The sequence below is a fragment of the Marivita sp. GX14005 genome (assembly GCF_023370775.1).
Taxonomy (GTDB): domain Bacteria; phylum Pseudomonadota; class Alphaproteobacteria; order Rhodobacterales; family Rhodobacteraceae; genus Marivita.
Genome location: NZ_JAMCCQ010000005.1, coordinates 279387 through 379041, shown reverse-complemented (window position 1 = coordinate 379041; position 99655 = coordinate 279387). Strand labels below are relative to the sequence as shown.

Below are 99655 nucleotides of genomic sequence, written 5' to 3'. Positions count from 1 at the left end.
TTCGTGTAGCCGGGAGCGCGAAATACCTATTCGGAATCAACACGATCCCAAGCGGCCTTCACCCTAATCCGCACCTTTCCGCACCGCCGCCAGCCCTGCGTCGAACACGGCGCATAGCGCATCGGGTTCCTCCAGCCCGACTGACACGCGAAAAAACCCTTCCGAGATGCCGAGCGCGGCGCGAGCCTTCGGATCCAGGGCGCGATGCGATGAACTTGCCGGGTGCGACAGCGTCGTTCCGACATCGCCCAGCGTCGGCGCAAACGCGATCCCCGCCGCGCCTTTGGTGAAGGCGTTGGCCGACGCGCGGCCGCCTGTGATCTCGAAACTCACCATGTTGCACCCGCGCCCCCTGAGCAAACCTTGCGCACGGTCGCGGTCCGGGTGATCGGGCCGCGTCGGGTAGAGAACGCGTGTCACGGCGGGTTGCCCGGCCAGATGCTCGGCCAGACGCGCGGCGGTTTGCTCCGCCCGGTCGAACCGAAGATCGAAGGACATCAGCCCGCGCTCGGCCAGCCAGCAGTCGAACGGGCTTGGCGTGAGCCCCGTCGTCACCGCGAAGTCGTAGATCGCCTTGGCGTGCTCAGGCGCGCGGGCCGCGACCCAGCCAAGCGTGACATCGGAATGACCGGCCAGCAGTTTCGTTACCGAATGAAGCACCACATCCGCGCCGTGCGCGAAGGGCTGCACGGCGCGCGGCGTGGTGAACGTGTTGTCCACCGCCAAAAGCACATCCCGCGCGCGGCAAAGCTCTGCGATCCCGTCAAGATCGGCGATCCGCAGCGTCGGGTTCGAGACGACCTCGATCAGCACCAGCCGCGTGTTCGGCCGCAGCGCCGCCCCGATGGCCGCGCAATCGGTCGGATCGGCGAGCGTGGTCTCGATCCCCAGGCGCGGCAAATCCTCCCGCATCATGCGCAGCGAACGCCCGTAAAGCTGATCGCCGCCGACGACGTGATCGCCCGCCTTGCACAGGCCGAGGAGCACCGCCGAAACAGCCGCCATGCCCGAACCCGTGACAAGCCCCGGCTGCGGCGCGGCTTCCATCGCGTCGATCCAGCGGGCCAGGACGTCCGCGTTCGGATGCCCCTCGCGCGCATAGGTATATCCCTGCGCCCTGCCCTCGTATTGATCGTCGAGCCGGTCCGGCGTGTCACTGGCGAAGGCGACAGACGGCATCAGCGGCGTGACGATGGGGGTCGAGGCGCTTGGCGGCAGCCCGCCGGGGCGCGTGAGGCTTGGTTTCATCATCGGATGCAGACCCTTGATCGGAGACAATCTTCGCCGTTTGCGTGCCACAAAGCGCGCCTGGCAACAATGGGCCGGATGCACGGCGATATCCGAAGCTTCCTCTTGCGCCGCGCGTCCGGCTGGGGGATGACAGGCCCATGAGTCCGCGCCCCGATATCCTGTGCATCGGTTCCGTCCTGTGGGACGTGATCGGCCGCTCCGACCGGCATATGAAGCAGGGCAGCGATGTGCCCGGCCATATCACCCGCCTGCCCGGCGGCGTCGCACTCAACATCGCGATGACGCTGGCGCGGTTCGATCTGACACCGGCCTTGCTCAGCGTCGTGGGCCGCGATGCCGAAGGCGAGGAACTGGTGCTCGCCTGCCAGCGGCTGGGGCTCCTGACCGATCACCTGTACCGCTCCGACGATCTGCCGACCGATCAATACATGGCCATCGAAGGTGCAAACGGCCTGATCGCGGCAATCGCCGACGCCCATTCGCTCGAACAGGCGGCGGGCAAGATTTTGCGCCCGCTCATCGAAGGTCCGCTCGGTTTTATCGAAGCGCCCTTCCCCGGCCCCGTCGCGCTCGATGGCAACCTGACGGAATCGCTTCTGGACGAGATCGCGCGGCATCCGGCCTTCGCCGCCGCCGATCTGCGCATCGCGCCCGCCTCGCCGGGCAAGGCCGAACGGCTGCTTCCGTTTCTGCGCGCCGGGCGCGGCGTGCTTTACGTCAATCTCGAAGAGGCCGGGCTGCTGTGCCAAAGCAGCTTCGCCAGCGCGCCGCAAGCGGGCGCCGCGCTCGTCGAACGGGGCGCGGCGCGCGCGCTTGTCACCGACGGCGCGAACGTGACCTGCGATGCGACGTCCGATGGCATTCTCGCCGAACGCCCGCCCGAGGTTATGGTCACCCGCGTGACCGGCGCCGGCGACACGTTCATGGCCGCCCATATCGCATCCGAATTGCGCGGCGCGACCCGCGAAGTGGCGCTGCACCGCGCGCTCGCCACCGCTGCAGCCTATGTCTCAGGAGGACCCGGAACATGACAGACCTGCCCCTCATCATCTCCGATCCGGTCAAGGCCGCGCTCGACGATGGCCGCGCTGTCGTGGCGCTCGAATCGACGATCATCACCCACGGGATGCCCTGGCCGCAGAACCTCGAAACCGCCCGCGCGATCGAGGCCGAGGTGAGCGCGGCAGGCGCGGAGCCGGCAACCATCGCGGTGATCGAGGGCAAGCTTTGCATTGGGCTGACCGATGCGCAGCTCGAAAAACTGGCGAAAGCGCGCAATGTCGCCAAGCTGAGCCGCGCCGACATGGCCGTTTGCCTTTCGCGCGGCGGCACCGGTGCAACCACGGTCGCCGCCACCATGATCGCCGCCCGCCTCGCTGGGATCTCGGTCTTTGCCACCGGCGGCGTCGGCGGCGTTCATCGCGGCGCCGACCAGAGCTTCGACATTTCCGCCGATCTTCAGGAACTTGCGGAAACCCCGGTCACGGTCGTCTGCGCCGGGGCCAAGGCGATCCTCGATCTACCCAAGACGCTCGAAGTGCTGGAAACCCTCGGCGTTCCGGTCATGGCTTACGGCCAGGATACGTTTCCGGCCTTCTGGTCGCGCGCCTCCACGCTCAAGGCGCCGCTGCGCATCGACAGCCCCGCCGAGATCGCTGCCGCCCAGAAGATGCGCGCCGCGCTCGGCGTGCCGGGCGGGCAGCTTGTCGCAAACCCGATCCCGGCGGAGGCGGAGATCCCGCATTCCGAGATACATCCCATCATCCTGCGCGCAACGAAGGATGCCGAGGCGCATGGCATCGCCGGCAAGGCCCTGACGCCCTACCTGCTGCAACGCATCTTCGAGCTGACCAACGGGCGTTCGCTCGATGCCAATATCGCGCTGGTGCTCAACAATGCCCGGCTGGGCGCGCAGATCGCACGGGAAATGGCGACAAAGGCGTGAAAAACGCGGCTGCCCCGCCTCCAACCATTGTAGTGCGCTGCCCGGCTTCCTAAGTTTGCCCGGCACCTGCGATGGACCCGACATGACAGCCCCTTTCGACAAAAAGCCCCGACGCGCGGGCCTCTTCACCCATCTGCGGTCCAGTTTTCTGACCGGACTTGTCGTGATCGCGCCGGTGAGTCTGACCATCTGGCTGATCTGGACTATCATGGGCTGGGTCGATGGCGTCGTCCTGCCGCTCATCCCAGGCAGGTTCAGCCCCGAAGCCTATACCGGCATCAACCTGCGCGGCATCGGCGTCATCATCTTCCTGCTCTTCACGATCATTGTCGGTTGGGTGGCCAAGGGGCTCATCGGCCGGTCGCTGATCCGCTTCGCCGAAAGCCTGGTGGAACGCATGCCTATCGTGCGCTCGATCTATAGCGGCGCGAAACAGATTGCCGAGACGATCTTTGCCCAGACCGAACGCAATTTCGAAAAGGCCTGCCTGATCCAGTATCCGCGCAAGGGGATCTGGGCGATCGGCTTCATCTCGACCGATGCGCGCGGTGAGGTGGCCGCGAAGGCCGAGACAGCCGGCGATCTTTTGTCGGTCTTCGTGCCGACCACGCCGAACCCGACCTCGGGCTTTCTGCTTTTCTTCCCGCGAGAGGATGTGATCGAGCTCGACATGAGCATCGAGGACGCGGCCAAGCTGGTGATCTCGGCCGGGCTGGTCTATCCCAACCCCAAGGATCCGACCCGTCCGCTGAAAGTGGCCTAGCCGAACATCTCCACCAGATCGGCCGTCTGCCGCTTGCCCAGATCGCCCCGATGATGCGCAAGGAACGTGCCTGCCGCGCGCCGCCCCGCCTCCTTGAGGCGGGCGATGATCGACGGCACCGGGATCATCTTGGTCGCCACGGACAGATCGTTCATCAGATCGTCATCGGCGATCATATGCACCCGCAGCTTCTTCATCGCCCCCTCCGGCACCGCACCGCTCGACACGAGCCGCTGAACGAACTCGATCGCACGCAATTCACGCAGAAGCGAGGAATTGAAGCTGATCTCGTTGATCCGGTTCTGGATCTCGCTCGGAATCACCGGCACACTGTCTCGGATCAGCGGATTGATATTGACGATGATGAGATCGTTCGGAAGGTGCGGGGCATAGAGCGGAAACAGCGCCGGATTTCCGGTATATCCGCCGTCCCAGAACGCCTCGACCGCCCCGGTCTCGGGATCCTCGACCTCCACCGCCTGAAACAGCGTCGGCAGACAGGCCGATGCGAGGATCGCGTCGGTTGTGATCGCCTCCCCTTCGAAGATCCGCACCTTGCCATCGCGCACATTCGTTGCGCAGATGAACAGCTCCGGCCCGCTCTCGGCGCAGACATCGTCGAAATCGAACCGCTCCACGATCCGGCGCAAAGGGTTCTGGTAAAGCGGCCCCCACGCATAAGGAGACATCATCCGGTTGATCGTATCGCCGATGACATAGGCCGGCGAAAACTCGATCGCCATGCTGACGATCCCCGGCTCCGGGAGAAAAGCCTGCATCCAGCGCGGCACCGACAGATCGTCGAGCCGGGCCACCTCCCGCCAGAGCCAGTCGAGATTGTCCCGCGCGCCCGCATGGCCGCCCCGCTGCCAGCCGGCCTTCAGCGCCGCACCGTTCAGCGCCCCGGCAGAGGTGCCGGTGATCGCGCCGATCTCGATCTCTTCTTCCTCGAGCAACCGGTCGAGCACGCCCCAGGTGAACGCGCCATGCGCCCCGCCCCCCTGAAGCGCGAGATTGACCTTCACCATGCGCCATCCCCTTCTCTGTGTCAAAAATATCTCGGGGTGCGCGAGGGGCTGGCCCCTCGCTCCGAGGCACGAAACCGGACGCCGAGTTCAACTGTCCCGCGCCACCCGTTTTCGCGCACGAAAACGGCTTGATGCGTCAACGCATCAAGCCCGCGCTCCGCTTATAGCGCGGTCCAGCCGCCATCCACCGAGATCGTCGTGCCGGTGATCTGCGCCGCCGCTTCCGAACACAGGAACACCGCCGTGCCGCCAAGCTGCTCGACCGTCGCGAATTCCTTGGACGGTTGGCGCTCCAGCATCACCTTCTGCACCGCCTCTTCCTCGGTCATGTCGTATTTCCTCGCCGTCTCCGGAATTTGCTTTTCGACCAGCGGTGTCAGCACGTAACCGGGGCAGATCGCGTTCGCCGTGATCGGCTCCTTCGCCGTTTCCAGAGCGACCGTCTTGGACAGGCCCACGATACCGTGCTTGGCCGCGATATAGGCCGATTTGAAGGGCGACGCGGTGAGCCCATGCGCGCTCGCGATGTTGATGACGCGGCCCCAGCCGGCCTTGCGCATCATCGGCAGCGCGGCGGCGGTGGTGTGAAAGGCCGATGACAGGTTGATCGCGATGATCGCGTCCCATTTTTCGGTCGGAAACTCCTCAATCGGCGCGACATGCTGAATCCCGGCATTGTTGACCAGGATATCGCAGCGTCCCGCCCTCTCGATCAATGCCCGGCACGCTTCCGGCTTCGACATATCCGCCTGTATATAGCGCACTTCCGTGCCGTGGTCGTTGGCGATCTCTCGCGCCAGATCGTGATCGGCCTGATCGTCGGTGAATGAATTGATCACCACATCCGCGCCGGCCCGCGCCAGTTCGCGCGCGATTCCAAGCCCGATACCGGAATTCGATCCGGTGACGATAGCGGTCTTGCCTTCAAGCGACATGGAGGCTCCTTCCTTGCTCATACTGCTTGTGCGGCACGCTACATGCTGCGGGTGCATAACACAAAGCCCGGATCGCCGGTTCCGCTGCCAAAGTCGCAGCTTGCGCGAATCGATCCCGCCGAACATATCCCGCCGCCGTTCGGGCGGACTCAAAGCTGGCTCGAACGGGCGTGCCGGAAAACCGCTCAAGCCCGGTCATCGCCTTGTATTACTGTGCATAACGCTGTGGATACTGCTGAAAACCGGCCAAAAAAAACCCCGGCACGAAGCCGGGGTTAAGTTATTGAGGCAGGTTTCATACAGGCAAGAAACCTATCGAGCAGTGACCTCAATATAGGCAATCTTTCGCGCCGTTCCAAGCTAAAAGTTTGAAATGGCACAAAAGCCTCGTTACCGTCCCGGTCAAGAAAACAAGAGCAGACGGGGTTTGTCGCCAAAATGAGATCGCTCCATTTCCTGTATCGCAGCGCGAGCGCGGCCGCGCTGGCCTTTGCGCTTGGCACGCACGGCGCGGCGGCGGAGCCGCAGCACGGCATAGCTATGTATGGCGATCCCGCGCTGCCACCCGATTTTGTGTCCCTGCCCTATGCCAACCCCGATGCGCCCAAGGGCGGGCGGACGGTCAGCGGCGAGGTCGGCGGCTTCGACAGCCTCAATCCGCATATCCCCAAGGGGTCGGTTCCCTGGCAGCTGCGCTTTCTGGCATATGAAAGCCTGATGGGCCGGAACTGGGACGAGCCGTTTTCGCTCTACGGGCTTCTGGCCGAATCGATCGAGACCGGGCCGGACCGCGACTGGGTGGAATTCACCTTGCGCGCAGAGGCGCGGTTTTCCGATGGAAGCCCGGTGACGATCGAGGATGTGATGTGGTCCTACGAGACGCTCGGCACGATCGGGCACCCGCGCTATCGCGGCGCCTGGACCAAGATCGCCGCGATGGAGCAGACCGGCCCGCGCTCGATCCGCTTCACCTTCAACGAGGAAGACCGCGAGCTGGCGCTGCTGATCGGTCTGCGCCCGATCCTCAAGAAGGCGCAATGGGAGGGCAAGGATTTCACCGCCTCCGGCCTCGATGTCATCCCGATCACGACCGCTCCCTATGTGATCGACGATTTTGAACCCGGCCGGTTCGTCAGCCTCAAGCGCAATCCCGATTACTGGGGCAAAAATGTGCCCTTCATGCGCGGCCAGGCCAATCTCGACGAGATCCGCATGGAGTTCTACGGCGACGGCACCGCCATGTTCGAGGCGTTCAAGGCGGGCGAGCTGAACCTCAGCCGGGAGACCAATGCCGAGAAATGGGAAACGCAATACGACTTCCCGGCGGTGGATAGCGGCGACGTGGTCAAATCCGTCATCCCGCATGAACGCCCCTCGGGCATGACTGGCTTCGTGATGAACACCCGCCGCGATGCCTTTGCCGATTGGCGCGTGCGCGATGCCATGCTGCATGCGTTCAATTTCGACTATATCAACGAAACGATGACCGGCTCGAAACAGCCGCGTATCACATCCTATTTCTCGAATTCCGTTCTGGGCATGGAAGACGGGCCCGCGACGGGCCGCGTGCGCGATCTGCTGGAGCCTTTCGCAGGCACCCTCCTGCCCGGCGCGCTGGACGGCTATGCGCTGCCCGAAGGCGACGGGACCGAGCGCAACCGGGGCAATCTGCGCAAGGCGATGGCGCTGATGCGCGAGGCCGGCTACAGCGTCGAGAACGGCGTGATGACCGGCCCCGATGGTCGGCCCTTCAGTTTCGAGGTCGTGCTGCAACAGGGCAGCTCCGAGAACGAGGCGATCATCGATCTGTTCACGCAATCGCTGGAACGCATGGGGATCGCGCCGAAGATCACCACCATCGACAGCGCGCAATATACCGAGCGAACGAACACTTACGATTTCGACATGACCTATTTCCGCCGCGGCCTGTCGCTCAGCCCCGGCAACGAGCAGAAGCTTTATTGGGGCTGCGACGGGGTCGATACGCCCGGCTCGCGTAACCTGATGGGCATGTGTTCTCCGGCGGCCGAAGCGATGATCGATCAGTTGCTCAATTCCGAAAGCCGCGAGGATTTCATCGCCGCGACCCGCGCGCTCGACCGGGTTCTGACGACGGGGCGCTATGTCATTCCGATCTATCAATGGAATATCAGTCGCATCGCGCATGCCAGCGAATTGAAATACCCCGAAACTTTGCCGATCTACGGCGACTGGATCGGCTGGCAGCCCGATGTCTGGTGGTGGGAGGAGGAGTGAGCGATGCGCCGTTGCCTTCTCATGCTGGCTCTGGTGGCTGCGCCGGGCTGTGCGACCGTTGATGGGGTCGGGCAAGACATCTCTGCCGCCGCACGCGGCGTTCAGTCATGGTTTCATTGATGTATCGCGCGGTCTTCACCCAACACGCGAGCCGTCTTGTCTGTGTTAAGATCGGTCTGTAAACATCCGCCATGATGTCAATTTCCAAGCCTCACCCCTATCCGCCCTGCCCGCAGCCCTTCAACCTCGCGGCGCATGTTCTGGCGCCCGCGGATCGCGTGCCGGACAAGATCGCGCTCTCCATCCTCCGCCCCGGCGGCGCGGAGCGCTGGAGCTATGGCAAGCTGCGGCAAGCCGTGCTCGGCTGCGCCGCCGGGCTTTTGGGCGCGGGATTAAGTCCGGGCGACAAGCTCCTGATGCGGGTTGGAAATACGGTGGAATTCCCGATCGCCTATCTTGCCGCGATCGCGGTGGGCATCGTGCCGGTTCCGACCTCCTCGCAACTGACAGCCAGAGAGGTCGAGGTACTCATCGGTATGACGCGCCCGGCCGCGATCCTGCACGACGGCAAGACGCCCTGCCCGGATTTTCCCCGGATCATCGGCACGCAGAAAATGTCCGCTTGGATCGACCTGCCGCCCGCCAATTTCAATCTCGGCGATCCTGACCGGCTGGCTTATATCATCTTCACCTCCGGCACCTCCGGCACGCCCCGCGCGGTGTGCCACGCGCATCGCGCGATATGGGCACGCGGGATGATGACCGAGGGCTGGTATGGGCTGGGTGAGAGCGACCGGCTCATGCATGCGGGCGCGTTCAACTGGACCTATACTCTGGGCACCGGGCTGCTTGATCCCTGGACAGCGGGCGCCACCGCGTTGATCCCCGCCGAAGGGGTCGATCACGCACAGCTGCCGCTGCTAATCAAGCGCAACGACGTGACGATTTTTGCCGCTGCGCCGGGCGTTTACCGTAATATCCTCAAGTCCGGCCCGTTCGACGCACTCAAACTGCGCCACGGCTTGTCAGCGGGCGAGAAACTGCCTGCCAGCCTGCGCGATGCCTGGCACGCGGCGACCGGAACGAGGGTTTACGAGGCTTTCGGCATGTCCGAATGTTCGACCTTTATCTCCACCGCACCGGGAAAGCCCGATCTGCAAGGTGCGAGCCTCGGCTGGCCGCAACCGGGGCGGCGTGTCGCCATTCTGGGCGATAGCGGCCCCGTGCCCATCGGCGAGGCGGGGATCATCGCGATACACCGAAGCGATCCCGGTCTGATGCTGGGCTATCTCGGTGACGAGGACGGCACCCATGCGCGGTTCCGGGGCGAGTGGTTCCTGACCGGCGATACCGGCGAGATGACGGAACAGGGCGATATCCTCTATCACGGGCGCGCCGATGACATGATGAATGCGGGGGGCTATCGCGTCAGTCCCTTGGAGGTCGAGTCGGCGCTGCTGGCGCATCCTGATATCCACGAGATCGGCGTGACCGATATCGAGATCAAACCAGACACGCGCATCATCGCCGCTTTCTATACATCCCATAAGACATTGAATGAAAACGACTTGCAGGATTTCGCCAAGGACCGACTGGCGCGCTACAAGCAGCCGCGACTTTACCGGCGGATCGATGCGATGCCGCGCAATGCCAATGGCAAGCTCATGCGCCGCGCCCTGCCCGATCTGGAGCCCGCCTGAGCGGCTTACCATTCTCCGCGCGATCTGGTAGAGCTTTGAAAACAGACAGGCAAAAGGCGCAGAATGGTTAAACTCGACATCATGTCCGATCCGATCTGCCCGTGGTGCTATATCGGCAAGGCCAATCTCGACAGCGCGCTGGCGCAGCGCCCGGATCATCCGTTCCAGATCACCTGGCATCCGTTCCAGCTCAATCCCGATATGCCGACGGGCGGGATGGATCGGCGGGATTACCTGGAAGCGAAATTCGGCGGCCAGGAGGCCGCGGTTCAGGCCTATGCGCCGGTGATGGAACATGCCGAGGCCGCGGGCGTGAAAATCAATCTCGAAGCCATTGAAAAGACGCCCAATACGCTGGATGCCCACCGCGTCATTCACTGGGCCGGGATCGAGGACCGGCAAGGGCCGGTGGTCGATGGGCTGTTTCGCGCCTATTTCGTCGATGGGCGCGATATCGGCGATGCGGATGTGCTGGCCGATGTGGCCGATGCCGCCGGGCTCGACGCGAGCGTGATCCTGCGGCTTTTGAAAACCGAAGAGGACCGCCGCGAGATCGTCGAACGCGATGCCGCCGCGCGCGGAATGGGCGTGAGTTCCGTGCCGACCTTCATCGTCGCGGGGCAACACGCCGTTCCCGGCGCGCAGCCGTCCGAGCTGTGGCTCCGTGTGCTTGACGAGCTGTCCGAAGGCGCCTGACCTCGCGCGCCCCCTGTCACCCGGCGCGGCGGGGTGCTAGGCCATGGCCGAACCCGCCGGGCGAGTCTGTCGCCCGCGAGAGGCGGCCTTTAGCAGCGACAAGGAGCGGTCATGACGAAGATCAAGGTGGATAACCCGGTTGTCGAGATGGACGGCGATGAGATGACCCGGATCATCTGGGATTTCATCAAGAAGAAACTGATCCTGCCCTATCTCGATATCGATCTGCTTTACTACGATCTCGGCATCGAAGAGCGCGACCGGACCGAGGATCGCGTCACCATAGAAGCGGCTGAAAAGACGAAGGAAGTCGGCGTCGCCGTCAAATGCGCCACGATTACCCCCGATGAGGCGCGGGTCGAGGAGTTCGGCCTGAAGAAGATGTGGCGCAGCCCGAACGGCACGATCCGCAATATCCTCGGCGGCGTGATCTTCCGCCAGCCGATCATCTGCCGCAACGTGCCGCGCCTCGTTCCCGGCTGGACGCGTCCCATCGTTGTCGGGCGGCACGCCTTCGGCGATCAATACAAGGCGCAGGATTTCAAGTTTCCCGGCGCCGGCAAGCTGACGATGAAATTCGAGGGCGAGGACGGCACGGTGATCGAACGCGATGTGTTCGACGCGCCCTCCGCGGGGGTGTTCATGTCGATGTATAACCTCGACGCCTCCATCCGCGATTTCGCGCGCGCCTCGTTCAATTACGGGCTCAACATCGGCTGGCCGGTCTATTTGTCGACCAAGAACACCATTCTCAAGCAATATGACGGCCGCTTCCTCGAAATCTTCGAGGAGATTTACGACGCGGAGTTCAAGGAGGCGTTCGAGGCCAAGGGCATCGAATACCAGCACCGGCTGATCGACGACATGGTTGCCTGCGCGATGAAATGGAATGGCGGCTTCGTCTGGGCCTGCAAGAATTACGACGGCGATGTGCAATCGGATACGGTCGCTCAGGGGTTCGGATCGCTCGGCATGATGTCCTCGCAGCTGATGACACCCGATGGCAAGATCGTCGAGGCGGAGGCCGCGCATGGCACCGTCACGCGACATTACCGCCAGCATCAGGCGGGCGAGCAGACCTCGACCAATTCCATCGCCTCCATCTACGCTTGGACGGGCGCGCTCAAGCACCGCGCGAAGCTCGACGAGAATATCAGCCTGCGCGCCTTTGCGGAAACGCTCCAACGCGTTGTCGTGCAGACGGTGGAGGCCGGTTACATGACCAAGGATCTGGCGCTGCTCGTCGGGCCGGAACAAAGCTGGCTGACGACGATGGGTTTTCTCGAAAAACTCGATGAACGGCTCAACGCCGCGCTGACGGGTTGATGGCGCAGGAGACCGGGCGATGATCCTTCTTGGCTCCCCGCCACCCGATCGGCACAGCCCGTTCGAGGACGCGCTGGCCATCCTGACCGGCGCAACGCTGGTCGCGCTTGGCGTGCAGTTCCTTGCCGCGTCGCATCTGCTCACCGGGCAGATCGCCGGGCTGTCGCTCCTGGGCGATTACCTGACAGGATGGTCCTTCGGTGCGATCTTCTTCGTGCTCAACCTGCCCTTCTACGCGCTTGGCGTGGTGCAGATGGGTTGGCGGTTCACGCTCAAGACATTCGCCGCGGTGGGTTGCATGTCGGCCATCGCGGAGCTTTTGCCGCTGGCGCTGACGATCAACGATCTGCACCCCGCCGTCGGCGCGGCGCTGGCCGGAACGGTCACGGGCGTCGGGCTGCTGCTGCTTTTTCGGCATGGCGCGACGCTGGGCGGGGTCGGGATCGTAGCGCTCTGGTTGCAGGACACGCGGGGGATCAAGGCCGGGAATGTGCAGCTCGGCTTCGATCTTATCGTCTTTACGCTCGCCTTGCTGGCATTGCCCTGGCAGTCGGTGTTGTGGTCGCTGTTCGGCGCGGCGATCCTGAACATGATCATCACCGTCAATCACCGGCGCGATCGCTATGTTGCGCGATCCTGACCTGTCCGTTTCCGCAGGAGCTTGCTCATGCCCTATCTCATCCTCATGTTCGCCGTGCTGGCCGAGACGATCGGCACGACCGCGCTACAGGCCAGCCAGCAATTCACCCGGCCCATCCCCTCGCTGATCACGGTGATCAGCTATGCGGCGGCCTTCTACATGCTGGGGATCGTGCTCAAGACATTTCCGGTCGGCATTGCCTATGCGATCTGGTCCGGGCTCGGCATCGTCTTTATCGCGATCATCGGGTTCGCCGTCTTCGGCCAACGGCTCGATGCGGCGGCGGTCATCGGCATCGCGTTGATTCTCGCGGGGATCGTCATCATCAACCTCTTTTCGGGCACGACCACGCATTGAAACGAAAAACGCGCACCGCCGGGGCGATGCGCGTCTTGTGCCTTACGTGAAACGTTCGGTCTTAGAACCGGAAGTTCGCGCGCAGGGACAGGGTATCAGCGTCGATATCAAGATTGGTGTCATCGAAATCGTCGAACTGGTGATACAGGTATTCCGCGCCGAGGCTGACATTGTCGGTCACGAGATATTCAGCACCGATACCGGCAACCCAACCCGTGTCGTCGAAGTTGTCGGTGTTCAGCTGCGCGGCACCCAGGACGCCGTAAACGAGCGTGCGGTCGAGATCGTAACCGGCGCGCATCTTCAGACGAACGATGTCGTCAATATCTTCGCCGCCCAGGTTCAGGTCTTCGCCGGTCTGGTAGTCGAGTTCGCCACCCAGAACGAAACGGCCGAAGTCATAGTCGTAACCGCCATGCACGCCGTAAACCATTTCGCTGTCATCGAGATCGTCGTCGGCATCGACCCATGCCTGACCAAGGCTCAGACCGCCATAAAAGCCGGTCCAGTCGCCGCCCAGCATCGGTGCAACGGCGACGGGCTCGACCACGACGGGCTCGACAACCGGCTCACCGGCGCTGCCGGCGTAGGTTGCGGTTGCGGCGGACGCGATGAACGCTGTGCTCAACAAGATCTTTTTCATGAGATGTCCTTTCTCGGGTTGTCTTGTTCTCAAGCCTCGCAGCACGAAAGTCTGCCTCGCTCCTGACCCTAACTTTGTCATTCGGCCTCGGGTTTCAATAGCCCGTTCCAATTTCCTGAAAAGCGGCAAAAAAATACCGGCCAAACCCTGCCGAAACCGCCATTCGGTCGGTCATTTTCCGCCGGTTCCGGATCACGCCAAGGTGAGGTCAGAACCGTGATAATTTTGCGACAGGCTATCGAGCGCGCCGCATACACCTTTTTGCTGGTGTTCCGGGCTTCTGGCTTGTAACCCCGCCCACATCATTCCTGCACGAGATAGAGATTCAATGGACCTTCGCAACATTGCGATTATCGCCCACGTTGACCACGGCAAGACCACGCTGGTGGACGAACTTCTGAAACAATCCGGCGCCTTCCGCGCAAACCAGGCCGTCGCCGAACGGGCGATGGATTCCGGCGATCTGGAGCGCGAGCGCGGCATCACGATCCTCGCCAAGGCCACGTCGGTCGAGTGGAAGGGCACGCGCATCAACATCGTCGACACGCCCGGTCACGCCGATTTCGGCGGCGAGGTCGAACGCATCCTGTCGATGGTCGATGGCGTCGTGCTGCTGGTCGACGCCGCCGAAGGGCCGATGCCGCAGACGAAATTCGTGACCTCCAAGGCGCTCGCGCTTGGCCTGCGGCCGATCGTCGTGCTCAACAAGGTCGACAAACCCGATGCCGAACCCGACCGCGCGCTGGATGAGTGTTTCGATCTCTTCGCCTCTCTCGATGCGAACGAAGACCAGCTCGATTTCCCGCATCTTTACGCCTCGGGCCGTTCCGGATGGGCCGATGCCGATCTCGACGGGCCGCGCAAGGATCTCGAAGCGCTGTTCAAGCTGATCGTCGATCACGTGCCGGCCCCCAAGCAGGTCAGGCATCAGGACGAGGATTTCCGCATGCTCGCCGTCACGCTCGGATCGGACCCGTTCGTCGGGCGTATCCTGACCGGGCGTGTGGAGACCGGGCGGCTCAAGGTCGGCGCGAGCGTTCAGGCGCTCAGCCGGATGGGCCAGAAGATCGAACAGTTCCGCGTTACCAAGATTCAGGCGTTTCGCGGCCTCGGCCCGCAGGATATCGACGAGGCGCTGGCCGGCGATATCGTCTCGATCGCGGGCATGTCCAAGGCGACCGTGGCCGACACGATCTGCGCGCTCGCCGTCGATGAGCCGCTGGAGGCGCAACCCATCGATCCTCCGACTATCACCGTGACCTTCGGCATCAACGACAGCCCGCTCGCCGGCCGGGACGGCAAGAAGGTGCAATCCCGCGTAATCCGCGACCGTCTGATGAAGGAAGCGGAATCGAACGTCGCGATCAAGGTCGCCGACACGCCGGGCGGCGAGGCGTTCGAGGTCTCGGGCCGCGGTGAATTGCAGATGGGCGTGTTGATCGAGAACATGCGCCGCGAAGGCTTCGAGCTCAGCATCTCGCGCCCGCAGGTCATCATGCGCGAAGAGAACGGCCAGACGATGGAGCCGGTCGAGGAAGCCACCATCGACGTGGATGACGACTATTCCGGCGCGGTGATCGAAAAGCTGACCGGCGCGCGCAAGGGCGAGCTGGTCGAGATGAAACCGGCCGGAGCAGGCAAGACGCGCATCATCGCGCATGTCCCCTCGCGCGGGCTCATCGGCTATCACGGCGAATTCCTGACCGACACGCGGGGCACAGGGGTTCTGAACCGGGTGTTCCATGGCTGGACGCCGCATAAAGGGCCGATCCCCGGTCGCCGCGCGGGGGTTCTGATCTCGATGGAGAACGGCACATCCGTCGCCTACGCGCTCTGGAACCTCGAAGAGCGCGGGCGCATGTTCATCGGCGCGCAGGAAGCGGTCTATACCGGGATGATCATCGGCGAGCACAGCCGCGAGAACGATCTCGAAGTGAACCCGCTCAAGGGCAAGAAGCTGACCAATGTGCGCGCATCGGGCACTGACGATGCGGTGCGCCTCACACCGCCGGTCACGCTGTCGCTGGAAGAGGCGATTGCCTATATCAACGATGACGAGTTGGTCGAGGTGACGCCGAACGCGATCCGTCTGCGCAAGCGCTATCTCGATCCGCATGAGCGCAAGCGGATGTCCAAGGCGAGCTAAGCGGTTTCGAAACCGTATGCGGAAGGGCTTCGCATAGCCCTTCCGGCGTCTATTCCGTCGTCTCGACGATCAACAATTCCCGCTCGGACGCATCGCGCGCATGATCGAGCGCCTGCTGGTATTCCGGGCTGTTGTAACAGGCCTCCGCCGCTTCGAGCGACGGAAACTGCGCCACCACGTTGCGCAGCCGTTCCTGGCCTTCAAGCTGTTTGAAGCGGCCGCCGCGGGCAAGGAACCGCCCGCCATGTTTGGCGATGGCGGGTCCGGCGAGTTCGGCATATTTCGCGTAGGCGTCAGCATCGGTGACGGTGACATGGGCGATCCAGAGTGCGGGCAAGGCTCAACCCTCCAAAACGGCTTCGGCGGCCCTGATGGCGGCTTCGGCGTTTTGCGCCGACGCGCCGCCGCCCTGCGCCATGTCGGGCCGGCCGCCGCCGCCCTTGCCGCCCAGTTCCGGCACCGCCGCCTTGACCAGATCGACGGCGGACACCTTGCCCACCAGATCGGATGTCACACCGGCCGCGACCGCCGCCTTGCCGCCGGTATCGGCGATGAGCAACACCGCGCCCGAGCCGAGCCGCGCCTTGTGCTCGTCGATCAGCGGCGGAAGATCCTTGCCCGACACGCCCGACAGCACTTGCGCGGCGAATTTCACGCCGCCGATCTCGCGCGCCGCGCCGCCGCCGCCCTGCCCCGCGCCGCCGGCCATCGCCAGTTCCCGCCGCAGTTGCGCCACCTCGTTGGCCAGCGCCTTGCGCTCGTCCAGAAGCGCCTTCACCCGTGCCGGCACATCCGCCGCCTGCGCCTTCAACTCCAGCGCGGTTTCGGCCAGCCGGTGATCTTGCTCGGACAGGTAGCGGAACGCCTCCGCCCCGGTCAGCGCCTCGATCCGCCTCACGCCCGCGCTCGATGCGCTGTCGCCCAGCGTGACGAAAACGCCGATATCGCCGGTGCGCCGCACATGGGTGCCGCCGCACAGCTCGATCGAATAGGTATTGCCGCCCGCGCCCTTGCCGGAGTTCGATTGCGTGCCCATCGACACGACGCGCACCTCGTCGCCGTATTTCTCTCCGAAGAGCGCCTGCGCGCCCAGCCCGCGGGCATCGTCCGGCGTCATGATCCGCGTCTCGACCGGCGCGTTTTGGCGGATGTAGTCGTTCACTTCCGCCTCGATTTGTTTCAACTCATCGAGCGATAGCGCCTTGCCATGGCTGAAATCGAAGCGCAGCCGGTCCGGCGCGTTCAGCGAGCCGCGCTGCGCAACATGGCTCCCAAGCGCACGGCGCAGCGCCTCATGAAGCAGATGCGTCGCCGAATGGTTGGCGCGGATGGAAGTGCGGCGGGCATGATCGACCTCCATCTGCACCGCCTCGCCCGGCTTGAACGTGCCGCGCCGGACCGTCACCTGATGCGCCAGCAGCTTGCCGTCGCCCATGCGCTTGGTGTCACGGACCTCGCACCAGTCATCCTCGTTGTCGAGCCGTCGCATCCAGCCGGTATCGCCGACCTGCCCGCCCGCCTCGCCGTAAAACGGCGACTGGTTGAGGATCGCCCAGCCGGTCTCTCCCTCCGCCAGCGCGCTCACCTCGGCGCCATCGCGCACCAGTGCGAGGATCTGCCCCTCTGCGGTTTCGGTATCATAGCCGAGGAAATCCGTGGCGCCGTGTTCCTCGGCGATATCGAACCAGACGGCCAAATCCGCCGCCTCGCCCGACCCGGCCCAGGCCGCGCGCGCCTTGGCCCTCTGCTCGGCCATCGCGCTGTCGAACCCGTCGATATCGACCTGCCGGTCGCGCTCGCGCAACGCATCCTGCGTCAGATCGAGCGGGAAGCCATAGGTGTCGTAAAGCTTGAACGCCGTCTCACCCGGGAAGGACGCGCTTTCGGGCAGGCGTTCGAGCTCCTCGTCCAGCAGTTTCAGCCCGCGATCCAGCGTCTGCTTGAACCGCGTTTCCTCCAGCCGCAGCGTTTCCTCGATCAGCGGCTGCGCCCGGCCGAGTTCGGGATAGGCCGCACCCATCTGGCGCACCAGCGCGGGCACCAGCTTGTGCATCATCGGATCGCGCGCGCCCAGCAGATGCGCGTGCCGCATCGCGCGGCGCATGATGCGGCGCAGAACGTAACCGCGCCCGTCATTGCTTGGCATGACGCCATCGGCGATCAGGAAGGAGGTCGAGCGCAGATGATCCGCGATCACCCGGTGATGCGTCTTGCCCGGCCCGTCCGGATCGGTCGAGGATACATCGGCGCTCGCTTCGATCAGCGACCGCATGAGATCGGTCGCGTAATTGTCGTTCGTGCCCTGAAGCAGCGCCGCGACCCGCTCGATCCCCATGCCGGTGTCGATGGATTGCGCCGCCAATTCCTTGCGCGTGCCATCCTCGAACTGCTCGTATTGCATGAAAACGAGGTTCCAGATCTCAACGAAACGGTCGCCATCCTCCTCCGGGCTTCCCGGAGGGCCGCCCCAGTATTGCTCGCCGTGATCGTAGAAAATCTCGGTGCAGGGGCCGCAGGGGCCGGTCGGGCCCATCTGCCAGAAATTGTCGTCGGTGGCGATGCGGATGATCCGGTCCTCGGGCACGCCCACCTTGCGCCAGATCTCGAACGCCTCGTCGTCCGTATGGAACACGGTGGTCAAAAGGCGGCTCTTGTCGATGCCGAGCTCCTTGGTGACAAGATCCCAGGCGAACGGGATCGCATCGGCCTTGAAATAATCGCCGAAACTGAAATTTCCGAGCATTTCGAAGAAGGTATGGTGCCGCGCGGTATAGCCGACATTGTCCAGATCGTTGTGCTTGCCGCCCGCGCGCACGCATTTCTGCGCGGTCGTGGCGCGTTTGTAGTCGCGGTGCTCGACCCCGGTGAAAAGGTTCTTGAACTGCACCATGCCGGAATTGACGAACATCAGCGTGGGATCGTTTCGCGGCACAAGCGGGCTCGACGGCACGACCTCATGGCCGTGTTTCGCAAAATAATCCAGGAAGGTGGAGCGGATATCGTTCAGCGTGCGCATGTGGGAACCTGACCTGCGGGCGATGTTTCAAGGTTGCGTTCGGAATATCGCCTGCCCCGAAGGCTGTCCACCGGATTGCGCGGCCAAAACGGCAACAGGGCGGCGCGTTCGCCGCCCTGCTCCGAGATATTCTCGAACCGGCGTCCCGGCTCAAGGCGTTTCAGCAGTCGCCATCTGCGACCGTGTCAGCTGTCGACGACATCGCCGTCTTCTTCGGCATGGGCCTCCATGTCGAATTCGAGCCCGTGGGCTGCGCGAATCTTGTCCTCGATCTCCAGCGCGATGCGCTTGTTTTCGCGCAGGAACGTCTTGACGTTCTCGCGGCCCTGCCCGATCCGCTCGTCTCCATAGGAATACCAGGCGCCTGATTTCTCGACCACGCCGGCCTTCACACCCAGATCGATCAATTCGCCCATCTTGGAGATGCCTTCGCCATACATGATGTCGAATTCCACCTGCTTGAAGGGCGGTGCCACCTTGTTCTTGACCACCTTGACGCGGGTGGCGTTGCCGACGACCTCGTCGCGATCCTTGATCGCGCCGATCCGGCGGATATCGAGCCTGACCGAGCTGTAGAATTTCAGCGCGTTGCCCCCCGTGGTGGTTTCGGGGCTGCCGAACATGACGCCGATCTTCATGCGGATCTGGTTGATGAAGATCACCATGCAGTTCGAGCGTGCGATGGAGCCGGTCAGCTTGCGCATCGCCTGGCTCATCAGGCGCGCGTGAACGCCGACGCTGCTGTCGCCCATATCGCCTTCAAGCTCGGATTTCGGCGTGAGCGCGGCGACCGAATCGACGACCACCATGCTCACCGCGCCGGAGCGCACCAGCGTATCGGTGATCTCGAGCGCCTGTTCGCCGGTGTCGGGCTGCGAGATCAGCAATTCGTCGAGATTGACGCCCAGCTTGCGGGCATATTGCGGATCGAGCGCGTGTTCGGCATCGACAAAGGCGCAAACGCCGCCTTTCTTCTGCTCTTCCGCCACGCAATGCAGCGTCAGCGTGGTCTTGCCGGAGCTTTCGGGGCCGTAAATCTCGATGATGCGCCCCTTCGGCAAGCCGCCGATCCCGAGCGCGATATCCAGCCCCAAAGAGCCGGTCGAGGTCGCCTCGATATCGCGCAGCGCGTTGTCGCCGCCCAGTTTCATGATCGAGCCCTTGCCGAATTGGCGTTCGATCTGGGCCAGCGCCGAATCGAGGGCCTTTTGCTTGTTCGCGTCGCGCTTGCTGTCCATAGTCAGGAGATCTGCCGTTGCCATTGCTTTCGATCCTTATTCCACACCCGGGCACGGGCGGCAATTGCTGCTTCGTTCGCCTCTTGTTCTTTTCTGCAATATGAGGACAAACCAAGAACACTTCAATCCTTATTTTCTCCCCGACTGTTGCCTGCAATGGTTAAGGAGTGGTTTATGGAACCGTATTTTTGCGAAAGGACGGCCATGCTGGTCTTTTGGAATGAAAAGCTCGTCCTGTTGGCCGTGCCGAAGACCGGAACGCAAGCCTTCGAGCGCGCATTGGGGCCGCGTGCGTCGATCGCGATCACCGATCCGCCGGAGCTCAAACACGCGCCGCTCTATCGTTACAACCGGTTCTTCCGGCCGATGTTCGACAAGACGGGCGGCGCGGATCTCGAGCTTGCGGCGGTGATCCGGGAGCCGTTTTCCTGGCTGGGAAGCTGGTATCGCTATCGCCAGCGGCTCGCACTTGACGGGCTGCCCGTGTCCACGCGCGGGATCACCTATGACGCGTTCTTGCGCGCGTCCTGCCGCGCGGCGCCGCCGGCCTTCGCGAATGTCGGCTCGCAGGCGAAGTTCACCGAACCGCGCCCCAATGGGACTCGCGTCGCGCATTTTTTCCGCTACGAGGATCAGGACGGCTATCGCGCCTTTCTGGCGGAGCGGCTCGGCGCCTTGCCCGATATCCCCCGGATCAACGTTTCTCCGGCGCGCGATCTGTCCATCGCACCTGAGACCGAGGCGCTGGTGCGCCGGGTGCGGGCGGCGGATTTCGCGCTTTGGGCGTCCATCCCTGTGCGCGGCACCTAGCGCTCATTCCGCCGCGGTCTGGCTCGTTCCGGCGACAAGCTGCTGGTTCACGATCGACGTCAGGTCGGTCAGCGAAAACGGCTTGGCCAGAAAGGCGGAGGATTCGATCCGCGCGCCTTGGGATTTGAACACGTCCTCGGCATAGCCCGACATGAAGACGACCGGAACATCGGGTCGCTGTGCGCGCGCCTGGCGCACCCAACTCGGCCCGTCGAGACCCGGCATCACGACATCGGTGACGAAAACATCGATCCTCAATGCTTCGTCCTGCAGGAGTTCGAGCGCATCCTCCGCGCACCCCGCCTCGATCACCTTGAAGCCTCGATGGGCGAGCGCGCGCGAGGCAAAGGCGCGCACCGGCGCCTCGTCCTCGACCAAAAGCACAACGCCGTCCGCGCGCGCGGCCGGCTCCGGCACCGTCTGCGGCATCGGCGCGGGTGCGACCGTCACCGGATCGTCGCAAACGGGGAACATGAGGGTGAAGACGCTGCCCTTGCCGAGCGCACTGTCCACGAAGATGAACCCGCCGGTCTGCTTGACGATACCGTATACCGTCGAAAGCCCAAGGCCGGTCCCCTCGCCCGTGCGTTTCGTCGTGTAGAACGGCTCGAAGACCTTTTCCAGCTTGTCCAGCGCGATCCCGGTGCCTTCGTCCTCTACCCTTACGACAACGTAATTGCCGGCGGGCACCTTGGCCCTTCCATGATCCATCGGTTGGTCGAGATCGCGTTCGGCGGTTTCGATCCGGATCGTGCCGCCATCGGCCATCGCGTCGCGCGCGTTCACGACGAGGTTCATGATCACCTGTTCCAACTGCCGCTTGTCGGCCCTGATCGGAGGCAGAACCGCCGATTGACGCAATTCGAGCGCGACCTTTTCTCCGACCAGCCGGTTCAGAAGATGCGTCAGATCGGAGAGCGTGTCGCGCAGATCGAGCCGTTCGGGGCGCAGCGTCTGCTTGCGCGAGAAGGCCAGAAGTTGACCCACAAGACCGGCGGCGCGGTTGGCGTTCTGGTGGATCTGGATCAGATCGCCATATTCGGGATCACCCTGATCGTGCCGCAAAAGCAGAAGATCGCAATGGCCCGAAATCGCCGTCAGAAGATTGTTGAAATCATGCGCAACACCGCCGGCAAGCTGACCGATCGCCTGCATCTTCTGGCTTTGAACGAATTGCGCCTCGAGGCTTTTCAATTCGGTGGCGTCATTCAGAACCGCAACCAGCAGCGTGCGCCCGTCCTCGACGATGCGGGTCAGGGTGACCTGAACGAAAACCTCCCTGTCCGAGCGGGTCAGGCGCAGGAATTCCGACCGTGCGAGCCCCTTTCCCGCAGCCGCATCCGACAGCCAGTCGGGAATCGATCGGCCGAGCCCTTCCATCACGTCCGAGAGCGTCGCCTCGTCCTCGGGTCCGATCGAGAGCATTTCGCGCGCGGACCTGTTCGCCAGTTCGATCACGCCTTTCGCCGTGAGCTTGAGCAATGGGACCGGCAAGGCCTCGAAACCGCCATCCGCGCCCTGCACGGCAGGGGGCGTTGACGGAACGAGGATGACCTCTTCGCGGCCCGCGCCCGCCTGATGGATGTTGACGGTGAAATCGCTGACGGGGCCCTGCGTGTCGACATGATGCACCGCGCCGGGGCGCAGCGGCGTGTCCTCGATCAGATCGCTGATGCTGCGCACCCGCCCGCCGGCGAGCGCGCGCGCCGCCTCGTTCATCCAAAGCACCGTGCCGCCGCGCCCGAGCGTCAGCGTCGGATACCGCATCGCGGCATTGCCTGCAGGATCGCGCTCCTCGAAAAGTTCGAAACGCCACAGGAAAGCATCCGGCCCGACCTGATGCGCGCAAACCCGCATATGCCGATCGGGCAGAACAACCGATTCGGTCGCAATCCCGTCGCGCGTCGCTTCGCTCTGGACGCGGTGAATCAGCCCGGTCGCATCCGCCGTCTGTGCCCCCAGAACGGCGCGCAGGCTGCCGCCCGGCGCGGCGCCATAGGTTTTGCCCGCGGCGCGATTGGCATGCAGAACCGTGCCGTCGAGATCGGCCAACATGCAGGCAGCAATGTCATGCTCAACGAGCAAACCCATGTTTTCCAGAGACTTTTTTCGCCTGCGCCCCTGTATCGCGCGCGCCAGAGTAGCGCCGATCACCGCAACGGCGAAGGCCGCGCCCGCCGCCTGGAACCCGGCGGAAAGGGCCGGTTGCGGCGCAAGCCATGCCAAAAGCCAGCAAAGCCCGGCGAGCAACGCCAGCAGCGCTTGGGTGGAAAAGAGCCGCGCAAGACGCGGGCGGTCCGGTGTTATCATCAATACGGCCCCCAGGGACATCATGTTCCCGCCATTTGACCGCATAAGAATTAAGCGACACTTAAGCGAAAACAGCTTTGGGTTGTATTACTGAGTACCACCACGCGCCAAGATCGCAACAAAGAAGCCGTCATTTCCTTGATGCGGCAAAAACCTGTGCTGTTTGAGACAAACCCAATCCGACCGTGCGGCCAGGAAAGCGTCAATTTGATGATCATTTTCATCAGGCAGAACCGAACAGGTCGCGTAGGCCAGCACACCGTTCTGTCCAACCAGCGCCGCAGCCGCATCGAGGATCGACGCCTGGCGCTGCTGCAGCTCCGCCAGACCCTCCGGCGTCAGGCGCCATTTCCCCTCGGGCGAGCGCCGCCATGCGCCGCTTCCGGAGCAGGGCACGTCGCACAGGACGAGATCATAGGTGCCGCGCGGTGCGTCCACGCGCGTGATCGCAGCGCCCGCCCGCTCAGCCCGTGCGGGCAGATCGGCCATGCGCCCGCGATCGATATCATGCGCCTCGACAGGGCCGTGCAACCGGGCCGCCATCGCCAGGGCCTTTCCGCCGCCCCCGGCACAGTAATCGAGCACGCGCATCCCCTGCTCGAGCGGCAGCGCATCGACAACGGCTTGGCTCGCGGCGTCCTGCAGCTCGACCAACCCGTTCAGGAACGGCGGAGATTGTTGGACACGGCGCGGGTTGGACAGAACCTCCAGCGCCGTCGGGGACAAGTCGTGCGGGGCGGTTTCGATACCTGCATCCTCGAGCGCCAGACGCGCCGTCTCCGGCGTGGCCTTGGCCGTATTGACGCGCAGAAACACCGCCGCGCGATGGCGCAACGCTTCGGCGACCGGAGCGGCCTCGGCGCCGAGCGTTCGCGCGAAATGCGCATCCAGCCAATCCGGCAGATCGCGGCTTTCGGCGCCCGAAGGCGCATGACCTCCGTGCCGCTCCGCCTCGGTGAGCGGCGCCATCGCATAGCCCTGTCCGGTAAAGATGATATCGGGATCGATCCCCGTCTGGCGCAACCGGCCAAGCACCATGCGCCGGCCGTCATCGCCGCCTCCGAGCGCGGCCGCGCTGCGCAGGCAGCGCAGGATGTCGAAGACATGATCGCGCACCGCCGCGCGGTCCTTCGAGCCCGCGAATCGCGACGCGCGCGCCCAGTTGATGAGCGCCTTTTCGGCCGGTGTGCCGCCTCTGATCCGGTCCAGGTTCTCCGCCGCCGCGGCCCATCGCGCTGCCGGTGTCATCGCCTAGCCGATCCGATAATTCGGCGATTCGCGGGTGATCTGCACATCATGGACGTGGCTTTCCTTGAGCCCCGCACCGGTGATCCGCACGAAACGGCAGTTCCTGCGCATCTCCTCGATCGTGGCGCAGCCGGTATAGCCCATCGCGGCGCGCAATCCGCCGACAAGCTGGTGAACCACCGCTCCGGCCGATCCCTTGTAGGGCACCTGCCCCTCGATTCCCTCGGGCACCAGCTTGTCGCTGGCGGCATCCTTCTGGAAATAGCGATCCGCAGATCCGCGCGCCATCGCGCCGATGGAACCCATGCCGCGATAGGCCTTGAAGCTGCGGCCCTGATAAAGGATCACCTCGCCGGGGCTTTCATCCGTGCCGGCGATCATGCTGCCCACCATCGCGCAAGACGCACCTGCCGCAATGGCCTTCGCGAAATCGCCTGAGAACTTGATCCCGCCATCGGCGATCACCGGCACGTCGCCGGCGGCTTCCGCACAATCCATCACGGCGGTGAGCTGCGGCACACCGACACCCGCCACCATCCGCGTCGTACAGATGGAGCCAGGCCCGATCCCGACCTTGACGGCATCGGCCCCCGCATCGATCAGCGCGCGCGTCGCCTCGGCCGTCGCGACATTGCCCGCGATGATCTGCACCTCGTTCGACAGCGCCTTGGCGCGGCGCACGGCCTCGATCACCCCTGCGCTATGGCCATGCGCGGTGTCGATCACCACGATATCGGCGCCCGCATCGATCAGCGCCCCGGTGCGTTCGAACCCGGCATCGCCTACGGAACTCGCCGCGGCGACGCGCAGGCGGCCCAGATCGTCCTTGCAGGCGGTCGGATTGAGCACGGCCTGCTGCGTGTCCTTCAGCGTCAGAAGCCCGGTGAGCCGGTTCTCGGCATCCACCACCAGCAGCTTCTCGATCCGCCGTGCGCGCATCAGGCTGATCGCCTCCTGGCGATCGGCGGGCTCGCGCAGCACCGCCAGATTGTCCGATGTCATCATCGCACTGACCGGCGTATCATCCGACGTGGCGAAACGCATATCGCGATTGGTGACGATACCCGTCACCCGCCCCTGCTCGTCCACCACCGGGAAGCCGGTGAAATTATACTGCTCGATCAGCGCCTTGGCATCGGCCAGCGTCTGATCGGCGCGCAGCGTAACCGGGCTGTAGACGATACCGCTTTCGAAGCGCTTGACACGCCGCACTTCGCGCGCCTGTTCCTCGACCCCGAGGTTCTTGTGGATCACCCCCACGCCGCCCGCCTGCGCCATGGTGATCGCCATGCGTCCCTCGGTCACCGTGTCCATCGCCGAGCTGAGCAGGGGAATGTTCAGCGCGATCTGCCGTGTCACGCGCGTGCGCGTATCGGCCGTGCTCGGGAGCACCTCCGACGCACCGGGCACGAGAAGAACATCGTCAAAGGTGAGAGCCTCGCGAATCTCCATCGGAATTCCTTTCCCAAAGGCAGCATCGTTAGGCACGTCCCTATTGCATCCAATACCCCCGAGGAAAACCCCTTTCGCGCGCTTTCGGCTTCTTTGGGCCTTAAATACCTTCCGGGGGTCCGGGGGTGGAAAACCCCCGGCGCGTGCCGCTCGAAACACCGCCCGGCCTTTACCGCGCCTCCCCGTTGCGCCAGTCTGCCCGGATCGCACCCTCAAAGACTGGACATGATCGCCATGACGAACGACGCCGGCACCGGCCGCCTCAACCTGCCCTTCACCGGCATCTGCACCTTCGCGCGCAGCCCCTATCAGCCCGACTGGACGGCGATCGAGGCCGATGCCGCGATCCTCGGCGCGCCGTTCGATGCAGGCACGCAGTGGCGCGCAGGCGCACGGTTCGGGCCGCGCGGGGTGCGCGATGCCTCCACGCTCTTCAGTTTCGGCCATGCCGGCGCCTACGATCACGAAGATGACGTCACCTATCTTGAAGGTATCCGAGTCGTCGATCTGGGCGATGCCGATATCGTGCACACCGACACCGCGCAAAGCCACGCCAACATCCAGGCCGGCGTGCAGGCGATCCGCGCGGCGGGCGCATTGCCCGTGGTGATCGGTGGCGATCACTCGGTCAACATCCCCTGCATCGACGCGTTCGAGGGCGCGGCGCCGTTTCACATACTGCAGATCGACGCCCATCTCGATTTCGTCGATGAACGCCACGGCGTGCGCAACGGGCATGGCAACCCGATGCGCCGGGCCTCCGAGAAGGCGTGGGTGTCCGGCATGACGCAGCTCGGCATCCGCAATGTCAGCTCCACCACCCGCGAGGGCTATGAGGCGGCGCGCGCCTTCGGGGCCGATATCCTCTCGGTGCGCCAGACGCGCACGCTCGGCACGCAGGCGGTGGCGGGGCGCATCCCCAGGGGCGTGCCGGTCTACATGACCATCGATATCGACGGGTTCTGCCCCTCCATCGCACCCGGCACCGGCACGCCGAGCCATGGCGGCTTTCTCTATTACGAGGTGCTCGAACTGTTGCAACGCGTCGCGCAGGAGCATGAGATCGTCGGTATCGATCTGGTCGAAGTGGCACCCGATTACGATCCGACCGGAACGACATCGATCCTTGCGGCGCAGCTTTTGCTCAACCTTCTGGGGTTTGTCTTTCACGCGCGACAAGCCGGCGGCTGATGTCCAAACCCGCGCCGGAAATCCGCCGGTTTTCCAGCCAATGCCGCCCGCAGGGTTGCGCGATGCGCCCCGGCGCGTTTTGATTGCCGGGCATAACAGGCAGGCAGGTTTTCCATGACACGTCCCCTCGCGGGTCTCACCGCTCTCGATCTGTCGCAAGGCACGGCGGGCGGGTTCGCCACGCGTCAACTCGCCGATCTCGGCGCGCGCGTCATCAAGATCGAACGGCCAAACCGGGGCGACCCCGGAAGGGCGCATCCGCCAATGAAAGACGGCAAATCGGCCGCTTTCGCCGCCGAAAACCACAGCAAGAGCTCCATCGCGCTCGATCTGAAGGCTGAGGCGGATCGCGCGATCTTCGACCGGCTGCTGGCGCGCGCCGATATCCTCGTCGAAACGCTCCGCCCCGGCGCGCTGGAGCGTCTGGGCTATGACTGGCACGCGTTGCAGGAGCGGCACCCGCGCCTGATCCTGGCCTCGCTGTCCGGTTTCGGCCAGACCGGGCCGGAGGCCAGGCGCCCCGGCTATGACCTGATCGCACAGGCCCGCAGCGGTTTGATGTCGATCACCGGAGCGGCCCAGGGCATGCCGGTCTGCGCCGGAGCGCCCATCGCCGAGCTTGCGGCCGGGCTCTATCTGGCGCAGGGCATTCTGGCCGCGCTGCATGATCGCAACACCACCGGCACCGGCCGCCGGGTCGATGTCGCGCTGCTCGACGCGCAGATGGCGCTGCTCGATCACGCCATCGCCAGCGCCGCCACCACCGGCGCCGCGCCCGGCCCGTCCGGCGCACGGCACAAGGCCATCGCGCCCTGCGAAACCTTCGCCGCCTCCGATGCACCGTTCGTAATCGCGATCGGCAATGACCGGCTGTTCGAAAAGCTCTGCGTCGCATTGAACCTTCCGCTTGCCGGCGATCCGCGTTTTTCGAGCAATCCGGAACGATTGCGCAATGTCCGCTTGCTCAAACGTCTGATCGAAGCCGTGACGATCGAAGACACCGCTGCGCGCTGGCTCGCCCGGCTTTCCGCCGCCGGCATCCCTAGCGCGCCGATCCAAACCGTGGCGCAAGCGATACGCGATCCGCAGATCACCGCGCGGCACATGATCGTCGACGTGCTCGATCGCAACGGGCGCACCGCCTTCAAGGCTGCCGGCACTCCCGTCAAGTTGAGCGGTTGCCCCGATCCGACAAGCCGCCCCGCGGCGCCGGAACTCGACGGCAACCGGGGCGAGATCCTGCACTGGCTTGAGCGCTGACGGAAATTCCTCGGGCTCTCCTTCTCCGTCATCCTCGGGGTCGCGTCCGAGGATGGCGACAAACACCGCCCATTCTCCACACGCGCCCTTCCCCGCCGTTTCTCATAATCATCATGACGCAATTCACCTTTTTCCCGATGCGCATTTCCCTATGATCCGCGCAATTGCGTAGAGGGAATCCCATGTCCGAAACCGATCCGCTCGTTGTCTTCACCCCGTCCGGCAAACGCGGCCGGTTCGCGCCCGGCACACCCGTCCTCACCGCCGCGCGGAAGCTGGGCGTCGATCTCGACAGCGTCTGCGGCGGACGGGGGATCTGTTCGAAATGCCAGATCACCCCGTCCTATGGCGAATTCTCCAAGCATGGGCTGACCGCGCGCGAGGGCGCGCTGTCCGATTGGAACGCCGTCGAGGCCCGCTATGACGAAAAGCGCGGGCTGAAAGCGGGTCGGCGGCTGGGGTGCCAGGCGCAGATCCTCGGCGATATCGTGATCGACGTGCCGCCTGAATCGCAGGTTCACCGGCAGGTCGTGCGCAAGGCCGCCAGCGCGCGGGTGATCGAGATGAACCCCGCGACGCGGCTGTATTATATCGAGGTGGACGCGCCCGACATGCACGAACCGACGGGCGATCTGGAACGCATCGCGCGGGCTCTTGCCGCGCAGTGGAGCATTCCTGAAATCACTTGCGATTTCAATGCCCTGACGCGGCTGCAACCGGTTCTGCGCAAGGGCGAGTGGCGCATCACCGTGGCGCTTTACCGCGAAACGGAAACCGCCGTGCCGCGCCTGATCGGCGCATGGCCCGGCCTTCTGGAAGGCGGGATCTACGGGCTGGCCATCGATCTGGGATCGACCACCGTGGCGGCGCATCTGACCTCGCTCGATACCGGCGAGGTCGTGGCCTCCTCCGGCATCATGAACCCGCAGATCCGCTTCGGCGAGGATCTGATGAGCCGCGTCAGCTACGCGATGATGAACCCCGGCGGCGATGTCGAGATGACGCGCGCGGTGCGCGAGGCGATGGACACGCTGATCGGCGAGATCGCCGCCGAGGCCGGGATCGGCGCGGACAGGATTCTCGAGGCGGTGCTGGTCTGCAATCCGGTGATGCATCACCTGCTGCTCGGCATCGATCCGGTGGAACTCGGACAGGCGCCCTTCGCGCTGGCCACCTCTGCGCATCTGAACCTGACCGCGCGCGATCTCGACCTGGATGCCCTGCCGGCGAGCGCGCAGATCTACATCTTGCCCTGCATCGCCGGCCATGTCGGCGCGGATGCCGCCGCCGTGGCGCTGTCGGAGGAACCGGGCAAATCCGACGATCTGGTGCTCGTTGTCGATGTCGGCACCAATGCGGAGATCCTGCTCGGCGATACGTCGCGCGTTCTGGCCTGCTCCTCGCCAACCGGCCCGGCGTTCGAAGGCGCGCAGATCAGCTCCGGCCAGCGCGCCGCGCCCGGCGCGATCGAGGCGATCCGTATCGATCCGGCCACGAAAGAGCCGCGCTTCAAGGTGATCGGCTGCGATCTGTGGTCCGATGAGGAGGGCTTTGCCGAGGCGGTCGGACCGGGCGGCATCACTGGCATCTGCGGCTCGGGCATCATCGAGGCGGTTGCCGAAATGCGCATCGCCGGGCTGATCGATCCGTCCGGGCTGATCGGCAACGCCGCGCAGACCGGCACGCCGCGCTGCGTGCCCGAGGGGCGCACCAATGCCTATCTGATCGCCGATGCCAGCAAAACGGGCGGGCCGCGCATCACCGTCACGCAGGGCGATATCCGTGCGATCCAGTTGGCGAAATCCGCGCTCTACGCGGGCGCGCGCCTGTTGATGGACGAGATGGGCGTGGACAAGGTGGATCGCGTCGTGCTCGCGGGTGCCTTCGGGGCGCATATCAGTCCCAAACACGCGATGGTTCTGGGCATGATCCCCGACGCGCCGCTTGAGAAGGTGACGAGCGCCGGCAACGCCGCCGGCACCGGCGCGCGGATCGCGCTGTGCAACCTGCCTGCCCGCGCGGAGATCGAACGCACGGTGCGCCGGATCACCAAGATCGAAACCGCCATCGAGCCGAAATTCCAGGAACATTTCGTCAACGCGAACGCGATCCCCCACGCGGTGGACCCGTTCCCCGAACTCAATTCGGTGGTTACGCTGCCGCCGGTCTCATTCAGCACCGGCGGCGAGAGTGAGGGCGGACGCAAGCGGCGGCGTAAGCGGGCCTGACGGTCAGACCGACTGCATCCGCGTCGCCTCGCCCAGCCAGGCGTCGGAGTCGACGGCCTCCGCCAGAACCCAGGCGACATCGCCGCGCGCGGCTTCGCCGGACATATCGACATCCGTGCCGTAGCGAATGTCGCGATTGCCGTCATCTTCGGTCAAGGCCACTGGCCGGACGATGGCATAGGGCAGGCCCGACGCCTTGAGGTGTTCATCGGCGTCGTGCTTGGCCTGAAGGTAAGGGGCCATATCGCCCTCTTCTGGGGGATCTTCGGTGCCGACCGAACTCAGCATGACAAAGCGCCGCGCGCCCGACTGCTTCGCCAGATCGACCAGCCTCTTCGCGCCGTCCCGGTCGACCTTGCGGGTCATCTCCTCGTCGGTATCGGCACCCGATCCTGCGGCGAAAACGACGGCGTCGCACCCCTCGCAGACGTCGGCCTGCAAGTCGGTCAGATCGCCTTTGCGCAGCTGTGCCCCTTCGGGCAGGACGGATGTGTCGGAACTCTCGCGCACCAGCGCGACGGGCTCATGGCCGCGTTCGATCAACTCGCGGGTCAGGCGCTGGCCGGTCTTTCCGGTGGCGCCGGCAACAAGAACTTTCATGGGATCTCCTTTCGGGCTTGGTCGATACCCGGAAAACCCGGCCGGCCACCCATGGTTCCTGGACCGCGCTGACCGCGCTTGCCATGGGCGGCGCGCTGTGAGACCCCTTCGGGCATCCCTGCCCGCCCGGAGACCGCCATGCCCGATCTTGCGCAAATCCTGAACCGGCTCGACCGGGAGATGCGCGCGGATGGGGATTGGGGCGAGGTCGCGGCGTATATTCCAGAACTGGCGCGGGTTCCAAAGGATCGGTTCGCCATCGCGGTGGTCACGGCGGACGGCAGCCTCTACCGCGCGGGCGATGCCGATGAGCCCTTCTCGGTGCAGTCGATCACCAAGGTTTTCACGCTCGCCATCGCGCTGGGGCGCAGCGGCGATCAGCTTTGGCACCGCGTGGGGCGCGAGCCTTCGGGGCGTGCGTTCAATTCCATTGTCCAGCTCGAACAGGAAAACGGCCGTCCGCGCAATCCGTTCATCAACGCGGGTGCGATTGTCGTCACCGACGAAGTGCTGTCGGGCCGTGAGCCGCGCGAGGCGCTGGCGGAGATCGTGCAATTTCTCAAGACCGCCTGCGGCTCGGACGATGTCTACATCAACAATGCCGTTGCCGCTTCCGAAACGGCGCATGGCCATCGCAATTTCGCGCTGGCGCATTTCCTGGCGTCCTTCGACAACCTGCTCAATCCCCCCGACCTGACGCTCGGCACCTATTTTCATCACTGCGCGCTTGAAATGAGCACGGTCCAACTGGCCCGCGCCGGTCGCTTTCTGGTCAATGCGCCCGATCTTCCACGGCTCATATCGGCCACCCGCGTGCGGCGGCTCAATGCGCTGATGATGACCTGCGGACATTACGATGGCTCGGGCGATTTCGCCTATCGTGTGGGCATACCCGGCAAGTCGGGCGTCGGCGGAGGGATCCTCGCCATCGTGCCGAACGTGGCGTCCATCGCCGTCTGGTCGCCGGGACTGAACCGATATGGCAATTCGGCCAAGGGCACCGAAGCTTTGGCGCGGCTCACACGGTTGATGGATTGGTCGGTGTTCTGAGCCGGCCCAGCACTCTCAGACCTCCGTATCGCCCAGATCCGCGATCACCATGGAGCGCGCCCGGTTCACGCGGCTCTTGACCGTGCCCATCGTGATCCCGCAAATCTCACCGCAGCTTTCATAGCTTTCGCCCAGCATCACCGTAAGAATGAACGCTTCGCGGTAATGCACGGGCAAGCGATGCACGGCGGCCAGAACCTCCTGCCCGCGCAAGGTCCATTCCTGCGTCGGCTCCACCCGCACCTCTGCCGAAACGCAATCGAGCGGGCCGGTGCGTTCGCGCACGCTCTTCGCGCGGCTGTTGTAGAACGTGTTGCGCATGATCGTAAAAAGCCACGCCCGCAAGTTGGTGCCGTGCGCGAACTTGTCGCGGTGGCGGATCGCCTTCAGCAGGGTTTCCTGCACCAGATCGTCGGCTTCATCGTCGCTTTGGGTCAGGAAACGTCCGAACGCGCGCAATGCTGGAATCCAGTCGACCGTCTGGTCCGGATCCAGATCTTTTGTCCCGCTTCGGGGTTTTCCCGATGTCGGCGATGTTTCGCGCGGCATTGCCCACCTCCGTTCGGAAAACGAAGCCTGCGCGGTTACGTTCCCTGCGGTTGAGAAAAATCAATCGTCATCGCGCGGCGGCCGGTCCGGGTCGCCGGATCGTTCCTCGGCCAGAAGCCTCTGCAACTCCCGCGCAAGTTCCGCCAGTCGCTCCGGCACCGCCTCCCGCTCGATGGCGGCCATCTGATCGCGAATCCGGTCGGCAAGGGGATCGCGGCCGCGCGGGGCGTCATCAGGTGGCTGTTTCGTCATCTTTCCCGCCTTGGAGCCGATTGCATGTCATACGGCGCACGCCCGACCCTCGGATCACATGACCCGGCGTCAGCACTATGTAACTTTCCGGGTATGAAGCCTTTCCCGAAGACCGTGCAACCGCGCCGCGCGGGAAAAAGCGCAACTGTGACACCGCCGCAAGACCGGCCGCGTGACACGGCGGCTTTGGCGCAAACGATCAATCGCCCTCGCGATCCACGAACTTGTTGAACCGGCTCGTGCGCCCATCCTCGGTCAGATCCTGATGCAGGAACGCCAGCTTGCGATCCTCGAAAGTTTCGAAGAACGTGTCCCAATCGATCGCTTCGAGATCGTCGTCCTGCGGTGCGAAATCGATCCGAAGCAGGCCGCCATCCTCGGTTCCGCGCACACGGGAGGGCCGGCCTCCACGCGCCTCGATCCAGTTGCGGATCACCTCGTGATCGGTTGTCGTCGTCGCTTCGCTCATGCGCGCCTCCCGATGTTACGTTTGAGGGGCGGCGCCCGGCGGGCGCCGCCCCGGCCCGTGTTAACTTGTTCCGGTTACCGAACTTGTCGAGTCCATGTCCTGCTGCTTCACCCGAAGGTTGTTCTGAACATGGGTGACACCGCTCACGCTGTCGCAGCAATCCTCGGCCCGCCGCTTGGCCCTGCGCGAGGTGACGTGCCCGTCGAGCGTCACTTCGGAATCCTTGACCGAAACCGTGATATCGGACGCATCGACATAGGAATCGTCAGTCAGACGGTCGTTCACGTCTTCCTCGATCCGGCTGTCGGAACGCTGGTAGTTGCGCGGCCCGCGCCCCCGCTGATCGGCCTCGCGGCGGCGTTCGGCATCCTCGTCGCCGAACCACGATGCCACTTCGTCGCCGGCCTTTTCGAAGAACCCCCGGTCGTCATCGCTGCGATCGTAGTCGCGGCGCCGGCCATAAGGAGCGGCATAGCCGCCATAGGGGCGCCGGGTCATCGAATCCTCGTAAGGATATGTCATGCCCCCCGCGCCGCCATAACGTTCGCGGCGGCCCCGGCCGGAGCCTTCCATTTCGCCCCGCCGGCGGTAGAAATCGTCCGGTGCGCCGTAGCCCTCGTAGAACGAGTCGCGCCGGTAGGGCGCGTTGCCGAACTCGTCGCGGCCGTAGTTTTGACGGTCGTCCCAATCGCCGTAATCGTCGCCGCCGCGCATGTTGCGGCGTTCGTTCCAATCGCCCCGGCCCTCGCGGTGTCGGCGGCGGTTCTGCTCTCTGTCGTCTCGACGTGCCATTTTATCCTCCTGTTCATGTGGGATTTCCGTTGAACAGAGGCGCGGGTGTTTTGTTCCAGCGCGCGGGGGCGCGGCAGGTCAGACCTTGGCGCGTTTCTTCGGCTCGGCCTCCTTGAGCTTCTTCGCCAGATCCTGCGCGATGGCGAAGGCGCCATTGATCTTGTCGCTGTCCTTTTTCCAGTCGCGGCGGACGACGATCTTGTTGTCCTTGACCTTGGCCAGCCCTTTCTGATCCTTGATGAAATCCACCAGCCCCTCGGGCGAGGCGAACTTGTCGTTGTGGAACTGGATCGTCGCGCCTTTCGGCCCGCCATCGAGCTTGGCGATCCCTGCGCGTTTGCACATCGCCTTGATACGCACGACCAGAAGCAGCGTATTGACCTCCTTGGGCAACTTGCCGAAGCGGTCGATCAACTCCGCGGCAAAGCCCTCAAGCTCCACCTTCGTGGTGAGCGAGGACAGACGCCGGTAAAGCCCCAGCCGCACGTCGAGATCGGGCACGTAATCCTCGGGGATCAGCACCGGCACGCCGAGATTGATCTGCGGCGCCCATTGGTCATCGGCCTCCGACAGCCCTTCCATCTCGCCCGAGCGGATCTTGGCGATCGCCTCTTCGAGCATGGATTGGTAAAGCTCATACCCCACATCACGCATCTGGCCCGACTGCTCGTCGCCCAGCAGGTTGCCCGCGCCGCGAATGTCGAGATCCTGGCTGGCCAGCGTGAAGCCCGCGCCGAGCGTATCGAGACTGCCGAGCACGCGCAGGCGCTTTTCGGCGCTGGGCGTCAGCTTCGCGCGCGGTTTCGTCGTCAGATACGCATAGGCGCGCGTCTTGGAGCGCCCGACCCGGCCGCGGATCTGGTAAAGCTGGCTGAGCCCGAACATATCGGCGCGATGCACGATCATCGTGTTCGCGGTGGGGATATCGAGGCCCGACTCGACGATGGTCGTCGCCAGAAGCACATCGTATTTGCCGTCGTAGAAGGCGTTCATCCGGGTATCGAGTTCACCCGCCGCCATCTGCCCATGCGCCACCACGTAGCTCAGCTCCGGCACCTGCTCCTTCAGGAACTCCTCGATCTCGGGCAGATCGCTGATGCGCGGGACGACATAGAAGCTCTGCCCGCCGCGATAATGCTCGCGCAACAGCGCCTCGCGGATGGTGATCGCGTCGAATTCGCTGACATAGGTGCGGATCGACAGCCGGTCCACGGGCGGCGTTCCGATGATCGACAGATCGCGAACGCCCGAGAGCGACAGTTGCAGCGTGCGCGGGATCGGCGTGGCCGTCAGGGTGAGCACGTGAATGTCGGTGCGCAGCTGTTTCAGCCGTTCCTTGTGGCTGACGCCGAAATGCTGTTCCTCGTCGATCACCAGAAGGCCGAGATTCTGGAACCGGATCCCCTTGGCCAGAAGCGCATGGGTGCCGATGACGATATCCACCGTCCCGCGCGCCAGCCCGTCGCGGGTCGCCTGTGCCTCCTTGGCCGGCACGAAGCGCGAGAGCGGGCGCACTTCGAGCGGGAAGCCCCGGAAACGGTCCGCAAAGCTCTTGTAATGTTGCCGCGCCAGAAGCGTCGTCGGCGCGATCACAGCGACCTGCACACCGGACATGGCGGCGACGAAAGCGGCACGCATCGCCACTTCGGTCTTGCCGAAGCCCACATCGCCGCAGATCAGCCGGTCCATCGGCTGGCCGGACTGCATGTCGGTCATCACGTCCTCGATGGCGCGCAGCTGGTCGTCGGTTTCCTGATAGGGGAAACGCGCCGAAAACGCGTCCCACGCGCCGGGCGGCGGATCGATGATCGGCGCCTTGCGCAGCGCGCGTTCGGCGGCCACGCGGATGAGCTTGTCCGCCATCTCGCGGATCCGCTCCTTCAGCCGCGCCTTCTTGGCCTGCCACGCACCGCCGCCCAGCTTGTCGAGCAAGCCTTCCTCATGGCCGTATTTCGACAGCAGCTCGATATTCTCAACCGGTAGGTAAAGCCTTGCACCTTCGGCATATTCCAGCAGCAGGCATTCATGCGCAGCCCCGGCTGCGGTGATGACCTCGAGCCCCAGATAACGCCCGATACCGTGATCGACATGCACCACCAGATCGCCCGGAGACAGCGATTGCGTTTCGGTCAGGAAATTCTCGGCCTTGCGGCGCTTTTTGGTCGAGCGGATCAGCCGGTCGCCAAGCACATCCTGCTCGGAGATGACGGTCACGCGGCCCTCGCCCCAGGGTGCCTCGAATCCCTGCTCCAGCGGCCAGACGGTCAGGTGCAGCCCGCGCTTGCCGACGCGGGTGAGATCGCGGATCGGGATCGTCTCGGCCAGCCCCTCATCCTCGATCAGCCCGGAAAGCCGTTCCCGCGCGCCATCCGAATAGGACGCGATGACGACCGGTCCGCCTTGAAGTTTCTTGCGCACATGATCCGCCAGCGCGCTGAAAAGGCTGATGCTTTCCTGCTGCCGCTCGGGCGCGAAGCTGCGCCCGATGCGTCCGCCGGCATCCACGACGCCGGGGCCGGAGGATTGCGGCAGCGGATGGAACTGCACCACGCGCCTTCCCGCGATGGCGGCCTCCCAGGCCGCGTCGTCAAGATAAAGCTGCTTGGGCGGCACCGGCTTGTAGACGCTGTCCATCTTCGATTTCTGCGCCAGCGCCGCCTTGCGTGTCTCGTATTGATCGACGATCCCCTCCCAACGCGACAGCCGCGCTGGCGTGACCTGATCGTCCTGCGTGACCGGAACGCCCGGCAGGTAATCGAAAAGCGTCTCCAGCGTGTCGTGAAAGAACGGCAGCCAATGCTCCATCCCCTGCTGCTTGCGTCCCGCGCTGACCGCTTCGTAAAGCGGATCGTCGCTGCCCGCCGCGCCGAACTCGATGCGGTAATTCTGCCGGAACCGGGTAATCGCGGCCTCGTCGAGGATCACCTCGGAGACCGGCGCCAGCTCCACCAGATCGAGCTTTTCCGTCGTCCGCTGCGTCGCCGGATCGAAACGGCGCGCGCCATCGAGCACGTCGCCGAAGAAATCGAGCCGCACCGGACCGCCCTCGCCCGGCGGATAAATATCGATGATGCCGCCGCGAATGGCATAGTCGCCCGGCTCCATCACCGTGGGCGATTGCGAAAACCCCATGCGCACGAGGAAGCTGCGCAACGCTTCTTCATCCACGCGCTGGCCGACCCGCGCGGTGAACGCCGCCTCGCGCAGCACGTCGCGGGCGGGCAGACGCTGAGTGGCCGCGTTCATCGTCGTGAGCAGAACATACCGCTCGGGCATCGCATGAGTCAGCGCCGCCAGCGTCGCCATCCGCGCCGCCGAAATGTCGGGATTGGGCGAGACGCGATCGTAAGGCAGGCAATCCCAGGCCGGAAAGGTGAAGACCGGCATGTCCGGCGCCCAGTTCCGCAACGCGGTCTGCATCTGGGCAAGCCGGCGGTCGTCGCGCGCGATATGACAGACCGCGCCGCCGGATGTCTCCGCCTCGGCCAGGACCAGATGCGCGTCGAACCCTTCGGGGGCGCCGCCCATGGTGATGTGCTTGGATGTGCTCATAGCAGGCTCATGTGGCCCGCGCCGCGCGCTGCGTCAACCGCCCAGCACGCCGATATTCATGTTTTGATACATCCCCCAGAGCGCGGTGACGAATATCGAGATCATGCCGATGATCTGGATCGTCAGACGGTGCCAGGCCAGCCGCCGGAACACCGCGTCCAGATCGTGATCGCGCGTATGCAGTGCCCGAGCCGCGCGCAGGCTGAGCAGGCCCACGATCGACATCGGAAAGCCCAGCAGAAAGAGCGCCTGCGCGAATTCCACCGCATAGCCCCAGCCCAGAACGGCGCAACCGGTCAGCAGGAAGGTGCCCCCCGCGACGATCCAGATCCCTGCCTCATCGGCGATGTAGAGAAGCCGGCCCGTGGTGATGCGCAGCATCGCGACCAGATCCTCGGAGGCCTGCCCGCCCCGCCGCCGCGCGCGGGCGATCATGTCATAGGGCACGCCGAGGATCCAATGGCTCGCCGATGACCAGACGACGGCCAGCGCGATCCAGAACCAGAGATTGGAAAAGGACCGCATATCAATCATTTCAAAGACGGTGTCGTACCAATCCAATGCGCTGTCCTCTTGTGCGTCCGCCCTCTCTAGCCTGCCCGTCGCGGCTTGCCCAGACCCCGCGCCCGTTCCGGCAGGATGTGTTTCCCGCGCCCAACAGGAACCGGTCTGCGCCTCGCGCATTTTCTCCACATTGATCACTGGCAACCAAGATGAGAGGAGACCTTCATGCCACTCGAACACACGCCGCAGGATCACGCCGCAACGTCCGATCTCTACCCCACGCGCCGCCCCGACCGCGAAAGCTGGCAGGAGCGCCGCGATCCCGTGCTCTGGCAGGATTGGACCGAAAAGGCACCGATCACGCGCGACCAGGCAGAGGCGTTCGAGCGGGACGGGTTTCTGGTGCTGAAGGATATGTTCTCGGACGCCGAGATCCGCGCCCTGATCGACACCGCCGCCGCGCTGCGCCGCGATCTGGCGGGCAGCGCCTCGGATGAGGTGGTGACCGAACCCGGTTCCGACGCCGTGCGCACGGTGTTCAACCTCGAAACGCATCACGACCTGATGGAGCGGCTGTCGCGCGATGCGCGTCTGGCGGGGATTGCCCGCTTTCTCCTGGGGGACGAGGTCTATATCCACCAGAGCCGCCTGAACTACAAACCGGGCTTCACCGGCAAGGAATTCTACTGGCATTCGGATTTCGAAACCTGGCACGCCGAGGACGGCATGCCCCGGATGCGCGCCGTTTCGGCCTCGCTTCTGCTGACCGACAACCGCGCCCACAACGGCGCGTTGATGCTGATGCCCGGCTCGCACAAGAGTTTCATTTCCTGCCAGGGCGAGACGCCGGAGGCCAATCACGAAAGCTCGCTGCAAAAGCAGGAGATCGGCACGCCCTCGCAGGACGCGCTGCGCAAACTGGCCGAGCGGCATGGCATCACCGATGCCGAAGGCCCGGCCGGCACGCTGGTCCTGTTCGATTGCAACACGATCCACGGCTCGAACGGCAATATCACCCCCGATCCGCGCTCCAACGCGTTTTTCGTCTATAACGCGGTGTCGAACGCGCTGACCGAGCCTTTCGCGGCGAAAGCGCCCCGGCCGGACCACCTCGGCCACCGCGCCGCGCCCGAGCCGATCGTGATGCGCGATGGCGCCCTGGTCTGAGCCGAACGGAGCCTGCCGCGCGCCTCTGGACATGCGCGCGGCATGGGTGCATCACCGGGGCTGACCCGAGGCTTGACAGGTTCGACAGATGCGCCCGATGACACCCACCTTCCCCGCTCACCGCCCCCGCCGCCTGCGCCGCACCGAAGGGCTGCGCGCACTTGTGCGCGAAACCAGCCTCGGCCCCGAAGATTTCATCTGGCCGGTCTTCGTGCGCGATGGCGAGGGGATCGAGGAGCCGGTGCCCTCCATGCCGGGGGTGGTGCGCCGGTCGGTGGACAAGGTGGCCCAGGCCGCGCGCGAGGCGCATGCGCTCGGCATCCCCGCGATTTGCCTCTTTCCCTATACGGACGAAGAGAAAAAGACCGAGGATTGCGCCGAAGCCTGGAACCCCGACAACCTGTCGAACCGCGCGACCCGCGCGATCAAGGACGCGGTGCCGGACATGCTGGTGATGACCGATGTGGCGCTCGACCCCTATAACAGCCTCGGCCATGACGGCTTCGTCAAGGATGGTTATATCGTCAATGACCGCACCGTCGATGCGCTGGTGAAACAGACGCTCAGCCAGGCCCGCGCGGGCGCCGATATCATCGGCCCCTCCGACATGATGGATAGCCGCATCGCCGCCATGCGCGACGCACTCGAAGGCGAGGGGTTTCAAAACGTCGCGATCCTCAGCTATGCGGCGAAATATGCCAGCGCCTTCTACGGCCCCTTCCGCGACGCGGTCGGCGCGTCCGGCGCTTTGAAAGGCGACAAGAAAGGCTATCAGATGGACCCGGCAAATTCCGATGAGGCGATGCGCATGATCGCGCGCGATCTGGCCGAAGGCGCGGACATGGTGATGATCAAGCCCGGCATGCCCTATCTCGACATCTGCCGCCGCGCGAAGGACAGCTTTGCGGTGCCGACCTTCGCCTATCAGGTCTCCGGCGAATACGCGATGCTCGCCGGTGCGGCGGAACGCGGCTGGCTCGATGGCGATCGGGTGATGCTCGAAAGCCTGATGGCGTTCAAACGCGCCGGATGCGACGGGGTGCTCACCTATTTCGCGCCGCAGGCGGCACGTATCCTCAACGGCTAGCAGCCCATCGCCGAGCGGCCACAATCTCTGGTGACAGATCGGCGGAAGCTTGCTATGCTCACCTCCAACCGGCGTCACGACCGGGTTTCAAAGGCATCGGCATGAAAAGAGCAGACAGATGACATTCCTGACACGACGCGAGATGGTTCTCGCGCTGGGCGGCACCGCCCTTCTGGCGGGCTGCAACAACGGAGTCGGCGGCACCGGCGGGCCGCGCATCGATGCGCGCGTCGACGCGACGCTCGCCGAAATGTATCGCCGCTTTCCGGGCACGCGGAAACTGGCCGACGACGCGGCCGGCATGCTGGTCATGCCGCTGGTGACCGAAGCCGGTCTCGGCCTCGGCGGCGCCTTCGGCCGCGGCGCGCTGCGCGTCGGAGGCGTGACGGTCGATTACTATTCCACTGCCAAGGCCAGCGCCGGGCTCCAGATCGGAGCCCAGCAATACGCGCATGTTCTATTCTTCATGACGCAGGATGCCCTGATGAACTTCCGCCGCTCGCCCGGCTGGGCCGCCGGCGCGAATATCGAATACGCCATCCCCGAAGGCGGCGAGACGCTGGCGGCAGAGACCACGACATCGCTCGCCCCCGTCATCGCGGTCATCTTCGGCCAGGCCGGTTTGCGCATCGGCGCGACGCTCGAAGGGGTGAAGTACACCCGGATCATCCCCTGAGCCAAGAACGCGGCCTCGCGGCCGCGAAAGGGGGCGTTGCCCCCTCGGCCTGCGGCCTCACCCCCAAGGTATTTGACGCCCAAAGAAGCCGGGACCGATAGCGCAACCCTCTTCTCTGTTTCGAATCTCTGTTTCGAAAATATCTCGGGGGTCCGGGGGCAGCGCCCCCGCGTTTCCGTGATCGGAAACGTTGCGCGCGGTATCGCGCGCTTCTCGTCTCAGGCGCCCGAGCGCAGGATCTGGTCCATGCTCACTGACGGTTGCGCGCAACCCGCCTCTCCCACGATCCGGGCAGGCACGCCGGCCACCGTCTTGCAAGGCGGCACCTCTTCCAGCACGACCGATCCGGCCGCGATGCGCGAGCAGTTTCCCACCCGGATATTGCCGAGCACCTTCGCGCCCGCGCCGATGAGAACGCCGTCGCCGATCTTGGGATGGCGGTCTTCCTCTTCCTTGCCCGTGCCGCCCAGCGTGACGGAATGCAGCATCGACACATTGTCGCCGACCACCGCCGTTTCGCCGATGACGATGGAATGGGCGTGATCGATCATGATCCCCTGCCCGATCCGCGCCGCGGGGTGAATATCGACGCCAAAGGTCTCCGAGCACCGCATCTGCACGAAATAGGCCAGATCGCGCCGCCCTTGCCGCCAGAGCCAGTTGCCGACGCGGTAGCACTGGATCGCCTGGAAGCCCTTGAAGAAAAGCAGCGGTTGCAAAAACCGGTTGCAGGCCGGATCGCGTTCGTAGACCGCCGCGATATCGGCGCGCGCGGCCATTGCCAGATCGGGATCGGACCGGAATGCCTCGTCGCAGATCTCGCGCAGGATCTGCTCGGTCATCTCACCATTGGCGAGCTTCAGCGAAATCCGGTAGCTGAGCGCATTCTCAAGCCCTGCATGATGCAGGACCGAGTAATGGATCATCCCGCCCAGAAGCGGCTCGTCCCCGACGGCATCCTCGGCTTCCCTGACGATGCGGGCCCAGACCGGATCCACCGATGCAAGCTTGGTGCGCGTTTCGGCCATGCTTTGTCTCCTTTGACGCAGGCAGTCTACCAGATAGGATCGCGCGGGAAAATGCAAAGCCGAAATCGAGGGAGCGCTGTTTGACGAACAAGGACTATCGCAAACTGATCGCGGCACGGCTCGACGCGCTCGACGCCGAAGACGCCCGCGGGCGCGAGGCGCAATCGGTGGTCACGCTGGATCAACAGGCCGTGGGCCGGCTCTCGCGGCAGGACGCGCTGCTCGGCCAATCCATGGCCAAGGCGGCGCAGACCCGCCGCGACGCGCAGCGCAAGGCGCTACGCGCGGCGCTGCAGCGCCTTGACGCGGGTGAGTTCGGCTATTGCGACGACTGCGGCGAAGAGATCACACCGGCCCGGCTCGCGCTCGATCCGGCAGTCACGCGCTGCATCTCCTGCGCCTCCGGCTGATCCAACCGCGCACGAAGCGCGCCCAAGACGCAGAGCCACGCATCCAGGGCGTCCGGGCAGGCGAAGGACGTGCTGCCGCGCCGCCCGTGCCGCAAGGCCGCCGCCATCAGGCAGCCATCGCCGAACACCGGATGCGCGGCGCCCGAGCGCATGCGATACCGCGCCGCCGCCTCCGCATCGGCGATGATCCGCGCGATGGCCGCTTTGCGCCCGTCTGGAGGGATGCTGGCAGCGAAGGACACCGCCGCCAGCACGTCGTTATAGATCACCGGCCTCACACGATCACCCGCGCCGCCGGCCCCGGCCCGAACCGGGCCGAGATCTGTGCCACCGTGATCGCCGTGGCCGGCCCATCCGCTGCACGCAGCGCCGCCGGATAGCGCCAGTCCGGCCGGTCCAGTTCCACCTCGCGCAGCACGCCGCCCGCACCGATCACGCGCAACAGATACGCCTCGCGCTCTTCGCCGAGCGGGATCTCGCTCTCCCAGCCATCGGCATCGACGCGCCCGCGACGGATCCAGGACAGCGCCAGATCCCCGCCGGTCTCCTGCGCCCGCAGATGCACCGGGCTGAGCGGCCGAAGCCCGTTGCCGGCGAACGCCGCCTCGACATGCGTATAGGAAGCATGCCCATAGGGTTTCGATGCCGGTCCGATCCGGTAGTGCCGCCCCAGCAAGCGCCGCGCGGGCGGCAGGTCGATCTGCACCGGCGCGCCGTCGAGCAGCACGAAATACGCCCCCGCCTCCAACCGTTCGGGCGTCAGGGCATCCGTTCCCAGCTGGCCGCGCAGCAGCCCCGTCAGATGCCAGCCCTCCTGCGTCAACTCCGCGCTTTCGAACTGGATCACCTCCCATCCGTCCGGATCTCCGGTGCCGACCGCCGCGAGGTTCGCGCCGCTCAGAAGCGCGGTGTGCCCGACGCTTTCCAGAGCGCCGCCCGCCAAGCGCACGACCAGCCCCGCGCCGCGATCCACCACACCTGCCGGCGCGCGTTCCAGAGCCGTCAGCGTGACGCCGATTGTCGAGGCCACCGGCACCAACCGGTTCAGCGCATAGCCGTCATCTTGCGGCGCATCGAACACCGCGACCTCGCCGGGCCAGGGCTGCGCCGCGACCGCCAGATGCGGCGCATGAGGCAGCTCGTCGCCGGTCATCAGCGGCAGGTCGAGAAACAGCGGCAGAACCGGCCCCGTCGCCTCGAACCGTGCCGCGCGTGCGCCATCGCCCGGATACCCTGCCGGGCGATAGACCTCCGGCTCGATCCTCACGGCGTCGATCAGCTGATGCGTCGTCTGCTCCACCCGATCGATCCGCGCGGCGATCTCGCCGGGCATCCGCACCACGTCACCCGCGCCAAGCGCCTGCCGCGACAGCGGCAGTGAGAAACGCAACCCGTCACGCGACACCCGCGCCTCGGACAGCCACCGTTCCACAGCCTGCCGCCCTTCGCCGCGCGTCAGCAGCAGCGGCACCTCGCTTTCGGCAACCGCATGGGTTTCCTCGTCGGGCAACACCGATTCCTCGGCGATATTGCGATAATCCCCGTCGGCTTCGACGAACCCAAGCCGCACGCGGCCCGACATCTCCGCCTCCGAGGCCCGCGTCTCTACCGTATCGCCGCCCAGATCGTCATGCAGGGCCAGATCCTCGGCCTCCAGGGAAATCGCCCGCGCGCCGTCCCTGTTGCGGAACACCAGAGCGCCGTCCCGCTCGATCGCATCGAACCCATAGGCCAGCATCAGCGGCTGCAACGCCCGCCGCGCGTCGGCCACATCCGGCACCAGATAACCGCGCACGAACCCGTGCAGGCCGCTCACGTCATAGTCGCGCAAGCCCGCCCGCTCGCAAATTTCCGCCACGACCGACGCCAGCGGGCGCCCCGACACCCGCCCGTTGAGCCAATGCCCGCGCCGGTAGTTCGGCCCGTCCGACCACATCTCATCCGCGTTCGGGAACCACGGATAAGGCCGCGCATCCCATGCCCAGACGAACACCCGCCCCATATCGATCATCGGCCTGCCATAGACGTCCGACACCGGGTTGTTCGCCGGATCGCTCCAATAGCCGATCACCGCACGCAGATACTGCCGCTGGATCAACTCGTCCCGCAAGCCGTTGGAATAACGCGGCAACGTGCTTTCCGAGCTTTTCGGATCAAGAAACTTGTTCGGCTGGTTCGTCGCCTTGTCCACCGCCGCGCAGCCAATCTCGGTGAACCAGATCGGCTTCGATCCGGACACCCAATCGGTCGGGGTCGCCTGCCGCACCCCGCCTATGCGCTCGTGATGCGGCTGGCTCCACCAATTGCGGATATCCTTGTAACGGTAGATCCACGGCTCTCCATGCGCGCCGTCACTGATCGGCGTACGCTCCTGCGCATCCCGCGCATCCTCGGACGGGTAATACCAATCATACCCCTCGCCGCCCGCCACATTCGCGCGCAGGTAATCGAGGTTGTAGATCGACCCCCACTCCGCATCTGCATGGCTCTCGCCATCGCGCCAGTCGGACAGGCTCATGTAATTGTCGATGCCGATGAAATCGATATTCGCATCCGCCCAGAGCGGGTCGAGATGGAAATACACGTCCCCCGATCCATCCTGCGGCTGATAGCCAAAATATTCCGACCAATCGGCTGCATAGCCGATCTTCACATCCGGACCGAGAACGGCCCGGCACTCCGCCGCCAGCGCGATGAGCGCCGCCACCGCCGGAAAGCCCGACACCCCGCGAAGCTGTGTCAGGCTGCGCATCTCCGATCCGATGCAGAAGCCCGCAACCCCGCCCGCCAGCGCGCAAAGATGCGCCTGATGCAGGATGAACCGACGGTAGCCCCAGTCATGCGGCCCCGAATAGACGATCTCGCCGTCCTCCACGGCGAAATCGCTCGCCGACGCCATCCCGAAAAACGCCGCGACCTCGTCATCGACCGTCTGCGTTCCGCTGATATCGCCCGCCTGCCCCGGCGCCACGCTTGCGGTGATCCGCCCGCGCCAGGGCAGTTTCGGCTGCTCGGCCGCATCGCTCCACGGATCCGGCAAACCGTTGTCCGGCATCTGCTCCATCAGGATGAACGGATAGTAAAGAACATCCAGACCCTTGGCCTGCATCTCGGCAATCGACTGCAAGACGGACGCATCGCAAGGCGTGCCGCCATAAACCGGACGCCCCTCCTCGCGCGGCACAACACCAGCTTCAGAGCGCACCAGCCCGCCGACGCGCCACGGCATCGCGCCGCTATCGAGCGCCCTTTGCTCCACCTTTGGCCGGATCTCGCAGGAGCCGCAGCGCAGATCGCTGCCGAACCAGCTCACCACCAGCGATGCCGCCCCGCAATCCGGCACTTCGTCCACCAGATGCTTGAGCGACGTGCTGAAATCCGGCCTGTCCAACGGGCTGTTGACGTTCACCACTTTCGATTGCCCCGGCCCGATATCCAGCGCCACAGGTTCGGTCGCCAGCGAATACTCCCCCGTCCCGGGGATCATCGCCACACCGCGCAAATTGAACGGCACGTCATCCGGCGCATCCTGCACCGGGCGCGTCACCTCGAAGCTGAACTGAGGCACCCGGTTGCCGAAGCGCTCCAAATCCAGGTCCTCGAACACCACATAGGCCGTCCCGCGATAAGCCGGCACAGCGCCGATCCCCTCGACCGCCTCTATCGTGCTGTCCGGCATCTGATCGCGCGAGCCGGTATGAACCACCATGTTCAGATCGAAGACCGACAGCTCGGCCCCATCCGCCCAGACCCGGTTCACACCCGTGATCTCGCCTTCGCACAAAGCGACGGCAAGGCTCACGGAATAGCTGTATTCCTTGATCGTCGGCTGTTTGCTCAGCCCCTTGCCGCCGCCGGATTTCGACACGGTTTCCTTGAACCGGCTGGCCCATATGATGTGCCCGCCGACGCGCATCCGCCCGTAGACCTGCGCAATGGGCTGGCCCTCGCCCGCCGTGCTCAGCCGCAGCCGGTCGAGCCGCCCGGTCTCGATCGTCTGCCCGCCGCCGCCGAGAATGCGCTGATCGATCGCCCGGCCCAGCGACGCGCCCGCGAAACGCCCGACCGCCGTCATGGACAGCCCCAGAACCGATCCGCCAAAGCTGCTGCCCAAGGCAGCACCCGCCGCCGATAATACCAGTGTCGCCATCGTTCCTGCCCCTAACCCTTGTCGCTGAACGCGAACCGCGCCACGATCCGCCGCCGCCACGGCGCGCTCAGCGATGTCTCCAAAACCCCGCGCCCGCTATAGGCATGCACGAAACTCGCCTCCGGCCCGATGCGCGCCTGTATCCCCAGATGCTTGGCCACAGCCCCTTCTCGCATTCGGAACAGCAGCAGATCGCCCGCCGCCTCGCCGTGCAGATCGCGCGCATCCATCCGCGCCGCCAATCCGCGCCAAAGCCGCTCTTCGCCCCCCGCCTCGGACCAATCCGCGCTATAGGCCGGCACCGCCCCCGGCTCGCAGCCATGAAGCTCCCGCCAGATCCCGCGAATGAGCCCGAGGCAATCGGCCCCGACACCGCGCAGGCTCGCCTGATGAACATAAGGCGTCCCGATCCAGCCCCGCGCCGCCTTGACGACAAGCGTCACGCTTATCGCAGACTGCCCCCGTCGCGCCGCCGCGCCATGCTGGGATGGATCATCACCCATTCCTCCTGCGGAATATCGGGGAAGCCCTGGAAATTCAGCACATTGCCGAACTTCTCCCGGCAGGTCGCGAACCGCTTGTCGCACCCTGCGATCAACGCCACGCGATCCCCCGCTGCCAAGGTCGCCCGCAGCGGTTCCCAAAGCTCGACCCGCCGCGCGCCGCCCTCTCCGGCCACATCGCGCTTGACCGAACCCCAAAGCCCCTGCGCCGCACCGTCCAGCACGTTCAGCCGCCCTCGCTGGAACCATCCAGGATCGAACGCGCCCGGAACGCTCAGCACCATGCCGACCTCGAGAACCTCGGCCACCACCGCCTCGGCCCGAAACGCCGGATCGCTCAGATCAACACCGCAGGCCGCATCCCCCAGCACCGCCGAACAGGGCGCCTGATAGACCCGACCGACAGGCCGGTTGAGCCATTCCGTCAGCCCCCTCAGCTCCGCCTGGAACGCGCCGCCGGCCCTCGTGATCTCGCCCAGCGTTCCGCGAAACAGCACCTTGCGCGCCGCCACATCCGCCCAATTGACCAGCCACGTCGTCACCTCGGCCCCATCGAACCGGCCCGCCGCGATATCCGCCTCGGTCACGCTGCCATCCGAAAGCGCGCCCACCGCTTCGGAATTGTCCACCGCCAGCCCCGTGCCCTGCTGCAACGCCGCCGCGCTCATCCCGGTATCGGCGCGAAATACGAGCCCGTCGAACGCCAGATCCAGATCGTGATCGGTAAAGCCCAGCCGCGTCCCATCCTTGCGCCGCACCTCCCAGCACCGCGCAACCGTGGTCACGCCGCTCTCCAGATGCGCCTGAAGCGCCCCGCCGCTCATACCCGCACCTCGATCACCGGAACATCCGGCACCTCGCCCGCCTGAAACGTCGCTGCGCTGGTATGGATGCGATCGGTATCGAACCGCACCGGCACGTCGAACTCGAACCCCGCCGTCACCACCGCGCCAGCACCCGGAGCCGCCTCCAAAGTCACCAGCCCCGTCGCCACGTCAACGTCGAACGGCACCTCATCCCCATCGACCGCCACCACGACCGACCCGGCCACCGGCTTCGCAATGGGCCGCGCATAAGACGCCTCCCCCGACGCATAGCGCTTGACCAGCTGAAACACCCGCTGCGCCCCATCGCCCGCACCGATCACCTGATCCGTCGCCGCAACCACACCAGACGGTTTGTACGACCGGAAATCCGACCAGTCCTTCCAACGAAACCCGAACATCTGCCCCCGTCGCGCCTCGAAAAACGCGATAACCGTGTCGATATCGTCCAAGGACCGCAGCCCGATCCCCGCATCATACCGCCTGCGCGAATGTGCCCAGGGCGTGTTGCGTTCCTCGAATCCGCTGGCCAGCGTCACCACATCCGTCCGCCGCTCCGGCCCCCCGACGGAGCCAAAACTCAGCGCCGCCGGAAACCTCACCTCGTGAAACTGCATTCCCATCCCCTCACAAATTCCGCTGGCCCGAACCCAGCACCCGCCCCATCTGCGCCGCGATCTGGCTTTGAGAGCGCCGGAACCCCTGCACATCCGGCGTCGAGATATTCATCACCACGTTGACAGCCCGCCCGCCGCCACCCGCGCGCACGCCCAGTTTGCCATCCGGTCCGCGCGCCAGCGGCATGATGGCCTCCGGTCCCGCCTCGCCCATCAGCCCCATGCCGCCGCGCATCGGAAAGGTCGTCGGCCCGCTCACCACACCGCCATCCGCAAACGGCATCACGCGGCCCTGCGCGAAACTGCCGCCATCCGCGAAAGGCAACAGGTTGCCCAGCCCCTGCATCACCATCCCGCTCAGCTGGTCCTTCACCGGCGCCACCGCCGCCCGATAGCCCGCCCCCGCCATCGACCGCGCGATCCCGCCCAAAGCGTCCGACAGCGACATCCCGTCCTGCACCACGCCCTCGATCGCGCGGCCCAGCCCCCGGTTCAAAGCCCCCTCCAGCCGCGCCGCCCCCTTGCCCGTCTCCGCCAAGGACGCTTTCACCCGCCCCATCTCGGCCCGGAAACCGCTCGCCACATCGCCAGCCCCGGCAAGCGCTCCTTCCAGCGCGCCCACTTGCTCGGCGAACCCGCCCAATGCCTCAATCTCGATCATCGCCCGTTCCTTCTGTCCTGTCCGGGTAGGCCGCCATCAGCGCCTCCAGCCCGTCCCGCCGCAGGGGAGCGGCCCCGGCGCCGCGCCCAAGCAAAAGCTGCAATTCCGCTGGCGTCAGCGCCCAGAACTCCGCAGGCCGCAACCCCAGCCCCCGCATCCCCGCCCGCATCAGGGCAGGCCAGTCGAAGTGGCTCATGCCTCACCGACTGGCGTGAATGCCCGCGCCAGCAATTCCGCCGCCACCTTCGCCGCCCCCATCGGCCCGCCCTCGATCTCTGCGGCCAGCAGATCCGCCGCCGATCCGGGCCAGCCGCCCCCGCGCAACCCTGCCACGATCAACGCCAGCACATCCCGGCTCGAACACGCTCCGCCCTCGAACCGCGCCACCAGATCGACGAGCGATCCCTCGCCCAGCCCCGCCTCCAGCTCCGCCAGCGCCCCCAGCGTGAGCCGCAGCACATGCGCCTGCCCATCGATCACCAGCGCCACCTCTCCCCGCCAGGGATTCGCCATGGCCTAGACCGCCGCCGTGAAGGAAACCGCGCCCGCCGAGGCCAGCGACAATTCATACGTCGCCTCGCCATTATGCGAGCCCGCGTATTCCAGCCCCGTCACTTGGAACGGTGCCTGAACCACCCCGAAATCGGGAATGATGACCTGAAACGCCGGCATCTGGCTGTCGAAGAAAATCTGCCGCGCCCGCGCATCTGTCGCCGCGTCCTTGAACACGCCCGATCCCGAAATCGCCACGCTCCGCACACCAGCCCCGGCCAGCAACTCGCGCCAGCCGCCTTCGCTCTCCAGCGAGGTCACATCCACCGCTTCCGCGTTGAAACTGACCCGCGTGGCCCGCAAACCCGCCAATGTCTCGAACGTGCCATTGCCGTCCACATCGACCTTGACCAAAAGGTCCTTCCCGTTCTGAGCACCCATCGCCCACACTCCCTTTCCAGAAATCCCAAACGCCCTCAGGCGTCATCCTCAACCCGTGCCCGAAAGATCAGATCGACCCGTCGCCGCCCGTGCTTCTCGCGGCTCGCCGTGGCCCGCTTGAAGTTCAGCGCCACGAGCCGGCCCCGCTCCAGCGCCATGCCGCTGTCGATCAGCGCATCGCACACCGCCGCCGCGACCTGCTTGGCTTCCTGAAACCCCGCCTCGTCCGAAATCACCGACACCGCGAACTCATGCCACGCGCCGCGCCCGGTCTTGTCGCTCGCATCCACCGCCTTCTCCGGCCCCAGCGCGACGTACAAATCCGGCAACCGGCCCTTGGGCACCGCGTCGTAGATCCGCTCGCCCACCAGCACCGAAAGCCCCGCATCCGCCGCCAGTTCCCTATAAACCCCGGCCTGCAACGCCGCCGCCACCGCATAGCTCATGTCGCCACCTCCTCTTCGCAGAAGCACACCAGATACCGCCCGCCAGCATCGGCCTCGGTCACCGAATTGATCCGAAACACCCGGCCGCCCTGCCGGAACCGCTGCTCCGGCAAAGGCCGCGCCGAATGGCCCTGGGGCTGTCCGCGCACGACAATCCGAAACCCCGCAACAGACACCTGCCCCGCCTCGCCGCGCGTTTCCCGCCCCGTGCGCGGCGTGACCTCGCCCCACAGAACGCCCAGTTCCACCCAGCTTTCGCGCATCCCGCCAGCGCCATCCGGCACCGCCTCGAGCCGCTCCAGCACCAGCTTGGCCGTCAGCCGAACGCTCATGTCCCGAACCCCAGCCGCACGGGCCGATACCGTGCGATCAGGCTCGACACGCCGAACGGCATGCAGCCCTGCCCCAAAGCCGTTTCGTCCCGATACTCGTAGTAATGCGCCGCCAGCAGCATCACCGCCTGCGCCAGATCGGCAGGCAGATCCCCGAACGCCGCCGCCATGCCCGCCTCAAACCGCAACTCGACCGATCCATGCTCGGGAATGAACGGCAAACACGCGCCCATCGGCACCAGCTTCGGCGCATCTCCATCGCCGCCCAGCCCGTAGCGATCCGCCGGCACCACCGACGCGCCGCCAAACGCATCCACCAGCGTCACCTGCGTGACCGCCCGCACCGGCGCAATCGGCAAGACCTGCCCCGTCACATCGCGCCAGCGATGCAGCGTCAGCACGAAATCCCGCGCGAGCAGCGCCTTGCCCGTCCGCGCCTCCACCGCCGCAAGTGCCGCCCGCAGGAACCCGCCCAGCAGATCGTCCTGCAAGCCGTCCTCGGCAAACCCGCTGCCCATCCGCAGATGCGCGCGCAACTGCGCCACCGGCAGGGCCGCTTCCGGTATCTGGCTCTCTTCCATCAAATACATCTCGAATTCTCCGCAAACCTGTCCCGCGATCTGGTTGGGCGCGCGCCACCGCCGTTGCTCGGACGGAGGGGAGCGGCTAGACAACGCCGGCCTTCCGGCGCGCGCCCCATGAGGAAGACGGCACGCCGCCCTCCCCATGTCCGCACTCACCGCTTAGGCAGTGGCAAAGCGCAGCAGCTTGATCGCCGCGAAATCGCTCACATCGCCGCCCACACGCTTGGTCGCGTAGAACAGCACATGCGGCTTGGCGCTGAACGGATCGCGCAGGACGCGCAGGTCAGGACGTTCGGCAATCGTGTAGCCCGCACGGAAATCGCCAAAGGCAATCGCATCGGCGCCCGTGCCAATGTCCGGCATGTCCTCGGCCACCAGCACCGGATAACCCAGCAGACGCGCCGGTTCACCGCTGGCAAACCCGTCCGACCACAGATGACGGCCATCGGCATCCTTCAGCTTGCGCAGCGCGCCAGCCGTCTTGGAGTTCATCACGAAACTCGCGTTCGCGCGGTATTCCGCCCCCAGCGCATAGACCAGCTCGATCAGCGCATCGCCATTGCCGATATCGCCGTCCACACCGGTCGGGATGTAGCCAAGATTGCCCCAGGTCCAGACATCGTTGTCCACCGCCCCGTGGTTCAGAATACCGCGCGGCTTGTCATTGCCGTCGCCATTGATGAACGCCCCCGCCTCGGCGCGCGCAAAGGTGTCGGCGATCTTGCCCGCGAGCCAGGTCTCGATATCGAACGCCGTATCATCAAGCAGCCGCTGCGAGGCCTTGGGCATCGCGCTCAACTCGTGCAGCTTGATCGAAATGCGGTCAATCGTCGGCGTCCCGGTCTCGCTCCGCGCGCCGATCTCGTCGGCCCAACCGGCCCCGGCATCACCCTGATCGACCAGCACATCATAGCTCGACGCCTCTACATTGACGACAGACGCAATCGCCCGGATCGACGCCGAGCCGTTCAGCACGCCCTGAATCGTTTCCGACGTCACCGGATCGATGAGAAACCCGCCATCGCCATTCACTACCGTAGACATGGATTTCACATCCATCTCCAGCCCGCGCAGCGCATCCTCGTCGCCGCTGCGGATATAGGCATCGAAGGCGCGCGTATGCACATCCTCCGCCTTCACACCGCCCGCCAGCACCGGACGCCCCGTCACGCTCTTTCGATCCATCTTGGTCATACGCTCTTCCTGCTCCTGAAACTTCCTGTTGAACTCGTCCCGCTGGCGCTGCACATCGCCCACCAGCCCCGCCAGCGCCTGCCCCACCTGGGTAAAGGCAGACACATCTTCCCCGTTCCGCGACATGGTCCCGGTCTCACTCATCCCGATTTTCCCCTGAAAATAAGGCGCTTAACCCTGCGCCAAACCCCGGCGCGCATCCTCGATCATACGCGCCACCTCCCGCAGGCCCGCGCCGGGCACATCACCCTTCGCCGCCATCCGCGCACTGGGCAGCATCGGGAAGGTCACCAGCGACACCTCCCAAAGCTCCAGTTCCGTCAGAACCCTGCGGCCCTGCTTGTCCTTCACCGCCGATTTCGTGCGATAACCTATCGACAACCCGTCAATCGCCCCCGCTGCAATCAGCGCCGCCGCCTCGCGCCCCCGTTCGACGCTCTCCAGAATCCGGCCCTTCACATAGAGCCCCGTTGCGTCCTCGCGCACCTCGTCCCAAACCCCGATGGGCTGCGCGGGATCGTGCTGCCACAGCATCTTCACTGCGCGCCCGCCCTCGGCCAACCGCTGCAAAGACGCGGCATAAGCCCCCGCCGCCACCACATCGTTGCCCTGATCGCACTGCCCAAAGCGCGAGGCATAGCCCTCGATCACGCAGCCCTCGGCCACCGTCACCGCCTCGAACCCGCAAAACTTCCGTTCCAGTTCCATTCCCTGCCTCCTCACGGCGCCGCCTGCGCGACGCTCATCACCACATCGGCCATCACAGCCGCTGCAACCCCGTAAACCGCCAGCCAGATCCGCCGCTCCAGCCGCTCGATCAGCCCCTCGATCCGGTCCAGCCGCTCCGAAATCCCCTCGAACCGCAAAGACGTCACCCTCTCATGCGCCTCCAGCCGCAGCGCCGGCGCGCAATCGAACGGCTCATACCCCCCGCGCGCCTCACTCATCGGCCGCCGCCGGCAGGCCCAGCAGGCTGCGCTTCTCCCCAGCCGTCAGGAAATCCGCCCCCGCGACGCGCGCCCATTGCGCATCCCGCTCCGCCGCCAGCGCGGGCACCTGGTCGAGATCGGGCTTCAAAACCAATTCCTCGCCCACATGCTCCGACAACCACACCGACACCGCAGCCGACACCCGCGACACCAGCGGCAACACCGTCAGCCTGTAGAACGCCCGATGCGCCTCCGCATAATTGGCAAATGTCGCCTCGCCGGGAATCCCCAAGAGCATCGGAGGCACCCCGAACGCCACCGCAATTTCCCGCGCCGCCGCCTCCTTAGTCTTCTGGAACTCCATGTCCGACGGTGAAAACCCCATCGGCTTCCAGTCAAGCCCGCCTTCCAGCAGCATCGGCCGCCCCGCATTGCGCGCGCCCATATGGTGGCTCTCAATCTCCTCCACCAGCCGCTCGTATTGATCGTTCCCCATCCCCGAGACACCATCCGTCCCGCGATAGACGATCGCCCCCGAGGGCCGCGCCGCATTGTCCAGCAATCCCTTCGACCACCGCGACGCCGCGTTATGCACGTCCAATGCCTGCGCCGCCGCCACCATCGGGCTCAGTCCGTAATGATCGTCCTGCGGATGAAACGCCTTCACGTGACAGATCGGCGCGGCCCCCTCGCCCATCTCGAACCGATGCGCCTTGCCGCCCACGCCATACTCATAGGCGACCGGCCAGCCATCCGCCCCGGGAACCAGCTTCATCCGGTCCGAGCGCAGCACATGCAGCTCCCCCGGCACGCCGTCGCCGACCGCCTCGAAATACCCGTCCCCCGACAGCATCAACTGCCCATAGAACGCCTCGAACAGCTCCGCCTGCCCCTGCGCCGGGTTGGGACGCCGCAGCAGGTCCAGCACCGGATGCGCCTCATAGCGCCGCTCCGCATCCTGCAACACCAGCGGCACCGCAGCGCCCGCTTCCGCGATCAGTTTCACCGCCCGGAACCCCACCGGGTTGCCGACGAACCCCGACCGCGTCAGCGACGACGTGTCCCGCGCCGACCAGGCAACCCGTCCCATGTTCTGCCACGCCACCACCGGCCCCGTCGCGCTTGCCTTGGCCTCTGCCGGTTCAGCCGCCTTGCGGTCCCGCCGAAACATATTCCACCCCATATTCCCTGCTCTCCTGCCGCTCTGCCGCCTGATGAAAACAACCTGACAGACAAAGGTTAACGATCGTAAACTACAGCGTGCGCACCCTCGGCCGCCGCCACTCCGCCGCGCGCGCGATCACCAGATCGGTCAGCGCCCAGACCAGCGCATCCAGCCGGTCGGGCGATCCCGCGCCCTCGAATCCCGTCCGCGCCATGCGGCACATCTCGTCCTCCAGCGCGTCGAACACGCCGAAATGCTGCACCCGCCCCTGCTCGTAGAGCGCAGCCACAGGCTCCGCCCGCGCGCTTTTCGATTTCGACGCATGCACCCGGATCACCGGCACCATGGGATCGACCTGCCGCAACACGGTCTCCACCATGTCGCCCCCCTGATTGACCTCCGCCACCAGCGCGGACGCCCCCCAGCGCTCCATCGCCGTGATCGCACGCCGCGCCCAGACCAGCGGCGACACGCCCTGCACGCTCGCATCCTCCAGCACCACCGCCCGCCAATCCTGCGGCGGCCCGTCCGTCACAACCCCGGCCACCACGATACCGCAGGCATCCGACCGCTTGCCCGACCCCGCCGGCGGGTCAACCGCCACCACGATCCGGTCGAACTCCGGCAGGCTCTCGCAGCGCGCCGCCTCCAGGCCGGCAAGCGTCCAAAGCGCGCCCTCGACCTCCTCCAGCAGATCGCCATCCAACTCCTGCCGCCCCAGCCGCGTCCCCGCATAGCGCGCCCGCACCTCATCGAGGAACGACGCCGCCAGATAGGCCCGGTTCGCCTCAGTCGGCGCCCGTGTCACCACCGTCGATGGCGCCGCCAGCAAATCCTTCAAAACGCCGACATTCCGGGGCGTCGTCGTCACGCACACGCGCGGATCATCCCCAAGCCGAAGCGTGAACTGCAGCATGTCCCACGCCTCCTGCCCGCGCTTCCACTTGGCCAATTCATCCACCCAGGCGGAATCGAATTGCGGCCCGCGCAAACTCTCCGGATCATGCGCCGAACAGGCCACCGCCTCCGCGCCGTTCGGCCAACGCAGCACCCGCCGCGTCGCCAGCCATTCGGGCCGCCGGTCGGGAGGCGAGCACGCCATGATCCCGCTATCTCCGAAGATCATCACTTCGCGCACCTGGTCCAGCGTCTCGCCCACCAGCGCCACGCGCTTCGCCCGCCCGCCGTCCAACGGCCGCGCCCCCTCGACCATCGCCCGAACCCATTCGGCACCGGCGCGGGTTTTCCCCGCGCCGCGCCCACCAAGGATCACCCAGTTGCGCCAGTCCCCCTCAGGGGGCAACTGATGCGCATGGGCCCAGAACTCGAACAGGTAGGGCAGCGCCAAAAGCGCCCCCGGCACCGCCTCAAGCTCCGTCAGAAACGCCTCTCTCACGGCAGCACTTTCGGAGCCGATCCAATCGGCACCCGACAACATCCCGCGCCGCGTCAAGATCGAGCCCGTAGCTTCCGCTGACCCGTGCGGTCTCTCTCCGATGCCGCTCAATCTGCACCTCCGTTTCCTTGGCGTGTTTCAGCCAGACCCGGAGATCGGACAGGATCCTGCCTGCCTCGCCCCCGGTCCCACTCTCTCCGGCCTCGACCTTCTCGCGCAGGGCGGCCACCATCTCCCGAATGGTCGCCAATTCCCGCGCAATGGCCGCGCGCTCGCTCTCAAGCGCGCCGCCCTCTTCGCTCGCAGTGATAAGGATCCCCAAACCCTGCCCCCTTGTGCTGAATGGATCTCCGTCCATCACGCCGATGCGTGGCACGCAGGAAGCAATAAACAGGCAAATCGCAAAGACGCCGCTAACGCGGCGCGCGCCGCGTTAACCCCTTGGCGCAACCGGATGCGTCAACGCATCCGTCCATGTCCGTTAACGGACATGCCCCGCCCTACCAAACCCCCTTGCGCACAAGGTTCAGCCCCAGAAACAGAAACACATAGAGCAGCAATCGCCGGAACCCGTCATTCGAAAGCCGCCCCCGCACATGCGCGCCGATCGTGAACCCGATCAGCGTCGGCACCACTAGAAGCGCCGAAACCGCCGCCAACTCCGCCGTCAGCAACCCCTGCCGCAGATAGCCCAGCGTCAAGGGCACGCTGCCCAGAAAGATCAAAAGCCCCGTCGCGCGCACGAACTCGTCCTTCGGCACCCGCCGCGCCGTCAGGTAGATCACCATCGGCGCACCCCAAATCCCCGACAGCCCGCCCAGCACACCCGCAACCGCGCCGAACACCCCCTGCGCCAGCCGGTCGAAACGCAGCCCGAGCTCCGGCACCTCGAAGCGCAGATTGACCGCCGAGAAAAGAACGATCGACAGCCCCGTCGCAAGGAAAATCACCCGGTCCGGCACGGTCGCGGACAGCGCCACCGTCAACAGGATCACCCCCGCCAGAACCGCCGCAAAGAGCCAATAGCGCCGCAGCGCAAGCCCGATCCCGCCCATCTGCCAGACCTGCCAGCCATTGCTGACCACCATCGGCAACAGGACCAGCGCAATCGCCACGCGCGGCTCGACCGCCAGCGTCAGAAGGCTGATCGACGCCGCCGGAAGGCCGATCCCGACCATTCCCTTGATCGCCCCAGCGACCAGCAGGACCGCCGCTCCCAGCGCAAAAAGCTCGACCGGCCCCATCCCCGCGCTCCTTCATCCGGCGTCAGTTGTCCCGCTGCGCCTCCAGCGCGCGATAGGCGGCGACATTGCGGTTGTGCTCGGCCAGCGTCTCGGCAAAGACATGCCCATCCGCCGGATCGAGCGTTCTGGCCACGAAGAAGACGTAATCGCTATCCGCCGGGTTCAGCGCCGCCTCGATGCTCGCCCGCCCCGGATTGGCAATCGGCGTCGGCGGCAACCCGTCGATCAAATAGGTGTTCCACGGCGTCTCGCGCCGCAACTCGCTCTGCCGGATCCCGCGCCCCAGTACGCCCTCGCCCTTCGTCAGCCCATAAATCACCGTCGGGTCGGTCTGCAGACGAATACCGCGCTCCAGACGGTTGGTGAACACGCTCGCGACCAGGAAGCGCTCCTCCGGCGTGCCGGTCTCCTTCTCGATGATCGACGCCAGGATCAGCGCCTCCTCCGGGCTCTCCAGCGGCAACCCATCGGCACGGTTCGCCCAGGCCTCCGCCAGGATCGCCTCCTGCCGCGACTGCATCTGCGCGATCAGATCGCCGCGCTCGTCCCCGGGGCTGATCTCGTAACTGTCGGGGGCAAGCGTGCCTTCCGCGGGCACCTCGTCAACCTCGCCCTCCAGAACGTCGATCTGCCCCAACTCCTGCACCACCTGCCAGCTGGTCACACCCTCGGCGAGCGCCACCCGGTAGCGCGTATCGGCCTGAGCCTTGACCCCGGCATAGGCTTCGGGCGCCTCGGCCTCGGCCGGATCGAATTTCACCAGTTCCTCGAACCGCCCCGTCGCGGGATCGAGCTCGCGCACCTGCACCGTCGCACCGGTGATCCCTACGCGATACACGACCTCCGTGCCGCATGTGCTGGCCCCGCCGCGCGTGATGATATCCACGATATCCGCCATCGACGCACCCTCGGGCACGAGGTAGGAGCCGGCCTTCAGATCACCCGTCTTGCCCGCGTAATCGGCCCCGATGCGAAACAGCGCCCCGCTCGACACGGCGCCCTGATCCTCCAGCGAGGCGGACACGCGCCGAAAATTCGACCCCCGTTCGACCTGCACGCAGATCGCCTGCGCCAACGGCCCCTCGCCGCGGTATTCGTTCTGCGCCCAGACCAGCAGACCGCCGCCCAGAAAAACAAGAATGACCAATATGGTCAGCGCGTTGGACGCGATATGTCGCCACATGTCCTAGCCGTCCACCCGGCCGAACAGAACGCTCGCATTGGTGCCGCCGAAGCCGAAACTGTTGGACAGCGCATAACGGATCTCGCGCTCGCGCTTGGCATTCGGCGCCAGATCGACCGGCGTTTCCACCGCCGGAGTGTCCAGGTTGATCGTCGGCGGCGCCACCTGGTCGCGGATCGCCAGGATCGAGAAGATCGCTTCGATCGCCCCCGCCGCGCCCAGCAGATGCCCCGTCATCGACTTGGTCGAGGACATCGTGACCGTGCCGGCCGCATCGCCCATCATCCGCTCGACCGCCTGCAACTCGATCACATCCGCCATCGTCGAGGTGCCATGCGCATTGATGTAATCGATATCCGCCGGCGCGACCCCGGCATGATCGAGCGCCGCACGCATCGACCGCTCCCCGCCCTCGCCATCCTCGGACGGCGCGGTGATGTGATGCGCATCCCCCGACAGACCGTAGCCGCACACTTCCGCATAAATCTTCGCGCCGCGCGCCCTTGCGTGCTCGAGCTCCTCCAGCACGACAACCCCCGCGCCCTCGCCCATCACGAACCCGTCGCGATCGACATCATAGGGCCGGCTCGCCGCCTTCGGATCGTCGCCGCGCTTGGTCGACAGCGCCTTGCACGCGTTGAACCCGGCAATCCCGATTTCCGAAATCGCCGCCTCGGCCCCGCCCGCGACCATCACATCGGCATCGCCGAACATGATCAGCCGCGCCGCATCGCCGATCGCATGCGCCCCGGTGGAACAGGCGGTCACAACCGCATGGTTCGGCCCCTTGAAGCCGTATTTGATCGACACATTGCCCGAAATCAGGTTGATCAGCGCGCCGGGAATAAAGAACGGCGACACCCGCCGCGGCCCCTTGTCCCGGATCAGCAGCGCGGTCTCGGCAATCGAATTGAGGCCGCCGATCCCCGAGCCGATCATCACCCCGGTGCGCCGCCGCGCCTCTTCATCTTCGGGCATCCAGCCGGCATCGCGCACCGCCTGATGCGCCGCCGCCATCCCGAACAGGATGAACTCATCGACCTTGCGCCGCTCCTTCTTGTCGAGATAGGCATCGGGATCGAACGTGCCGTCCGAGCCGTCGCCATAGGGCACTTCGCAAGCATAGCTCGTGGCAAGATGGCTGGCGTCGAACTTGGTGATCGTCCCCGCGCCCGACTGCCCGTCCAGCAGCCTGCGCCACGTTTCCTCGACCCCGTCCGCGAGCGGCGTCACCAATCCCAAACCCGTCACGACAACCCGGCGCATAAACCCGTCCTTCCTTCAAATCGACTTTCCCGCTCTTACCGCGTTCCAGACAATTGCCGCAAGAGCGCAAGCACCGGGCTTCAACCCGCTTTCTTCTTGCCGGAAATATCCCGGGGGCTTGGGGGCTGGCCCCCAAAACACGGCGCGAACCACGGGCAACGCGTCAGCCGCGTCAGGCCCAACGCCCGCCCAGATCCTCCCGCGCATGCTCGACCCAATGCTCCTGCAACCAGCCGGTCGGCTTCGCATATCGAATGAGCGATCCGCGATAGCCTTCGATCGCCTCGGGCATCTTGGGCCGGCCATGAAAACACACCACCTTCGCCCCCTCCGGCAATCGCGCAGGATGCAGGTAATTGCGCGGAAACGGGTTGCAATCATACTTGAAGCTCACCACCCAACCCTCTGGAATATAGGTGAAAGCCCCGCGCTCCATCGCCTTGTGAGAGGTATAGCGCTGCTCCGATCCGCGCGCTGCCTCGACCTCCTCATACGGCCGCGCCGCCAGATTGTCATACAGAAACCCGTGACGCGCCGGATCGAAACGAAACACCGATCCATGCCCCGTCGGACGCCCCTTGCGCGCCTCGGTCCAGTCGTGCCGCATCAGCACATCGCCCGGCGCCAGATCGAACAGCGGATCCAGATCGCCGGTGATCACCACATCGAGATCGAAGCCCAGAACCGGCCCTTGCAAATCCGCAATCGCACCCGGACGGAAGAGCGAAACCTTGCGCATCGCACCCTGCCGGTTGGCGACGGCCAACGCCTCGGCCATCGGCTCCGCAAAGGGCTCGACCGGCAGCCCGATCACCTCGATATCGGGATGCAGCCCCGCCGCGTCCTCGGTCATGCAGACGAACCGCACCGGCCGCGACAGGTTGCGCCGCACGCCGGAATAAAGCCGGTTCACATAATCCGGCCCGAAGAGCGCGCCCCATTTGATACAGGCCACCGTTGCCGGGCCACCAGTCTTGTCGATCATGCCGCCCGGTTATCAGAGCGCGCGCAGACGCGCCACGCCGCGTTCAGGTATTTTTGGCCCAAAGAAGCCGAAATGCGCGCCCTAGTCGGCCGGCATGCGCTGCTCGACGATCTCCGCCCACCAGGAACAGCCGGAGGGAATCGCCTCGTCGTTGAAATCGTATTCTGGATGATGCACGGCAGCCGTATCGCCATTGCCGACAAGGATATAGGCACCGGGCCGCTCCTCAAGCATATAGGCGAAATCCTCGCCCCCCATGATGAGCGGCGCCTCCCCGCACGCGCCCGAGACCGACCGCGCCACGTCGGCGGCAAAGCGGGTCTGCTCCTCGTGATTGACCATCACCGGATAGCCGCGCCGATAATCGAGCCGCGCCTGCCCGCCCATCGCCGCCGCGACGCCGCTGCAGATCTCCCCCAGCCGCCGCTCGGCCAGATCGCGCATCGCGCCCGACATGCTGCGCACCGTGCCTTTCAGATGCACGCTTTGCGGGATCACGTTGAACGCCGTCGACGATGTCTCCACCGATGTGACCGAGACCACGATCTGATCGACCGGATCGGCATTGCGACTCGCGATGCTCTGCAGTGCGCTGATCGCCTGCGCCGCCATCACCACCGGATCGACGGTCTCATGCGGCTTGGCCGCATGTCCGCCGCGCCCCTCGAAGGTCACATCGAAAAGATCGGTCGCGGCGAAAAAAGCCCCCGGACGAATCGCGAAACTGCCCACCGGGTTGCCCGGCCAGTTATGCATCCCGTAAACCTCCTGAATACCGAACCGGTCCATCATCCCGTCGTCGCACATTTCCTTGCCGCCGCCGCCACCCTCTTCGGCGGGCTGAAAGATCACCACCGCGGTGCCGTCGAAATTGCGCGTCTCGCAGAGGTATCGCGCCGCCCCCAGCAACATGGCCGTATGCCCGTCATGCCCGCAGGCATGCATCGCCCCCTCGGTGCGCGACGCATAGCCCAACCCGGTTTCCTCCCGGATCGGCAAGGCGTCCATATCCGCGCGCAGACCGATCACCTTGCCGGACCCGTCGCGCCTGCCCCGAATCACGCCGACCACCCCGGTCCGGCCGATCCCGGTGACGACCTCGTCACAGCCGAATGCCTCCAGCTTCTCGGCCACCAGCGCGCTTGTGCGATGCGTGTCGAAAAGGATCTCGGGATGCGCGTGCAGATCGCGCCGCCACGCGGTGATATCGTCCTGCAATTCGGCAAATCGGTTCTTGACCGGCATCCGGCAAATCCTCCCGTCCAATCCTCTATTGCCCGACCTTGGCGCAGCCGCCGGCCCGCCGCAAGTGGTCCCGATCTTCTCTGTTTCACAAATATCTCGGGGGAGTCGCCGCCCCGCGGCGACGGGGGCAGCGCCCCCGAATTCCGCCGCCATCCCGAACACCGGCAAATAAAACCGCGAACGCCCCGAACGCCCTTCCCCCCGAACTGCATGTTTCGCGATCCACCGGCGTCGCGGAACACCGTTCCGATCAACCGCGCCGCGCCCGCACAGCCGTTCGCGGCCCAAACCCCTGCCGCGCCCCCTTATCTCTTGCCGCAAGGGCAATTCCCGGCCACATGCGAAACCAAACCAGCAAGGAGCGCCCCATGTTCGAAGATCTCGGCCTCGAATCCCTGACCGCGCCGCAGGCGGCGGTGATCCTCGCCCTGGCGCTGGGCGCCGCATTCGGCTTTCTGGCGGAGCGCACGAAATTCTGCTTCCGTCGCAGCCTGATCGGCGCGGATCGCAGGCAGGCACTGGGCGTCTGGCTCACCGCGCTCGCGATTGCCGTCCTCGGCACCCAGGCCGCAACCTTGGTCGGACTGGTCGATTTCAGCGCCCACCGCTTCATGGCCGCCGATCTACCCATCCTCGCCATCGCGCTGGGCGGGCTGATATTCGGCGCCGGCATGGTGCTCACACGCGGCTGCATCTCGCGGCTGACCGTTCTGTCCGCAACCGGCAACCTGCGCGCGGTCTTCGTCCTGACCCTTTTCGCCATCGCCGCCCATGCGACGCTGAAGGGCGTGCTCGCCCCGTTGCGCACGTCGCTTGGCTCCGTCACCCTGCCGCTGGGCGATGCGGTCTCGCTCGCGTCCCTGCCCGGCGGCGCGCCACTCTGGGCCGGCGGTATCGCGCTCGCGGCCCTGACCGTCGCCCTGCGCTCGGGCAACCGCGCCTCCGCGCTCGTGATGGCGGCGGCAATCGGCGCGCTGGTGCCGCTCGGCTGGGTCGGCACGGGGTTCGTGCTCTACGACGATTTTGACCCGGTCGCGATGGAAAGCCTGTCCTTCACCGCGCCCTTTGCCGATACGCTTTTCTGGACCATCGCATCGAGCTCGATCCCCGCCAATTTCGGCGTCGGCCTGATTGGCGGCACGCTGATCGGCGCACTCGTCGCGGCGCTGATCTTCCGCAGCTTTTCATGGCAGTCCTTCTCGACCCCGGCGCAAACCGGACGCTATGCCGCGGGCGCGGTCTCGATGGGCATCGGCGGCGTTCTGGCCGGCGGCTGCACGGTCGGTGCAGGGCTCGCGGGCGTGCCGACCCTCTCCATCGCCGCGCTCTTGGCGATCCTGTCCATCGCCGCGGGCGCGCTCATCACCAATGCCGCGCTGAACAAGGCCCCGCGCGGCGCCATCGCCCATCCGGCCGAGTAAGGCTCACAGGTCGATCTCGCCCGCGTCCGGGGCCGGCAAATCCTCCGGCGCCGGGGCGGGATCGGGTTTGCGCCGCAACAGGATATCCCCGTTAGGCAAGCGCACGGGCGGCTCATAGGCCGACCAGTCCTCGACCTCGCGCAGCAGGTCCTTCATCGCCGGACCCATCTCCCGCGCAAAGCGGCGCAGCGCCGGACCCATTTCCTCGGCAAGGTTCTCGAACTCGCGCAACGCAGGTTCCATTTCCTCGCCCAGTCCCTTGAAGAAGAGCCGCGCGCCTTCCTCCATCAGGCTGGTGCCGTCCTCGGCAAGACTTGGAGAGGCGATCAAAACGGCCGCAAGCGCGGTGGCAATAATCTGTTTCATGGCATCAATATAGCGAAGCCGCAGCGAAATTTCATCCCGCAAGATCGATATCGAGCGTCACCGGGAAATGGTCCGACGCCGTGAGCAACGCCTCGCGCAACTCCGGCGTCGTCCAGCAGACCGGATCGTCGAACGGATGCCAGATGCGCCAGCGTCGCGCGCGCTCCCGCAGATCGGGCGAGACCATGATGTAATCGAGCAGCGCCTGAAGATAGCGCCCTTCATGGCCCAGGTAAAACCGCGCCGAGCTCGGCGCCGGCCCGATCCGCCGCGACAGCGCCTGCACGGCATGCGGATCGTAGAGCGCGCTCTCGCCCTCGCCCATCACGATCTCGACCGAGGATCGCCCGAACAGATGCTCGTATTCATCGAGCCCCGGACCGTCATTGAGATCGCCCATCACGATCACCGGCTCGCCCGCGTCCAGATGCTCCATCACGCGCGCGCGCAGCCAGATCGCCTGCGCCAGCTGCTTGCGCCGATTGGCGATCGACAGGCGCATGATCGCATCGCGCCCCGTCGCACCATGCGGGGCCTTGGATTTCAGATGCGCGCCGATCACGCGCAACATCTCCCCGCTGCCGCGCAGCTTCACCGCCAGTTCCAGCGGCGGCTTGGAAAACGCGACACGATCCTCGGTCGCGTCGATATCCAGATCGATGCGGAACGTGCCGTCGAATCGCGGCGCGCCGGGGGCCGGCGGCGCACCGGCCAGCGGCACCGGACCGCGCGGATCATGCTCCGCCTCGATCACTTCGGGATCGAACATCAACGCGATTTCCTGCTGCGTGTCGTTGGCGAACCCCATGACCGCCCGCCGCGCCCGCAGACCGAACGCATCGGCAAAGCTCTCCAGCGCCTGCACCGTGTCACGGCGGCGACTGCTGTCGGGTGCCTCGACCACCATCACCGCATCGGCATCGAGCGCGGTGAACACGATCCCCAACGCCTCGGTCTGCGCCGCCCTCGTGATCCCCTGCCGCGCCGACCAGCCATCATCGACGAGGAGCCCGCCGCCATCGTCAAACAGCGCATCGAACCATTCGACGTTATAGCTCGCCAGGCGCATCAGGCATGCGCGCGCGAGGAAATCTCCTCCCACGCGCGGTTGATCGCGATCAGACGTTTCTCCGACAGCTTGACAGCCTCTTCGGGCACGCCGCGCGCGATCATCGCGTCGGGATGGCTCTCGCGCACCAGTTGCCGCCATGTGCGGCGTATCTCGGGAAGCGGCGTATCGGGCTCAACGCCCAGCACGTCGAACGGATCGGGCGCGGCATCCGGCACCAGTCGCGCCTTCAGGCGGCGAAACGCACCCTCGGGCAACTCGAAAATCTCGGCCACACAGGCCAGAAAGGCATCCTCGCCCGGATGGTAGCTGCCATCGGCCAGCGCGATGTGAAAGAGCCCCTCCATCAGATCGCAGAGCGTGCCGCGATCGGTGCCGAACATCGCCCCGATCCGGCGCGCATAGCTCTCGAACCCGGCCACATCCTGCCGCGCGAGATCGAAGACCCGCGCTGCATTCGCCTCGTCCTCGGGCGGGATGTGAAAGACCTCACGGAAGGCGCGCACCTCGTCGCGGGTAACGCGGCCATCGGCCTTGGCCATCTTGGCCGACAGCGCGATCACCGCGATGGTGAAGGCCACCCGCCGCTCGGGCGGCGTGCGCAGCCGCTCGAACACGTCCGAAAGGCTTTCGCCCTTGGCCAGCGCGGACAGCGCGTCTGAGATGCGGGACCAGATCGACATGCCGCCCTGTCTATCCCAGCCCGCGCGTCCTGTCAGCGGCGCAATGCACCGAAATCACACCAATTTGCGCATGCCTTCCGCGCTCTCGAACTCGGCCGCGAGACCCGGCTGCGCAGCCGTTGCGAAATGGACCCGTGCATCGTCCAGCCATCCGCCGATCAGCCCGCGCAGCTCCGCCGCGCCCGGATGCGCCACGATCAGCCGCGACAGCCGCAAATCCGCCGCCGGCAAGCTGGCGCCCGGCGGCGCGTCGCTATGCCATTCGATGATCGCCGGAAAGAGCCCGTCATAGGGCAGCATCCCGTCCGGCGGCACCAGCATCGTCCAGCTCAGATCGCCACGAGACAGCTCCACCGGCTCCCCGGCCTGCGGAAAGGCCGCGCGCGCCGCCTTGATATCGCCGCAGCGCAGGATCCACTTGTCGAGCCGCGCCGGCCCGCGAAACGCATCCAGCCCGAACCAGCGCGGATACCCCGGCGCAGGCTGCGCCGGATCGGGCGCGATCGCCTCAAGATAAAGCCCGTCCTGCAATCCCAGCAGCCGGTTATGTGTCGCGTAATGCGCATGCCGCCCTCCGGACCCCATCGCAACGCCCAGCGCCGCCTCGCAATGCGCCACCGCCGCCTCCAGCCGCTCCCCGGCCACCGCGATATGATCCAGCTCGAACATCCCCGCCCCTTTCTTCTTGCCCCAAATATCCCGGGGGTTTGGGGGCAGCGCCCCCAATGAAAGCCGTTTGCGTGCACGCAAACGCCCGGACGCGTCAACGCGTCCGGCGCCGCCCTCACACGCCCCGCGCCTCGCGAACGAGCCTAAGGATATCCTGTGCCGCTTCGGGGATATTGGTCCCCGGCCCGAAGATCGCCTTCACCCCCGCCTCGCGCAGAAACGCGTAATCCTGTTGCGGAATGACCCCGCCGCAGATCACCAGGATATCCTCCGCGCCTTGTGCTTTCAGCGCTTTCACCAGCTCGGGCGCCAGCGTCTTGTGCCCCGCCGCCTGGCTGGAGATGCCGATCACATGCACATCGTTGTCGATGGCATCCTGCGCCGCTTCCTCGGGCGTCTGGAAAAGCGGCCCCACATCCACGTCAAAGCCGATATCGGCGAAAGCGGTCGCGATCACCTTGGCGCCCCGGTCATGCCCGTCCTGGCCCATCTTGACCACCAGCATACGCGGCCGCCGCCCCTCGTCCTCGGCAAACGCCTCGACCGCGCGCTGAATGGCGGCGAAGCCCTCATCGCCCTCATAGGCCGCGCCATAAACGCCCGCCAGGGTCTTGACCTCGGCACGATGCCGCCCGAACACCTTTTCCATCGCCATGCTGATCTCTCCCACGCTGGCCCGTGCCCGCGCCGCCTCGACGGCGCCTTCCAGAAGGTTGCCACCTTGCGCCGCGCGCCGCTCCAGTTCCGTGAGAGCCGCATCGCACGCCGCCTGATCCCGCTCCGCCCGGATCCGCCCCAGCCGCGCGATCTGGCTGTCTCGCACCTTGACATTGTCCACGTCCAGAATGTCGAGCGGGTCTTCCGTCTCGCGCCGATACTTGTTGACGCCGACGATCACATCCTCGCCCCTGTCGATCTGCGCCTGCCGCGTCGCCGCCGTCTCCTCGATGCGCAGCTTGGGCATGCCGGAGGCGACCGCCTTGGTCATGCCGCCCATCTCGTCCACTTCCTCGATCAGCTTCCATGCCGCCTCGGCCAGATCATGCGTCAGCTTCTCGACGTAATACGACCCCGCCAGCGGATCGACCACGTTGGTCACGCCGGTTTCTTCCTGCAAAATCAACTGCGTGTTCCGCGCGATGCGCGCCGAAAAATCGGTTGGCAGCGCAATCGCCTCATCGAGCGCATTGGTGTGCAGCGATTGCGTGCCCCCCAGAACCGCGCTCATCGCCTCGTAGGCGGTGCGGATCACGTTGTTATAGGGGTCCTGCTCGGCCAAACTCACACCCGAGGTCTGGCAATGCGTGCGCAGCATCTTCGAGCGGTCGTTCTTGGCTCCCAGATCGTCCATGATCCGATACCACAAAAGCCGCGCCGCGCGCAGCTTGGCGGCTTCCATGAAGAAATTTTTGCCGATGGCGAAAAAGAACGACAGCCGCCCGGCGAAGCGGTCCACATCCATCCCCCGCGCCATCGCGGTCTTCACGTATTCCTTGCCGTCCGCCAGGGTATAGGCCAGCTCCTGCACGAGGTTCGCGCCCGCCTCCTGCATGTGATAGCCGGAGATCGAAATCGAATTGAATTTCGGCATGTTGTCCGAGGTATATTCGATGATATCCGCGATGATCCGCATAGACGGCTCTGGCGGGTAGACATAGGTGTTGCGGACCATAAATTCCTTGAGGATGTCATTCTGGATCGTCCCCGACAGAACCGCCTTGTCATGGCCCTGCTCCTCGCCCGCGACGATGAAATTCGCCAAGATCGGGATCACCGCGCCGTTCATCGTCATCGACACGCTCACCTGATCGAGCGGGATACCATCGAAGAGGATCTTCATGTCCTCGACCGAATCGATCGCCACGCCCGCCTTGCCCACATCGCCCACCACGCGCGGATGATCGCTGTCATAGCCCCGATGCGTCGCCAGATCGAAAGCGACCGACACGCCCTGCTGTCCGGCAGCCAGGTTGCGGCGGTAAAAGGCGTTCGATTCCTCCGCCGTCGAGAACCCGGCATATTGCCGGATCGTCCAGGGCCGGCCGGCATACATCGTCGCCTTGACACCTCGCGTGAACGGCGCCTCGCCGGGCAGCGTGCCAAGATGCGGCAGCCCCTCCAGATCCTCGGCCGTATAGAGCGGCTGAACCTCGATCCCTTCCAGCGTCTTCCAGGTCAGATCCTCGATGGATCGGCCCCGCAATTCCGCCTCGGCCAACGCCCGCCATCTGTCTTTTTCGGCTGTCATCACCCGTCCTTCCCTTGTAACGATCCGCCGCCGCGCGGCGCATGATGATTTTCCCCCTGCCCCGCCTGCGCGCTCTTCGCTTTGCCGCGAGGAGGCCCTATGTAGGGGGATATGAAGAAATTTCTGTCGATCCTGCTGGCCTGCACCGCGCTGACCGGCCCCATGTCCGGCTCCGCCGCCGATACGACCGGCGAGGCCGAGGCGCTCGATGTCGAGATCATCCTCGACGCCGCCGATGTCGATCTCGACGCGTTCCGCTGGGTCAAGCGCCCCGTGATCGTGTTCGCCGACTCCCCGGCCGATCCGACATATGTGCAGCAGATGCAATACCTGACCCGCCGCCTCGACGAGTTGGAAGAGCGCGACGTGGTCATCATCACGGATACCGATCCGGCCGCCGCCAGCCCCCTGCGCGACAAGCTGCGCCCACGCGGGTTCATGCTCGTGCTCATCGGTAAGGACGGGCAGGTCAAACAGCGCAAACCCCTGCCCTGGAGCGTGCGCGAACTCAGCCGCACCATCGACAAGATGCCCATCCGGCAACAGGAAATCCGCGACCGCCGCGCTTCGCGCCCGTAAGCCGCGCCGTTGCGCGACCGCGGGCGATACCCTATATTAAGGGTGTGGCGCAAAGCTGCGCCCTGAACCGGAGGCTGCGATATGTCGAACAAACCGATCAAGCACAAACCCCCGATCACCGGCCAGACCGGCCCGCGCCCCGGCTATTGACCGGGCGGCCGTTCAGGCTGTCACCAAGCGCATCGCAGGCCGCTTTCCCAAGGCTGAGCGCTTCTTTTTTCATGGAAATATAATCCGTATACATGCGAATCCGCTGGATTTGCGGCGTCACTCCGGCGCGAAAATGCTCCGACCGCAGATCCTCGATCATCGCCTCGATGGCGAAAACCTGGTTATAATAGCGCACCACCGGGCGGATCACGCCCTCAGGTAGAATCTGCACATCCGGCAGGATCGACTGGAACATCGTATCGTTCCGCTCGCTCGGGATCAGCGGAACGTAGCTTTCGTCCGCATCCATCTTCTCGACCATGTCCTTCCAGGCGCCGTCCAGATCGAATTCCGGATTGCCCAGGATATCGACATAGTGCTGAATTTCGGCGGCCAGCGCGTTTTGCACATCGATGCTGCGCTCCTGCCGGCGCCGCCGGTCCCGCCCCCGCTCCCGCGCGCTGGCCACCAGCCAGCCAAGCGCCACCACCGCCGCGCCGACCAAGGCGGCGCCGAAGCGGGGGTCGTAAAGGGGAACGGCGGGTTCCATCGCGCTATTCGAACTCCATGATCACATCATCCACCGCGAGGCTGTCGCCGGCGCCGGCGTTGATCTTCGACACGGTGCCCTTGCGTTCGGCGCGCAGGATGTTTTCCATCTTCATCGCCTCGACGGTGCAAAGCGGCTGGCCTTCCTGCACCTCGTCGCCCTCCGCCACATCGATCTTCACGATCAGGCCGGGCATCGGGCACAGCAGCATCTTCGAGGTATCGGCGGCCACCTTCTCGGGCATCAGCCGCGCCAGTTCCGCCTGACGCGGAGTGCGCACATGCACCTTCAGATCGGCCCCGCGCGAACGGATGCGGAAGCCGCCCGAGATCTTGCCGACCTTCATCACCAATGGCGCGCCGTCCACCTCCATCCGCGCAAGCGCGTCGCCCGGCGTCCAATCGCCCGAAACGCGCATCTCGGATCCATCGGCGAAACGCACGGTGGAGCCGCCCCGGTCGGCGGCAATCGTCACGTCGAAATCGCGGCCCTGAAGCGCGACGTTCCACTCCTCGCCGACATGGCGCTCGTGGTTGTCGAGCGTGCCGGAAATCCGCGCGCGGCGGATCTCGGCCACCCGGTTCATCGCCGCCACCGCCGCCACGATCCGGCGCAGCACGTCCTCGCCCAGTTCCACGCCCTCGAACCCGTCGGGATATTCTTCTGCGATGAAGGCGGTCGTCATGTCGCCCGAGATGAATTTCGGATGGTCCATCACCGCCGACAGGAACGGCAGGTTATGGCCAATCCCCTCCACCTCGAAACTGTCGAGCGCGTTGCGCATCACCTCGATGGCCGTCGCCCTGTCCGGCCCCCAAGTGCAGAGTTTGGCGATCATCGGATCGTAATACATGCTGATCTCGCCGCCCTCGAACACGCCGGTATCGTTGCGCACGATGCCTGCGCCCATCTCGCCTTCCTCGGGCGGACGGTAGCGGGTCAGACGGCCGATCGACGGCAGGAACCCGCGATAGGGGTCCTCGGCGTAAAGCCGGTTTTCAATCGCCCAGCCGTTGATTTTCACGTCGTCCTGGCGGATCGACAGCTTTTCGCCATTGGCCACGCGGATCATCTGTTCCACCAGATCGACCCCGGTGATGAGCTCTGTCACCGGGTGTTCGACCTGCAGTCGGGTGTTCATTTCCAGGAAATAGAAATTCTTGTCGCCATCGACGATGAATTCCACCGTCCCGGCGCTGGTATAGCCGACCGCCTTGGCCAGAGCGACGGACTGTTCGCCCATCGCCTTGCGCGTCGCCTTGTCCAGAAACGGCGACGGCGCTTCCTCGACAACCTTCTGGTTGCGCCGCTGGATCGAACATTCGCGCTCGTTCAGGTAAATCCCGTTGCCATGCGCATCGCAAAGCACCTGAATCTCGATATGGCGCGGCTGGGTGACGAATTTCTCGATGAAGATCCGGTCATCGCCGAAACTGCTCGCCGCCTCGTTCTTCGAGCTTTGGAACCCCTCGCGCGCCTCCTCGTCGTTCCAGGCGATCCGCATCCCCTTGCCGCCGCCGCCGGCGCTGGCCTTGAGCATGACCGGATAGCCGATCTCGTTCGAGATCTTCACTGCTTCCTCGGCATCCTCGATCAGCCCCATATAGCCGGGCACCGTGCTGACGCCCGCCTCCTGCGCGATCTTCTTGGAGGTGATCTTGTCCCCCATCGCCTCGATCGCCCCTTTCGGCGGGCCGATGAAGGCCACGCCCTCCTTCTCCAGCGCCTCGGCGAATTTCGGGTTCTCCGACAGGAACCCATAGCCCGGATGCACCGCCTGCGCGCCGGATTGGCGGATCGCGTCCATCACCTTGTCGATCACGATATAGGACTGGTTGGCGGGCGGCGGGCCGATATGCACCGCCTCGTCGGCCATCTCCACATGCAGAGCGTTCTTGTCGGCATCCGAATAGATCGCCACCGTCTCGATACCCATCTTGCGGGCGGTCTTGATGACCCGGCAGGCGATCTCGCCCCGGTTGGCAATCAGGATCTTGTCGAACATGGATGTCCCCTTGGCTTGGTCTTATGTAGGCGCGGCACGGCACGCGAAAAGCCGCCGAAGCGCGGGGCTCCGGCGGCTCGAAAGGAAAGTCTGCCCGTGGCGGCTGCGGTGTCAGCAGCGATCCGGGTAAGTCTGGCAATAGGCGACGTTGCCTGCCGCGCCGACGGCTGCACCGGTGAGCAGATCGCCGCCCGTGGCCGCCGCAACGCCCGCGCCGGCCGCACCGCCGCCAAGCGCCTGTTCGCCCAGCGTATCGCCGCAGGCCGACAGGCCGAGCAGCGCGCAGGTTGCGAGGATGAGTTTCGGCTTGAGGGAATGGCGTTGCATGTGTCGGCTCCTTCGATTTGGTTGACCTCTAGGGGCAGAACACACCGAAGCCGCGCAGGGTTCCAGAACCTTGCCGAAACAGCCCGGAAATTGGCGGAACCCCGCCATTCGAAACGACAATCCCGGAGCGAAAAAAAGTCGGGCGCTTGGCATGGGGTGTGACCAAGGCGCCCGACCAGGGAAGGGTAACGGTGAACAAATGACGCAATCTGCCAACGCCATGTCACTAGGAACTTCTCCACAGTGCCACAACCGCTTGAAGCGTCAATCGTCGTTTCGATACAACCGAAAGCATCGGCGTTTTCTCGCCTGCGGTGACGTAGGGTAAGCGACATTACGCCCACCCCTCGCCATCGAACGCATCGGGAAACGCGGCGCGTGCGGCGGTTTCGTCAATGATCAGAAGCGCTTCGTAGGAGGCCGGATCGAACGGGTCGTCATAGGGCAGGATTTCGCGCCCGAAGAGCCAGCTGAGCCGCCCCGCATCGAGATTGCCGCGTTCGAACGGCTCGGCGCCGAAATGCGCCCACAGGGCGGCCATGAAGGCAGAATCGGCGCGCTTGTCGCCGGGCCTGCGATCGCGATATCGCTCCAGCCGCTTCAGCGGCGTGACGCCCTTGGGATTGGCGCGGCGAATGGTGAACTGGTAATCGGTGCCGGGCAGCCGCCCCGGAAAGCCGCGATGCTTCAGCATGACACGCCTCCGCATCCGGCGCGGCGCGGGGCGGACGCACCGGCCCGCCCCGCGTTTCGCTTACTTGTATTTGCCGGTGTAGACAGGTTCCTGGCTGATCGGCTCGGGATCGATGACCACGAATTCCTCTTCCGCCGGCTCGTTCGCACAAGCGCCAAGCGCGGCGAGCAGCCCTGCGGCGGCAAACAGTTTAAGGGTCTTGGACATTGCCATCTCCTTTCGGGATCGAGAGCGAGCGCAGCACCATCCGGCGCTGTTCGCCCCCGAATCGAGGTTACGATTGCCTCTTTGCAATCGCGCGCAGGATAGCCGTTCCCGCGCCCCGCACGAGGGCCGCGCAGACCGAGACCGGCGGGATGTGGCGCAAAAGACTCATCCCCGTGAGCGTCGCGGCGCGCAGCCTCAACATAATGTGGATACATCAGAAAATCTCCAAGATGCAGCTTCCGCCCTCGGCGCGATAGGCCTCGAAGAATTGCGTCACATCCGGCTCCGCCACGCCGAATTCCGTCTCGCGCCGCGCCAGCGAAATCACGATCTGCGCTCCCTCCCGAACGCCCAGGTGCGGCAGCGCGTAGGTTTCGCACAGATACCGCATGTCGCCCTCGACATCCTCATAGGCGCGCCCCGCATCCCCGATCTGCGGCGCGACAAAGCGAAAGCGATAGACCGGCGGCTCCGCGATCATCTCCTGGAACGTCACCGGCTGGCCAGATGGAACAGAAAGTAGCCCGTCAAAGACCGTCACCGCATACGCTATTGCGCTGATCAATATGGTGATTTGATAAGTAATCAAGTCTGATCACCGTGAGTATCATCGCCGATCTGTCGAGGTGGAGCAGCAATTGCCAAGGGTGTCTTTTCAGCACTAAGCATTTCTATTGCTGCTCTCCCGTCAACAAGAAAACCCAAAGCAAATGCTGTGGCTTTTGTGGCGGACTTACCCCAAGAGATCACATCCTTGATAAGGTGAGACTGATCAACTTCTAGTTCATTGAGAATTGCTAGCAGGTCAGCCGTCGTACTTTTTATAACGCTGGCAACTTGTTCATCAGAAAGGTAAGCCCCTTCGTCAATTATTTTTATCGTTCCAAAAAGAAGCGCGGCCGCGGATTGTTTTGCTTTTTGCGGTATGGCTTGCGCTCTCACTCGATCTATCAGCGCATGGGTATCAGAAATAATCTCTTGTCGGTCGAGACGTATCGACTTTGGCGCGCCGGCGGTATCCAATAAATCGCTTAGATCATTTAGCTGGTAGATTATTGCATCAAAATCAAAACCCTCGCGGAACTTCGCCCAATTTGGCGCGCCATTCAAAGCTTTTTGAAAGCTAATATGCAATTCAGTCAGTTTTGATATTGCGCGGTTTTTCGCCCGCTCACCTATCGTTGCTTTAGCAATCTCACGAATTGAGTCTTGAAAAAGAAGAGTTACGTAAATCTGATTGCTAATGCCAGAGTTATCAGTATAAACGCACGCGAAGGCATCCGCGATCGTTTGATTCATTGTTTCTTCTTTTAGTCGCGAAAACGCATCCGCGAGCTTATCAACTCCGTAGTCTTGCATTGGCCCCCTCACAGCGGAATGTTGTCGTGCTTCTTCCACGGCATGTCCTGGCTCTTCGACCGCAGCGCGGCAAAGGCGCGGGCCACCCGTTTGCGCGTGCTGTGCGGCTGGATCACTTCGTCGATGAAACCGCGCTCGGCGGCGACGAAGGGATTGGCGAAACGGTCCTCGTATTCTGCCGTATGGGCGGCGATCTTTTCGGCGTCGCCCAGATCGGCGCGGTGGATGATCTCGGTCGCGCCTTTCGCCCCCATCACCGCAATCTCGGATGTAGGCCAGGCATAGTTCACATCCGCGCGCAGATGCTTCGACGCCATCACCACGTAAGCGCCGCCATAGCTCTTGCGGGTGATCACCGTGACCTTCGGCACCGTCGCCTCGCCATAGGCGAAAAGCAGTTTCGCCCCGTGCTTGATGACCCCGTTATATTCTTGCGACGTTCCGGGCAAAAAGCCCGGCACATCCACCAGCGTCAGGATCGGGATGCCGAAGCAATCGCAGAACCGCACGAACCGCGCCGCCTTGCGGGCGCTGTCGATATCCAGAACGCCGGCCAGCACCATCGGCTGATTGGCGACCACGCCCACCGTCTGGCCTTCGAGCCGGATGAAGCCGGTGATGATGTTCTTGGCGAATTCTTCCTGAATCTCGTAGAAATCGCCCTCATCGGCGATCTTCACGATCAGCTCCTTCATATCGTAAGGCGTGTTCGCATTGGCCGGCACCAGCGTGTCGAGCGACGGCTCCATCCGGTCCACGCTGTCGAAGAAAGGCCGCACCGGCGGGGTCTGGCGATTGTTCAGCGGCAGGTAATCGACCAGCCGCCGCACCTCGGCCAAGGCCTCCACGTCATTCTCGAACGCGCCATCGGCAACGGAGGATTTGCGGGTATGGGTGGTGGCGCCGCCCAGTTCCTCGGCCGTCACCTGCTCGTTCGTCACCGTCTTGACCACGTCGGGGCCGGTGACGAACATGTAGGACGTGTCCTTTACCATGAAGATGAAATCGGTCATCGCCGGTGAATAGACCGCCCCGCCCGCGCAAGGCCCCATGATGACGCTGATCTGCGGGATCACCCCCGACGCCATGATGTTGCGCTGGAACACCTCGCCATAGCCTGCAAGGCTGTCCACCCCCTCCTGGATGCGCGCGCCGCCAGAATCGTTGAGCCCGATCACAGGCGCGCCGTTCTGCACCGCCATGTCCATGATCTTGCAGATCTTCTGCGCGTGCGTCGCCGAGACAGAACCGCCGAGCACGGTGAAATCCTGGCTGAACACATAGACCATGCGCCCGTTGATCGTGCCCCACCCCGTCACGACGCCGTCGCCAGCGGGGCGGTTCTTTTCCATGCCGAAATCGGTGGAGCGGTGGGTGACGAACATGTCGTATTCTTCGAAACTGCCCTCGTCGAGCAAAAGCTCGATCCGTTCGCGCGCCGTCAGCTTGCCCTTCTCGTGCTGCGCGTCGACGCGTTTTTGCCCCCCGCCCATACGGGCAGCGGCACGGCGGGTTTCGAGCTCTTGCAGAATATCTTTCATCGCTGTTCCCTGTTGATCGGCGCAATCATGCTTGCGCGGACAATACTGCGGTGCGGCGGAGCCTCAAGTATTTTCGAGCAAATTTGCAAAGTTCGAAAAGCTGAACCTTCGCAAATTGCAAATTAGCAAACCCCGGCCCATCCCTTTCAGATCTCTCTAAACCACCGCCGATATGGACAAACTTCGTCCTTGGGCGTAGCCGATAGACATGAGTTACGCCAACAAGGTCCGATTCCTCGACCGTTCCACACCGCCGCATATCGTCACACTGATCCTGCTCTCGGGCCTGTCGGCGCTGGTGATGAACATCTTCCTGCCGTCGCTGCCCAACATGACGGCCTATTTCCAGACCGAATACTGGATCATGCAACTGTCGATCGCGGTCTATCTCGGCGTGAACGCGGTGCTTCAGATCCTGATCGGTCCGATCTCCGACAAGCTGGGCCGCCGCCCGGTGATCCTCTGGGGCATCGGCGCGTTCTGCGTCGCCACGCTCGGCTGCATCTTCGCACCGAACATCTGGCTGTTCCTCACCTTCCGCATGGCGCAGGCGGTGATCGTAGCGGCGATGGTGCTCTCCCGCGCGGTGGTGCGCGATTGCGTGCCTGCCGATCAGGCCGCCTCCATGATCGGGTATGTCACGATGGGCATGGCCGTGGTTCCGATGATCGGCCCGGCCTTCGGCGGCGTTCTGGATGAATTCTTCGGCTGGCAGGCCAATTTCTGGCTGCTCTTCGCGCTCGGCGGTGCGATCCTGTGGCTCAGCTGGGCCGATCTGGGCGAAACCGCCAGTGTCAGCGGCCTGACGCTCGGCCAGCAATTCGCGCAATATCCCGAACTTCTGACCAGCCCGCGCTTTTGGGGCTATGCGCTGGCGGCGGGACTGTCCTCGGGCGCGTTCTTCGCCTATCTGGGCGGGGCGCCCTATGTCGGCTCCGAAGTGTTCGGCATGACACCCGCGCAGCTCGGTTTCTTCTTCGGCGCACCGGCCATCGGCTATTTCGGCGGCAATTTCCTCTCGGGACGCTATTCTGCGCGGATCGGCGTGAACCGGATGGTTCTCTTCGGCACGCTGGTCAACGGGGTGGGCATCACGCTTTCCATGATGGTCTTCTGGGCCGGGCTGGGCAGCGAATGGACCTTCTTCGGCTTCATGACCTTCGTCGGACTCGGCAACGGCATGACCATCCCCAACGCGACCGCCGGCACGCTGTCGGTGCGCCCGCACCTGGCCGGCACGGCAAGCGGTCTGGGCGGCGCGATCATGCTCGGCGGCGGCGCGGCGCTCTCGGCGCTGGCCGGAGCGCTCCTGGTGGGCGGCAACGGACCCTGGCCGCTCCTGTGGATCATGCTCGTCACGGCCATCGGCGCCATCGCCGCCATCGCGCTGGTGATCCGACGCGAAGCCCGGATGCCGGGGCTGGACAGCGCCTGAAGGATTTGCAAACTCGCGCCCACGCGCTGCAAATCCGCAAAGGACCGCCATGCCCACGCAAAAACTCTATGCCGGCGCCAAGCTGCGCGAGATCCGCACGCGGCTCGGCATCACGCAGCGCGATTTCGCCGCCAAGATGGGCGTGTCCCTGCCCTATCTGAACCAGATGGAAAACAACAAGCGCCCGCTCTCGACCATCGTGGTGCTGGCGCTGGCACAGGAATTCGGCATCGACGTCACCGAACTGGGCCAGGGCGATGCCGAACGGATGATCTCCGATATGCGCGAGGCGCTGGCCGATCCGGTCTTCGCCGAGGCCGTGCCGCCCGTCGCCGATCTGCGCCTGACCGCCTCCAACGCACCGGGGCTGGCGCGCGCCTTTCTGCAACTGCACCGCGCCTACCGGCAGACCCATGAACGGCTCGCCTCGCTCGACGAGGCGCTGGGCCGCGAGGGCGCGCAGCTGCAACCCAGCCCCTGGGAAGAGGTGCGCGATTTCTTCCATTACTGCGACAATTACATCGACGCGGTGGATCGCGCCGCCGAACGCGCCGCCAGCCGCATGACAGGCAGCGACCGCGTGCGCGCCACCATTCGCGGTCTGGAAGCCGAAGGTCTGCAAGTGCGCTTCGCCGCCGCGCCCGACCTGCGCCGCTTCGACGAATTGCGCCACGAACTCACGCTCTCCTCGCTCGCCGCGCCGGAAACCCAGACCTTCCAGATGCTGCTGCAACTGGCACTCACGCGCCACGGCGCGCTGCTGGATGCCACGCTCGATCTGGCGCGGTTCCAGTCGGGCGCGGCACGCGACATCGCCAAGCTCGGGCTGGCCAATTACTTCGCCGGCGCGGCGATGATGCCCTATACGCAATTCCTGCAAGCCGCGCAGGACACGCGGCACGATCTCGAACTCATGGCGCGCCGCTTCGGCGCCTCCATCGAACAGGTGGCCCACCGGCTCTCGACCCTGCAACGCCCCGGCGCCAAGGGGATCCCGTTCTTCTTCGTCCGCGTCGATCAGGCCGGCACGATCACCAAGCGCCACAGCGCCACGCGGCTGCAATTCGCCCGTTTCGGCGGTGCCTGTCCGCTTTGGAACGTCCACCGCGCCTTCGAGACGCCGGGCCGCTTCCTGCGCCAGCCGGCCGAGACCCCGGACGGGGTGCGCTATATCTCCCTTGCGCGGGACGTGTCGAAAACCGGCGGCCATTTCGGCGCGCCGGTCCGCCGCTATGCCATCGCGCTCGGATGCGAGGTGAAACATGCCGGCGCGCTTGTCTATGCCGACGGGCTCGACCTGACACGCGACGGCGCGTTCGAGCCGATCGGGATCTCCTGCCGCATCTGCGAGCGCACGAATTGCCATCAACGCTCTGTCCCGCCGCTGGAGCGAAAGCTGACGATCCAGACCCACCGGCGCGGGATTCTGCCCTATGAGCTGACCTGATCCGCGCGCCGTAACGCTTCGTTAAGGTTAACCGGCTATACTGGGCTTGCGGAACAGGCTGAGGAGCCGATGACCGTGCCCGAAGAAGCCTCCGGCCCCAAACCGGATCGCTTCCAGCCCGCCGTGCCACCAGCGCGGCGGGCATTCTTCGAAAAAGACCCCCGGCTTCTTTGGGCCGAAAATACCTCCGCCGGAGGCTCCCGAAACCTGCCGCACGCGCCGCCGCCCGGTCAGCCGGCGCGCTTCAATGGCCGCGAGATCCGCCCGCCCCCGACAGGCGCACGCACGCCCGTCGTTCCCGGCGCCGAGGTCGGCATCCCGCGCATCACCCGCACGGCGAGATAGGCAAAGGCCTGCGCCTCCAGCATGTCCCCATCGAGCCCCACCGCCTCGACCGGCTCCACCGGGCAATCGAGCGCGGAGCGCAGCATCGCCATCATCACCGGATTGTGCCGCCCGCCCCCCGTCACGAGAAGCCGCGCGGGCGGGACGGGGCAGTGCTCCATCCCCTGCATCACCGCCGCCGCGCCCATCGCCGTCATCGTGGCCACCGCATCGGCATCGCCCAACTCGCGCACCAGATCGAGCATGACGGAAAAATCGTTCCTATCGAGCGATTTAGGCGGCATCTTGCGGAAATACCCCTCCTCGAGGAACAGCTCCAGCGCCCCATCGACCACCCGCCCCGTGGCCGCCAACGCGCCATCGCGGTCGAAAGCCAGTCCGCGCCGCTGCATCATCAGATCGTTGATCGGCGCATTGGCCGGCCCCGTGTCGAAGGCCAGCAGCGCGCCTTCCGCCTCCGGCGCCGCGGCGGCGGGGTCGACCCAGGTGAGATTGCCCACGCCGCCGAGATTGAGAAAGGCCAGCGGCCCCTCCGCCCCGATCCATTTTGCGCAGGCCCAGTGAAAGAACGGCGCGAGCGGCGCGCCCTGCCCGCCCATCTCGATATCCGAGCTGCGGAAATCCCAGATCACCGGCAACCCGAGCGCCGCGGCCAGCGCATCGCCATCCCCGGCCTGATGCGTGCCGCGCCCGTCCGGCTCATGCGCGAGCGTCTGGCCATGAAAGCCGACAAGCTCGCCCTCCATCCCCGCCAGCGCCCCGACATGCGCGGCCAGCACGATCCGCGCCGCCTCGGCGATATCGTCCTGCGGCCACTTGCCGAGCGCGCCGCGCAACACCGCGGCTTCGGCCTCTCTATAGGGCCGGTAGCGCGTTGCCCCGAAGCGCGTGATCGTCACGCCGTCCGTTTCGACCAGGGCCGCATCCACCCCGTCGAGCGATGTGCCGGACATCGCCCCCAAGGCACGGACCGGCCCCGATTTCATCTTGCCCTTCACCTTTCGCCCCGCCCTGACTATAGCTGCGCGCACCAGTCTATAACGGGGCGACGCGATGACCTACCATCCCAAATCGGAATTCATGGCAACCATGATGCAGCGTGGCTTTCTGGCCGATTGCACCGATTACCAGGGTCTCGACGAGGCGTTGAGCCAGGGCATCGTGCCGACCTATATCGGCTATGACGCAACCGCCAAATCGCTGCATGTGGGGCACCTGCTCAACATCATGATGCTGCGCTGGCTGCAAAAGACCGGGCACAAGCCGATCACGCTGATGGGCGGCGGCACCACCAAGGTGGGCGATCCGAGCTTTCGCGCCGACGAGCGCCCGCTTCTGACGCCCGAGGCGATCGACGCCAACATAGGCGGCATGAAACAGGTCTTCGCCAAATACCTGACCTATGGCGACGGGCCGACCGATGCGCTGATGCTCAACAATGCCGAATGGCTGGACGGGCTGAACTACCTCGATTTCCTGCGCGATATCGGGCGGCATTTCAGCGTGAACCGCATGCTGTCCTTCGAGAGCGTGAAATCCCGGCTCGACCGCGAACAATCGCTGTCCTTCCTCGAATTCAACTACATGATCCTGCAAGCCTATGATTTCCTTGAGCTCAACCGCCGCTACGGCTGCCGGTTGCAGATGGGCGGCTCGGATCAATGGGGCAATATCGTCAATGGGATCGACCTCACGCGCCGCGTGCTCGATCAGGAGATCTACGGCCTGACTTCGCCGCTCCTGACCACCAGTGACGGGCGCAAGATGGGCAAATCGGCGGGCGGCGCGATCTGGCTCAATGCCGACATGCTGAGCCCCTACGAGTTCTGGCAATTCTGGCGCAACACGACCGATGCCGATGTCGGCCGGTTCCTCAAGCTCTATACCGAACTGCCCGTCGAGGACTGCGACCGCCTCGGCACGCTGGCAGGATCGGAGATCAACGACGCCAAGATCGTGCTGGCGAACGAAGTGACGGCGCTTTGTCACGGCGCCGATGCGGCGGCAACGGCCGAGGCGACCGCGCGCGAGGTGTTCGAGAAAGGCGGCGTCGGGGATGATCTTCCGACCCTCATCCTCACCCCCGAACAGATCGCGGGCGGGCTCTCCAACACCGCGCTTTTCGTTCAGGCAGGGCTGTGCAAATCGGGCAAGGAAGCCAAGCGCCTGATCGCCGAAGGCGGCGCCAGCATCGACGATGCGCCTGTCGGCGAGGTGCGCCTGATGGCGCCCGAAGAGATCCGCGACGGCATGAAACTCAGCGCCGGCAAGAAACGGCACGCGCTGGTCCGGCTCTGCGGGTCTTAACCGGATCGCAACCTCTCGGTGCCACGCTGCGGGCATGACGCCCTGCCCGCTGCCCCAATCGCGCGAATTCGCCCGCACGCTCGCCGCGCTCGGAACACGCACGCATCGCCTGCCCGTGCCGGGCGGCGAAACCGCCTGCCTCGTGCAGACGCGGCGCCTGCCCTTGCTCGGCCCGGTCAACCTCATCTCGCGCGGTCCTGATCTGCCGCCGGCAGACGCCGCAGCTTGGCTCGCGCGACTCGACCTGCCCGGCCCGCTCTGCATCAACAGCCTCGGCAATCTCGGCGCGGGCTTCCTGCGCCTCGCCGCCCCGAAGGAGGTGGCGCTTTTGCCGCTCGGCGATCCGGCGCGGATGCGGCGCGCCATGCACCCCAACTGGCGCGCCAGCCTGCGCAGGGCGGAACGCGCGGCGCTCGCCATCACGAACGAGCCGTTCGATCCCGCGCGCCATGGCTGGCTGATCGACGCGGAAACCCGCCAGCAGAAGAACCGCCGCTACCGCAACTGGCCGGCACGGTTCACCGCCGCGTTCGCAAAGGAAAATGCCGGCAAACTGCGCGTGCTGAGCGCTGGCGGCACACGCACTGTAGCGGCAATGATGATCCTGTGTCACCCGCCCTGGGCCAGCTACCATCTCGGCGTGACGAGCGATGAGGGCCGCGCCGCCTGCGCCCATCACCGGCTGCTCTTCTAGGCGATGCTCTGGCTGGCCGCCCGCGGCTACACCACGCTCGATCTCGGCACGCTCACCGGCCCGCCGGGGCTGGACCGGTTCAAGCTGCGCAGCGGAGCAAGACGGACGGCCCTGGGCGGCACATGGCTGCGCCTGCCGCGCCTTCACCGGCCGAGCATCCAGATCCCGTCAGGCCAGAACGCGTGATAGGCGAAGGCGAACATCACGTCATGCGCCACGTCACGCCCGGCCGCGTCGCGCACCCGGATCGACCCGATATCGCGCCCCTCGGCGATCCGCGCCGTGTCGAGCGCGGAGGCCTGACCGGCGGTCCAGGAAATCACCACCCCGGCCTCCGCGATCTCGCCCGCCCGGCGCAACCGCTCCATCGGCCAGGCCCGCTTGCCCACGCGCACCACGCGCGCCAGCGGCGCGATCCCGTGCGGCGGCATCTCCCCGGAATACAGGAACGGCCGGTCGAGACTGTCATACCCGGCATAAGGGTTGCGCCCGTAATCGCGGTTGTAAGCCGGCTCCGCCATCACCCGCCCACCCGGATGCCGCGCGCGGAACTGCGCCCAGCTTTCCATGAAGCCCGGCAGCGGATCCAGAACCGCGCCCGTCAATTCCCCGACGATTGCCTCGCCAAGCGCCTGCTGCCACCAGCTTTCGGTCTGCCGGTCATACATCACCATGTCCGAATGGCGCAGCTTGCCCGTCACCCCGAATTCGAGCACCCGCCCGCGAACGCGGCGGTCGAAACTGAGCGCGGAATTGCAAAGCGGGCAAAAGGTCACCGCCACCGGAACACCGCCGACCACATCGTTCACGATCTCGTGCCAGGTCAGGTAACGGATCGGATAGGCGCGCACATCGCCGCCGATCTCGAGCGTGATGACGGGCTCGGCATCGCCCAGCCCTGTCTTCTCCGATACCTCGACGAAGTCCGGATCGCTCAGCGCCGGGATACCGTCCTTGGGCGGGCCGCCGGACCGTATCTCGGACCAGTCGGCAACCGCGCTTCGGCTGAAATCGGTCCGCGGCCATTCGCCCTGCCAAAACTCCGGACGCGCCGCCGCGAGCGACGCGATAAGAGCCATCAAACCCGCAATCACCAGAACGCGCATGAGCTTTCTCCCAAAGCTCAAGCTTGCCGCAGGCGCGCCGCTCTGCATAGACAGGCACACGCAACCGTGACCCGCGCGCGAGCCTCCTTCTTCTCGTCCCAAATACTCGAAAACCGCCACGCGGCCCGAGCGCGCCCGCCGAACGCAAGCCGCCGCGCTCGCCAAGCGCTTGCCGCCATGCGCAAGCATGGCTCAACCAGCGCGCGGCCCCGCGGGGGCCGCGCTCCTTTGCGTCACTCGGTGACGCGCACGTTTTGCATCACGTCGGGCTTGCCGATCACCGCGCCGTTCTGGCCCTCGCCGCGCTTGATCGCGTCGACCACGTCCATTCCTTCGGTGACCTCACCGACGACGGTATAGTCCCCGTTCAGGAAATGGCCCTGATCGAACATGATGAAGAACTGCGAATTGGCCGAATCGGGGCTTTGCGAGCGCGCCATGCCGATCACGCCCCGGTCGAAGGGCAGATCGGAAAACTCCGCCGGCAGGTCCGGCAGATCCGAGCCGCCGCGCCCGGCCATCGCCATGTCGCCGCCATCGAGCTTGCCGAATTCCACATCGCCCGTCTGCGCCATGAACCCGTCGATCACCCGGTGAAAGACGACGCCGTCGTAGGCGCCCTTTTCGGCCAGCGTGGTAATCCGCTCGACATGCGCGGGGGCCACGTCTTCGAAAAGATCGACGCGCACCGTGCCCTCCGCCTCGCCGGCGATGTCGATCTCCAGGCCCGTCGCCAGCGCGGGGGAGGCCAGAACGCTCAATACGATCGCCAGTTTACGCATCGGCGGCCACCTTGACCGAGATCATCCGGTCCGGGTTCGCCGGCGGCTCGCCGCGGGTGATGGCATCGACATGCTCCATCCCCGAAATCACCCTTCCATAGACGGTGTATTGCCCGTTCAGGAAGTGATTGTCGGTGAAATTGATGAAAAACTGCGAATTGGCCGAATTGGGGTTCTGCGAGCGCGCAGCGCCCAGCGTGCCGCGATCATGCGGCAGCTTGGAGAATTCGGCCGGCAGATCCGGCAAATCGGACCCGCCGGTTCCGGCGCGGCGGATGTTGAAATTGTCCTCCATGTCGCCATGCTCCACATCGCCGGTCTGCGCCATGAACCCGTCGATCACCCGATGAAACGCGACATTGTCATAGGCGCCCGAACGCGCGAGTTCCTTCATGCGCTCGGCGTGTTTCGGGGCCACATCGGGCAGCAGTTCGATGGTGACGGTGCCGTCCTTCAACTCCATCAGGATGGTGTTTTCGGGGTCTTTGATCTCGGCCATGCGTAGCTCCTTCGCGTGTTTGCTTGCCGCCAGACTTAAGGCGCGCCCCGGCGATTGCCAAGGACCGCATTGACCATCGCACCGCACCCCGCCATCACTGGCAAAAGCAGACTTCGGAGGATGACATGGCCTGGAAAACGCTCGACGACATGGATCTGGACGGCAAGCGCGTGCTTACGCGGGTTGATATCAACGTGCCCCTCGAGGAGGGCCGCGTCACCGACGCGACGCGGATCGAGCGCATCGTGCCGACGATCACCGATATCCTGGCGAAGGGCGGCACGCCGATCCTGCTGGCGCATTTCGGGCGGCCCAAGGGCAAACCGAACCCGGATATGAGCCTGCGCCAGCTTGTTCCCGCACTGGAACAGGCGTTCGGGCGCGAGGTGACATTCCTCGAACACCCGTCGCCGGAGGAGATCGTCAAGCTGCCGCAGGGCGCCGTTGCCCTTCTGGAGAACACCCGTTTCGATCCGCGCGAGGAAGCGGGCGATCCCGACATGGCGCGGGAACTCGCCGCGCTTGGCGATGTGTTCTGCAACGATGCTTTTTCAGCCGCCCATCGCGATCACGCCTCGACCACCGGGCTTGCCCACCTGCTGCCCTCCTGCGCCGGTCGGCTCATGGCGGCCGAGCTGCGCGCGCTGGAGCAGGCGCTCGGCGATCCCGAGCGCCCGGTGGTGGCGGTTGTCGGCGGGGCGAAGGTCTCGACCAAGCTCGATCTGCTGTCCAACCTGATCGAGAAGGTGGACATCCTCGTGATCGGCGGCGGCATGGCGAACACGTTTCTGGCCGCGCAGGGCATCGATGTGGGCAAATCGCTCTGTGAGCACGATCTGACAGGCACCGCGCGCGAGATTGCCGAGAAAGCCACGCAGACGGGCTGCGAATTGCTGCTGCCGCGCGATGCGGTGGTGGCGCGCGAATTCAAGGCCGGGGCGGACGCCGAAACCGTCAAGGTGGAGGATTGCCCGCCCGATGCCATGATCCTCGATGCCGGGCCGGACAGCGTGGCGCATATCACGCAGGCGTTCGAGCGCGCGAGAACGCTGATCTGGAACGGCCCGCTCGGCGCGTTCGAGATCGCGCCCTTCGATGCCGCCACCAACGCGGCGGCGGCCTATGCCGCCGGGCTCAGCCGGTCGGGCAAGCTGGTCTCGGTCGCCGGTGGCGGCGATACGGTCGCGGCGCTCAACAAGGCGGATGCGGCGGAAAGCTTCACCTATATCTCGACCGCCGGGGGCGCGTTCCTGGAATGGATGGAAGGCAAGACCCTGCCGGGCGTCGCCGCATTAGGCTGAAACCTGCCGGGCGGCGGGGCCGGAAAGCCACAGCCGGCGGATGCTGTCGAAAATTTCCCCGGCGGGGGATTTTCTTCGCCCACCGCCCCGTGCAACCTGCCGCTGTGCGCCCGGCAAGAGGCGCCGAACGAGGCACGAGATGACGCATTCCAGATCCCGCCCGGCGCTTGGCGCGCTGCTCTTTTTCGCCGGCTCCTTCTGCATCGGCGCCTATTTCATCTTCGCCGCCGTGCAGGGCGATTACGGCGTGTTCCGCCGCGCCGAGATCACCGTCGAAACGCGCGAGCTTCGCGCCGAACTCGCCGAGCTGCGCGAAGAGGTCGCGCGCATGGAAAACCTGACGCGGCGGCTGTCGGATACCTATCTCGATCTCGATCTGCTGGACGAGCGCGCGCGCGACATGCTCGGCATGGTGCGGGGCAATGAAATCGTGGTGCGCTGAGCGGCGCTACATGAAATAGGCCAAGAGGCCCAGAAACGGGATCGCGGCCATCAGATCGCCAAGCCCGGCCAGATCGCCCTCGTCCTCCGTCTCTTCCTCCGCCATTTCATCGGACTGCTGAGCCGCCAGCCGCTCCTGTTCGGCCGCATCGAACGGAATCGTGGGAAGCGGCATCTCCGGCGCGATGGCCTCGGCCGCATCCGCCTCGATCATCGGATCGGGCAGATCCTCGGGCGCCTCCTGCGAAATCAGCGATTGGAACTCCCGCGAGGGCGTGAAGCCGAACATGCGCAATTCGAGGATCTCGCCCGCGCGCAGATCGACGCCGAGCGTCGTGCCCTCCATCACCTCCTCGGGATCGAGCGCCGACACTACCGCGTCCGACCGGCTCGATCCGGCTTCGGCGCCATCCGCAACGCCCAGATGGGTGACCTCGATCTCACCGGGATCGGAGGCGAGGGCCGACAGATCCACGCTTGTCCGCGCGCCGGCCTCTCCGGTGGCGGCGATGTAGAACAAGAGCTCGTCCGGCTCCCAGAAGCCGTGAACGGCGACGCCGTCCTCCTCGGCCTCGGTATCCGCGCCGCGTTCAGGTGTGAGATCGAGCGCCGTCTTGCCCGGCAACGCGTCCTGCATCATCGCGAACATCGCGCCGCCCGGAGACAGATCGGCCTGCCCGTCATCCACGCTCAACGTATTCGGCGTGTTCTGGATCAGCGGCCAGACATGCGCCTGCTCCACGTCGTAGCGCAGAAATTCCTCCATCACGTTCAGCATCTCCTGCGCCTGGAAGAGCCCGTAATCCTCCGTCCGGTCGAGCGATCCGCTATTGCCGGCGGTGTTCCATTCCGTCGCCGCGATGCGCGCTTCGGGAATGTCCTCGCCCCATGTCTCATCGGCCGTGTTCAGCATGAAGCTGCGCTGGCTCTCGTTCACCTGGCCGCGCGAATAGACGTGCACCGCGATCTGATCGACGCTGGCGCGTTCCTCGGCGGTGTCGAACTCCGAAAGGATCATCTCGTTCGCAACATGCGTCCAGTTGACCGCGCCAGAGCCGAACAGGCTGTCCTCACCCAGATCGAGCCCGTAGGTGTCGTTCAGATCGGCGAGGATCTCGGCGCCTGACATATCCTCATCGACCCCGTCCGACAGGCGGGCGAAATCGAAATTCGTGCCCGATTGCACGATGATGTCGGCGTCGTGGTTGAGCGCGGTCAATTCGTCATCGACCACGCGCGCCATCTGCGAGGCGAGGCGCCCGTATTCGATGGAGCTCATCTGCCCGCTGCCCCAGTATTCATTGCCGATCTCGAACGCCTCGATCTCGGCCTCGCCATGCACACCGCCCACCACATCGCGCACGAAACCGCGCAGGACATCGTCATCGATGGCCGCGAACCGGTCGCCGTTTTCGTCTGCCATGTCCGACAGCAAATTGCGCGTCGGGATCACGATGGTGACGGACAGACCCTCCTGCCCGGCATAGCTCAGCGCCTCGTTCAGGGGGATGAAATCGCGCGTCTCGCCCGTGTCGCGGTCGACGACCGTGCCGGCATTGGGATTGGCGATGTCGAAATAACGTTCCGTGAGCGAGCCGCCCGGATAGCGGAAGGTGCCGATGCCGAGCTGTTCGATCACGCGGTCGTAATCGCCGCCCTGCTCCAGATCGAGCCGGGTCGCCAGCACATTGGCGCCGAAGAGCGCCTGGGACGCTTCCGATCCCATGAAACCGAAGGCGGAGATTTCCGGCATAATTATGTTCCCCAAGTCAGCAGCAGCCCAAATTTGTCCTTAATTGTGCCATGTTGTCTTGAGAAAAGATGAATCGTGACTGAATTTTGCCGCATTTCCGGCAGATCGCTCAACAATGCCCCGCCCCGCATGGCCATTGTTCCGCCACATTCACCGCCCGGCCGCGAATCGCCGCGGCGTCATGCGCCCCCTTGCCTTCCATCCCGAGAAAGCACTAGGCTCGAAAAAAGGTTTATTATTAAACCTGTTCCGAGGGAGGCGCGCATGTCCGCACGCAAATCGCCGGCCAAGGCCAAAACCAATATTTCTGCCGAGGAGCTGACCGCCTATTACCGCGACATGCTGCTCATCCGCCGGTTCGAGGAAAAGGCCGGCCAGCTATACGGCATGGGTCTGATCGGGGGTTTTTGCCATCTATATATCGGGCAGGAAGCGGTCGTCGTCGGGCTGGAGGCCGTCGCCGAGGACGGCGACAAGCGCATCACCTCCTATCGCGATCACGGGCACATGCTTGCCTGCGGGATGGATCCCAAGGGCGTGATGGCCGAACTCACGGGCCGCGAGGGGGGCTATTCCAAGGGCAAGGGCGGCTCGATGCATATGTTCTCCAAGGAAAAGGATTTCTACGGCGGGCATGGCATCGTCGGCGCGCAAGTGCCCATCGGCGCGGGGCTGGCCTTTGCCGACAAATACAAGGGCACGGGGCGCGTGACCTTCACCTATTTCGGCGATGGCGCGGCCAATCAGGGACAGGTCTACGAGACCTTCAACATGGCCGCGCTCTGGGAATTGCCGGTGATCTTCGTGATCGAGAACAACCAGTACGCGATGGGCACGGCGCAGAAACGCTCCACCTCCACCCCCGATCTGCACACCCGCGGCGAGGCGTTCGGCATCCCCGGCGAAGCGGTGGACGGCATGGACGTTCTGGCGGTGAAGGCGGCCGGGGAGGCGGCCGTGAAACACTGCCGCTCCGGCAAGGGGCCGTATATACTCGAAGTGAAAACCTACCGCTATCGCGGCCATTCCATGTCGGACCCGGCCAAGTATCGCACCCGCGAAGAGGTCCAGAAAATGCGCTCCGAACGCGACGCGATCGAACATGTGCGCGAATTGCTGCTGCAGGGCGGACACGCGAGCGAGGACGATCTCAAGGCCATCGACAAGGAGATCAAGGACACCGTCAATGCCAGCGCCGATTTCGCCCGCGAAAGCCCCGAGCCGGCCCTGGAAGAGCTCTGGACGGATATCTATGCCGAGGAGGCCGTGTGATGGCGGAGGTGACGAATGAGTTGATCCTTGAGCATCTCAAATCGATCCAGGACAAGCTGGTTCAACTGGATCGAGGTCAGCGGGATATTCAAAGCGAGCTTCGGACCCACAAAACGATGCTCGGCGCGATCATCTCGGACGACGCATTACAAGACGGACGGATCGCCGAAATCTACGATCGGCTGGATCGAATCGAAGCCCGACTATCGCTGAGGGATCAATAATGGCAACCGAAGTTCTCATGCCCGCCCTCTCTCCGACGATGGAGGAAGGCACGCTGGCCAAATGGCTGGTGAAGGAAGGCGATACCGTCAATGCCGGCGACATCATGGCCGAGATCGAGACCGACAAGGCGACGATGGAATTCGAAGCGGTGGATGAAGGCATCGTCGGCAAGATCCTGATCCCGGAAGGCACCGAAGCGGTGCGCGTCAACACCCCCATCGCGCTGCTGGTCGAGGAAGGCGAATCCGTAGAGGATGCAGAGCGCACCGCACCGCCGCTGCAGCCCGTCCCGGCGGACAAGGCCCAAAGCTCCGAGGATCAGGACGCAGCCGGCATGGACCACCCGGACCCGGCCGCTGCCATCGCGAAAGCCGAAGCGCCCTGGCCCGAAGGCACCGAGACACGCGAGATGACGGTTCGCGAAGCGCTGCGCGACGCGATGGCCGAAGAGATGCGCCGCGACGAGACCGTCTTTCTCATGGGCGAGGAGGTGGCCGAATACCAAGGCGCCTACAAGATCAGCCAGGGGTTGCTGGACGAGTTCGGCGCCAAGCGCGTAGTCGATACGCCGATCACCGAACACGGCTTCACCGGCCTTGCCGTCGGCGCCGCCTTTGGCGGGCTGCGTCCCATCGTCGAATTCATGACCTTCAACTTCGCGATGCAGGCGATGGACCAGATCGTCAATTCTGCGGCCAAGACGCTTTACATGTCGGGCGGCCAGATGGGCGCGCCCATGGTGTTCCGCGGCCCCAACGGCGCCGCCGCCCGCGTTGCGGCACAGCACAGCCAGGATTACGCTGCGTGGTATAGCCATATCCCGGGGCTGAAAGTGGCGATGCCCTATTCCGCCTCCGACGCCAAGGGGCTACTGAAAACCGCGATCCGCGATCCCAACCCGGTGATCTTCCTCGAGAACGAAATCCTCTACGGCAAAAGCTTCGACGTTCCGCAGATCGAGGATTACACCGTCCCCTTCGGCAAGGCCCGCATCTGGCGCGAGGGTGCGGACGTGACCATCGTCAGCTTCGGCATCGGCATGACCTATGCGCTGGAGGCCGCCGAAAAGCTCGCGGCAGACGGGATCGAGGCCGAGGTGATCGACCTGCGCACGCTGCGCCCGATGGATTATGACACGGTGATCGCCTCGGTGCAGAAAACCAACCGCTGCATCACCGTCGAGGAGGGTTTTCCGGTCGGCGCCATCGGCAATCACCTGTCGGCCGTCATCATGGAACGCGCCTTCGACTGGCTCGATGCGCCGGTGCTGAACCTCACGGGGAAAGACGTGCCGATGCCCTATGCCGCCAACCTCGAGAAACACGCTCTGGTGACCGTGCAGGAGGTGATCGAGGCCGCGAAAAAGGTCTGTTACAAATGATGCTAATTTACCTACGCCGTTCCTTACCAGCGTTGATGCTGGCCGGTATTGGAACCTCGGTTGCGATGGCCGGACCGCCCCGATATGACGTCGATACCCACTGCACGACGATCGCGGAATTCGGTGGCACCTACAGCGCCGAGATGTACAACTATTGCGTGGAAAGTGAGCAATCGGCGTATAATGCGCTCAAGCCACAATGGGACACTCTTCCTGCGCAGGTTCAGGCCCACTGCAATAAAATCGCCTCCTTCGGCACGCCGTCCTACGAGATGCTCGAATACTGCGTGAAAGAGGAAATGTCTGCATCCGCCAACCCACCTGTCTTCAAATATTGAGGCGTTTCGACATGCCCATTCAGATCCTGATGCCCGCGCTCTCGCCCACGATGGAGGACGGCACGCTCGCCAAGTGGCTGGTGAAGGAGGGCGATACCGTGTCCTCGGGCGATATCCTCGCCGAAATCGAGACCGACAAGGCGACGATGGAATTCGAAGCGGTGGATGAGGGTGTGATCGGCAAGCTGCTGGTCGGTGAAGGCACCCAGGGCGTCAAGGTCAACGCACCCATTGCCGTGCTGTTGGAAGACGGCGAAAGCGCCGAGGACATGCCTGAACACTCCGAACCGGCAGCAGAACCCGCCTCCTCCCATGTCGCCCCGGCAAAGCCCTCCGAGGCAACCGCCTCGGCGCAAGGCTACGGACGCGGCGAGACGCCGCAGGCCGATCCCGCGACAAAGGGAGAGCGCATCTTCGCCTCCCCCCTCGCCCGCCGCATCGCCGCCGAGAAAGGGCTGGATCTCGCGCAGATCACCGGCTCCGGTCCGCGCGGGCGGATCGTTAAGGCCGATGTCGAAAGCGCCCGTCCGCAAGACGCGGCCCCCCGCGCTGCACAGGACACAGAACCCGGCACCGCCCCGGCCCCGAAACCCGCCGATACCGGCGCCATCGCGAAAATCTACGAGGAACGGCCCCATACCGAGATCATGCTCGACGGCATGCGCAAGACCATCGCCGCGCGGCTGTCTGAGGCGAAACAGACCATCCCGCATTTCTACCTGCGCCGGTCCGTCACGCTCGATCCGCTGCTCGAGTTCCGAGCCGAGCTCAATGCGCAGCTGGAAAAGCGCGGTGTGAAACTGTCGGTCAACGATTTCATCATCAAGGCCTGCGCCCTCGCGCTGCAACAGGTGCCAACCGCCAACGCCGTCTGGGCGGGAGACCGCATCCTGCAACTCGACCCCTCGGACGTGGCCGTCGCCGTCGCCATCGAGGGCGGGCTTTTCACGCCTATTCTGAAAGACGCAGAGCAGAAGTCGCTCTCGGCCCTATCGGCGGAGATGAAGGATCTGGCCGCCCGCGCCCGCGAGCGCAAACTGGCGCCCCACGAATACCAGGGCGGCAGCTTTGCCATTTCCAATCTCGGCATGTTCGGGATCGAGAATTTCGACGCGGTCATCAACCCGCCTCACGGCGCGATCCTCGCCGTCGGCGCCGGGCTGAAAAAACCGGTGGTGGGTGAAGACGGCGACGTGACCGTCGCCACCCGCATGTCCATGACCCTGTCGGTCGATCACCGCGTCATCGACGGTGCACTTGGGGCGGAACTGCTACAGGCGATCACCGACAATCTGGAAAACCCGATGGCGATGCTGGCCTGAGGGCCCGCATTCCGTGGCAGTATCGGGGGACCAGTCCCCCGAACCCCTTGGGATATTTCCGGCAAGAAGAAAGGGGATCGCGGATCCGCGGCTTCTTTGGGCTTCAAATACCTTGGGGGTGAGGCCGCAGGCCGAGGGGGCAACGCCCCCTTCCCGCTGCCGCAAGGCAGCTCATCAAGGGTGCGCCGCGCGCACTCAATTCTCCAGCGTCTCGAACTGGCGCGCCTCCCTGGCTGACCAGCGCACCGTGAGACGATAGCCTGTTTCGTCCTGCGCTTCGTGCTCGACCAGCGATCTTTCGAAAAGCCAGGCGCGTTTGCGTTCCTCTCCGAAGGATAGCCGGATCACCTCTTCGCGGCGCTCGCCCTCGAGCGTTCGGGTCACGGCGGCGAGGAGCGGCTCCAGTCCTTCGCCGGTCAGCGCGGAGGCGGTGAAGACGTTGTCGTGCCGCGCCGCGCGCGCTTCGGCGGCGGTGCGGCTTTCGGGATCCATCATGTCGATCTTGTTCCAGATCTCGATGAGCGGCACCGTCTCCATCACGCCGAGCGAGGACAGGATATCGCGCACATCCTGCGCCTGTTCCTCCGTTTCGCCGTGGCTGATGTCGCGCACATGCAGGATGAGATCGGCGGCCAGCACCTCTTCGAGCGTGGCGCGAAAGGCGGCGACGAGTTCGGTCGGCAAATCGGAGATGAACCCCACCGTATCGGACAGGATCACCTCCGGCCCGCCCGGCAGCCGCACCGAGCGCATGGTCGGATCGAGCGTGGCGAAGAGCATGTCCTTCGCCATCACCTCCGCCCCCGTGAGCCGGTTGAAAAGCGTCGATTTGCCCGCATTGGTATAGCCCACGAGCGCGACGATCGGGTAAGGCACCTTGGCCCGCGCCGCGCGGTGGAGGCCGCGGGTCTTGACCACCTTGTCGAGTTGCCGGCGCAGGCGCACGAGTTGGTCATCGATGGCGCGGCGGTCGGCCTCGATCTGGGTCTCGCCGGGGCCGCCGACGAAGCCGAGCCCGCCGCGCTGGCGTTCCAGATGGGTCCAGGCGCGCACCAGCCGCGTGCGCTGGTAGCTGAGCGCGGCCATTTCGACCTGCAACACGCCTTCGCGCGTGGCCGCACGGTCGCTGAAAATCTCCAGAATGAGCCCGGTGCGGTCGAGCAGTTTCACGCCCCAGGCCTTTTCGAGATTGCGCTGCTGCACGGGCGTGACGGGGCCGTCGATCAGGACGAGCTCGATCCCGGAGTCTTCGAAGACGGATCGCAGCTCATCGATCTTGCCCGATCCGAAAAGCGCGCCGGGATGCGGTTTGGGCAGGCGCACGACATCGCTGCCGGCGATCTCGAGCCCCGGCAGGGCCGCGGCCAGCGCCACCGCCTCTTCCAGCGCAGGCTCGGGGGCCCGGCGGGTCCGGTCGCTGGTGATGTCGGGATGCAGAACCCAGGCGCGGGTCACATGCGGGGCGTGTTCCTTCAACTCTCGGCTTCGCCGTCATAGAGGTTGATCGGCTGGGCCGGCATGATGGTGGAAATCGCGTGCTTGTAGACGAGCTGCGATTGTCCGTCGCGCCGCAGCAGCACGCAGAAATTGTCGAACCAGGTGATGACACCTTGCAGTTTGACGCCGTTGATCAGGAACACTGTCACCGGAACCTTGGTCTTGCGGACATGATTGAGAAACGCGTCCTGAAGATTCTGCCTATCGGATGCCATAAATCGCCTTTATTCTTGCTGGTCCTGCGCGTCTGATCGTCGACATGGCTCACTATGTCGCGCCATACGGGTAAATTCCAGCGGAAAAACAGCGAAATCTCCGCAGGCCGGAAGACCGGCTCAATCCCGCCAAAGCCCCGGCGTCAGGATCACCACCAGCGCGAGCATTTCCAGCCGGCCCATGATCATCGCCAGCGCCGCCACGAGCTTCGGCCCCGCGCCCAGATCGAGCAGGGAGACGCGCCCGGCCTGCACCATGTCGATCAGCGGGCCGCAATTGGACAGGGTGGAGACCGCAAGCACCAGCGAGCGATCGAAGGGGATGCCGAAGGCGGCAAATCCGGTTGTCGTCGCGGCCAGCGTGATCGCGAAGATCATAAAGAACACCCAGGCAATGAAGGCGCCCTCGCGCCGGGTTCGGCGCGACACCAGCCCCGAGCGCCCGATGGAGGATGGGTGGACCAGCCGGTCGACCTCGCGCATGCCGCTGGCAAGCAGCGCGAAAACCCGCAGCAGCTTGACGCCGCCCGCCGTCGTCGCGACCCCGCCGCCGATCAGCGCGAGGCCCATCAGGATGAGCCCCGGCGTCTCCAGCCCCGACCAGGCCTGCGCCTCGTTCCAGTCCACGCTGACGAAACCATGCGTCGTCAGGAAGGACAGGACGGTGAAGGCGGCGCCCCAGAAGGCGCGCAGCCCGGCGATGAGGTTGTTCTGATCGCCCACGTCCAGCGCGGCGAAGAAATGGCGCACGAAAAGCGTCATCGGGACCAGCGCGACGATGAAGAGCCCGAGGCGGAATTCGGGATCGTGCAACAGGCCCGCCTCGTCACGCCGCCCGGTATCCTGCGAGAACGTCATGCGCGAGAGCGCGAAAAGCAGGAACACCGCGATGATCGCCTCTCCGGCAAAGCCGCTGCCGGCGCCGGGCGGGCCGCCCACCGGCGAGATGCCCGAGGTGGACATCACGCTCATCGCATGGGTCAGCGCGATGAACGGCGTATCGCCCGAGACCAGCAGCAGCACCCAGAGCGCCAGCGTGAGCAGGCTGTAGGTCGGCACGAGCACCGTCGCGCTGCGCGCGAGCCGGCTTGCCGGGTTCGCCGTGTCGCGCCGCGCGGCGCCGGCGACGATGTCCTGCCCCGGCTCGCCGAGCGAGATCACCTCGAACCCGCCGAGGTTGAGCGGCGCGAGGATCGCCGCCGCCGCGACCCACATCAGCAGCCCGCCCATCCAGCCCACCTGCGCGCGCCAGAGATGTTCGGCCATCGACAGCCGTTCGGCCGGAAAGAGCGGCACGCCCGTCGTGGTCAGGCTGGAGACCATGTCGAGATAGGCATTGAGAAAGCTCGTCGTCTGCAGCGCCTCGTAGAACGGCACGGCAAGGACGGCCGGCAGGACGATGAAGCTTGCCAGCAGCGCCAGCAATTGCCGGATCGCGTTGCGGTTATGCGACCGGTTGGCCAGCGCCGTACCGATCAGCGCAACGAAGATCAGCCCCACGAGCGCGGAATAGAAGAAGCTGCGCGCGTCCTGGTGCGCGTCATTCGCCAGCGCCACGATCGCCGGAACCAGCATCGCGAGCGAGGCAAGGCCGGTCAGCAGGATCAGAAGCGGCAGGCGAAAGAGAACGCGCATCGGTCAGAAGAAATCGATCGACACCTGAAGCAGGCGTTCGACCTCGGGCACATCGCCCGTCAGGGTGAAAAGGACGATCTGATCGCCCTCCTCGATCACGGTCGATCCGGTGGGGCGCACCACCTTGTCGCCTTTGCGGATCATGCCGACAAGCACGCCTTCGGGAAAATCGATGTCGCGCATCTTGCGCCCGGCCATCGGCGAAGTGGACAGCACCTCGGCCTCGATCACCTCGGCCTCGGCATCGCCGATGGAATAGACCGCGCGCACGCGCCCGTGTCGGAAATGGCGCAGGATCGAACTGACGGTGACCGACCGCGGGTTGATATAGGCATCGATCCCCAGCGTCTCCATCAAAGGCTCCAGCGTGGGATCGTTGATGAGCGCGATGGCCATCGGGCAGCCTTCGGACTTGGCGCGCACGGCGGCGAGCATGTTGGTCTTGTCGTCATCGGTCACGCAAAGCACCGCATCGGCGCGTTCGATATTGGCCTCGGCCAGAAGCGCGACATCCATCCCGTCGCCGTTCAGCACGATGGTTTTCTCCAGTGCCTCTGCGGCGCGTTCGGCGATCTTGCGGTTGCGTTCGATCACCTTGACCCGCACGCGCGTCGTGCGTTCCTCGAGCTGCCGGGCAACCATCAGCCCGACATTGCCGCCGCCGATGATGACAACGCGTTCCTGCTTGCGATGGGTCTTGCCGAACACCTCCAGAGTGCGGCGCACGTCTTCCTCATGCGCCATGACGTAACAGGCATCGCCCGGAAAGATCTGGTCTCCCGATTCCGGCGCGAAAAGCGTGCCTTCGCGCCGAATGCCGACCACGATCACCCGAAGCGTCGAGAAAAGATCGGTCAGCTGGTTGAGAGGCGTGTTGACGATGGGGCAGTCCTCGTCGATCGTCAGCCCCAGAAGCGAGGCCTTGCCGCCCAGGAACTTCTCGGTATCGAAGGCCGCCGGCGCGGCAAGCCGCTGCATCGCGGCCTCGGCCACCTCCATCTCGGGGCTGATCACCACGTCGATGGGCATGTGATCGCGGCGGTAAAGGTCGGAATAGATCGCCGTCAGATAGCTCTTGGCGCGCAGCCGCGCGATCTTGCGCGGGATGGAAAACACCGAATGGGCGACCTGGCAGGTCACCATGTTGACCTCGTCCGAATGGGTCGCGGCGATGATCATGTCGGCATCCTTGGCGCCCGCCCGCTCCAGCACGTCCGGATAGGAGGCGAAGCCCGCGATCCCCTGCACATCGAGCGCATCGGTCGCCCGGCGCACGAGGTCGGCATTGCTGTCCACGACCGTGACATCGTTGCGCTCGCCCGACAGATGTCGCGCGATCTGCCACCCGACCTGACCGGCCCCGCAGATGATGACTTTCATGGCATTCGCCCCCGTCGGGGTTCCCTGGCTGTGGCGCAGGGTTCTGTTTGGCAGAGGCGGGGGGCCGGGTCAATTGATGCCGGACCTGCGGGCGGCGTGCTTTATGGCGCGCGCCGGACAGCGGCGGCTGCGACACCCATCGCGATCAGCGCGCCGCCTCCGATCCGTGAAACCCAGGCCATAACGGATGGACGCGAGACCTTTGCCCGAACCCTGTCCGCGAGAAACGCGTAGGCGAGCGCGTTCAACGCGGCAAGACCAACGAAGGTGACGATCAAAACGGAAAACTGCGGCAGAAGCGGCCGTCCCGGTTCTACGAATTGTGGAACGAAGGCGATGAAGAACACGATCGATTTCGGGTTGAGCGCGGTCACGGCGGTTGCATGGCCGAAGATTCGCGAGGGCCGCGCGGCGGGCAGACCGTCCGAGACGTCAGGCGCCGCCTTTGGTGCCGTGCGCAACAGCCTGATGCCAAGATAAACGAGGTAGATCGCTCCGATCCACTTGATAACGGTGAACAGCGTGGCCGAAGCGAGCACCAAGGCCCCCAGCCCTGCAAGCGATGCGGACATGGCGATGAAATCGCCTAACGCAACGCCGGCCACCATCGCGAGCGCCACCCTGCGGCCCTGGCTGAGCGCGTAGCTGAGAACCAGCAGCACGGTCGGCCCCGGAATGACAAGAAGGGCGCAAGATGCGATCACGAATGTCAGCCAGATGTGAAAGTCCATGCGATCCCCGATGCAAACCCGATCATCGCGCGACGGTAGACTGCGGTTTTCAACCGGTCAACGCGGATCGACAGAAATCCGTTGCCCGTATCGCGCAGGCGGCTAAACCATGAGGCGGTATCTCACACCGGGGCGGTATCTCAGACAGGGGCGAGCGTGATGGAAAACCGAAGATTGACAACGGTATTCGAGGTTCTGGGCTCGGTCTCCGCGATGGCCTACGCCCTGTTGATCGCCTCCAATACCGGCAATGAGATGTTGGGGTTCTCGCTCCTGCTGGTCTCCGCGCTTCTGTTTTCGGGTTGGGCGCTCATCGACAGGCGCTGGACGTTCCTGCTGCTGCAGGCGTTCTATGCGTCTTCGGCCTTGATCGGCCTCGTTCGCTGGGCGTGACCGGGCGGCCCCTACCCGCCCCGCCGCTGCAACCGCCAGGCGCGGGCCGATTCCGGCGTTTCCCATTCGTAGCGCGGGTCTTCGGTGGTGCGGCCGAACCAGAGGCGGCCTTGCCCGAGGCGCCACGGGTCGAGGACGATGCCCTGCTCCATTGGCTGGCCGCGGGCGCTGAGGATCACGGTGGCGTGCTCCAGACCCAGCGTGCGGATATTGCCAAGGGCGCGGTGGATTTCGAGTGTGCGAAAGCCTTCATCGCGCAGCGCGACGTGCATTGCGTCGGCGAAGTCCTGACAAACACCTTTTTCGCGCAGCCCATGCACAACCTTGAAATTGTGCATCAGCGGTGGATCGGTCATGCGCCACGCACGTGCCCAGACAAGGGGCTGCTGGACCGCTATGCGGGCCGCGCGGGCGGCTTCTTCCCGATCGACGGACGCATCCATCGCGAGAAGCGCATCCCGCACCGCCGCGATCTTTTCCTCTGTCTGGCCCTGGGCAGCGAGGCTGTTCGTATCCGCGCGGCTCGCCGGCCCGGTGCCTGCGGCGTCCTGCACTGCGCAGCCGGCAAGCAGGGCCAAGAGCGCCGCCGCGCGAGCGGCCTGCCTCAAGATGCCGGCTCCACCTCGTCCTCCAGATAGGCCACGCGGCTGCCGGATTTCGAGCCTGTCACCACGCCCAGCGATTTCAGCTTGCGATGCAGCGCGCTGCGCTCCATGCCGACGAAACTGGCAGTGCGGCTGATATTGCCGCCGAAGCGGTTGATCTGGGTCAGCAGATATTCCCGCTCGAACGCTTCGCGCGCCTCGCGCAGCGGCATGGTGGCCAGCGTTCCGGACAGGACCACCCGGCCCTCCTCGCCGCCTTGCGGTGCGCTGTCCTGCGGAAGCTCGCGCGCGGCGATGTCGCCGGTGCCGTCGCCAAGAATGAGCACGCGTTCGATCAGGTTCTTGAGCTGGCGCACATTGCCGGGCCAGATCATCGTCTGCAGCAGCGCCACCGCGTCGCCGCTCAGCGCGCGCTTCGGCAGACCCTGCGTTTCGTTGAACTGCGCGATGA

The 99655-nt window shown here is 65.1% G+C and carries 100 protein-coding genes (1 of these 100 running past the window's edge); 34 read left to right on the top strand and 66 right to left on the bottom strand.

All coding sequences use genetic code 11. The features are described 5' to 3' along the window. Positions 1-63 precede the first annotated feature (63 nt). Positions 64-1248, bottom strand: a complete 1185-nt coding sequence (locus M3465_RS15765; RefSeq protein ID WP_249502745.1) for a trans-sulfuration enzyme family protein — start codon at positions 1246-1248, stop codon at positions 64-66. A 140-nt stretch (positions 1249-1388) separates the two neighbouring features. Between M3465_RS15765 and M3465_RS15760 the strand changes: the two genes are divergently transcribed. From M3465_RS15760 to M3465_RS15750, 3 genes are all read left to right on the top strand, one after another. Then, positions 1389-2282, top strand: coding sequence for a PfkB family carbohydrate kinase (locus tag M3465_RS15760; RefSeq protein ID WP_249502727.1), 894 nt, complete (start codon positions 1389-1391; stop codon positions 2280-2282). Continuing rightward, entirely contained in the window at positions 2279-3196 is a 918-nt protein-coding gene (locus M3465_RS15755) for a pseudouridine-5'-phosphate glycosidase (RefSeq protein WP_249502726.1), read from the top strand. The genes M3465_RS15760 and M3465_RS15755 overlap by 4 nt, the downstream gene beginning before the upstream one ends. Before the next feature lie 82 nt (positions 3197-3278). After that, positions 3279-3959, top strand: coding sequence for a DUF502 domain-containing protein (locus M3465_RS15750; RefSeq protein ID WP_249502725.1), 681 nt, complete (start codon positions 3279-3281; stop codon positions 3957-3959). Here M3465_RS15750 and M3465_RS15745 read toward each other — a convergent pair. Together M3465_RS15745 and M3465_RS15740 are read right to left on the bottom strand one after the other, a co-directional pair. Then, positions 3956-4987, bottom strand: a complete 1032-nt coding sequence (locus M3465_RS15745; protein WP_249502724.1) for a patatin-like phospholipase family protein — start codon at positions 4985-4987, stop codon at positions 3956-3958. The two genes, M3465_RS15750 and M3465_RS15745, sit on opposite strands and share 4 nt — an antisense overlap. A gap of 161 nt (positions 4988-5148) precedes the next feature. Continuing rightward, positions 5149-5922, bottom strand: a complete 774-nt coding sequence (locus M3465_RS15740; RefSeq protein WP_249502723.1) for a 3-hydroxybutyrate dehydrogenase — start codon at positions 5920-5922, stop codon at positions 5149-5151. 438 nt (positions 5923-6360) lie between these two features. Between M3465_RS15740 and M3465_RS15735 the strand changes: the two genes are divergently transcribed. The 6 genes from M3465_RS15735 to M3465_RS15710 all read left to right on the top strand — a co-directional run bounded on the left by M3465_RS15735 (position 6361) and on the right by M3465_RS15710 (position 12897). After that, positions 6361-8178: an extracellular solute-binding protein gene (locus tag M3465_RS15735; protein WP_249502722.1), complete on the top strand. Its 1818-nt coding sequence runs from the start codon at positions 6361-6363 to the stop codon at positions 8176-8178. Between the two features lie 191 nt (positions 8179-8369). After that, a complete protein-coding gene (locus M3465_RS15730) occupies positions 8370-9878 on the top strand; it encodes a class I adenylate-forming enzyme family protein (RefSeq protein ID WP_249502721.1) in 1509 nt (502 codons plus the stop codon). A 63-nt stretch (positions 9879-9941) separates the two neighbouring features. Continuing rightward, positions 9942-10574, top strand: coding sequence for a DsbA family oxidoreductase (locus tag M3465_RS15725; protein WP_249502720.1), 633 nt, complete (start codon positions 9942-9944; stop codon positions 10572-10574). A gap of 111 nt (positions 10575-10685) precedes the next feature. After that, a complete protein-coding gene (locus M3465_RS15720) occupies positions 10686-11900 on the top strand; it encodes an NADP-dependent isocitrate dehydrogenase (RefSeq protein ID WP_249502719.1) in 1215 nt (404 codons plus the stop codon). A 19-nt stretch (positions 11901-11919) separates the two neighbouring features. After that, complete coding sequence (locus M3465_RS15715; RefSeq protein WP_249502718.1) at positions 11920-12540, top strand: YitT family protein; 621 nt, start codon at positions 11920-11922, stop codon at positions 12538-12540. A 27-nt stretch (positions 12541-12567) separates the two neighbouring features. After that, positions 12568-12897 (top strand): DMT family transporter, encoded by a 330-nt coding sequence (locus M3465_RS15710; protein WP_249502717.1) that lies wholly within the window; start codon positions 12568-12570, stop codon positions 12895-12897. Positions 12898-12958: 61 nt separating this feature from the next. On the opposite strand, the gene M3465_RS15705 is transcribed toward M3465_RS15710, so the two are convergent. Continuing rightward, positions 12959-13540, bottom strand: a complete 582-nt coding sequence (locus M3465_RS15705) for an outer membrane protein (RefSeq protein ID WP_249502716.1) — start codon at positions 13538-13540, stop codon at positions 12959-12961. 328 nt (positions 13541-13868) lie between these two features. On the opposite strand from M3465_RS15705, the gene typA reads away from it, so the two are divergent. Beyond that, the gene (typA, locus tag M3465_RS15700) at positions 13869-15686 is read left to right on the top strand and encodes a translational GTPase TypA (RefSeq protein ID WP_249502715.1); all 1818 of its coding nucleotides are present in this window, start codon (positions 13869-13871) and stop codon (positions 15684-15686) included. A 49-nt stretch (positions 15687-15735) separates the two neighbouring features. Here typA and M3465_RS15695 read toward each other — a convergent pair whose 3' ends face one another. The 3 genes from M3465_RS15695 to recA form a co-directional block, all read right to left on the bottom strand. Continuing rightward, positions 15736-16023, bottom strand: coding sequence for a DUF1330 domain-containing protein (locus M3465_RS15695; protein ID WP_249502714.1), 288 nt, complete (start codon positions 16021-16023; stop codon positions 15736-15738). Between the two features lie 3 nt (positions 16024-16026). After that, positions 16027-18702 (bottom strand): alanine--tRNA ligase, encoded by a 2676-nt coding sequence (alaS, locus tag M3465_RS15690; RefSeq protein WP_249502713.1) that lies wholly within the window; start codon positions 18700-18702, stop codon positions 16027-16029. Between the two features lie 185 nt (positions 18703-18887). Continuing rightward, entirely contained in the window at positions 18888-19964 is a 1077-nt protein-coding gene (gene recA / locus M3465_RS15685; protein ID WP_283255070.1) for a recombinase RecA, read from the bottom strand. A gap of 180 nt (positions 19965-20144) precedes the next feature. Here recA and M3465_RS15680 point away from each other — a divergent pair, with 180 nt between their 5' ends. After that, on the top strand, positions 20145-20750 hold the full coding sequence (locus tag M3465_RS15680) for a gamma-glutamyl kinase (protein ID WP_249502743.1): 606 nt from the start codon (positions 20145-20147) through the stop codon (positions 20748-20750). A gap of 3 nt (positions 20751-20753) precedes the next feature. Here the strand turns inward: M3465_RS15680 and M3465_RS15675 are convergent, their stop codons facing one another. The 3 genes from M3465_RS15675 to guaB all read right to left on the bottom strand — a co-directional run bounded on the left by M3465_RS15675 (position 20754) and on the right by guaB (position 25760). Next, positions 20754-23060, bottom strand: coding sequence for a hybrid sensor histidine kinase/response regulator (locus tag M3465_RS15675; protein WP_249502712.1), 2307 nt, complete (start codon positions 23058-23060; stop codon positions 20754-20756). Between the two features lie 87 nt (positions 23061-23147). Then, positions 23148-24308: an RsmB/NOP family class I SAM-dependent RNA methyltransferase gene (locus tag M3465_RS15670; RefSeq protein ID WP_249502711.1), complete on the bottom strand. Its 1161-nt coding sequence runs from the start codon at positions 24306-24308 to the stop codon at positions 23148-23150. Positions 24309-24311: 3 nt separating this feature from the next. After that, positions 24312-25760, bottom strand: coding sequence for an IMP dehydrogenase (gene guaB / locus M3465_RS15665; protein ID WP_249502710.1), 1449 nt, complete (start codon positions 25758-25760; stop codon positions 24312-24314). Between the two features lie 234 nt (positions 25761-25994). Here guaB and speB point away from each other — a divergent pair, with 234 nt between their 5' ends. The 3 genes from speB (at position 25995) to M3465_RS15650 (ending at position 30439) form a co-directional block, all read left to right on the top strand. Beyond that, entirely contained in the window at positions 25995-26951 is a 957-nt protein-coding gene (gene speB, locus M3465_RS15660) for an agmatinase (protein WP_249502742.1), read from the top strand. A 114-nt stretch (positions 26952-27065) separates the two neighbouring features. Next, positions 27066-28211, top strand: coding sequence for a CaiB/BaiF CoA transferase family protein (locus M3465_RS15655; RefSeq protein ID WP_249502709.1), 1146 nt, complete (start codon positions 27066-27068; stop codon positions 28209-28211). A 182-nt stretch (positions 28212-28393) separates the two neighbouring features. Continuing rightward, the gene (locus M3465_RS15650; protein ID WP_249502708.1) at positions 28394-30439 is read left to right on the top strand and encodes an ASKHA domain-containing protein; all 2046 of its coding nucleotides are present in this window, start codon (positions 28394-28396) and stop codon (positions 30437-30439) included. Between the two features lie 3 nt (positions 30440-30442). Here M3465_RS15650 and M3465_RS15645 read toward each other — a convergent pair whose 3' ends face one another. Then, on the bottom strand, positions 30443-31039 hold the full coding sequence (locus M3465_RS15645) for an SDR family oxidoreductase (protein ID WP_249502707.1): 597 nt from the start codon (positions 31037-31039) through the stop codon (positions 30443-30445). 138 nt (positions 31040-31177) lie between these two features. Between M3465_RS15645 and M3465_RS15640 the strand changes: the two genes are divergently transcribed. Then, positions 31178-32089 carry a glutaminase gene (locus M3465_RS15640; RefSeq protein WP_249502706.1) on the top strand — a complete coding sequence of 304 codons (912 nt, stop codon included), beginning with the start codon at positions 31178-31180 and terminating at the stop codon, positions 32087-32089. Positions 32090-32104: 15 nt separating this feature from the next. Here M3465_RS15640 and M3465_RS15635 read toward each other — a convergent pair whose 3' ends face one another. The 6 genes from M3465_RS15635 to M3465_RS15610 form a co-directional block, all read right to left on the bottom strand. Further along, positions 32105-32638, bottom strand: a complete 534-nt coding sequence (locus tag M3465_RS15635) for a sigma-70 family RNA polymerase sigma factor (protein WP_249502705.1) — start codon at positions 32636-32638, stop codon at positions 32105-32107. Between the two features lie 60 nt (positions 32639-32698). Further along, a complete protein-coding gene (locus tag M3465_RS15630; RefSeq protein WP_249502704.1) occupies positions 32699-32890 on the bottom strand; it encodes a hypothetical protein in 192 nt (63 codons plus the stop codon). A gap of 199 nt (positions 32891-33089) precedes the next feature. After that, on the bottom strand, positions 33090-33359 hold the full coding sequence (locus M3465_RS15625; protein ID WP_249502703.1) for a hypothetical protein: 270 nt from the start codon (positions 33357-33359) through the stop codon (positions 33090-33092). Between the two features lie 60 nt (positions 33360-33419). After that, a complete protein-coding gene (locus M3465_RS15620; RefSeq protein WP_249502702.1) occupies positions 33420-34151 on the bottom strand; it encodes a BON domain-containing protein in 732 nt (243 codons plus the stop codon). A gap of 78 nt (positions 34152-34229) precedes the next feature. Further along, positions 34230-37703, bottom strand: coding sequence for a transcription-repair coupling factor (gene mfd, locus M3465_RS15615; RefSeq protein ID WP_249502701.1), 3474 nt, complete (start codon positions 37701-37703; stop codon positions 34230-34232). 33 nt (positions 37704-37736) lie between these two features. Further along, positions 37737-38264, bottom strand: coding sequence for a component of SufBCD complex (locus tag M3465_RS15610; protein WP_249502700.1), 528 nt, complete (start codon positions 38262-38264; stop codon positions 37737-37739). A 168-nt stretch (positions 38265-38432) separates the two neighbouring features. Here M3465_RS15610 and thpD point away from each other — a divergent pair, with 168 nt between their 5' ends. From thpD to M3465_RS15595, 3 genes are all read left to right on the top strand, one after another. Beyond that, on the top strand, positions 38433-39374 hold the full coding sequence (thpD, locus tag M3465_RS15605) for an ectoine hydroxylase (protein ID WP_249502699.1): 942 nt from the start codon (positions 38433-38435) through the stop codon (positions 39372-39374). A 97-nt stretch (positions 39375-39471) separates the two neighbouring features. Beyond that, positions 39472-40461, top strand: coding sequence for a porphobilinogen synthase (hemB, locus tag M3465_RS15600; RefSeq protein ID WP_502846121.1), 990 nt, complete (start codon positions 39472-39474; stop codon positions 40459-40461). Positions 40462-40579: 118 nt separating this feature from the next. Further along, positions 40580-41137 carry a lipid-binding SYLF domain-containing protein gene (locus M3465_RS15595; RefSeq protein ID WP_249502697.1) on the top strand — a complete coding sequence of 186 codons (558 nt, stop codon included), beginning with the start codon at positions 40580-40582 and terminating at the stop codon, positions 41135-41137. 218 nt (positions 41138-41355) lie between these two features. Here M3465_RS15595 and cysE read toward each other — a convergent pair whose 3' ends face one another. Next, entirely contained in the window at positions 41356-42165 is an 810-nt protein-coding gene (cysE, locus tag M3465_RS15590) for a serine O-acetyltransferase (protein ID WP_249502696.1), read from the bottom strand. An 80-nt stretch (positions 42166-42245) separates the two neighbouring features. Here cysE and M3465_RS15585 point away from each other — a divergent pair, with 80 nt between their 5' ends. After that, entirely contained in the window at positions 42246-42575 is a 330-nt protein-coding gene (locus M3465_RS15585) for a TraR/DksA family transcriptional regulator (RefSeq protein WP_249502695.1), read from the top strand. Here the strand turns inward: M3465_RS15585 and M3465_RS15580 are convergent. From M3465_RS15580 to M3465_RS15470, 23 genes are all read right to left on the bottom strand, one after another. Further along, the gene (locus M3465_RS15580; protein WP_249502694.1) at positions 42485-42853 is read right to left on the bottom strand and encodes a DUF7742 family protein; all 369 of its coding nucleotides are present in this window, start codon (positions 42851-42853) and stop codon (positions 42485-42487) included. The genes M3465_RS15585 and M3465_RS15580 overlap by 91 nt on opposite strands. Continuing rightward, positions 42850-46725, bottom strand: coding sequence for a baseplate multidomain protein megatron (locus M3465_RS15575; RefSeq protein ID WP_249502693.1), 3876 nt, complete (start codon positions 46723-46725; stop codon positions 42850-42852). The genes M3465_RS15580 and M3465_RS15575 overlap by 4 nt, the downstream gene beginning before the upstream one ends. A gap of 11 nt (positions 46726-46736) precedes the next feature. Continuing rightward, on the bottom strand, positions 46737-47168 hold the full coding sequence (locus tag M3465_RS15570) for a C40 family peptidase (protein ID WP_249502692.1): 432 nt from the start codon (positions 47166-47168) through the stop codon (positions 46737-46739). A gap of 2 nt (positions 47169-47170) precedes the next feature. Further along, the gene (locus M3465_RS15565; protein WP_249502691.1) at positions 47171-48052 is read right to left on the bottom strand and encodes a phage/gene transfer agent baseplate hub protein; all 882 of its coding nucleotides are present in this window, start codon (positions 48050-48052) and stop codon (positions 47171-47173) included. Further along, positions 48049-48669, bottom strand: coding sequence for a DUF2460 domain-containing protein (locus M3465_RS15560; RefSeq protein ID WP_249502690.1), 621 nt, complete (start codon positions 48667-48669; stop codon positions 48049-48051). Before M3465_RS15560 ends, M3465_RS15565 begins: the two co-directional genes overlap by 4 nt. Before the next feature lie 10 nt (positions 48670-48679). Further along, the gene (locus M3465_RS15555; protein WP_249502689.1) at positions 48680-49330 is read right to left on the bottom strand and encodes an RcGTA-type gene transfer agent tail tape measure protein; all 651 of its coding nucleotides are present in this window, start codon (positions 49328-49330) and stop codon (positions 48680-48682) included. Further along, positions 49317-49526 (bottom strand): rcc01693 family protein, encoded by a 210-nt coding sequence (locus tag M3465_RS15550; RefSeq protein ID WP_249502688.1) that lies wholly within the window; start codon positions 49524-49526, stop codon positions 49317-49319. Before M3465_RS15550 ends, M3465_RS15555 begins: the two co-directional genes overlap by 14 nt. Beyond that, entirely contained in the window at positions 49523-49843 is a 321-nt protein-coding gene (locus M3465_RS15545; RefSeq protein ID WP_249502687.1) for a gene transfer agent family protein, read from the bottom strand. Before M3465_RS15545 ends, M3465_RS15550 begins: the two co-directional genes overlap by 4 nt. Positions 49844-49846: 3 nt before the next feature. Next, complete coding sequence (locus tag M3465_RS15540) at positions 49847-50263, bottom strand: phage major tail protein, TP901-1 family (RefSeq protein ID WP_249502686.1); 417 nt, start codon at positions 50261-50263, stop codon at positions 49847-49849. Between the two features lie 35 nt (positions 50264-50298). Then, complete coding sequence (locus M3465_RS15535) at positions 50299-50709, bottom strand: DUF3168 domain-containing protein (RefSeq protein ID WP_249502685.1); 411 nt, start codon at positions 50707-50709, stop codon at positions 50299-50301. Further along, positions 50706-51041: a head-tail adaptor protein gene (locus M3465_RS15530; protein WP_249502684.1), complete on the bottom strand. Its 336-nt coding sequence runs from the start codon at positions 51039-51041 to the stop codon at positions 50706-50708. Before M3465_RS15530 ends, M3465_RS15535 begins: the two co-directional genes overlap by 4 nt. Beyond that, on the bottom strand, positions 51038-51631 hold the full coding sequence (locus M3465_RS15525) for a head-tail connector protein (RefSeq protein ID WP_249502683.1): 594 nt from the start codon (positions 51629-51631) through the stop codon (positions 51038-51040). The genes M3465_RS15530 and M3465_RS15525 overlap by 4 nt, the downstream gene beginning before the upstream one ends. Before the next feature lie 153 nt (positions 51632-51784). Continuing rightward, entirely contained in the window at positions 51785-52963 is a 1179-nt protein-coding gene (locus M3465_RS15520; RefSeq protein WP_249502682.1) for a phage major capsid protein, read from the bottom strand. Between the two features lie 27 nt (positions 52964-52990). Further along, complete coding sequence (locus M3465_RS15515) at positions 52991-53527, bottom strand: HK97 family phage prohead protease (protein ID WP_249502681.1); 537 nt, start codon at positions 53525-53527, stop codon at positions 52991-52993. 11 nt (positions 53528-53538) lie between these two features. Continuing rightward, positions 53539-53766 carry a GTA head formation protein, RCAP_rcc01685 family gene (locus tag M3465_RS15510; RefSeq protein ID WP_249502680.1) on the bottom strand — a complete coding sequence of 76 codons (228 nt, stop codon included), beginning with the start codon at positions 53764-53766 and terminating at the stop codon, positions 53539-53541. Further along, positions 53759-54931 carry a phage portal protein gene (locus M3465_RS15505; protein WP_249502679.1) on the bottom strand — a complete coding sequence of 391 codons (1173 nt, stop codon included), beginning with the start codon at positions 54929-54931 and terminating at the stop codon, positions 53759-53761. The genes M3465_RS15510 and M3465_RS15505 overlap by 8 nt, the downstream gene beginning before the upstream one ends. Positions 54932-55001: 70 nt before the next feature. Beyond that, on the bottom strand, positions 55002-56351 hold the full coding sequence (locus M3465_RS15500) for a DNA-packaging protein (RefSeq protein ID WP_249502741.1): 1350 nt from the start codon (positions 56349-56351) through the stop codon (positions 55002-55004). After that, positions 56281-56631 carry a hypothetical protein gene (locus tag M3465_RS15495; protein ID WP_249502678.1) on the bottom strand — a complete coding sequence of 117 codons (351 nt, stop codon included), beginning with the start codon at positions 56629-56631 and terminating at the stop codon, positions 56281-56283. Before M3465_RS15495 ends, M3465_RS15500 begins: the two co-directional genes overlap by 71 nt. Before the next feature lie 178 nt (positions 56632-56809). Further along, on the bottom strand, positions 56810-57553 hold the full coding sequence (locus M3465_RS15490) for a sulfite exporter TauE/SafE family protein (protein ID WP_249502677.1): 744 nt from the start codon (positions 57551-57553) through the stop codon (positions 56810-56812). A 22-nt stretch (positions 57554-57575) separates the two neighbouring features. Beyond that, complete coding sequence (gene mltG / locus M3465_RS15485; RefSeq protein WP_249502676.1) at positions 57576-58736, bottom strand: endolytic transglycosylase MltG; 1161 nt, start codon at positions 58734-58736, stop codon at positions 57576-57578. 3 nt (positions 58737-58739) lie between these two features. After that, on the bottom strand, positions 58740-60002 hold the full coding sequence (gene fabF / locus M3465_RS15480) for a beta-ketoacyl-ACP synthase II (protein WP_249502675.1): 1263 nt from the start codon (positions 60000-60002) through the stop codon (positions 58740-58742). A gap of 172 nt (positions 60003-60174) precedes the next feature. Further along, on the bottom strand, positions 60175-60987 hold the full coding sequence (locus tag M3465_RS15475) for a glycosyl transferase (RefSeq protein ID WP_249502674.1): 813 nt from the start codon (positions 60985-60987) through the stop codon (positions 60175-60177). A gap of 81 nt (positions 60988-61068) precedes the next feature. Next, complete coding sequence (locus tag M3465_RS15470; protein WP_249502673.1) at positions 61069-62232, bottom strand: M20 aminoacylase family protein; 1164 nt, start codon at positions 62230-62232, stop codon at positions 61069-61071. Positions 62233-62600: 368 nt separating this feature from the next. Here M3465_RS15470 and M3465_RS15465 point away from each other — a divergent pair, with 368 nt between their 5' ends. After that, positions 62601-63653, top strand: coding sequence for a YeeE/YedE family protein (locus tag M3465_RS15465; protein WP_249502672.1), 1053 nt, complete (start codon positions 62601-62603; stop codon positions 63651-63653). A gap of 3 nt (positions 63654-63656) precedes the next feature. Here M3465_RS15465 and M3465_RS15460 read toward each other — a convergent pair whose 3' ends face one another. The 5 genes from M3465_RS15460 to scpA all read right to left on the bottom strand — a co-directional run bounded on the left by M3465_RS15460 (position 63657) and on the right by scpA (position 68688). Continuing rightward, complete coding sequence (locus M3465_RS15460) at positions 63657-64019, bottom strand: hypothetical protein (protein ID WP_249502671.1); 363 nt, start codon at positions 64017-64019, stop codon at positions 63657-63659. A gap of 31 nt (positions 64020-64050) precedes the next feature. Continuing rightward, positions 64051-65088, bottom strand: a complete 1038-nt coding sequence (locus M3465_RS15455) for an endonuclease/exonuclease/phosphatase family protein (protein WP_249502670.1) — start codon at positions 65086-65088, stop codon at positions 64051-64053. Beyond that, positions 65088-65771: a molecular chaperone DjiA gene (locus M3465_RS15450; RefSeq protein ID WP_249502669.1), complete on the bottom strand. Its 684-nt coding sequence runs from the start codon at positions 65769-65771 to the stop codon at positions 65088-65090. The genes M3465_RS15455 and M3465_RS15450 overlap by 1 nt, the downstream gene beginning before the upstream one ends. 54 nt (positions 65772-65825) lie before the next feature. Beyond that, entirely contained in the window at positions 65826-66440 is a 615-nt protein-coding gene (locus M3465_RS15445) for a VOC family protein (protein ID WP_249502668.1), read from the bottom strand. A gap of 115 nt (positions 66441-66555) precedes the next feature. Continuing rightward, a complete protein-coding gene (scpA, locus tag M3465_RS15440; protein WP_249502667.1) occupies positions 66556-68688 on the bottom strand; it encodes a methylmalonyl-CoA mutase in 2133 nt (710 codons plus the stop codon). A gap of 111 nt (positions 68689-68799) precedes the next feature. On the opposite strand from scpA, the gene M3465_RS15435 reads away from it, so the two are divergent. Beyond that, the gene (locus tag M3465_RS15435) at positions 68800-69267 is read left to right on the top strand and encodes a DUF4174 domain-containing protein (RefSeq protein WP_249502666.1); all 468 of its coding nucleotides are present in this window, start codon (positions 68800-68802) and stop codon (positions 69265-69267) included. A 115-nt stretch (positions 69268-69382) separates the two neighbouring features. On the opposite strand, the gene M3465_RS15430 is transcribed toward M3465_RS15435, so the two are convergent. The 8 genes from M3465_RS15430 to M3465_RS15395 form a co-directional block, all read right to left on the bottom strand. After that, on the bottom strand, positions 69383-69967 hold the full coding sequence (locus M3465_RS15430) for a hypothetical protein (RefSeq protein WP_249502665.1): 585 nt from the start codon (positions 69965-69967) through the stop codon (positions 69383-69385). Between the two features lie 4 nt (positions 69968-69971). Beyond that, positions 69972-71972 (bottom strand): acetyl-CoA carboxylase biotin carboxylase subunit, encoded by a 2001-nt coding sequence (locus M3465_RS15425; RefSeq protein WP_249502664.1) that lies wholly within the window; start codon positions 71970-71972, stop codon positions 69972-69974. Between the two features lie 111 nt (positions 71973-72083). Beyond that, the gene (locus M3465_RS15420; RefSeq protein WP_249502663.1) at positions 72084-72299 is read right to left on the bottom strand and encodes a hypothetical protein; all 216 of its coding nucleotides are present in this window, start codon (positions 72297-72299) and stop codon (positions 72084-72086) included. Positions 72300-72633: 334 nt separating this feature from the next. Beyond that, positions 72634-72993, bottom strand: a complete 360-nt coding sequence (locus tag M3465_RS15415) for a hypothetical protein (RefSeq protein WP_249502662.1) — start codon at positions 72991-72993, stop codon at positions 72634-72636. A 60-nt stretch (positions 72994-73053) separates the two neighbouring features. Further along, the gene (locus tag M3465_RS15410) at positions 73054-73200 is read right to left on the bottom strand and encodes a hypothetical protein (RefSeq protein WP_249502661.1); all 147 of its coding nucleotides are present in this window, start codon (positions 73198-73200) and stop codon (positions 73054-73056) included. A 214-nt stretch (positions 73201-73414) separates the two neighbouring features. Beyond that, entirely contained in the window at positions 73415-73789 is a 375-nt protein-coding gene (locus tag M3465_RS15405) for a DUF6497 family protein (protein WP_249502660.1), read from the bottom strand. Next, on the bottom strand, positions 73786-74559 hold the full coding sequence (locus M3465_RS15400; protein WP_249502659.1) for a hypothetical protein: 774 nt from the start codon (positions 74557-74559) through the stop codon (positions 73786-73788). Before M3465_RS15400 ends, M3465_RS15405 begins: the two co-directional genes overlap by 4 nt. Before the next feature lie 8 nt (positions 74560-74567). After that, positions 74568-76100, bottom strand: coding sequence for an acyl-CoA carboxylase subunit beta (locus M3465_RS15395; RefSeq protein ID WP_249502658.1), 1533 nt, complete (start codon positions 76098-76100; stop codon positions 74568-74570). Between the two features lie 208 nt (positions 76101-76308). Between M3465_RS15395 and M3465_RS15390 the strand changes: the two genes are divergently transcribed. Both M3465_RS15390 and M3465_RS15385 read left to right on the top strand, forming a co-directional pair. Continuing rightward, the gene (locus M3465_RS15390) at positions 76309-77535 is read left to right on the top strand and encodes a multidrug effflux MFS transporter (protein ID WP_249502657.1); all 1227 of its coding nucleotides are present in this window, start codon (positions 76309-76311) and stop codon (positions 77533-77535) included. Positions 77536-77584: 49 nt separating this feature from the next. Then, positions 77585-78982, top strand: a complete 1398-nt coding sequence (locus M3465_RS15385) for a helix-turn-helix domain-containing protein (RefSeq protein ID WP_249502656.1) — start codon at positions 77585-77587, stop codon at positions 78980-78982. Positions 78983-79212: 230 nt separating this feature from the next. Here the strand turns inward: M3465_RS15385 and M3465_RS15380 are convergent, their stop codons facing one another. Continuing rightward, positions 79213-80313 (bottom strand): anhydro-N-acetylmuramic acid kinase, encoded by a 1101-nt coding sequence (locus M3465_RS15380; protein ID WP_249502740.1) that lies wholly within the window; start codon positions 80311-80313, stop codon positions 79213-79215. A gap of 67 nt (positions 80314-80380) precedes the next feature. Here M3465_RS15380 and tyrS point away from each other — a divergent pair, with 67 nt between their 5' ends. From tyrS to M3465_RS15365, 3 genes are read left to right on the top strand one after another with little or no spacing between them, the layout of a single operon-like run. After that, positions 80381-81634 carry a tyrosine--tRNA ligase gene (tyrS, locus tag M3465_RS15375; RefSeq protein ID WP_249502655.1) on the top strand — a complete coding sequence of 418 codons (1254 nt, stop codon included), beginning with the start codon at positions 80381-80383 and terminating at the stop codon, positions 81632-81634. 34 nt (positions 81635-81668) lie between these two features. Continuing rightward, positions 81669-82328: a GNAT family N-acetyltransferase gene (locus M3465_RS15370; protein ID WP_249502654.1), complete on the top strand. Its 660-nt coding sequence runs from the start codon at positions 81669-81671 to the stop codon at positions 82326-82328. Between the two features lie 3 nt (positions 82329-82331). Further along, positions 82332-82514 (top strand): hypothetical protein, encoded by a 183-nt coding sequence (locus tag M3465_RS15365; RefSeq protein WP_249502653.1) that lies wholly within the window; start codon positions 82332-82334, stop codon positions 82512-82514. On the opposite strand, the gene M3465_RS15360 is transcribed toward M3465_RS15365, so the two are convergent. The 3 genes from M3465_RS15360 to M3465_RS15350 all read right to left on the bottom strand — a co-directional run bounded on the left by M3465_RS15360 (position 82472) and on the right by M3465_RS15350 (position 84715). Further along, on the bottom strand, positions 82472-83434 hold the full coding sequence (locus tag M3465_RS15360) for a DUF3179 domain-containing protein (RefSeq protein WP_249502652.1): 963 nt from the start codon (positions 83432-83434) through the stop codon (positions 82472-82474). The two genes, M3465_RS15365 and M3465_RS15360, sit on opposite strands and share 43 nt — an antisense overlap. Positions 83435-83667: 233 nt before the next feature. After that, positions 83668-84216, bottom strand: coding sequence for a peptidylprolyl isomerase (locus M3465_RS15355; protein ID WP_249502651.1), 549 nt, complete (start codon positions 84214-84216; stop codon positions 83668-83670). After that, complete coding sequence (locus M3465_RS15350; RefSeq protein ID WP_249502650.1) at positions 84209-84715, bottom strand: peptidylprolyl isomerase; 507 nt, start codon at positions 84713-84715, stop codon at positions 84209-84211. Before M3465_RS15350 ends, M3465_RS15355 begins: the two co-directional genes overlap by 8 nt. A gap of 125 nt (positions 84716-84840) precedes the next feature. Between M3465_RS15350 and M3465_RS15345 the strand changes: the two genes are divergently transcribed. Then, positions 84841-86016 (top strand): phosphoglycerate kinase, encoded by a 1176-nt coding sequence (locus M3465_RS15345; protein ID WP_249502649.1) that lies wholly within the window; start codon positions 84841-84843, stop codon positions 86014-86016. A 139-nt stretch (positions 86017-86155) separates the two neighbouring features. Further along, positions 86156-86458, top strand: coding sequence for an FtsB family cell division protein (locus M3465_RS15340; protein ID WP_249502648.1), 303 nt, complete (start codon positions 86156-86158; stop codon positions 86456-86458). Positions 86459-86464: 6 nt separating this feature from the next. Here M3465_RS15340 and M3465_RS15335 read toward each other — a convergent pair whose 3' ends face one another. Then, entirely contained in the window at positions 86465-88210 is a 1746-nt protein-coding gene (locus tag M3465_RS15335) for a hypothetical protein (RefSeq protein WP_249502647.1), read from the bottom strand. A gap of 264 nt (positions 88211-88474) precedes the next feature. Here M3465_RS15335 and pdhA point away from each other — a divergent pair, with 264 nt between their 5' ends. From pdhA to M3465_RS15310, 5 genes are read left to right on the top strand one after another with little or no spacing between them, the layout of a single operon-like run. Further along, on the top strand, positions 88475-89482 hold the full coding sequence (gene pdhA / locus M3465_RS15330) for a pyruvate dehydrogenase (acetyl-transferring) E1 component subunit alpha (protein WP_249502646.1): 1008 nt from the start codon (positions 88475-88477) through the stop codon (positions 89480-89482). Then, positions 89482-89706 carry a hypothetical protein gene (locus M3465_RS15325; RefSeq protein WP_249502645.1) on the top strand — a complete coding sequence of 75 codons (225 nt, stop codon included), beginning with the start codon at positions 89482-89484 and terminating at the stop codon, positions 89704-89706. The genes pdhA and M3465_RS15325 overlap by 1 nt, the downstream gene beginning before the upstream one ends. Continuing rightward, positions 89706-91088: a pyruvate dehydrogenase complex E1 component subunit beta gene (locus tag M3465_RS15320; protein ID WP_249502644.1), complete on the top strand. Its 1383-nt coding sequence runs from the start codon at positions 89706-89708 to the stop codon at positions 91086-91088. The genes M3465_RS15325 and M3465_RS15320 overlap by 1 nt, the downstream gene beginning before the upstream one ends. Beyond that, complete coding sequence (locus M3465_RS15315) at positions 91085-91426, top strand: hypothetical protein (RefSeq protein ID WP_249502643.1); 342 nt, start codon at positions 91085-91087, stop codon at positions 91424-91426. Before M3465_RS15320 ends, M3465_RS15315 begins: the two co-directional genes overlap by 4 nt. Positions 91427-91437: 11 nt before the next feature. Next, positions 91438-92748: a pyruvate dehydrogenase complex dihydrolipoamide acetyltransferase gene (locus M3465_RS15310; RefSeq protein WP_249502642.1), complete on the top strand. Its 1311-nt coding sequence runs from the start codon at positions 91438-91440 to the stop codon at positions 92746-92748. A gap of 195 nt (positions 92749-92943) precedes the next feature. Here M3465_RS15310 and hflX read toward each other — a convergent pair whose 3' ends face one another. From hflX to M3465_RS15285, 5 genes are all read right to left on the bottom strand, one after another. Continuing rightward, positions 92944-94203: a GTPase HflX gene (gene hflX, locus M3465_RS15305; RefSeq protein ID WP_249502641.1), complete on the bottom strand. Its 1260-nt coding sequence runs from the start codon at positions 94201-94203 to the stop codon at positions 92944-92946. Between the two features lie 17 nt (positions 94204-94220). Beyond that, positions 94221-94460, bottom strand: coding sequence for an RNA chaperone Hfq (gene hfq / locus M3465_RS15300; protein WP_249502640.1), 240 nt, complete (start codon positions 94458-94460; stop codon positions 94221-94223). A gap of 120 nt (positions 94461-94580) precedes the next feature. Continuing rightward, on the bottom strand, positions 94581-96095 hold the full coding sequence (locus M3465_RS15295) for a TrkH family potassium uptake protein (RefSeq protein ID WP_249502639.1): 1515 nt from the start codon (positions 96093-96095) through the stop codon (positions 94581-94583). 3 nt (positions 96096-96098) lie between these two features. Next, positions 96099-97529 carry a Trk system potassium transporter TrkA gene (trkA, locus tag M3465_RS15290; protein ID WP_502846123.1) on the bottom strand — a complete coding sequence of 477 codons (1431 nt, stop codon included), beginning with the start codon at positions 97527-97529 and terminating at the stop codon, positions 96099-96101. Between the two features lie 47 nt (positions 97530-97576). Then, complete coding sequence (locus M3465_RS15285; protein ID WP_249502637.1) at positions 97577-98206, bottom strand: LysE family translocator; 630 nt, start codon at positions 98204-98206, stop codon at positions 97577-97579. 159 nt (positions 98207-98365) lie between these two features. On the opposite strand from M3465_RS15285, the gene M3465_RS15280 reads away from it, so the two are divergent. Beyond that, on the top strand, positions 98366-98599 hold the full coding sequence (locus M3465_RS15280; RefSeq protein ID WP_249502636.1) for a hypothetical protein: 234 nt from the start codon (positions 98366-98368) through the stop codon (positions 98597-98599). An 11-nt stretch (positions 98600-98610) separates the two neighbouring features. Here the strand turns inward: M3465_RS15280 and M3465_RS15275 are convergent, their stop codons facing one another. Together M3465_RS15275 and ntrX are read right to left on the bottom strand one after the other, a co-directional pair. Further along, positions 98611-99207, bottom strand: a complete 597-nt coding sequence (locus M3465_RS15275) for a hypothetical protein (RefSeq protein WP_249502635.1) — start codon at positions 99205-99207, stop codon at positions 98611-98613. Further along, positions 99204-99655: the end of a nitrogen assimilation response regulator NtrX gene (gene ntrX, locus M3465_RS15270; protein WP_249502634.1), read on the bottom strand. It continues 964 nt past the right edge of the window; 452 of the gene's 1416 nt are visible here — the last part of the coding sequence; its start codon lies off the right edge, out of view — the gene reads right to left on this strand; the stop codon is at positions 99204-99206. Before ntrX ends, M3465_RS15275 begins: the two co-directional genes overlap by 4 nt.

Bases quoted from the DNA above. Each gene is read 5' to 3' on its own strand.
- M3465_RS15765 (WP_249502745.1), bottom strand. From the start codon at position 1,248: ATGAAACCAAGCCTCACGCGCCCCGGCGGGCTGCCGCCAAGCGCCTCG.
- M3465_RS15760 (WP_249502727.1), top strand. From the start codon at position 1,389: ATGAGTCCGCGCCCCGATATCCTGTGCATCGGTTCCGTCCTGTGGGAC.
- M3465_RS15755 (WP_249502726.1), top strand. From the start codon at position 2,279: ATGACAGACCTGCCCCTCATCATCTCCGATCCGGTCAAGGCCGCGCTC.
- M3465_RS15750 (WP_249502725.1), top strand. From the start codon at position 3,279: ATGACAGCCCCTTTCGACAAAAAGCCCCGACGCGCGGGCCTCTTCACC.
- M3465_RS15745 (WP_249502724.1), bottom strand. From the start codon at position 4,987: ATGGTGAAGGTCAATCTCGCGCTTCAGGGGGGCGGGGCGCATGGCGCG.
- M3465_RS15740 (WP_249502723.1), bottom strand. From the start codon at position 5,922: ATGTCGCTTGAAGGCAAGACCGCTATCGTCACCGGATCGAATTCCGGT.
- M3465_RS15735 (WP_249502722.1), top strand. From the start codon at position 6,361: ATGAGATCGCTCCATTTCCTGTATCGCAGCGCGAGCGCGGCCGCGCTG.
- M3465_RS15730 (WP_249502721.1), top strand. From the start codon at position 8,370: ATGATGTCAATTTCCAAGCCTCACCCCTATCCGCCCTGCCCGCAGCCC.
- M3465_RS15725 (WP_249502720.1), top strand. From the start codon at position 9,942: ATGGTTAAACTCGACATCATGTCCGATCCGATCTGCCCGTGGTGCTAT.
- M3465_RS15720 (WP_249502719.1), top strand. From the start codon at position 10,686: ATGACGAAGATCAAGGTGGATAACCCGGTTGTCGAGATGGACGGCGAT.
- M3465_RS15715 (WP_249502718.1), top strand. From the start codon at position 11,920: ATGATCCTTCTTGGCTCCCCGCCACCCGATCGGCACAGCCCGTTCGAG.
- M3465_RS15710 (WP_249502717.1), top strand. From the start codon at position 12,568: ATGCCCTATCTCATCCTCATGTTCGCCGTGCTGGCCGAGACGATCGGC.
- M3465_RS15705 (WP_249502716.1), bottom strand. From the start codon at position 13,540: ATGAAAAAGATCTTGTTGAGCACAGCGTTCATCGCGTCCGCCGCAACC.
- typA (WP_249502715.1), top strand. From the start codon at position 13,869: ATGGACCTTCGCAACATTGCGATTATCGCCCACGTTGACCACGGCAAG.
- alaS (WP_249502713.1), bottom strand. From the start codon at position 18,702: ATGCGCACGCTGAACGATATCCGCTCCACCTTCCTGGATTATTTTGCG.
- recA (WP_283255070.1), bottom strand. From the start codon at position 19,964: ATGGCAACGGCAGATCTCCTGACTATGGACAGCAAGCGCGACGCGAAC.
- M3465_RS15680 (WP_249502743.1), top strand. From the start codon at position 20,145: ATGCTGGTCTTTTGGAATGAAAAGCTCGTCCTGTTGGCCGTGCCGAAG.
- M3465_RS15675 (WP_249502712.1), bottom strand. From the start codon at position 23,060: ATGATAACACCGGACCGCCCGCGTCTTGCGCGGCTCTTTTCCACCCAA.
- M3465_RS15670 (WP_249502711.1), bottom strand. From the start codon at position 24,308: ATGACACCGGCAGCGCGATGGGCCGCGGCGGCGGAGAACCTGGACCGG.
- guaB (WP_249502710.1), bottom strand. From the start codon at position 25,760: ATGGAGATTCGCGAGGCTCTCACCTTTGACGATGTTCTTCTCGTGCCC.
- speB (WP_249502742.1), top strand. From the start codon at position 25,995: ATGACGAACGACGCCGGCACCGGCCGCCTCAACCTGCCCTTCACCGGC.
- M3465_RS15655 (WP_249502709.1), top strand. From the start codon at position 27,066: ATGACACGTCCCCTCGCGGGTCTCACCGCTCTCGATCTGTCGCAAGGC.
- M3465_RS15650 (WP_249502708.1), top strand. From the start codon at position 28,394: ATGTCCGAAACCGATCCGCTCGTTGTCTTCACCCCGTCCGGCAAACGC.
- M3465_RS15645 (WP_249502707.1), bottom strand. From the start codon at position 31,039: ATGAAAGTTCTTGTTGCCGGCGCCACCGGAAAGACCGGCCAGCGCCTG.
- M3465_RS15640 (WP_249502706.1), top strand. From the start codon at position 31,178: ATGCCCGATCTTGCGCAAATCCTGAACCGGCTCGACCGGGAGATGCGC.
- M3465_RS15635 (WP_249502705.1), bottom strand. From the start codon at position 32,638: ATGCCGCGCGAAACATCGCCGACATCGGGAAAACCCCGAAGCGGGACA.
- M3465_RS15630 (WP_249502704.1), bottom strand. From the start codon at position 32,890: ATGACGAAACAGCCACCTGATGACGCCCCGCGCGGCCGCGATCCCCTT.
- M3465_RS15625 (WP_249502703.1), bottom strand. From the start codon at position 33,359: ATGAGCGAAGCGACGACGACAACCGATCACGAGGTGATCCGCAACTGG.
- M3465_RS15620 (WP_249502702.1), bottom strand. From the start codon at position 34,151: ATGGCACGTCGAGACGACAGAGAGCAGAACCGCCGCCGACACCGCGAG.
- mfd (WP_249502701.1), bottom strand. From the start codon at position 37,703: ATGAGCACATCCAAGCACATCACCATGGGCGGCGCCCCCGAAGGGTTC.
- thpD (WP_249502699.1), top strand. From the start codon at position 38,433: ATGCCACTCGAACACACGCCGCAGGATCACGCCGCAACGTCCGATCTC.
- hemB (WP_502846121.1), top strand. From the start codon at position 39,472: ATGACACCCACCTTCCCCGCTCACCGCCCCCGCCGCCTGCGCCGCACC.
- M3465_RS15595 (WP_249502697.1), top strand. From the start codon at position 40,580: ATGACATTCCTGACACGACGCGAGATGGTTCTCGCGCTGGGCGGCACC.
- cysE (WP_249502696.1), bottom strand. From the start codon at position 42,165: ATGGCCGAAACGCGCACCAAGCTTGCATCGGTGGATCCGGTCTGGGCC.
- M3465_RS15575 (WP_249502693.1), bottom strand. From the start codon at position 46,725: ATGGCGACACTGGTATTATCGGCGGCGGGTGCTGCCTTGGGCAGCAGC.
- M3465_RS15565 (WP_249502691.1), bottom strand. From the start codon at position 48,052: ATGAGCGGCGGGGCGCTTCAGGCGCATCTGGAGAGCGGCGTGACCACG.
- M3465_RS15560 (WP_249502690.1), bottom strand. From the start codon at position 48,669: ATGCAGTTTCACGAGGTGAGGTTTCCGGCGGCGCTGAGTTTTGGCTCC.
- M3465_RS15555 (WP_249502689.1), bottom strand. From the start codon at position 49,330: ATGATCGAGATTGAGGCATTGGGCGGGTTCGCCGAGCAAGTGGGCGCG.
- M3465_RS15550 (WP_249502688.1), bottom strand. From the start codon at position 49,526: ATGAGCCACTTCGACTGGCCTGCCCTGATGCGGGCGGGGATGCGGGGG.
- M3465_RS15545 (WP_249502687.1), bottom strand. From the start codon at position 49,843: ATGGCGAATCCCTGGCGGGGAGAGGTGGCGCTGGTGATCGATGGGCAG.
- M3465_RS15540 (WP_249502686.1), bottom strand. From the start codon at position 50,263: ATGGGTGCTCAGAACGGGAAGGACCTTTTGGTCAAGGTCGATGTGGAC.
- M3465_RS15535 (WP_249502685.1), bottom strand. From the start codon at position 50,709: ATGAGCTATGCGGTGGCGGCGGCGTTGCAGGCCGGGGTTTATAGGGAA.
- M3465_RS15530 (WP_249502684.1), bottom strand. From the start codon at position 51,041: ATGAGCGTTCGGCTGACGGCCAAGCTGGTGCTGGAGCGGCTCGAGGCG.
- M3465_RS15525 (WP_249502683.1), bottom strand. From the start codon at position 51,631: ATGTATTTGATGGAAGAGAGCCAGATACCGGAAGCGGCCCTGCCGGTG.
- M3465_RS15520 (WP_249502682.1), bottom strand. From the start codon at position 52,963: ATGAGTGAGACCGGGACCATGTCGCGGAACGGGGAAGATGTGTCTGCC.
- M3465_RS15515 (WP_249502681.1), bottom strand. From the start codon at position 53,527: ATGGAACTGGAACGGAAGTTTTGCGGGTTCGAGGCGGTGACGGTGGCC.
- M3465_RS15510 (WP_249502680.1), bottom strand. From the start codon at position 53,766: ATGAGTGAGGCGCGCGGGGGGTATGAGCCGTTCGATTGCGCGCCGGCG.
- M3465_RS15505 (WP_249502679.1), bottom strand. From the start codon at position 54,931: ATGGGGTGGAATATGTTTCGGCGGGACCGCAAGGCGGCTGAACCGGCA.
- M3465_RS15500 (WP_249502741.1), bottom strand. From the start codon at position 56,351: ATGTTGTCGGGTGCCGATTGGATCGGCTCCGAAAGTGCTGCCGTGAGA.
- M3465_RS15490 (WP_249502677.1), bottom strand. From the start codon at position 57,553: ATGGGGCCGGTCGAGCTTTTTGCGCTGGGAGCGGCGGTCCTGCTGGTC.
- mltG (WP_249502676.1), bottom strand. From the start codon at position 58,736: ATGTGGCGACATATCGCGTCCAACGCGCTGACCATATTGGTCATTCTT.
- fabF (WP_249502675.1), bottom strand. From the start codon at position 60,002: ATGCGCCGGGTTGTCGTGACGGGTTTGGGATTGGTGACGCCGCTCGCG.
- M3465_RS15475 (WP_249502674.1), bottom strand. From the start codon at position 60,987: ATGATCGACAAGACTGGTGGCCCGGCAACGGTGGCCTGTATCAAATGG.
- M3465_RS15470 (WP_249502673.1), bottom strand. From the start codon at position 62,232: ATGCCGGTCAAGAACCGATTTGCCGAATTGCAGGACGATATCACCGCG.
- M3465_RS15465 (WP_249502672.1), top strand. From the start codon at position 62,601: ATGTTCGAAGATCTCGGCCTCGAATCCCTGACCGCGCCGCAGGCGGCG.
- M3465_RS15460 (WP_249502671.1), bottom strand. From the start codon at position 64,019: ATGAAACAGATTATTGCCACCGCGCTTGCGGCCGTTTTGATCGCCTCT.
- M3465_RS15455 (WP_249502670.1), bottom strand. From the start codon at position 65,088: ATGCGCCTGGCGAGCTATAACGTCGAATGGTTCGATGCGCTGTTTGAC.
- M3465_RS15450 (WP_249502669.1), bottom strand. From the start codon at position 65,771: ATGTCGATCTGGTCCCGCATCTCAGACGCGCTGTCCGCGCTGGCCAAG.
- M3465_RS15445 (WP_249502668.1), bottom strand. From the start codon at position 66,440: ATGTTCGAGCTGGATCATATCGCGGTGGCCGGGGAGCGGCTGGAGGCG.
- scpA (WP_249502667.1), bottom strand. From the start codon at position 68,688: ATGACAGCCGAAAAAGACAGATGGCGGGCGTTGGCCGAGGCGGAATTG.
- M3465_RS15435 (WP_249502666.1), top strand. From the start codon at position 68,800: ATGAAGAAATTTCTGTCGATCCTGCTGGCCTGCACCGCGCTGACCGGC.
- M3465_RS15430 (WP_249502665.1), bottom strand. From the start codon at position 69,967: ATGGAACCCGCCGTTCCCCTTTACGACCCCCGCTTCGGCGCCGCCTTG.
- M3465_RS15425 (WP_249502664.1), bottom strand. From the start codon at position 71,972: ATGTTCGACAAGATCCTGATTGCCAACCGGGGCGAGATCGCCTGCCGG.
- M3465_RS15420 (WP_249502663.1), bottom strand. From the start codon at position 72,299: ATGCAACGCCATTCCCTCAAGCCGAAACTCATCCTCGCAACCTGCGCG.
- M3465_RS15415 (WP_249502662.1), bottom strand. From the start codon at position 72,993: ATGCTGAAGCATCGCGGCTTTCCGGGGCGGCTGCCCGGCACCGATTAC.
- M3465_RS15410 (WP_249502661.1), bottom strand. From the start codon at position 73,200: ATGTCCAAGACCCTTAAACTGTTTGCCGCCGCAGGGCTGCTCGCCGCG.
- M3465_RS15400 (WP_249502659.1), bottom strand. From the start codon at position 74,559: ATGCAAGACTACGGAGTTGATAAGCTCGCGGATGCGTTTTCGCGACTA.
- M3465_RS15395 (WP_249502658.1), bottom strand. From the start codon at position 76,100: ATGAAAGATATTCTGCAAGAGCTCGAAACCCGCCGTGCCGCTGCCCGT.
- M3465_RS15390 (WP_249502657.1), top strand. From the start codon at position 76,309: ATGAGTTACGCCAACAAGGTCCGATTCCTCGACCGTTCCACACCGCCG.
- M3465_RS15385 (WP_249502656.1), top strand. From the start codon at position 77,585: ATGCCCACGCAAAAACTCTATGCCGGCGCCAAGCTGCGCGAGATCCGC.
- M3465_RS15380 (WP_249502740.1), bottom strand. From the start codon at position 80,313: ATGAAATCGGGGCCGGTCCGTGCCTTGGGGGCGATGTCCGGCACATCG.
- tyrS (WP_249502655.1), top strand. From the start codon at position 80,381: ATGACCTACCATCCCAAATCGGAATTCATGGCAACCATGATGCAGCGT.
- M3465_RS15370 (WP_249502654.1), top strand. From the start codon at position 81,669: ATGACGCCCTGCCCGCTGCCCCAATCGCGCGAATTCGCCCGCACGCTC.
- M3465_RS15365 (WP_249502653.1), top strand. From the start codon at position 82,332: ATGCTCTGGCTGGCCGCCCGCGGCTACACCACGCTCGATCTCGGCACG.
- M3465_RS15360 (WP_249502652.1), bottom strand. From the start codon at position 83,434: ATGCGCGTTCTGGTGATTGCGGGTTTGATGGCTCTTATCGCGTCGCTC.
- M3465_RS15355 (WP_249502651.1), bottom strand. From the start codon at position 84,216: ATGCGTAAACTGGCGATCGTATTGAGCGTTCTGGCCTCCCCCGCGCTG.
- M3465_RS15350 (WP_249502650.1), bottom strand. From the start codon at position 84,715: ATGGCCGAGATCAAAGACCCCGAAAACACCATCCTGATGGAGTTGAAG.
- M3465_RS15345 (WP_249502649.1), top strand. From the start codon at position 84,841: ATGGCCTGGAAAACGCTCGACGACATGGATCTGGACGGCAAGCGCGTG.
- M3465_RS15340 (WP_249502648.1), top strand. From the start codon at position 86,156: ATGACGCATTCCAGATCCCGCCCGGCGCTTGGCGCGCTGCTCTTTTTC.
- M3465_RS15335 (WP_249502647.1), bottom strand. From the start codon at position 88,210: ATGCCGGAAATCTCCGCCTTCGGTTTCATGGGATCGGAAGCGTCCCAG.
- pdhA (WP_249502646.1), top strand. From the start codon at position 88,475: ATGTCCGCACGCAAATCGCCGGCCAAGGCCAAAACCAATATTTCTGCC.
- M3465_RS15325 (WP_249502645.1), top strand. From the start codon at position 89,482: ATGGCGGAGGTGACGAATGAGTTGATCCTTGAGCATCTCAAATCGATC.
- M3465_RS15320 (WP_249502644.1), top strand. From the start codon at position 89,706: ATGGCAACCGAAGTTCTCATGCCCGCCCTCTCTCCGACGATGGAGGAA.
- M3465_RS15315 (WP_249502643.1), top strand. From the start codon at position 91,085: ATGATGCTAATTTACCTACGCCGTTCCTTACCAGCGTTGATGCTGGCC.
- M3465_RS15310 (WP_249502642.1), top strand. From the start codon at position 91,438: ATGCCCATTCAGATCCTGATGCCCGCGCTCTCGCCCACGATGGAGGAC.
- hfq (WP_249502640.1), bottom strand. From the start codon at position 94,460: ATGGCATCCGATAGGCAGAATCTTCAGGACGCGTTTCTCAATCATGTC.
- M3465_RS15295 (WP_249502639.1), bottom strand. From the start codon at position 96,095: ATGCGCGTTCTCTTTCGCCTGCCGCTTCTGATCCTGCTGACCGGCCTT.
- M3465_RS15285 (WP_249502637.1), bottom strand. From the start codon at position 98,206: ATGGACTTTCACATCTGGCTGACATTCGTGATCGCATCTTGCGCCCTT.
- M3465_RS15280 (WP_249502636.1), top strand. From the start codon at position 98,366: ATGGAAAACCGAAGATTGACAACGGTATTCGAGGTTCTGGGCTCGGTC.